This is a genomic window from Streptomyces sp. NPDC002886 (assembly GCF_042888445.1).
GTDB lineage: Bacteria > Actinomycetota > Actinomycetes > Streptomycetales > Streptomycetaceae > Streptomyces.
In genome coordinates this window covers 110,801-222,537 of record NZ_JBIAPV010000004.1, presented here as the reverse complement: position 1 = coordinate 222,537, position 111,737 = coordinate 110,801, and the positions used below count along the sequence as shown (strand labels likewise).

106 protein-coding genes and 3 pseudogenes (1 of these 109 cut by a window edge) are annotated in these 111,737 nt (G+C 73.0%); 61 read left to right on the top strand and 48 right to left on the bottom strand.

The features are described from left to right. From ACFYYB_RS19490 to ACFYYB_RS19475, 4 genes are all read right to left on the bottom strand, one after another. Positions 1-163 carry the beginning of an NADPH-dependent FMN reductase gene (locus tag ACFYYB_RS19490; protein WP_389437212.1) on the bottom strand. It extends 497 nt beyond the left edge of the window, so only the first 163 of its 660 coding nucleotides appear in the window; the start codon lies at positions 161-163; the stop codon falls past the left edge of the window. A gap of 158 nt (positions 164-321) precedes the next feature. After that, positions 322-1,089: a 3-hydroxybutyrate dehydrogenase gene (locus tag ACFYYB_RS19485; RefSeq protein WP_389436428.1), complete on the bottom strand. Its 768-nt coding sequence runs from the start codon at positions 1,087-1,089 to the stop codon at positions 322-324. Positions 1,090-1,228: 139 nt separating this feature from the next. Continuing rightward, the gene (locus tag ACFYYB_RS19480) at positions 1,229-2,647 is read right to left on the bottom strand and encodes a tannase/feruloyl esterase family alpha/beta hydrolase (RefSeq protein WP_389436427.1); all 1,419 of its coding nucleotides are present in this window, start codon (positions 2,645-2,647) and stop codon (positions 1,229-1,231) included. Between the two features lie 73 nt (positions 2,648-2,720). Further along, positions 2,721-3,986 (bottom strand): alpha/beta hydrolase family esterase, encoded by a 1,266-nt coding sequence (locus ACFYYB_RS19475; protein WP_389436426.1) that lies wholly within the window; start codon positions 3,984-3,986, stop codon positions 2,721-2,723. Between the two features lie 212 nt (positions 3,987-4,198). Here ACFYYB_RS19475 and ACFYYB_RS19470 point away from each other — a divergent pair, with 212 nt between their 5' ends. Further along, on the top strand, positions 4,199-4,807 hold the full coding sequence (locus ACFYYB_RS19470; RefSeq protein ID WP_389436425.1) for a hypothetical protein: 609 nt from the start codon (positions 4,199-4,201) through the stop codon (positions 4,805-4,807). A 115-nt stretch (positions 4,808-4,922) separates the two neighbouring features. Here the strand turns inward: ACFYYB_RS19470 and ACFYYB_RS19465 are convergent. Both ACFYYB_RS19465 and ACFYYB_RS19460 read right to left on the bottom strand, forming a co-directional pair. Next, positions 4,923-5,549, bottom strand: a pseudogene (locus ACFYYB_RS19465) (CoA transferase subunit B); the annotation flags it as partial. 1 nt (position 5,550) lies between these two features. Next, on the bottom strand, positions 5,551-6,348 hold the full coding sequence (locus ACFYYB_RS19460) for a CoA transferase subunit A (RefSeq protein ID WP_389436424.1): 798 nt from the start codon (positions 6,346-6,348) through the stop codon (positions 5,551-5,553). A gap of 249 nt (positions 6,349-6,597) precedes the next feature. Between ACFYYB_RS19460 and ACFYYB_RS19455 the strand changes: the two genes are divergently transcribed. The 3 genes from ACFYYB_RS19455 to ACFYYB_RS19445 all read left to right on the top strand — a co-directional run bounded on the left by ACFYYB_RS19455 (position 6,598) and on the right by ACFYYB_RS19445 (position 9,515). Next, on the top strand, positions 6,598-7,311 hold the full coding sequence (locus tag ACFYYB_RS19455; RefSeq protein ID WP_389436423.1) for a hypothetical protein: 714 nt from the start codon (positions 6,598-6,600) through the stop codon (positions 7,309-7,311). A 536-nt stretch (positions 7,312-7,847) separates the two neighbouring features. Then, positions 7,848-9,098 (top strand): MFS transporter, encoded by a 1,251-nt coding sequence (locus ACFYYB_RS19450; RefSeq protein WP_389436422.1) that lies wholly within the window; start codon positions 7,848-7,850, stop codon positions 9,096-9,098. 18 nt (positions 9,099-9,116) lie between these two features. Continuing rightward, positions 9,117-9,515, top strand: coding sequence for a hypothetical protein (locus tag ACFYYB_RS19445; protein WP_389436421.1), 399 nt, complete (start codon positions 9,117-9,119; stop codon positions 9,513-9,515). A gap of 232 nt (positions 9,516-9,747) precedes the next feature. Here ACFYYB_RS19445 and ACFYYB_RS19440 read toward each other — a convergent pair whose 3' ends face one another. Next, positions 9,748-10,461 carry a TetR/AcrR family transcriptional regulator gene (locus ACFYYB_RS19440; RefSeq protein ID WP_389436420.1) on the bottom strand — a complete coding sequence of 238 codons (714 nt, stop codon included), beginning with the start codon at positions 10,459-10,461 and terminating at the stop codon, positions 9,748-9,750. A 114-nt stretch (positions 10,462-10,575) separates the two neighbouring features. On the opposite strand from ACFYYB_RS19440, the gene ACFYYB_RS19435 reads away from it, so the two are divergent. Continuing rightward, entirely contained in the window at positions 10,576-11,277 is a 702-nt protein-coding gene (locus ACFYYB_RS19435) for an NAD(P)-dependent oxidoreductase (RefSeq protein WP_389436419.1), read from the top strand. 31 nt (positions 11,278-11,308) lie between these two features. Here ACFYYB_RS19435 and ACFYYB_RS19430 read toward each other — a convergent pair whose 3' ends face one another. Next, positions 11,309-11,767: a hypothetical protein gene (locus ACFYYB_RS19430; RefSeq protein ID WP_389436418.1), complete on the bottom strand. Its 459-nt coding sequence runs from the start codon at positions 11,765-11,767 to the stop codon at positions 11,309-11,311. A gap of 151 nt (positions 11,768-11,918) precedes the next feature. Continuing rightward, positions 11,919-12,917, bottom strand: a complete 999-nt coding sequence (locus ACFYYB_RS19425; RefSeq protein ID WP_389436417.1) for a LysR family transcriptional regulator — start codon at positions 12,915-12,917, stop codon at positions 11,919-11,921. 71 nt (positions 12,918-12,988) lie between these two features. Here ACFYYB_RS19425 and ACFYYB_RS19420 point away from each other — a divergent pair, with 71 nt between their 5' ends. Further along, positions 12,989-13,834, top strand: a complete 846-nt coding sequence (locus ACFYYB_RS19420; RefSeq protein ID WP_389436416.1) for a reductase — start codon at positions 12,989-12,991, stop codon at positions 13,832-13,834. Between the two features lie 118 nt (positions 13,835-13,952). Here ACFYYB_RS19420 and ACFYYB_RS19415 read toward each other — a convergent pair whose 3' ends face one another. Next, entirely contained in the window at positions 13,953-14,699 is a 747-nt protein-coding gene (locus ACFYYB_RS19415; RefSeq protein WP_389436415.1) for a GntR family transcriptional regulator, read from the bottom strand. A gap of 278 nt (positions 14,700-14,977) precedes the next feature. Between ACFYYB_RS19415 and ACFYYB_RS19410 the strand changes: the two genes are divergently transcribed. From ACFYYB_RS19410 to ACFYYB_RS19390, 5 genes are read left to right on the top strand one after another with little or no spacing between them, the layout of a single operon-like run. Further along, complete coding sequence (locus tag ACFYYB_RS19410) at positions 14,978-16,144, top strand: ABC transporter substrate-binding protein (protein ID WP_389436414.1); 1,167 nt, start codon at positions 14,978-14,980, stop codon at positions 16,142-16,144. Next, positions 16,144-17,052, top strand: coding sequence for an ABC transporter permease (locus ACFYYB_RS19405; protein ID WP_389436413.1), 909 nt, complete (start codon positions 16,144-16,146; stop codon positions 17,050-17,052). Before ACFYYB_RS19410 ends, ACFYYB_RS19405 begins: the two co-directional genes overlap by 1 nt. After that, positions 17,049-18,071 (top strand): ABC transporter permease, encoded by a 1,023-nt coding sequence (locus tag ACFYYB_RS19400; protein WP_389437211.1) that lies wholly within the window; start codon positions 17,049-17,051, stop codon positions 18,069-18,071. Before ACFYYB_RS19405 ends, ACFYYB_RS19400 begins: the two co-directional genes overlap by 4 nt. Positions 18,072-18,076: 5 nt before the next feature. Further along, entirely contained in the window at positions 18,077-19,249 is a 1,173-nt protein-coding gene (locus ACFYYB_RS19395) for an ABC transporter ATP-binding protein (RefSeq protein ID WP_389436412.1), read from the top strand. Next, on the top strand, positions 19,246-19,911 hold the full coding sequence (locus ACFYYB_RS19390; protein ID WP_389436411.1) for an HAD family hydrolase: 666 nt from the start codon (positions 19,246-19,248) through the stop codon (positions 19,909-19,911). The genes ACFYYB_RS19395 and ACFYYB_RS19390 overlap by 4 nt, the downstream gene beginning before the upstream one ends. A 108-nt stretch (positions 19,912-20,019) precedes the next feature. Here ACFYYB_RS19390 and ACFYYB_RS19385 read toward each other — a convergent pair whose 3' ends face one another. The 3 genes from ACFYYB_RS19385 to ACFYYB_RS19375 form a co-directional block, all read right to left on the bottom strand. Continuing rightward, entirely contained in the window at positions 20,020-20,724 is a 705-nt protein-coding gene (locus ACFYYB_RS19385) for a hypothetical protein (protein WP_389436410.1), read from the bottom strand. Positions 20,725-20,856: 132 nt separating this feature from the next. Next, positions 20,857-21,348 carry a hypothetical protein gene (locus ACFYYB_RS19380; protein ID WP_389436409.1) on the bottom strand — a complete coding sequence of 164 codons (492 nt, stop codon included), beginning with the start codon at positions 21,346-21,348 and terminating at the stop codon, positions 20,857-20,859. A 64-nt stretch (positions 21,349-21,412) separates the two neighbouring features. Next, a complete protein-coding gene (locus tag ACFYYB_RS19375; RefSeq protein ID WP_389436408.1) occupies positions 21,413-21,799 on the bottom strand; it encodes a cupin domain-containing protein in 387 nt (128 codons plus the stop codon). Positions 21,800-21,971: 172 nt separating this feature from the next. On the opposite strand from ACFYYB_RS19375, the gene ACFYYB_RS19370 reads away from it, so the two are divergent. Further along, positions 21,972-22,751 (top strand): GntR family transcriptional regulator, encoded by a 780-nt coding sequence (locus ACFYYB_RS19370; protein ID WP_389436407.1) that lies wholly within the window; start codon positions 21,972-21,974, stop codon positions 22,749-22,751. Between the two features lie 38 nt (positions 22,752-22,789). Here the strand turns inward: ACFYYB_RS19370 and ACFYYB_RS19365 are convergent, their stop codons facing one another. Next, complete coding sequence (locus tag ACFYYB_RS19365; protein WP_389436406.1) at positions 22,790-23,392, bottom strand: phosphonate degradation HD-domain oxygenase; 603 nt, start codon at positions 23,390-23,392, stop codon at positions 22,790-22,792. Continuing rightward, the gene (locus ACFYYB_RS19360) at positions 23,389-24,513 is read right to left on the bottom strand and encodes a TauD/TfdA family dioxygenase (protein ID WP_389436405.1); all 1,125 of its coding nucleotides are present in this window, start codon (positions 24,511-24,513) and stop codon (positions 23,389-23,391) included. Before ACFYYB_RS19360 ends, ACFYYB_RS19365 begins: the two co-directional genes overlap by 4 nt. Before the next feature lie 268 nt (positions 24,514-24,781). Between ACFYYB_RS19360 and ACFYYB_RS19355 the strand changes: the two genes are divergently transcribed. After that, complete coding sequence (locus tag ACFYYB_RS19355; protein WP_389436404.1) at positions 24,782-25,909, top strand: DUF2330 domain-containing protein; 1,128 nt, start codon at positions 24,782-24,784, stop codon at positions 25,907-25,909. Here ACFYYB_RS19355 and ACFYYB_RS19350 read toward each other — a convergent pair. Next, complete coding sequence (locus ACFYYB_RS19350; RefSeq protein ID WP_389436403.1) at positions 25,906-26,625, bottom strand: phosphatase PAP2 family protein; 720 nt, start codon at positions 26,623-26,625, stop codon at positions 25,906-25,908. The genes ACFYYB_RS19355 and ACFYYB_RS19350 overlap by 4 nt on opposite strands. A 258-nt stretch (positions 26,626-26,883) precedes the next feature. Continuing rightward, the gene (locus ACFYYB_RS19345) at positions 26,884-27,936 is read right to left on the bottom strand and encodes a zinc-dependent alcohol dehydrogenase family protein (RefSeq protein WP_389436402.1); all 1,053 of its coding nucleotides are present in this window, start codon (positions 27,934-27,936) and stop codon (positions 26,884-26,886) included. A 108-nt stretch (positions 27,937-28,044) separates the two neighbouring features. Here ACFYYB_RS19345 and ACFYYB_RS19340 point away from each other — a divergent pair, with 108 nt between their 5' ends. Both ACFYYB_RS19340 and ACFYYB_RS19335 read left to right on the top strand, forming a co-directional pair. After that, positions 28,045-28,194, top strand: coding sequence for a hypothetical protein (locus ACFYYB_RS19340; protein WP_389436401.1), 150 nt, complete (start codon positions 28,045-28,047; stop codon positions 28,192-28,194). A 28-nt stretch (positions 28,195-28,222) separates the two neighbouring features. Next, positions 28,223-28,609 (top strand): VOC family protein, encoded by a 387-nt coding sequence (locus tag ACFYYB_RS19335; RefSeq protein WP_389436400.1) that lies wholly within the window; start codon positions 28,223-28,225, stop codon positions 28,607-28,609. Between the two features lie 161 nt (positions 28,610-28,770). Here ACFYYB_RS19335 and ACFYYB_RS19330 read toward each other — a convergent pair whose 3' ends face one another. Further along, positions 28,771-29,496 (bottom strand): DUF4232 domain-containing protein, encoded by a 726-nt coding sequence (locus ACFYYB_RS19330; protein ID WP_389436399.1) that lies wholly within the window; start codon positions 29,494-29,496, stop codon positions 28,771-28,773. 498 nt (positions 29,497-29,994) lie between these two features. Here ACFYYB_RS19330 and ACFYYB_RS19325 point away from each other — a divergent pair, with 498 nt between their 5' ends. Next, positions 29,995-30,717 carry a hypothetical protein gene (locus ACFYYB_RS19325; RefSeq protein WP_389436398.1) on the top strand — a complete coding sequence of 241 codons (723 nt, stop codon included), beginning with the start codon at positions 29,995-29,997 and terminating at the stop codon, positions 30,715-30,717. 101 nt (positions 30,718-30,818) lie between these two features. Continuing rightward, a complete protein-coding gene (locus tag ACFYYB_RS19320; RefSeq protein WP_389436397.1) occupies positions 30,819-31,715 on the top strand; it encodes a hypothetical protein in 897 nt (298 codons plus the stop codon). A gap of 40 nt (positions 31,716-31,755) precedes the next feature. Here ACFYYB_RS19320 and ACFYYB_RS19315 read toward each other — a convergent pair whose 3' ends face one another. The 3 genes from ACFYYB_RS19315 to ACFYYB_RS19305 form a co-directional block, all read right to left on the bottom strand. Beyond that, the gene (locus tag ACFYYB_RS19315; RefSeq protein ID WP_389436396.1) at positions 31,756-32,988 is read right to left on the bottom strand and encodes a hypothetical protein; all 1,233 of its coding nucleotides are present in this window, start codon (positions 32,986-32,988) and stop codon (positions 31,756-31,758) included. Between the two features lie 69 nt (positions 32,989-33,057). Continuing rightward, the gene (locus tag ACFYYB_RS19310) at positions 33,058-33,846 is read right to left on the bottom strand and encodes a RimK family alpha-L-glutamate ligase (RefSeq protein ID WP_389436395.1); all 789 of its coding nucleotides are present in this window, start codon (positions 33,844-33,846) and stop codon (positions 33,058-33,060) included. Beyond that, positions 33,843-34,829: a RimK family alpha-L-glutamate ligase gene (locus ACFYYB_RS19305; protein ID WP_389436394.1), complete on the bottom strand. Its 987-nt coding sequence runs from the start codon at positions 34,827-34,829 to the stop codon at positions 33,843-33,845. Before ACFYYB_RS19305 ends, ACFYYB_RS19310 begins: the two co-directional genes overlap by 4 nt. Positions 34,830-35,249: 420 nt before the next feature. Between ACFYYB_RS19305 and ACFYYB_RS19300 the strand changes: the two genes are divergently transcribed. From ACFYYB_RS19300 to ACFYYB_RS19265, 8 genes and pseudogenes are all read left to right on the top strand, one after another. Then, entirely contained in the window at positions 35,250-36,941 is a 1,692-nt protein-coding gene (locus ACFYYB_RS19300) for a sensor histidine kinase (protein WP_389436393.1), read from the top strand. Continuing rightward, positions 36,938-37,339, top strand: a complete 402-nt coding sequence (locus ACFYYB_RS19295; RefSeq protein ID WP_389436392.1) for a roadblock/LC7 domain-containing protein — start codon at positions 36,938-36,940, stop codon at positions 37,337-37,339. The genes ACFYYB_RS19300 and ACFYYB_RS19295 overlap by 4 nt, the downstream gene beginning before the upstream one ends. Continuing rightward, entirely contained in the window at positions 37,336-37,698 is a 363-nt protein-coding gene (locus tag ACFYYB_RS19290; RefSeq protein WP_266875153.1) for a DUF742 domain-containing protein, read from the top strand. Before ACFYYB_RS19295 ends, ACFYYB_RS19290 begins: the two co-directional genes overlap by 4 nt. Further along, entirely contained in the window at positions 37,679-38,422 is a 744-nt protein-coding gene (locus ACFYYB_RS19285) for an ATP/GTP-binding protein (RefSeq protein WP_389436391.1), read from the top strand. The genes ACFYYB_RS19290 and ACFYYB_RS19285 overlap by 20 nt, the downstream gene beginning before the upstream one ends. Next, the gene (locus tag ACFYYB_RS19280) at positions 38,419-39,657 is read left to right on the top strand and encodes a cytochrome P450 (RefSeq protein WP_389436390.1); all 1,239 of its coding nucleotides are present in this window, start codon (positions 38,419-38,421) and stop codon (positions 39,655-39,657) included. The genes ACFYYB_RS19285 and ACFYYB_RS19280 overlap by 4 nt, the downstream gene beginning before the upstream one ends. Continuing rightward, positions 39,654-40,889 carry a cytochrome P450 gene (locus tag ACFYYB_RS19275; RefSeq protein WP_389436389.1) on the top strand — a complete coding sequence of 412 codons (1,236 nt, stop codon included), beginning with the start codon at positions 39,654-39,656 and terminating at the stop codon, positions 40,887-40,889. Before ACFYYB_RS19280 ends, ACFYYB_RS19275 begins: the two co-directional genes overlap by 4 nt. Before the next feature lie 92 nt (positions 40,890-40,981). After that, entirely contained in the window at positions 40,982-41,713 is a 732-nt protein-coding gene (locus tag ACFYYB_RS19270; protein ID WP_389436388.1) for a hypothetical protein, read from the top strand. Between the two features lie 23 nt (positions 41,714-41,736). After that, positions 41,737-41,823: pseudogene (locus ACFYYB_RS19265) on the top strand. 301 nt (positions 41,824-42,124) lie between these two features. Here the strand turns inward: ACFYYB_RS19265 and ACFYYB_RS19260 are convergent. The 3 genes from ACFYYB_RS19260 to ACFYYB_RS19250 all read right to left on the bottom strand — a co-directional run bounded on the left by ACFYYB_RS19260 (position 42,125) and on the right by ACFYYB_RS19250 (position 44,533). Then, positions 42,125-42,847 (bottom strand): zf-HC2 domain-containing protein, encoded by a 723-nt coding sequence (locus ACFYYB_RS19260; RefSeq protein ID WP_389436387.1) that lies wholly within the window; start codon positions 42,845-42,847, stop codon positions 42,125-42,127. Next, positions 42,844-43,425 (bottom strand): sigma-70 family RNA polymerase sigma factor, encoded by a 582-nt coding sequence (locus tag ACFYYB_RS19255; protein WP_389436386.1) that lies wholly within the window; start codon positions 43,423-43,425, stop codon positions 42,844-42,846. The genes ACFYYB_RS19260 and ACFYYB_RS19255 overlap by 4 nt, the downstream gene beginning before the upstream one ends. Positions 43,426-43,534: 109 nt before the next feature. Continuing rightward, positions 43,535-44,533: a DUF1996 domain-containing protein gene (locus tag ACFYYB_RS19250; RefSeq protein ID WP_389436385.1), complete on the bottom strand. Its 999-nt coding sequence runs from the start codon at positions 44,531-44,533 to the stop codon at positions 43,535-43,537. Between the two features lie 213 nt (positions 44,534-44,746). Between ACFYYB_RS19250 and ACFYYB_RS19245 the strand changes: the two genes are divergently transcribed. After that, positions 44,747-46,183 carry a tetratricopeptide repeat protein gene (locus tag ACFYYB_RS19245; protein ID WP_389436384.1) on the top strand — a complete coding sequence of 479 codons (1,437 nt, stop codon included), beginning with the start codon at positions 44,747-44,749 and terminating at the stop codon, positions 46,181-46,183. 92 nt (positions 46,184-46,275) lie between these two features. On the opposite strand, the gene ACFYYB_RS19240 is transcribed toward ACFYYB_RS19245, so the two are convergent. After that, positions 46,276-46,572 carry a putative quinol monooxygenase gene (locus ACFYYB_RS19240; protein WP_327308750.1) on the bottom strand — a complete coding sequence of 99 codons (297 nt, stop codon included), beginning with the start codon at positions 46,570-46,572 and terminating at the stop codon, positions 46,276-46,278. Positions 46,573-46,752: 180 nt separating this feature from the next. On the opposite strand from ACFYYB_RS19240, the gene ACFYYB_RS19235 reads away from it, so the two are divergent. Then, positions 46,753-47,505: a DUF1838 family protein gene (locus ACFYYB_RS19235; RefSeq protein WP_389436383.1), complete on the top strand. Its 753-nt coding sequence runs from the start codon at positions 46,753-46,755 to the stop codon at positions 47,503-47,505. 24 nt (positions 47,506-47,529) lie between these two features. Here the strand turns inward: ACFYYB_RS19235 and pip are convergent, their stop codons facing one another. Further along, positions 47,530-48,507: a prolyl aminopeptidase gene (gene pip / locus ACFYYB_RS19230; RefSeq protein WP_389436382.1), complete on the bottom strand. Its 978-nt coding sequence runs from the start codon at positions 48,505-48,507 to the stop codon at positions 47,530-47,532. Positions 48,508-48,947: 440 nt separating this feature from the next. Between pip and ACFYYB_RS19225 the strand changes: the two genes are divergently transcribed. After that, a complete protein-coding gene (locus ACFYYB_RS19225; protein WP_389437210.1) occupies positions 48,948-50,714 on the top strand; it encodes a S8 family serine peptidase in 1,767 nt (588 codons plus the stop codon). 225 nt (positions 50,715-50,939) lie between these two features. After that, a complete protein-coding gene (locus tag ACFYYB_RS19220) occupies positions 50,940-53,729 on the top strand; it encodes an AAA family ATPase (RefSeq protein ID WP_389436381.1) in 2,790 nt (929 codons plus the stop codon). A gap of 7 nt (positions 53,730-53,736) precedes the next feature. Here ACFYYB_RS19220 and ACFYYB_RS19215 read toward each other — a convergent pair whose 3' ends face one another. From ACFYYB_RS19215 to ACFYYB_RS19200, 4 genes are all read right to left on the bottom strand, one after another. Further along, complete coding sequence (locus ACFYYB_RS19215) at positions 53,737-54,648, bottom strand: glycoside hydrolase family 19 protein (RefSeq protein ID WP_389437209.1); 912 nt, start codon at positions 54,646-54,648, stop codon at positions 53,737-53,739. A 180-nt stretch (positions 54,649-54,828) separates the two neighbouring features. After that, entirely contained in the window at positions 54,829-55,239 is a 411-nt protein-coding gene (locus ACFYYB_RS19210) for a rodlin (RefSeq protein ID WP_327308754.1), read from the bottom strand. A gap of 352 nt (positions 55,240-55,591) precedes the next feature. After that, the gene (locus tag ACFYYB_RS19205) at positions 55,592-55,783 is read right to left on the bottom strand and encodes a DUF5302 domain-containing protein (RefSeq protein WP_243333056.1); all 192 of its coding nucleotides are present in this window, start codon (positions 55,781-55,783) and stop codon (positions 55,592-55,594) included. Between the two features lie 92 nt (positions 55,784-55,875). Then, a complete protein-coding gene (locus tag ACFYYB_RS19200; RefSeq protein WP_389436380.1) occupies positions 55,876-56,319 on the bottom strand; it encodes a MarR family winged helix-turn-helix transcriptional regulator in 444 nt (147 codons plus the stop codon). Positions 56,320-56,462: 143 nt separating this feature from the next. Here ACFYYB_RS19200 and ACFYYB_RS19195 point away from each other — a divergent pair, with 143 nt between their 5' ends. From ACFYYB_RS19195 to ACFYYB_RS19180, 4 genes are all read left to right on the top strand, one after another. After that, the gene (locus ACFYYB_RS19195; protein WP_389436379.1) at positions 56,463-58,016 is read left to right on the top strand and encodes an MFS transporter; all 1,554 of its coding nucleotides are present in this window, start codon (positions 56,463-56,465) and stop codon (positions 58,014-58,016) included. A 189-nt stretch (positions 58,017-58,205) separates the two neighbouring features. Then, positions 58,206-59,945: a glycosyl hydrolase family 18 protein gene (locus ACFYYB_RS19190; RefSeq protein ID WP_389436378.1), complete on the top strand. Its 1,740-nt coding sequence runs from the start codon at positions 58,206-58,208 to the stop codon at positions 59,943-59,945. A 52-nt stretch (positions 59,946-59,997) separates the two neighbouring features. Further along, entirely contained in the window at positions 59,998-60,150 is a 153-nt protein-coding gene (locus tag ACFYYB_RS19185) for a DUF6193 family natural product biosynthesis protein (RefSeq protein ID WP_389437208.1), read from the top strand. 65 nt (positions 60,151-60,215) lie between these two features. Continuing rightward, a complete protein-coding gene (locus ACFYYB_RS19180; protein ID WP_389436377.1) occupies positions 60,216-60,824 on the top strand; it encodes a HutD family protein in 609 nt (202 codons plus the stop codon). Here the strand turns inward: ACFYYB_RS19180 and ACFYYB_RS19175 are convergent. Both ACFYYB_RS19175 and ACFYYB_RS19170 read right to left on the bottom strand, forming a co-directional pair. After that, positions 60,812-61,941, bottom strand: a pseudogene (locus ACFYYB_RS19175) (FAD-dependent oxidoreductase). The gene ACFYYB_RS19180 and the pseudogene ACFYYB_RS19175 overlap by 13 nt on opposite strands. A 45-nt stretch (positions 61,942-61,986) precedes the next feature. Beyond that, positions 61,987-63,423 carry an MFS transporter gene (locus ACFYYB_RS19170; protein WP_389436376.1) on the bottom strand — a complete coding sequence of 479 codons (1,437 nt, stop codon included), beginning with the start codon at positions 63,421-63,423 and terminating at the stop codon, positions 61,987-61,989. 140 nt (positions 63,424-63,563) lie between these two features. Between ACFYYB_RS19170 and ACFYYB_RS19165 the strand changes: the two genes are divergently transcribed. Both ACFYYB_RS19165 and ACFYYB_RS19160 read left to right on the top strand, forming a co-directional pair. Beyond that, positions 63,564-64,169: a TetR/AcrR family transcriptional regulator gene (locus tag ACFYYB_RS19165; RefSeq protein ID WP_389436375.1), complete on the top strand. Its 606-nt coding sequence runs from the start codon at positions 63,564-63,566 to the stop codon at positions 64,167-64,169. 212 nt (positions 64,170-64,381) lie between these two features. Further along, the gene (locus ACFYYB_RS19160; RefSeq protein WP_389436374.1) at positions 64,382-67,774 is read left to right on the top strand and encodes a CARDB domain-containing protein; all 3,393 of its coding nucleotides are present in this window, start codon (positions 64,382-64,384) and stop codon (positions 67,772-67,774) included. 12 nt (positions 67,775-67,786) lie between these two features. On the opposite strand, the gene ACFYYB_RS19155 is transcribed toward ACFYYB_RS19160, so the two are convergent. Beyond that, a complete protein-coding gene (locus ACFYYB_RS19155; RefSeq protein ID WP_389436373.1) occupies positions 67,787-69,619 on the bottom strand; it encodes a galactose oxidase-like domain-containing protein in 1,833 nt (610 codons plus the stop codon). 215 nt (positions 69,620-69,834) lie between these two features. Here ACFYYB_RS19155 and ACFYYB_RS19150 point away from each other — a divergent pair, with 215 nt between their 5' ends. After that, positions 69,835-70,506 carry a DUF4360 domain-containing protein gene (locus tag ACFYYB_RS19150; RefSeq protein ID WP_389436372.1) on the top strand — a complete coding sequence of 224 codons (672 nt, stop codon included), beginning with the start codon at positions 69,835-69,837 and terminating at the stop codon, positions 70,504-70,506. A 45-nt stretch (positions 70,507-70,551) separates the two neighbouring features. Here the strand turns inward: ACFYYB_RS19150 and ACFYYB_RS19145 are convergent, their stop codons facing one another. After that, on the bottom strand, positions 70,552-70,911 hold the full coding sequence (locus tag ACFYYB_RS19145; protein ID WP_389436371.1) for a DUF6204 family protein: 360 nt from the start codon (positions 70,909-70,911) through the stop codon (positions 70,552-70,554). Between the two features lie 248 nt (positions 70,912-71,159). Here ACFYYB_RS19145 and ACFYYB_RS19140 point away from each other — a divergent pair, with 248 nt between their 5' ends. Next, entirely contained in the window at positions 71,160-71,387 is a 228-nt protein-coding gene (locus tag ACFYYB_RS19140; protein ID WP_389436370.1) for an acyl-CoA carboxylase subunit epsilon, read from the top strand. Between the two features lie 125 nt (positions 71,388-71,512). Here the strand turns inward: ACFYYB_RS19140 and ACFYYB_RS19135 are convergent, their stop codons facing one another. After that, a complete protein-coding gene (locus ACFYYB_RS19135; protein ID WP_389436369.1) occupies positions 71,513-73,153 on the bottom strand; it encodes an FAD-dependent oxidoreductase in 1,641 nt (546 codons plus the stop codon). Between the two features lie 285 nt (positions 73,154-73,438). Between ACFYYB_RS19135 and ACFYYB_RS19130 the strand changes: the two genes are divergently transcribed. From ACFYYB_RS19130 to ACFYYB_RS19090, 9 genes are all read left to right on the top strand, one after another. Continuing rightward, entirely contained in the window at positions 73,439-74,560 is a 1,122-nt protein-coding gene (locus ACFYYB_RS19130; RefSeq protein ID WP_389436368.1) for a SchA/CurD-like domain-containing protein, read from the top strand. Positions 74,561-74,641: 81 nt separating this feature from the next. Further along, complete coding sequence (locus ACFYYB_RS19125) at positions 74,642-75,088, top strand: cupin domain-containing protein (RefSeq protein ID WP_243333070.1); 447 nt, start codon at positions 74,642-74,644, stop codon at positions 75,086-75,088. Beyond that, a complete protein-coding gene (locus tag ACFYYB_RS19120) occupies positions 75,085-76,368 on the top strand; it encodes a beta-ketoacyl-[acyl-carrier-protein] synthase family protein (protein ID WP_327308769.1) in 1,284 nt (427 codons plus the stop codon). Before ACFYYB_RS19125 ends, ACFYYB_RS19120 begins: the two co-directional genes overlap by 4 nt. Further along, positions 76,365-77,600 carry a ketosynthase chain-length factor gene (locus tag ACFYYB_RS19115; RefSeq protein ID WP_389436367.1) on the top strand — a complete coding sequence of 412 codons (1,236 nt, stop codon included), beginning with the start codon at positions 76,365-76,367 and terminating at the stop codon, positions 77,598-77,600. Before ACFYYB_RS19120 ends, ACFYYB_RS19115 begins: the two co-directional genes overlap by 4 nt. Positions 77,601-77,618: 18 nt before the next feature. Next, entirely contained in the window at positions 77,619-77,876 is a 258-nt protein-coding gene (locus tag ACFYYB_RS19110; RefSeq protein ID WP_112448182.1) for a phosphopantetheine-binding protein, read from the top strand. A 1-nt stretch (position 77,877) separates the two neighbouring features. After that, the gene (locus tag ACFYYB_RS19105) at positions 77,878-78,357 is read left to right on the top strand and encodes an SRPBCC family protein (protein WP_389436366.1); all 480 of its coding nucleotides are present in this window, start codon (positions 77,878-77,880) and stop codon (positions 78,355-78,357) included. Positions 78,358-78,377: 20 nt separating this feature from the next. Further along, positions 78,378-78,719, top strand: a complete 342-nt coding sequence (locus ACFYYB_RS19100; protein ID WP_389436365.1) for a TcmI family type II polyketide cyclase — start codon at positions 78,378-78,380, stop codon at positions 78,717-78,719. A gap of 361 nt (positions 78,720-79,080) precedes the next feature. Further along, positions 79,081-80,574 (top strand): IMP dehydrogenase, encoded by a 1,494-nt coding sequence (locus ACFYYB_RS19095; RefSeq protein ID WP_327308773.1) that lies wholly within the window; start codon positions 79,081-79,083, stop codon positions 80,572-80,574. 223 nt (positions 80,575-80,797) lie between these two features. After that, complete coding sequence (locus tag ACFYYB_RS19090) at positions 80,798-81,634, top strand: serine protease (RefSeq protein WP_389436364.1); 837 nt, start codon at positions 80,798-80,800, stop codon at positions 81,632-81,634. Positions 81,635-81,690: 56 nt separating this feature from the next. Here ACFYYB_RS19090 and ACFYYB_RS19085 read toward each other — a convergent pair whose 3' ends face one another. From ACFYYB_RS19085 to ACFYYB_RS19070, 4 genes are all read right to left on the bottom strand, one after another. Further along, positions 81,691-82,308: an RDD family protein gene (locus ACFYYB_RS19085; protein ID WP_389436363.1), complete on the bottom strand. Its 618-nt coding sequence runs from the start codon at positions 82,306-82,308 to the stop codon at positions 81,691-81,693. 294 nt (positions 82,309-82,602) lie between these two features. Next, positions 82,603-83,256, bottom strand: coding sequence for a fasciclin domain-containing protein (locus ACFYYB_RS19080; RefSeq protein WP_389436362.1), 654 nt, complete (start codon positions 83,254-83,256; stop codon positions 82,603-82,605). Between the two features lie 80 nt (positions 83,257-83,336). After that, positions 83,337-83,459 (bottom strand): hypothetical protein, encoded by a 123-nt coding sequence (locus tag ACFYYB_RS19075; RefSeq protein ID WP_389436361.1) that lies wholly within the window; start codon positions 83,457-83,459, stop codon positions 83,337-83,339. A 336-nt stretch (positions 83,460-83,795) separates the two neighbouring features. Beyond that, a complete protein-coding gene (locus tag ACFYYB_RS19070) occupies positions 83,796-84,035 on the bottom strand; it encodes a chaplin (protein WP_389436360.1) in 240 nt (79 codons plus the stop codon). A gap of 378 nt (positions 84,036-84,413) precedes the next feature. On the opposite strand from ACFYYB_RS19070, the gene sigK reads away from it, so the two are divergent. The 3 genes from sigK (at position 84,414) to ACFYYB_RS19055 (ending at position 87,600) form a co-directional block, all read left to right on the top strand. Further along, positions 84,414-85,022, top strand: a complete 609-nt coding sequence (gene sigK / locus ACFYYB_RS19065; protein WP_389437207.1) for an ECF RNA polymerase sigma factor SigK — start codon at positions 84,414-84,416, stop codon at positions 85,020-85,022. After that, positions 85,019-85,765 (top strand): anti-sigma factor domain-containing protein, encoded by a 747-nt coding sequence (locus ACFYYB_RS19060; RefSeq protein WP_389436359.1) that lies wholly within the window; start codon positions 85,019-85,021, stop codon positions 85,763-85,765. Before sigK ends, ACFYYB_RS19060 begins: the two co-directional genes overlap by 4 nt. Before the next feature lie 203 nt (positions 85,766-85,968). Beyond that, entirely contained in the window at positions 85,969-87,600 is a 1,632-nt protein-coding gene (locus ACFYYB_RS19055) for an AMP-binding protein (protein WP_389436358.1), read from the top strand. A gap of 155 nt (positions 87,601-87,755) precedes the next feature. Here ACFYYB_RS19055 and ACFYYB_RS19050 read toward each other — a convergent pair whose 3' ends face one another. Next, the gene (locus ACFYYB_RS19050) at positions 87,756-88,463 is read right to left on the bottom strand and encodes a PepSY domain-containing protein (RefSeq protein ID WP_389436357.1); all 708 of its coding nucleotides are present in this window, start codon (positions 88,461-88,463) and stop codon (positions 87,756-87,758) included. A 132-nt stretch (positions 88,464-88,595) separates the two neighbouring features. Here ACFYYB_RS19050 and ACFYYB_RS19045 point away from each other — a divergent pair, with 132 nt between their 5' ends. Then, the gene (locus ACFYYB_RS19045) at positions 88,596-89,273 is read left to right on the top strand and encodes a response regulator transcription factor (protein ID WP_243333090.1); all 678 of its coding nucleotides are present in this window, start codon (positions 88,596-88,598) and stop codon (positions 89,271-89,273) included. Between the two features lie 124 nt (positions 89,274-89,397). Next, positions 89,398-90,765: a sensor histidine kinase gene (locus tag ACFYYB_RS19040; RefSeq protein ID WP_389437206.1), complete on the top strand. Its 1,368-nt coding sequence runs from the start codon at positions 89,398-89,400 to the stop codon at positions 90,763-90,765. 28 nt (positions 90,766-90,793) lie between these two features. On the opposite strand, the gene ACFYYB_RS19035 is transcribed toward ACFYYB_RS19040, so the two are convergent. Beyond that, a complete protein-coding gene (locus ACFYYB_RS19035; protein WP_389436356.1) occupies positions 90,794-92,749 on the bottom strand; it encodes a bifunctional metallophosphatase/5'-nucleotidase in 1,956 nt (651 codons plus the stop codon). A gap of 493 nt (positions 92,750-93,242) precedes the next feature. On the opposite strand from ACFYYB_RS19035, the gene ACFYYB_RS19030 reads away from it, so the two are divergent. Further along, entirely contained in the window at positions 93,243-95,144 is a 1,902-nt protein-coding gene (locus tag ACFYYB_RS19030) for an ATP-binding cassette domain-containing protein (protein WP_389436355.1), read from the top strand. 65 nt (positions 95,145-95,209) lie between these two features. On the opposite strand, the gene ACFYYB_RS19025 is transcribed toward ACFYYB_RS19030, so the two are convergent. Then, positions 95,210-95,881: a TetR/AcrR family transcriptional regulator gene (locus ACFYYB_RS19025; RefSeq protein WP_389436354.1), complete on the bottom strand. Its 672-nt coding sequence runs from the start codon at positions 95,879-95,881 to the stop codon at positions 95,210-95,212. A gap of 144 nt (positions 95,882-96,025) precedes the next feature. Continuing rightward, entirely contained in the window at positions 96,026-96,847 is an 822-nt protein-coding gene (locus ACFYYB_RS19020; RefSeq protein ID WP_389436353.1) for a hypothetical protein, read from the bottom strand. A gap of 180 nt (positions 96,848-97,027) precedes the next feature. Here ACFYYB_RS19020 and ACFYYB_RS19015 point away from each other — a divergent pair, with 180 nt between their 5' ends. The 4 genes from ACFYYB_RS19015 (at position 97,028) to ACFYYB_RS19000 (ending at position 101,397) form a co-directional block, all read left to right on the top strand. Beyond that, positions 97,028-97,519, top strand: a complete 492-nt coding sequence (locus ACFYYB_RS19015; RefSeq protein WP_389436352.1) for a GNAT family N-acetyltransferase — start codon at positions 97,028-97,030, stop codon at positions 97,517-97,519. A 371-nt stretch (positions 97,520-97,890) separates the two neighbouring features. Beyond that, positions 97,891-98,172: a hypothetical protein gene (locus ACFYYB_RS19010; protein WP_389436351.1), complete on the top strand. Its 282-nt coding sequence runs from the start codon at positions 97,891-97,893 to the stop codon at positions 98,170-98,172. Between the two features lie 246 nt (positions 98,173-98,418). After that, a complete protein-coding gene (locus ACFYYB_RS19005) occupies positions 98,419-100,428 on the top strand; it encodes a peroxidase (RefSeq protein WP_389436350.1) in 2,010 nt (669 codons plus the stop codon). A 9-nt stretch (positions 100,429-100,437) separates the two neighbouring features. Then, entirely contained in the window at positions 100,438-101,397 is a 960-nt protein-coding gene (locus ACFYYB_RS19000; RefSeq protein WP_389436349.1) for an aldo/keto reductase family oxidoreductase, read from the top strand. 24 nt (positions 101,398-101,421) lie between these two features. On the opposite strand, the gene ACFYYB_RS18995 is transcribed toward ACFYYB_RS19000, so the two are convergent. Then, positions 101,422-102,312, bottom strand: a complete 891-nt coding sequence (locus ACFYYB_RS18995) for an esterase/lipase family protein (RefSeq protein WP_389436348.1) — start codon at positions 102,310-102,312, stop codon at positions 101,422-101,424. A gap of 128 nt (positions 102,313-102,440) precedes the next feature. On the opposite strand from ACFYYB_RS18995, the gene ACFYYB_RS18990 reads away from it, so the two are divergent. Next, positions 102,441-103,682, top strand: coding sequence for a helix-turn-helix domain-containing protein (locus ACFYYB_RS18990; protein WP_389436347.1), 1,242 nt, complete (start codon positions 102,441-102,443; stop codon positions 103,680-103,682). 36 nt (positions 103,683-103,718) lie between these two features. On the opposite strand, the gene ACFYYB_RS18985 is transcribed toward ACFYYB_RS18990, so the two are convergent. The 3 genes from ACFYYB_RS18985 to ACFYYB_RS18975 all read right to left on the bottom strand — a co-directional run bounded on the left by ACFYYB_RS18985 (position 103,719) and on the right by ACFYYB_RS18975 (position 106,845). Continuing rightward, positions 103,719-104,624: a glycosyltransferase family 2 protein gene (locus tag ACFYYB_RS18985; RefSeq protein ID WP_389436346.1), complete on the bottom strand. Its 906-nt coding sequence runs from the start codon at positions 104,622-104,624 to the stop codon at positions 103,719-103,721. 54 nt (positions 104,625-104,678) lie between these two features. Then, positions 104,679-106,079, bottom strand: coding sequence for an Ig-like domain-containing protein (locus ACFYYB_RS18980; protein ID WP_389436345.1), 1,401 nt, complete (start codon positions 106,077-106,079; stop codon positions 104,679-104,681). Between the two features lie 250 nt (positions 106,080-106,329). Then, positions 106,330-106,845 carry an FBP domain-containing protein gene (locus ACFYYB_RS18975; RefSeq protein ID WP_389436344.1) on the bottom strand — a complete coding sequence of 172 codons (516 nt, stop codon included), beginning with the start codon at positions 106,843-106,845 and terminating at the stop codon, positions 106,330-106,332. Positions 106,846-106,916: 71 nt separating this feature from the next. Between ACFYYB_RS18975 and ACFYYB_RS18970 the strand changes: the two genes are divergently transcribed. The 3 genes from ACFYYB_RS18970 to argG all read left to right on the top strand — a co-directional run bounded on the left by ACFYYB_RS18970 (position 106,917) and on the right by argG (position 110,387). Continuing rightward, positions 106,917-107,486 (top strand): TetR/AcrR family transcriptional regulator, encoded by a 570-nt coding sequence (locus ACFYYB_RS18970; RefSeq protein ID WP_389437205.1) that lies wholly within the window; start codon positions 106,917-106,919, stop codon positions 107,484-107,486. Between the two features lie 116 nt (positions 107,487-107,602). Next, entirely contained in the window at positions 107,603-108,778 is a 1,176-nt protein-coding gene (locus ACFYYB_RS18965) for a GDSL-type esterase/lipase family protein (protein WP_389436343.1), read from the top strand. 160 nt (positions 108,779-108,938) lie between these two features. After that, positions 108,939-110,387, top strand: coding sequence for an argininosuccinate synthase (gene argG / locus ACFYYB_RS18960; protein ID WP_389436342.1), 1,449 nt, complete (start codon positions 108,939-108,941; stop codon positions 110,385-110,387). Positions 110,388-110,481: 94 nt separating this feature from the next. Here the strand turns inward: argG and ACFYYB_RS18955 are convergent, their stop codons facing one another. After that, positions 110,482-110,721: a DeoR family transcriptional regulator gene (locus ACFYYB_RS18955; protein WP_389436341.1), complete on the bottom strand. Its 240-nt coding sequence runs from the start codon at positions 110,719-110,721 to the stop codon at positions 110,482-110,484. 182 nt (positions 110,722-110,903) lie between these two features. Here ACFYYB_RS18955 and ACFYYB_RS18950 point away from each other — a divergent pair, with 182 nt between their 5' ends. Next, positions 110,904-111,686 carry a GntR family transcriptional regulator gene (locus ACFYYB_RS18950; protein ID WP_389436340.1) on the top strand — a complete coding sequence of 261 codons (783 nt, stop codon included), beginning with the start codon at positions 110,904-110,906 and terminating at the stop codon, positions 111,684-111,686. Positions 111,687-111,737 lie beyond the last annotated feature (51 nt).

Here is a 111,737-nt window from a genome sequence, read left to right as displayed (position 1 = left end):
TGGGCATCACGAAGTCCCCGATCCGGGCGAGGTCCGCGACCGCGCCCGACCGCTCGACCTGACCGGCGACGAGCGCGGCCAGCCGGGCGTTCACGGAGCCCTCGCGGGACGATCCCGCGAGGACGAGGACCCGTAGCGCCTCGGGTCCGGTGGTGACGCTCAGGGAATCCGGCGCGGCCGGGTCCGTCGGGAACTTCGGGCTCTGGGGCTGGTTCGCATCGCTCACGTGCGGGACCGTACGGGACCCGCCCGTGCTCCCCGCGGCGCGGCGCACGGGCTGTCACCCGGACGGGGTCAGGCGGACGGGGGCAGCTCGCCGGGTCAGCCCGCGGTCCAGCCGCCGTCCAGCGGGAGCGAGGTGCCCGTCACGTAACCGGTGTGCGGACCGCACAGCCACAGGGCGGCCGCCGCGACCTCCTCGGGCTCGATGAGCCGCTTGATCGGCGACCGGGTCAGCAGCACCTCGGAGAGCACGTCGCCGGCGGGTATGCCGTGCGCGGCGGCCTGGTCCAGGATCTGCCCCTCGACCAGGGGGGTGCGGACGTAGCCGGGGCTGATGCAGTTGCTGGTGACCCCGTACGGGGCCCCCTCGATCGCCGTGACCTTGCTCAGCCCCTCCAGCCCGTGCTTGGCCGCCACGTAGGCCGATTTGTACGCGCTGGCGCGCAGCCCGTGCACGCTGGAGATGTTGACCACCCGGCCCCAGCGGGCGGCGTACATGTGCGGCAGCACGTGGCGCAGCAGCAGGAAGGGCGCGGTGACCATCACCTGCTGGATCAGGGTGAAGCGTTCGGGCGGGAACTCGGTGATCGGGGCGACGTGCTGGAGTCCGGCGCTGTTGACCAGGATGTCGACGGCGGCGGGCAGCTCCCCGATGGCGGCGGGATCGGCCAGGTCGACGGCATGGGCGTACCCGTCGACGAGGCCGGCGACGGCCTTCGCCGCCTCGGCGTCGACATCGGCCACGTGCACGACGGCCCCGGCCTCGGCCAGGGCCACCGCGCACGCCCGGCCGATGCCGCTGCCGCCGCCCGTCACCAGGGCCACGCGTCCCGGCAACCGGGTGGGGGAAGGAAGTTCGCTCGTCATGGCTGGAAGCGTAGGGAGGGCCCCGGGCGCCGCCCACGGTGCCGGGACCCACACTCGGCGGCGCCCTTATGGAGACGATCACCATGCGGCCCGGTCGCCGGTCGGCGGCTTGCGGTCCGGACCGCAAGCCGGTCCGGCCTCAGGCGTCGAGCGGGCATCCGGTCAGCAGGGCCGCCGGGGTGGCCGCCGGATCGCGCCGGACGGTGTGGCCGAGCGGCGGCCGCACACCGCGGCCGATCCAGTCCTCCAGCGCGGTGAAGGCGGCCCGGTGGCAGGGGGTGAGGGGGCGCAGCCGGTCGGGGAAGGCGTCGACGAGCGAGTCCACGTGGGTGCCGCCCTCGATGCGGTAGTAACGCAGCAGCGCCCCGCGGCCGGCCCGGCGGACCATCTCGGCGTAGACGTCGGAGTCCCGGGAGATGGGCAGGAGGACGTCGAGGGTGCCGTGCAGGGTGATCAGCGGCTTGCCGATCCGGCCGGTGAGGGCCGTCCTCGCGACGGCGTCCCGGACCTGCGCGGGCCGGTCCGCGTAGGCGTAGTCGGCGTCACAGGACGGCGTGCCGGGCGCGCAGAAGGGGGTCCCGGCCTCGGTCGCACCGTCGAAGCCCGGATCGAACTCTTCGCGGTAGATCCGCTGGGTGAGGTCCCAGTAATAGCCGTGGTGGAAGGGCCACAGGAACTCAGACCCGGCCGGGAAACCGGCGGCGAGCATCGCCTCGTGCGCCTGCCCGGCCTGCGGGCCACCCGCCGCGTAGACGGGGTAGGCGGCCAGCGCGGGGGGCAGGAACGTGAGGAGGTTCGGTCCGTCGGCCCGCCACAGGGTGCCCTCCCAGTCCACCCCGCCGTCGTACAGCTCCGGATGGTTCTCCAGCTGCCAGCGCACCAGGTAGCCCCCGTTGGACATGCCGGTGGCGAGGGTGCGGCTCGGCGCCCGGCGGTAGCGCTGCGCGACGACCGTACGCGCGGCTCGGGTCAGCTCCGTGACCCGGGTGTTCCACTCGGCGACGGCGTCCCCGGGGCTCTGCCCGTCGCGGTGGAAGGCAGCCCCGGTATTGCCCTTGTCGGTGGCGGCGAAGGCGTAGCCGCGGGCCAGCACCCAGTCGCCGATGGCCCGGTCGTTGGCGTACTGCTCGCGCACCCCCGGCGAGCCCGCGACGACCAGTCCGCCGTTCCAGCGGTCGGGCAGCCGGATGACGAACTGGGCGTCGTGGTTCCAGCCGTGATTGGTGTTGGGGACGGCGGCCGGGGCGGCGGTGTCGGGGAAGTAGCCGTCGATCTGGATGCCGGGCACGCCGGTCGGGACGGCCAGGTCCTTGGGGGTGAGTCCGGCCCAGTCGGCCGGATCGGTGTGTCCGGAGGCCACCGTGCCGGCGGTCGTCAACTCCGTGAGGCAGGAGGTCTGCTGGCGTTCCGCTCCCGGGACGTGAAGACGAGCGTGGCGGGCGCAGTGGGCGTCGGTCTCACCGGCGGAGGCCGGGGGAGCGAGGAGGGCCGGCAGGGCCGAGGCCAGGAAGACGACGGCCGCGGCGGCGGTGATGGCGGAACGGGTGGGCGGTGGCACGGGGAGCCTCCAGGGGGTGGGGACTGGCGAGGGCTGGGGGACTGACGAGGGCTGGGGGCCGGTGGGCCGGCGGTCAGGGGCAGCCGGTGTCGGCGATCACGAAGTAGCCGGGAGGCGACTCCTTCAAGGTGTGCGTGACGTAGAGGTTGTAGAGGCCGAGGTTCTGTCCCGAACCCCTGGCGTACGCGTAGCTCCCGTCGGTCGTGGCCCGGCCCGCCTGCACCTGCTGGTAGTTGTTCGCCTTCCAGCACGCCGCGGGTTCGCCGGGGCCGGGATCGGGATCGGGGTCTGGGTCGGGGTCGGTGGTGGAGGCGTCCAGGCCGAAGAACTTCGCGATCCAGTGGGCGGAGCAGATCGAGGCGAGGAAGTACGCCGCCCCCGTGTGCCCGCACTGACCGGGACCGGAGCCGGGGTCGACCGGGGTGCCGTGCCCGATGCCCGGGACCCGGTCCACCTCCACGGACACCGTGCCGTCGGCGGCCGTGTACTCCTCCTGCCGGGTCGCGTCGGGCCCGATGACGGAGGTGCGGGCGGGGGCCTGCGGGAGTCCGTGCAACGCTGTCCACTGGTCGCGCAGTTCATCGGCGTTGCGGGGAACGACGGTGGTGTCCGCGCCGCCCTGCCAGATCGCGACCCGGGGCCACGGGCCGGTCCACGCCGGATACGCGTCACGCACCAACTGGGCCCAGGCGCCGGGGGACTTGTCGACACCGGGGTTCATGCACGTATAGGGACTGCTCCCCTTGGCGCAGTCGTAGGGCAGCCCGGCGATCACCGCACCGGCCGCGAACACGTCCGGGTAGGCGGCGAGCATCACCGAGGTCATCGCGCCGCCGGCCGACAGGCCGGTGACGAAGGTGCGGGCGGGGTCGGCGGCGTAGGCGGAGGTGGCGTGTGCGGCCATCTGCCGGATGGACGCGGCTTCGCCCTGGCCGCGCCGGTTGTCCGTGGGCTGGAACCAGTTGAAGCACGTGCTCGGGTTGTTCGCGGAGGTGGTCTCCGCGAGCACCAGCAGGAAGCCGTCGCGGTCGGCGAGTTCGGGCAGACCGGAGTTGTCCGCGTAGGTCTGGGCGTTCTGCGTGCAGCCGTGCAGGGCTATCACCACGGGCGGCACTGCCGGAAGGGAGGCCGGCCGGTACACGTACATGCCCAGCTGCCCGGGATTGGCGCCGAAGGCGGTGACCCGCTGGAGCGTGACGGCGGCTCGGGCGGGGGTCACGGGCCCGGCCACCACCCCGCCCACGGCCAGCAGCGCCAGCGCGAGCAGCCGCACGAGAGCGCGGCGCGTGCGCTGTCGGCCGGCGGGCCGGGCGTCGGACGGTCTGCTGCGCGAGGGCATGGCGGCTCCCTGAAGTGGGGGTGGCGGGTGGCGGGCGGGGGCGCGGCCTCCTCCGCCCGGGGGCGGCGGCGGCCTGCGGTGCCCGCCACCGTAGGACCGTCTCCTCCCACGACGGCATGGTGCGGAGCGCCATACCTGGCTCCCGGTTGCGGGGGCCACGAGGGTTGCGATCGGCTCCGGTCCGCTGCTAACCACCTGATCTACTGGGGCACATGAGCATCGGGGAACTCATCGCACGAGCACGGCGGCTGGCAGCGCACGAGGGGCGGTGGATGGCGAGCCTCGGCCTGTGGGCGACGCGGCGCGGGCACGGGGTCGGGGCGGGGGACACCGCCGTCGGGTACGCGCGGGCGCAGGCGTCGACGATGTACGGGATGGTCTTCTTCTTCTCGATCGAGACGGTCGGGGTGTCCTTCATGCTCGCCGCGTATCCGGTGGCCCACCTGGTGATGCTGATCCTCGACCTCTACACGGTGGTCCTGGTCCTGGGACTGCACGCCGCCGCCGTCACCCGCCCCCACGTGGTGGGGCAGGGTGAGTTGCGGGTGAGGCGCGGTGCACGGCTGGATCTGCGGATCCCCCTGGACCGGATCGAGTCCGTCCGCCACGACCTCCGCTTCCCGGACGCGAACAAGTCCGAGGACGGGGTGCTGGAGGTGGTCATCGCCTCGCAGACCTCGATCACCGTCACGCTGACCGAATCGGTCACCGTCGTGTCCCTGTGGGGCCGACGCACGCAGGTCCGTACGGTTCACTGCCACGCCGACGACCCGCGGACCGCCGTCGCGGCGATCAGACAGCTGTTGCCGGCGGCCGGATAGCGGCGCCCGCCGCCTCGACCGGTCCTGTCGTCGCTGCCTCTGACGCCGCCTCGACCGGTCCTGTCGTCGCTGCCTCCGACGCAGCCTCGAACGGTCCCGTCGCCGCGCCCGTCTCCACCGCCAGCTCCGCGTCCGTCGCCGCGCGGACCTGGTCCAGCGAGACCCCGGGCGCCAGTTCGCGCAGGAGGAAGCCCGCCGGGGTGATGTCGAGGACCGCGAGGTCGGTGATGACCCGGTGGACGACGCCGCGCCCCGTCAGCGGCAGCGTGCACCGTTCCACGAGCTTCGGCGTGCCGTCCTTGGCCGTGTGCTCCATGAGCACGATCACCCGGCGCGCACCGTGCACCAGGTCCATCGCGCCGCCCATCCCCTTGACCATCTTCCCTGGGATCATCCAGTTGGCCAGGTCGCCCGAGGCCGATACCTGCATGGCACCCAGCACCGCCGCGTCCACGTGCCCGCCGCGGATCATGCCGAAGGACAGCGCGGAGTCGAAGAACGCGGCCCCCGGCCGGACCGTCACCGTCTCCTTGCCCGCGTTGATCAGGTCCGGGTCCACCTGGTCGGCCGGCGGGTACGGGCCCACGCCCAGGATGCCGTTCTCCGACTGGAGCACCACCTCGACACCGGGCGGCAGGTGGTTGGGGACGAGGGTCGGCAGGCCGATCCCGAGGTTCACGTACGTACCGTCGGACAGTTCCCGGGCGGCGCGGGCCGCCATCTGTTCGCGCGTCAAAGCCATGTCACATTCCGCCTTGCTGTTCGGAAACGAGGGCCGCCCGGACCGTGCGCCGCTCCACGCGCCGCTCAGCCGCCGGATCACCGTGATCCACCAGGACCACGCGCTGCACGAAGACGCCGGGTAGATGGACGGCGTCCGGATCGAGCTCGCCCGGCTCGACCAGGGCCTCCACCTCGGCGATCGTGATCCGCCCCGCCATCGCCGCGAGGGGATTGAAATTGCGGGCCGAGGAGTGGAAGACGAGGTTGCCGTGCCGGTCCCCGACGGCCGCCCGCACGAGGGCGAAGTCCGTGGTGATGCCCTCCTCCAGGAGGTACTCCCGGCCGCCCCAGCTCCGCAGCTCCCTGGGCGGCGAGGCCACTGCGACGCCCCCGTCGGCGCGGTAGCGCCAGGGCAGCCCGCCCTCGGCGACCTGCGTACCGGCCCCGGCCGGGGTGTAGAACGCCGGGATGCCAGAACCACCGGCCCGCAGCCGCTCGGCGAGGGTGCCCTGCGCGACCAGCTCCACTTCCAGCTCGCCGCTCAGGTACTGCCGGGCGAACTCCTTGTTCTCGCCGACGTACGAGCTGGTCATCCGGGCGATCCTGCCCTCGCGCAGCAGCAGCCCCAGGCCCCAGTCGTCCACCCCGCAGTTGTTGGACACCACCTCCAGGCCGCCTACCTCCGCACGCTCCAGCAGCGCGCGGATCAGCACGCCCGGCACCCCGCACAACCCGAAGCCGCCCACCGCGAGCGAGGCTCCGGCGGGGATGTCCGCCACCGCCCCGGCCGCGCTCGCGACCACCTTGTCCAGTCCCATCGCACACCCTCCTCCGCCCGGTTCCGGGCCGCCGCCACCCGAACGGGCCGACGCGCGGCCGGGCCGGCCCGACCGACCCTAGGAACCACCGGCCCACCCCGGCCATGGCGCCCGCCCACACACCGGGGCACCCTGCTGTGTGGCCCGGGCGCGCCGGGGAACCAGTGGAGCCCCGCGCACGTCAGAGGCGTGCCGACAGGGCAACGGACCAACGCACGACCGACAACGGACAACGAGGGAGAGCTACTGATGCTGCGTCGAACCAACCGGAGACACCTGCGCGGGGTGAAGGCGCAGGGGAGGCCGACGGTGAAGGGAAGCGCGGCCGCCGCCGTGGCAGCCGTGCTGCTCACCGGTTGCGGAAAGGGTCCGGCCGCGTCGGCCGTGTCCGATCCGGTCGCTCCCGCGGCGGTGGTCACCGCCTCACCCAGCCCGGACGGGACCTGCCCCGTGACGGACCCCACCGCACCGGAGTCGCCGCCGGCCCTCGTCGAGGGCACGCCGAGCAACACCCCCGAGGCGCAGCGGCTCTCGCAGGCCATCGGGGACCAGGGCTACGGCGCCTTCGCCGACGTCTACTCCACGCAGATCGTCGACCACCCGTCGGGCCGGGTCGCCCTGTGCGTCACCGACCTGGCTCGCGGCCGACTCCTGGTGAAGGCGGCGCACGCGGCCGATCCCGGCGCGGACCCGGCCCGGGCCGACCTGTACCTGAGCACGTACTCGCACCGCGTCCTCCAGGCCGCCGGTGAGAAGCTCATCGGGCTGAAGGCGGAGTTCCCGATCTACACCGTCTCCGGCAGCCACGGTGCGGCGGTGGAGGTCACCACCACCGCGGAGGGCGCCGCTTCGGCCGAGTTCAAGGCGCGGCTGGAGAAGGCCACCGGCGGCATACCCGTCGCCGTCACGAAGGGCGACCAGCCCACGCCGCTCCTGGACGGCCCGATGCCGGCCGCCCGCTGACGACAGCCCCCGCCGGGCCGGGCGCTCCGGCCCGCGGGGGCCGTGCCGTGCCGGGCCGGACCCGAGAGGGACGGCCTGGCCCTGCCGGTGCGCTCCCGGCGCCTGCCACGTGTGCGCCGCCCAGGTGCGGGCGCCCGGCCGGCCCGGGTCGGTACCCAGGATCAGGATGACGACGTCGGACTCCTTGCCCTGAGTCGTGTGGACCGTACCCACCCGGTCGGCCGGCACCAGGTCCCGGCACACCCCCTTCGCACCCGCCACGACCTGCCGGAAGGGGCTGATCACGAACACGTCCCGGGCCAGGTTGACGCCGCCCTCGGCATGAACATCCCGATCGCATCGGATGGGGCACTTCCACCCCTGGGCGTGAGACCTCGGCGAGACGCGCGCTGGATCGTACGGCAGTCGGCAGGGGCCACGACCGGGGGCCAGGTACACACTTGACCGGCCTGGGGCAGGACCACAACCTTCCGGGGCCCGCACGCGATCTTGGTGGGGCCGCTGCCGGATGAGCGGCCGCTGTTAGCCTGCCGTCCATGATCAAGGGCGGCTTGGCGGGCCGAATAGGCCGGATGGCGGGGGACAGCAGGCCGGAGCGCGTGCTGATCGCCGCCAGTTTCACCAACCGGGTCGGCAACGGGCTGTTCAACGCGGCGTCGGCGCTCTATTTCACCTTGGTCGTGGGCCTGCCCGCGGCGCAGGTCGGCGCCGCGCTCACCATCGCCGGAGTGATCGGCCTGTGCGCGGGGATACCGGGCGGGCATCTGGCCGACCGGCGTGGGGCGCGCACGATCATGATGCTGGCCCTCGCGGTCCAGGCGGTGTCGATGGCGGCGCTCGTTCTCGTCGAGAGCTGGGCCGCGCTCACGGTCATCGCCACGGTCGACCAGATCGCCGCGGCGGCCGGTGGGGCGGCGTGGGGCGCGCTGGTGGTCAGGGTCGGGGGTGAGCGCCCGGCCTTGTTCCGGGCCAAGCTGCGTACGTTCGTCAATCTGGGCGTCGTCCTGGGGACGGTGGGTGCCGGGCTGGCGCTGGCCGCAGACACCCGCGGCGCCTATGTCACGCTGATCCTCGGCAACGCGGCGAGCTTCGCCCTGTGCGGGCTGCTTCTGCTCCTGCTGCCCCGCTATCCGGTACTGGCGGCGCCGTCGCGGCAGCGGCGCTGGCTCGTCTTCGCGGATCGTCCCTTCCTGGCGTTCACCGCCCTCTACGGGGCCATGGGACTGCAGTACCCGGTGGTCTCCCTGCTCCTGCCGATCTGGATCGCCGAGCACACCGAAGCGCCGCGCTGGACGGTGGCCGCGCTGTTCGCCGTCAACTCCCTCTTCTGCGTGCTGACGCAGACCAGGATCGGCTCGCGGATAGAGACTCCGTACGACGGCGGCCGGGCGTTTCGCACGGCGGGGCTGCTCTTCCTCCTCAGCTGCCCGATGATGGCGCTGGCGGCGTACACCCCGGTCTGGGCCGCGGCGGGACTGGTCCTGGCCGCGATCTTCGTGCACAGCCTGGGAGAGGTCTGGGAGTCCTCGGCGGGCTTCGCCCTGGGCTTCGGTCTTGCCCCCGACCACGCCCAGGGCCAGTACCAGGGTGTCCTCGGTCTCGGCTTCAGTGCGGGCCAGGCTCTCGCCCCCGCGATCCTCACCACGGTGGTGCTCGGCCTCGGCACGACGGGCTGGCTGCTGCTGGCGGTGTTCTTCGCGGCACTGGGCGCTGTCGGCCCGTCCCTTGCCCGCTGGGGCACGCGGACCCGGCCGCAGCAGGGCGTCGCCGCGGAAGTGACGGGATGACCGGTGAATGATCGGGCCATGCTGATTGCGACCAACCAACGCGGCCATGTGGTGAAGCGTCCCTCCAAGCCGGCCATCGGGAAGATGCTGGCCGACCTGCAACGTGGCAACGCTCACCTGGTCTTGGAGCGGATGGACGGGGAACGGCCCGGGAGCTGGTACATCCAGGTCCTCCTCCGCGAGAACAACACCTTCCAGCTCGAATACCGGGACGGCGTGGCCGAGCTGCACTTCCAGACGCAGACGATCTCCCAGGAGAAAGTCCTCGGGGCCCTGCTCGGCTGGGCCGGTGCAGCGCCGGACTGGCAGGACGGCTTCATGTGGAACAACATCTCCGAGCAGTTCGCCCCGAGCGGCCCTGCGAGCCCGGAGCAGCCGGGTGGTGAGGAGCGCTCGACTGATCCGCACACGGGTTGACCTGGGTTCTGACGCCGCGGGTTCGGGCGGTCCGGCCGCCGCCGAGGATGCCGCCCGTATCCGGCAGACCATGGAGCTTCTCGCCAGTGCGGTCCGCATGAGCAAGGGCGGGTTCACGGCGCAGGAGCTGGAGATCCTGGACGGTTTCCGGCGGGTCCGGTCCGAGGCGGACATCCAGGCGGAGGCCGACGACCTCTCGACGCCCGGCACGGTGCCCGCGCCGCAGGCGGATCTACGGTGTGATGCCCAAGGACCGGATGAGCTGGGTGAGTTCTTCGCGGAAGAGCTTGTCCGGGCTGAGAGCCTGGGTCTGGAGGTGGCCGTAGATCTCCAGTGACACCAGGCCGTGCAGGTGGCTCCAGATGCGTAGGGCAAGGGCCACGGCGGCCGGGGGCAGGTCGGGGAAGGCCGGACGGACCTTGTCCAGGAGGCCGAGGTCGAAGTCGGACCACTCGAAGTCGCTGTCCGAGTAACGGGGTTCGGCATGCGGCCAGGCCGCGGCGGCGAGTGCGGTGATGCCCGTGCAGACCCGGTGGGCGGCTTCCGGGGCGGCGCCGCCCTCGGGGGGCCGGTAGCCGGGAACGGGGTCGCCGTAGATGAGCCGGAAGCCCTCGGGGTTGGCCAGCGCCCAGTTCCTGAAGGCGCGGGCCCATGCCTGGATCCGGGCGGCCGGGTCTTGGGCGGGGGCGGCGTCCCAGGCGGCGTCCACGGTGTCTGCCAGCGAGGTGTAGACATCGCCGATCAGCGTGGTGACCAGGTCGTCACGGGTGGCGAAGTAGCCGTAGATGGCGTTGGCCGTCATGCCCATCTCGCGCGCGATGGCCCGCAGCGTGATGGCGTCCGGTCCCCCCGAGGCCATCAACTCCAGCGCGACCTTCTTGATCTCGGCGGTCGTCTCGGCCCTGAGCCGCTCGCGGCGCCCCTTGGTGTTCCCCACGCTTCCCATGGCTGCTCACTCTACAGCGTCACGGGACTGTGTCCCGTATCAATACTGCACGCCGTATAGTCTTTGTATGCCGTGAAGGCGGGCGACGGTACGAGCAACTACCCAGGGAGAGCCATGCACATCGGAGTCATCGGGGCCACGGGCGGCATCGGCAGTCGCGTCGTCACCGAAGCCCTCGACCGGGGGCATCACGTCACGGCCTTCAGTCGCGACGCCACGCGGATCGACGAGGACCGGAAGAACGTCGTATGGAAGAGCGTCGACGTCTTCGACGCCGACGGCGTCGCCGCTGCCATACCCGGGCTTGACGTACTGATCAGCGGATTCCAGCCCGGAAACGCGGCCAAGGACATCGCCGACTCCGTGGCCCGCTCGATCGCCGATCCCACGGGGTACGCCACTGCCGCGCGAGCACTGCTGAAGGCCCTGGAGAGCCGCCCCAGGACCCGACTCATCGTCATCGGCGGGGCCGGCAGCCTGGAGATCGAGCCCGGAGTCGTGCGGGCCGACTCCGACGAACTCCTGCACAAGACCCTCGATGAGATCGGCCTGCCGAGGGAGTACGCCGCCGCGGTGCGCGGCCACCGCGACGCTCTGAACGTCCTGCGCACCTCCAACCGGCTGTGGACCTACTTCAGCCCTGCGGAGGACATCGCGCCCGGCGAACGTACGGGCCGGTTCCGGATCGGCGGCGACCAGCCGGTCCTCGACGCGGACGGGCGCAGCCGCATCTCCATGGAGGACGCCGCCGTCGCCCTCGTCGACGAGGCGGAGCTGCCGCGCTTCGTCCAGCGCCGCTTCACGATCGGCTACTGACCGCCACCCGACGGCCGCGGCTCCGAGGGCCTTACGTCTCGGTTTCCATCGCCCGCAGTCGGGCCTCGACGTCGGTGACGACCCGCCCCGATTCCTCGGTCATCCGCCCCTCCGCGTCGGTGATCGGGCAGTTCATGGCCACGCCGGCGAGGCGGTAGAGCTCCGCCATCTCCGCGACCTCTGCGCGCCGACGGGAGTCGTACCGGGTGAAGTCGTCGCACGTTTCGACCAGCGCGGTGAACGACGGGAGCCGTTTCACCACCTCGGACCGGAGGGAGTGCAGGGTGCGTTGCATGTCCTTGCCGCGCTCGTAGAGGGCGGGCGCGGCGTCCTGCCTGGCGCTCAGCTCCCTCTCGCGCCGCTCGAGGTCCCGTGCCTTCTCCTGCCGGCTGTCACTGAGCTGCTGGCCCTGGTACTTCGCCATGACCTTCTGCGTCAGGCCGGCCGAAGTCTTCCCGAGCTCGGACAGCGCCTTCCGTCCGGCTGCCACCCCGTCACCGCCCGCAGCACGGCCGATGCACGCCTCGGTGGCGCCGCGGGCCGCTGCCCCGTGCAGCGTCTTACGGGGCCGAGCCTGATGCCGCACCGGCGTCAGCCGGGACGCCGCCCGGGAAGTGAGACCCCGGGGGCGGGGATCTGGATCACGGCCGGTCCGCCCCCGGCGCCCGTTCGTGGCCGGCTGCGGTCAGGGCCTCGGTCAGGGTCGCCGCGTAGGGATGGGGGCGGCGCCGGCGGAGGGTGAGGACGCCGATGTGCCGTGCGGGGGAGGGGGGTTCGACCGGTACGACGGTTGCGCCGCGGGCCGCCCGATCGCCCTCCGCGTTCCCGGCTCCGTGCCCATGCGCGTGCCGATCCCGGTCTCCGGCCCCGGCCCCGTCCGTGCCCTCCGGAGGCAGGGCGATCCGGGGGATCAGGGCCACGCCGACGCCTGCCGTGACGAGGGAGCGGGCGAAGAAGTAGTCCGTGGTGGAGGCCGCCACCCGGAGTTCGAAGCCGGCCCTTTCCGCGTACCGTCGGAGGTAGGCCTCCGTCTTCAGGCAGCCCAGTACCCAGCGGTCGGTGGCGAGTTCGGCCGGGGCGACCGACGCGCGCCCCGTGAACCGGTGCCCCGGCGGCAGGACCAGCGCCAGCGGGTCCTCCCGCAGCGGCTGCCAGTCGAGCGCGGCGCCGGGCCGGAGCGGCAGCGGTCCGTCGAAGTGGTACGTCAGCGCCAGGTCGGCGGCGCCCGAGGCCACCATGGGGATCGCGTCCTCCGGTTCCGCCTCCAGGACCGTCAGCTCCACCTCCGGATGGGCGGCCACGAAGCGGGCCAGCGCGTCCGGCAGCAGCTTCCGGCCGCCGCTCACGAAGGTGGCGACCGTCAGCCGGGGCCGCTCCGCGGTGACCCGGTCGATCTCGTGGCGCACCCGGTCGAGCTCGGCCGCGACCGCCTCCGCCGCCTCCACCAGCAGCCGCCCCGGCTCGGTGAGCGTGATCCCGCGGGTACTGCGCACGGCGACGGGGTGGCCGAGGCCGCGCTCCAGCGCCGCGATGTGCTGGGAGACGGCCGAGGGCGTCAGGAGCAGCGCCCCGGCGGCCTTGTTGAAGCTGCCGTGCTCGGCCACGGCGCGCAGGATGCGCAGCCGCTGCACATCGATCATCAGTTTTCCTTACGACGCGAACAGCATTCCGGTAGTTCCACTGGGGACCGTACAGCGGCAGAGTCCAGGGCATGAACAAGATTCTCGTCATCGGCGGAAGCCGGTACTTCGGAAAGCACCTGGTCACCCTGGAGCGGGACGCCGGCAACGAGGTGACGGTCCTCAACCGGGGCTCCGCGGCCCCGCCCCGGGGCGTCGGCCACCTGATCGCCGACCGGGAGGACAAAGCGGGACTCCGCGAGGCCCTGGGGGAGCGCACCTTCGACGTGGTCTTCGACCAGGTCTGCTACACGCCCCGGCAGGCGGAGATCGCCCGCCGGGTCTTCGCCGGCCGCACCGGGCGGTACGTGATGACCTCCACGATGGAGGTCCACGACCCCGCGCCGCCCACGCCCGAAGCGCGGGCCTACGCCGAGGGGAAGCGGCGGGCCGAGGAGGTCCTGGGGGCGGAGCCCGGCTTCGGGCACGTCGCCGTGCGCACCGCGCACGTACTCGGCGGCGGCCGGGCGGAGTTCACCGGCCGCCTCGCGCACTACGTGGAGCGGATCGGCGCCGGGATCCCGGTGGCGGTGCACGAGGCCCCGTACCCCACCTCCTTCATCCACCACCACGAGATCGCCCGGTTCCTCCACTGGGCGGGGCGGCAGGACTTCACCGGACCGGTGAACGCCGCCTCGCACGGGGAACTGGACGTGCTCGGGCTGTCCGAGGCCGTCGCCGAGCGGGTCGGCCGGGCGCCGGTCCTGCGGACCGTCCCGGCCGGGGCCGAGGCCTCGCCGTTCTCCTTCGACCGTGCCTACGCGATGGACAACGGCCGGGCCGCCGCGCTGGGTTTCCGCTTCGGGCGGCTCGCGGACTGGTTCCCGGAGGCCGTCGCCGAGAGTGCCGCCGAGAGCGTTGCCGCACTCGGGGCTTAGGTCCGGTCGCCCGCGGAGCGTGGCCGCGACGCCCTCACACCCCCTAGGCCGTCTCTTTCGGATCTTGTCGGGCGCGGTGCCGGGCGTCGCGGGCCCGGCAAGATCCGAAAGGGACGGCCTAGCGGTCCCCGGCCCGGCGCTCCAAGGGCGTTGCTACTGCCGAGTTGTTCACACTGAAGGTGACGCTGCCCGCCCGGTAACGGTCGTCGGACCACTCGATGGGGCGGCCCGTACGGGTCGCGGAGACGTGCCGCTGGCGCAAAAGCGGGCTCCCGCGGCGGATTTCCAGCAGCCGGGCGTCCTCGCTGCCGGCGGGAAGGGCGTCGATGAGGTGCTCGCCGTAGTGGGCGACGATCCCGGAGTCGTTCGCCAGCCCGTCCATCACCGAGCGGCAGTCCTCGGGCATCTGCTCGACCGCCGCCGCCACCCAGTCGGCGTAGGCGGTCCGCTCGACCATCGTCGGCTCCCCGTCGAGCAGCCGGAGCCGCAGGACGGCGAGGATCTCCGTGCCGTGCGGCAGGGCCAGCCGGTCCGCCTCCTCGGCGGTCGCCGGGCGGCGGGTGCGCGACAGGAAGCGGCTCGCGGCCTGGTGGCCGACCCCCTCGGCCCACTGGGCGAAGCTGTTGAGCTCGCCGAAGCTGTGCTTGCGTTCGTGGCGCAGGACGATCCTGCGGGCCCCCTGCCGCGAGCCGATGAGTCCCTCGGCGGCGAGCGTCGCCACGGCTTGGCGGACGGTGCCGCGGGAGGCCGACCAGCGCGCCGCCAGATCGCTCTCCGAGGGCAGTTGGGCGCCCACCGGGTACTGGCCGGACAGGATCGACCGGCGCAGCGCCTCGGCGATCTCCAGATACCGCACCGCAGCCATGCTGTCCCGTTCCCCCTCGTGTGGATGTGCCGTCGGCGTGCCGTGTGGCGGGCGCACCGTGTGCCGGCCGCCCGCTTCCCGGTCAGCCTAGGCACCGGGCGTGAAGATCATCATGAGGGCCGTACGTCACGTTCGGATCCGGCCATTCCCGGTCTTCGTCGAGACGTGCACCGCGCGACAGCCGCCGTTCATCGGCCGTACAGGGGCCCAGGGCGAACTGGAGCCAACTTGTTCAGACAAGTGAACCCCTGCCTTGGACCCAGTCTCCGGGAGAGACCGTGCTCAGTTCCACCGCCCGTCGCGGTACGGCCGCAGTCCTGCTCAGCGCCGCCGTCCTCACCGTGCTCAGCGCGTGCGGCGCCGCACCCGACAAGACCGCCGCCGGCGCAGACGGCAAGAACAAGACCCAGCCCGGCGCCGCCACCTCGGTCGCCGACTTCGGCGGCCTGGAAGGCCTCGTCGCGGCCGCCGAGAAGGAGGGCGAGCTGAACGTCATCGCCCTGCCCGCCGACTGGGCGAACTACGGCGCGATCCAGAAGGCGTTCGCGGCCAAGTACCCCAAGATCAAGATCAACGCCGAGAACCCGGACGCCTCCAGCGCCGACGAGATCGCCGCGGTCAAGTCCCGCAAGGGCCAGACCCGCGCCCCCGACGTCCTGGACCTCGGCATCGCCTTCGCCCGCAGCGGCGCCGCCGAGAACCTCTTCGCCCCGTACAAGGTCACCGCCTGGGACCAGATCCCCGCCGCCCAGAAGGACGCGGACGCCCGCTGGTACAACGACTACGGCGGCTACGTCTCCATCGGCTGCGACGCCGCCCGCATCCCGAACTGCCCGCAGTCCTTCGCCGACCTGGCCAAGCCCGAGTACAAGGGCAAGGTCGCCCTCAACGGCAACCCGACCAAGTCCGGCTCCGCCTTCGGCGGCGTCTACGCGGCGGCCCTCGCCAACAAGGGCTCCTTCGCGGACATCCAGCCCGGCATCGACTTCTTCGGCCGGCTGAAGAAGAGCGGCAACTTCATCCCCGTCGAGTCCACCCCGGCCACCGTCGAGAAGGGCGAGACCCCCATCTCGATCGACTGGGACTACCTGAACGCCGGCTACGCCGAGCAGTTCAAGGGCAAGGGCGTCGACTGGAAGGTGGCCATTCCCACCGACGGCGTCTACGCCCAGTTCTACTCGCAGGCCATCAACAAGGACGCCCCCCACCCGGCGGCCTCCCGCCTGTGGATGGAGTTCCTGTACAGCACCGAGGGCCAGAACCTCTGGCTGAAGGGCTTCGCCCGCCCCGTGCTGCTGCCCGCCATGACCCAGGCCGGCACCGTCGACAAGGAAGCCGTCACCAAGCTCCCGCAGGTCCAGGGCACCCCGGCCTTCCCGGCCTCCACGGAGCTGGACAAGGCCAAGGCCACCCTCGCCGAGAAGTGGGACAAGGCCCTCAGCTGATGTCCGCCTCCACCACCATCCCCCCAACGACGGGGACCGCCGGCGGCAGCACCACCCGCCGCCGGCGGCGCGGCCCGCGCACCTGGCTCGCCGCCCTCCCGCTCCTCGTCTTCACCGGACTGTGCTTCGGCGTCCCGCTGGGCGCCATAGCCTTCGGCGCGGTCACCCGTACGAACCCGGTGAGCGGCGCCACCGAAGCGACCGGCGAGCACCTGGCCCGCTCCCTCCAGGGGCCCTACCTCGACTCGCTCATCGGCAGCGTCCAGCTCTCCGGCCTCACCGCACTCGTGGCCGGCGTACTCGGCGTCCTCATCGCGCAAGCCGTCGTCACCTCCCCCTCCCGCGCCCTGCGCGGAGCGACCTTGACCGCCTCCGGCGTCCTCGCCAACTTCGGCGGCGTCCCGCTCGCCTTCGCGTTCATCGCCACGGTCGGGATCTCCGGTGTCGTCACCCAGCTCGCCGACCTGACCGGCCTCGGCTGGAACCTGTACTCCTTCACCGGCCTCACCGTGGTCTACCTCTACTTCCTGACCCCGCTCATGGTGCTGGTGACCGTCCCCGCGCTGGACGGACTGCGCCCGCAGTGGCGCGAGGCCGCCCAGAACAACGGGGCGAGCGGATGGCAGTTCTGGCGCCACGTCGGCCTGCCCGTTCTGGCACCCTCCCTGCTCGGCGGGTTCGTGCTGCTCTTCGGCACGGCCTTCGCCGCGCACGCCACGGCCGCCGCCCTCGTCGGCGGCTCCGTCCCGCTGGTCACGCTCAAGATCGCGGACGCCCTGTCCGGGAACGTGCTGACCGGCCAGGAGAACGTGGCCCTGGCCCTCGGCCTCGACATGATCGTGATCGCCGGCCTGGTGATGGCGGTCTACCTGCCCCTCCAGCGACGGAGCGCCCGATGGCTGCGATGACCCCGACGCCCGCCCCGAACGACGAGTCGTCCCCGACCGCCGCTCCGAGCCATGGTCTGGCCCCCGCTCCGGCCCCCGCGGACCGGGACGGGCAGCGGGACCGGCAGGAGACCCCGGGGCCGGCGTCGGCCCCGGCCCGTGCAGCGCGCCGGTTCCGCTCCGGCTCCCGGCCCCGGGTGTGGCGCGGAGCCGTGCTCGCGCTCGCGGGCGCGTACTTCCTGCTCCCGCTCCTCGCCTCCTTCGTGTTCACCGTGCACGTCCCCGGCCAGGGCATCAGCTTCGAGGCGTACACCCAACTGCTCGGCGCCGAAGGGTTCACCCGGAGCCTGCTGCTCTCCCTGGGCCTCGCCGCCGCGACCATCACCGCGTCGCTGCTCCTCGCCGTGCCGGCCCTGGTGGCCGTGCGCATCGGCTCGCCGCGGCTGCGCCCGGTCGTGGAGGTGATGTGCATGATGCCGCTGGTCGTACCGCCGATCGCGCTGGTCACCGGTATCACCACGGTGCTGCGCTGGGGTCCCGAACACCTCTCCAGGACCCCGCTCTACCAGACCTTCCTCGCCGTGCAGAACCCGGACTTCCCCGTCGTCCTGGTCCTCGCGTACACGGTGCTCGCACTGCCCTTCGTCTACCGCTCCCTCGACGCGGGCCTGCGCGCCGTCGACGTCCCGACCCTGGTCGAGGCGGCCCGCAGCTGTGGCGCGAGCTGGCCCTACGTGGTCCTGCGCGTGATCCTGCCGAACCTGCGCACCGCCCTCGCCGGAGCCGCCTTCCTCACGCTGGCCCTGGTCCTCGGCGAGTTCACGATCGCCTCGCTGCTGGGCTTCCAGCCCTTCGCCGTGTGGATCGTGTCCATCTCCGGAGCGCACGCCCGGATGTCGGTGGCCGTCTCCGTCCTCAGCCTCCTCATCACCTGGCTGCTGCTGCTCCTCCTCTCCCGGGCGGGGACCGCCCCGGCTACCGTGTCTCCCGGGACCACGCGTCACTCCCGTACCTCCCGCACCTCCGGCAAGGAGTCCTGACCCGCATGTCCCTCACCCTTCCCGAGGCCAGGAAGTCCGCGGAAAGCGCAGCGGCACCCGGCGGAGCGCGCGTCGAATTCCGCGGCCTGCGCCGGGCGTTCGGCTCCACCGTCGCCCTCGACGGACTCGACCTCACCATCGAGCCCGGCGAACTCGTCGCCCTGCTCGGCCCGTCGGGCTGCGGAAAGACCACGGCCCTGCGCGTCGTCGCCGGCTTCGAACAGCCCGACTCCGGCGAAGTCCTCCTCGACGGACAGGACATCACGCGGATCCCGGCCAACCGCCGTGACGCCGGCATGGTGTTCCAGTCGTACAGCCTCTTCCCGAACCTCAGCGCCCGTGACAACGTGGCCTTCGGCCTGCGCGTCCGCAAGGTCGGCGCGGCCGCCCGCCGCGAGCGTGCCGCGGAACTGCTCGACTTGGTCGGCCTGCCCGACCACGGCGACCGGTACCCGCACCAGATGTCCGGCGGGCAGCAGCAGCGCGTGGCGCTCGCCCGCGCCCTCGCCCTGCGCCCCCGCGTGCTGCTGCTGGACGAGCCGCTCTCCGCGCTCGACGCGAAGGTTCGGGCCGGTCTGCGCGAGGAGATCCGCCGGCTCCAGCTCTCCCTGGGCATCACCACCGTGTTCGTCACGCACGACCAGGAGGAGGCGCTGTCCATGGCCGACCGGGTCGCCGTGCTCAACGCGGGCCGCCTGGAGCAGTGCGCGGCCCCGGCCGAACTGTACGAGCGGCCGGCGACCCCGTTCGTCGCCGAATTCGTCGGCACCATGAACCGGCTGCCCGGTCGGCTGGCCGGCTCCGGGACCGTGGAGGTGGCCGGCTCCCGGCTGCCGGTGGACGGCCCGGTGCCCTCCACCTCGGACGTCGAGGTCCTCGTACGCCCCGAGAACGTCACGGTGACGGCGGACGCGCGGGGCACGGCAACCGTCGTGTCGGCCTCGTTCTTCGGATCGGTGACCCGGCTCCACCTGGACCTGCCCGACGGCATCCGGGTCAAGGCCGACCTGCCCTCGCGGGAGGCCGGAGCACTCGCACCGGGCGCACGGGCGACCGTGGGACTGGCCGAACGTCCCGTCCTCGTCGTCGCCACGACGGCCGCCGGCGCAGCTGTCGTGAACGCCTCGGCTTCGACCTCGACCTCAGCCTCGACCTCAGCCTCAAGGGATGCCTCATGACCGCACTCGCCGCCGTCCTCTTCGACATGGACGGAACCCTCGTCGACACCGAGGTCCTGTGGTGGCAGACCACCGTGGAGATCGCCGCGGACCTGGGTCACGTACTGACCGACGCCGACGCGCCCGAGGTGGTCGGCCGGGCGGTGGAGGACACCGCCGCGCACCTCGTACGGGTCGCCGGCGCCGGGGACGTGGAGGAGGTGGCGCGGGTCCTGACCGAGAACTTCTTCGGCCGGGTCGAGGAAGGTGCCCCGATGCGGCCGGGCGCGCAGCTGCTGCTCACCGCCCTGGAGGCGGAAGGAATACCGTTCGCGCTGGTCAGCGCCTCGCCGCGGGTGGTCGTGGACTCGGTGGTGGGCGGCTCGCTGGCCCACGTGCCCTTCGCCCTGACCCTGTCCGCGGACGACACGTCCCTGACGAAGCCGCACCCGGACCCCTACCGGGCCGCCGCCGCACGCCTCGGCGCGGAGCCCTGGCAGTGCGTGGCGGTCGAGGACTCCCCGGACGGCGCGGCCTCGGCGGAGGCGGCCGGCTGCGGAGTACTGGTGGTCCCGTCCCTGCTGGAGGTCCCGGCGTCCCCGGTACGGGTCTTCGCGCCCTCCCTCACGGAGGTCACCCCGGCTACCCTCCTGGGCTGCCTGGTGCCCGCGCCCAGGTCCTGAAGTACCCCGTCGCCGGGCCGGTCGGGCCCGGCGGCGGTTGGAATCGCGCCCGGAATCAGGCCTGAACTCCGGGCCCGGAGTCGGGCCCGGAGTTCAGGCTGCCCGGAGTCAGGGCCCGGGCGACAGCAGGGACCGCGTCAGGGCGAAGGCCGCCGAGGCCGTCGACAGCAGCGTGTTGATCCTGGCGAGGACCCGTTCCGTCCGGTCGGAGTCCCGCGCCCCGACCGCCGAAGCCAGGTCGTCGGCGTACTCCTGTGCCCGGACTGCCTCGGCGGGCTCCGCGCCGAGGGCATCCGTCCTGAGCGCGTCGATCAGCTGCCGGTGGGAGACGTCGTGCTGGTCCGCCCGGTTGCCGATGCCCCCGTGCGCCACCGCGTGCGCGCTGTTGACGTTCGCCACCACGAAACCACCCTGCGACGCGGAGATGTTCACCCCGTCACCTCCTCCTGACCACATGAAGTTCTGCCGGTACTCGGTGAAGCCCTTCTTCGTCACGCTGTACATGCCGAAGCGCCAGCCGCTGACCTTGACCAGCCCGAGCCTGACCGGCTCCGCGAGCACGGCCATGGCATCGGCCCTGTTCCAGCCGCGATCCGCGAAGTAGTCCGTCATGTCGACCGCGGGGCCTTGCGTGTTGCCCCGCCGGCACAGCTCCAGGAAGGCCTGCTTCTGGTACGTCCTCACCTGTTCGGAGGTCAGCGTGAGCGCGGGCAGCCTTGCCCCGTGAGCGGCCCCACGGGCCCACGTGTACAGCCCGCGCACCGCCAGGACGAGCAAGAAGATCAGGACGATCTGTTCCGCCGTCAGTGTCACCAGCTTCCCCCAAGCATGCGTCCACCGCGTAAGTCGGCGTATTCTAGGGGGAGTTGAAGCCAGGTGAACATGTCTTCTCCGGCCATTCCGGCGGCAGGCCGTGAGGCGGCCGGTCCATCGGCCGTCAGGTCGTCAGACCGTCAGGTCGAGCAGGCTCAGGATCCCCTCCGCGTACGCGGCCGATTCGGAGCCCGGGCGCCGGGTCGCCGTATCGCGCAGCCCGGGCGCGCCGGCGCGGATGTGCGCGGCGCACTGGCCGTACAGCCCGGCCTCGTACGAGGAACCGTCGTCCTCGGCGCCGAGCAGGCTCAGCAGTGCCCACAGCAGGGCCTCGCGCGTCGATTGGCGGGGCGGGCCGGCGGCCCAGACGGCCATCAGGACCCCACACACCGCCGGGGCGGGCGGTCGCAGCACGCCGGTGTGGAAGGCATGGCCCTCCAGGGCGCGGAACGCGGCCGGGTGTCCCTCGGCCGCGTCCCACAACGTGTCGGGGAGGTGACCGAGATGACCGGCCGGCCGGCCGCAGCCGCAGTCGATGGAGCTCCAGTCGTGCCGGGCGATCTCCCGGACCACCGCGTCGGGCACCAGCGGACTGGTGCGGGGCTGCTTATCCGTCGTTCTCACGCCAGAAGTATGGGATCAGGCCGGTGGCCAGTAAAGAGCGGCCCGCCCGAAGCGGACCGCCGCGTCAGCCGCCGTGCCCCTGGCAGCCGCAGCCCTTCGCCGCGGCGCGCGGCAGGCCCTGCGTGAACTCGCTCTGTGAGAACACCGCCAGGACCGTCGCCGGCTCCGTGCCGTGGTTGACCAGGGTGATCTCCTTGCCCGCCGGCAGCATCGCGAAGCTGCCCGGGGCCACCGTCTTGGCGCCGCACCCGCACGAGGCCTCCACCGTCCCGGCGACGCCCGTGAGCAGCAGTTCGGACGCCCCGTGCGCGTGGGCCGGGATCGTCCCGCCGGCCGGCACCTGGATCCGGACGGCCGCGAGCTCGCGGAACGGACCGCCCTGGGGGTCGAGGCGCAGCGCGGGGCCGACGGACGTCGTGTCGGGGGTGGTGTCGATGATCATGCCGAACATGGGTGGTTCCTCTACGCGTTGGTGCGCGGCTCCCGCCGCGCGGGCCGGGCCACGGCCACCGGTCCTTCCGGTCACGCCTCGAATTTAGATGATGGGCATCGTCTCAATGCCGGGTGGAACGTCCTGACCTCCCGGGCCTTTCGCCCCGTCCGGGCCGTGGCAGGCTGGCCCCGTGAACGAGGCACCGCGCGACCCAGCACCCAGGACACCGCTCTACCTGAAGGTCGCCGGGGACCTGCGGACCGCCATCACCGCGGGCGAGTACGGATCCGGCGCGCGGCTGCCCGCCGAGGACGAGCTCGCCCGCCGTTACGGGGTCTCCAGGGGTACGGTGCGCCAGGCCCTCGCCGCCCTGCGGACCGACGGGCTGATCACCTCGCGCCGGGGCACCCGCCGGGTCGTCCTCGGCGGCGGCGCGGGGGAGGCCGGGGGAGTCGCGGAGCTCCGTAGCTTCACCCGCTGGGCACGCTCGCTCGGCGAGGAACCCGGAGGGCGGACCGTGGCCGTGGACCGCGGCGAGGCCGACGCCGAGGAGGCGGAGCACCTGCGGATCGCGGCGGGCGCCCCCGTGTACCGCGTCCTGCGGCTGCGCACCCTGTCCGGCGCCCCGGTGATGGTGGAGCGCACGACGTACCCGGAACCGGTCGGCGCACTGGTCGCGGACATGCCGCCGGACACGGTCTCGTACTCCGAGCGGCTCGCCCGGCACGGAGTCCTCTTCGCCGACGCCCACCACACCATCGACATCGCGGTGGCCGACGCCGCCGACGCACTGCTGCTGGGCTGCCCGGCGGGCGAGGCCCTGCTGCGCGAACGGCGGCGGTCCACCGACCCGGCCGGCGTCCCGGTGGAGTGGTCGCAGGACCGCTACCTGCCGGGGACGGTGGCCTTCACCGTGCACACCTCCGCCGCCAGCGCGCTGGGCCGCCTGCTGGGTCCGCTCAGCCCCTGATCAGGCGGTCGGGCAGGTGTGTGATCAGGTCCTGCTGATCAAGCGTCCTTGATCAGCAGGCCCTCCAGCAGCGGCCGGAAGTGGTCGAAGTCCGGGGTGGCCAGCTCGGGGTCCTTGGCCCGCTCGTCCCAGCGCCGCACGGCCACCGCGTCGGCCGCCCCGGGGAGCGCTTCGAACGCGCGCGCCTGCTCGGCGCTCATCGGGCCGCCCTGGACGCGCAGGGTGTGTACGGAGGCCTCGGAGAGCAGGTCGAAGTAGCCCGGCTCGGCCGTGCACAGGTAGCGCTTGGCGGCCACGTGCAGCCGGACCGGCTCGGTGACCTCCGGCCCGAACCAGCGGGCCAGCCAGTCGGCCCCGGTGTGGCTGTGCCGGTTGTCCTGCCCGCCCTCCATCAGATCGCGGCCGGTCACGGTGCCGTGGAAGTGCCCGATGTCGTGCAGCAGCGCGGCCGCCACCAGGTGGGCGGGGGCCCCGGCGGCCTCGGCGAGGGCCCCGGCCTGGAGCATGTGCCCGGCCTGGGTGACGGCCTCGCCGAAGTACTCGGCGCTGCCCTCGCCCTCGAAGAGGCGGGCGAGGGCCTCGACGGCGCCGGAGGCGGAGGGGCCGGTGTCGACGCCGCCGGTGGTGTCGTGGGCGTTCACGCGGCGGCTCCTTCGCGGCGCAGGACGGCAAGGGTGGAGAGCAGCCCGTCGAGGTCGGCATAGGTGCCCTGGAGGTGGCGTCCACCCGATTCGGAGAAGGCGGTACGGGCGTGCAGCAGACGGGTGTTGTCGAAGACCACGCAATCGCCGGGCGCGAGCCGGAAGTCGAGCCGGAGCTCCGGCCGTTCCAGCAGCTCGCCGAAGAGCCGGTAGGCCGCGTAGAACTCCTCCAGCACGTCGGCGGGCTGGTGCAGCGTGGAGATGGAGCGGTTGTTGAAGCGGACCTCGCGGATCCGCCCGAGCGGGTCCACACCGATCAGCGGCCGGTGGGCCCGCAGTTCGCAGTGCGCGTCGGCGAAGGCGAACTCCACCGGCACGCGGGTCAGCACCTCGAAGGCCTCGGGATCCCGCTCGCGCAGCAGCGCGGCGGCGTGGAAGCCGTCGACCAGCCCGGAGTCCCCGCCCGCGGCCTCGTTGCGCAGGCAGTGCAGCAGTTGGAGGGTCGGCACGGGATCCCGGTAGGGGTTGTCGGTGTGCGGGGTGATCAACGCACCGGTGAAGGCGAGGTTGTTGGGGTCGGCCTCCACACGGACCTCGAAGAGCTCCCCATAGTTGGTCTCGCGGACGAAGCCGAAGGTGCGGGCCACGTCCAGGACCATCCGGTCCCGGCACGGAACCTCCCGCAGGAGGGCGAAGCCCAGCCGGACCACGCTGTCGAGGGCCTCTTCACGGACCGAGCGGGAGCTGATGTACGCGTCCCATCCGGCCTGCGGGATCCGCCCGTCCAGGTCCGCCGCCGCCCACAGCTCCTTGTCCGCCTCGGTCCGCCCGTCCCCCGCCCCGCGGTACGCCGCTCCGTCCGGGCCGTGGGCCTCGAGCCACCCGGCCGGGTACACGGAGCGGTGGCCGTCCGGCTGCCACACCACCTCCCAGCCCGGTCCGCCGTCCGGGGCCGGCGCTTCGCGCACCGCGCCGACGGCCAGGCCCGCGGGCAGTTCGGTGATCTGGAACAGCTTCTGGCCGGTGCGCGGGTCACGGCACTCGGCGCAGGGGCAGTTGTCGCGCAGCCAGGGCGCGGGCGGGCGGGTGATCGCCGGTACGGACATCGTGGCTCCTGCCATGCTCGGAAAAGTTGTATGTACAACTCTGAGGTGCTCGCAGCGTGGCAGGAGGAGGTGACCGGCAGATGGCGGGCGGGTGGCCGGAACCGGATCGCGGCGCCGGCCGTCTGAGACCGGGGCGGACGGGTCCGCATGCCTCGTGCGGGAGGGCGGGCCCGAAGGCGGCTGGGACTGCGGCTGTGGCCGCGACTGAGGCTGGGACTGTGACTGGGCGAGGAGCGTGGGGGAGACGGTGCGGACGGCAAGGGTGCGGGCGACAAGGGTGCGGGTGCTGACGGTTCGGGCGGCCGCGTGGATCAGGCGGAGGGCCGGGCTCCTGCTGTTCGCGCTGCTCGCGACCCAGTTGGGGTCCCTCGTCAGCCCGGCCTACGCCTGCGGCTGCGGGGCCATGGTCCCCGACGGCACCTCGCGGATCGGAGTCTCCCGGGAGGCCTCCGTGGTCCGCTGGGACGGCAGGACCGAGCAGGTGGCCATGCGGTTCACGGTCGGCGGCGATGCCAAGCGGGCCGCCTGGATCATGCCGGTGCCCGGACGGGCCACGGTGCGCCTCGGCGACGCCACGCTGTTCTCGCAGCTGGTGGACCTGACGGGGCCCGAGTACCGCACCCGCGGCTACTTCTGGCCCCGGCGCGGGGACTGGCCCCTCGGCGGCGGCCGGGGGGACATGGCCGGGGCGGCGCCGCCCCGAAGCGGTGAGCCGCGGGTCGGCGTCATCGGCCGCGAGCGGCTCGGTGACTTCGACGTGGCCCGCCTGACCGCGACCGACCCCGGGGCGCTGAGTGACTGGCTGGAGACCAACGGCTTCGAACTCCCCGACCGGCTCTCCGCCGAGCTGAAGCCGTACGTGGACCAGCGCTGGGAGTACGTCGCCGTACGCCTCGCCCCCCGGGACCCCGCCGCCATCCTGAGCGGCACCCTGGACCCGCTGCTGATCCGCTTCGAGAGCGACCGGCTGGTCTATCCGATGCGGCTGTCCCGGCTGGCCTCCACCGCCCAGTCCCTGGGCCTGTACGTCCTGGCGGAGCACCGGATGGAACCCGTCTCCGCGATCGGCGGCAACGCGCCCGAGGTGACCTTCGCCGGACGGATCACCCCGACGGGACCCGTCGCCGCATTCGCGGGCGCGGAGCCGGTGTTCCTGACGGCGATCGACCAGAGCTTCCCCGTCCCGTCCCGGATCGACGGCGACCACGAACTGCGCGCCGCCGCCGGGGACGCCCCGTACCGCAGGGTCGAGTACACCGACGAACTGCTCACGACCGGAGGCGTCCCGGTCTGGATCCTCACGCTCGGGGGCGTGCTGGTGATCGCCACTGCGGCGGCCGCCCTGACCGTGCCGCGGCTGCGCCGCGGCCGGACGGCAGCCGTCCGGGCCCCGGGCGCGGAGGCTGCCTAACGGACTCCGCGCTCCGCGTGCCGTCCGGCCTCCCGGGCCAGCGCGGGGGCGCAGAGCCACCAGGCGACCAGTCCGGCGCCGACGCCGGCCACCGCACCGGCGGCGGTGTCGCTGAGCCAGTGCGCGTGCAGCCAGGTGCGGCTCCACATCATGGCCGCGATGAACACCGCGCCGCCGATCCACCACGCCCGGCGCCGGGCGGCGGGAACGAGGATCGCGCCGACGATGACGACCAAGAGCGCCGCACCGGCCGCGTGGCCGGAGGGGAAGGAGCCGTGGTCGACCCGGACCAGCGGGTTCTCCGGTCGCGGCCGGTCCACCAGGTGCTTGAGGCCCTGTACGACGAGCATGTTTCCGGCCATGTAGACGACGAAGAGGAATCCCGCCGACACCCAGCGCCGCCGGACGAGCAGGAAGAGCAGCAGGGCCAGCGGGACGACGGCGCCCGCCGGGCCCCCGAACCAGTTCAGCAGCGCGGCGACCACGGAGGGGATCCCGTCGTGCGGTCCGCCCATCCAGGACAGCCAGCGGTCGTCGAGCCCCTGGAAGGGCGGCCGCTTCACGTTCCCGCGGACGACGAGCGCGAGCGCGGCGGCGGATCCGAGCAGCGCGACTCCGAAGACGAGGGTGCCGGTGCGCCTGCTGCCCGGGTCGGTCGCGGTCGCGGGTGCCGGTGCGGCGGCTTCGAGGGGTGGGTCGACGGGGATCGTGGACATGGCTGTGCTGCCTCTCGCGGCGGGTGGAGAAGGAGGGGGAGGTGAGGGGAACGAGGGGAGGATGTGGCCGGTTTGGGCTGGCCACAACTCGTGCTTACACGTGTAATCAAGGAATGTAGCCATGCCCTCTCCACACCACAAGCCCCTCGCGACCAGCAGCTCCGCAGCCCTGCGGGCGGGCGCGCAGCCCGGTCCGGCAGTCCGGCGGCCCGGTCCGCCGGCGGGCAGTCCCGCGGGCGGACAGCCCCGCGGTCCGGGTCAGCTCCGCGCGTCGGCCCCCGGCCGGATGATCGTGATGCCGCGTCCCGGCGCCGTCCCCATCGCCGCCAGCGCGGCCGGCGCCCCGTCCAGCGGGATCGTGGAGGTGACCAGCAGGTCCGGCCGCAGCGCCCCGGAGCGGACCAGTTCCATCATCGGCGGGTACGCGTGCGCGGCCATCCCGTGGCTGCCGAGGATCTCCAGTTCCCAGCCGATGACCCGTTCCATCGGGAGCGCCGCGGCCCCCTGCGCCGCCGGAAGCAGCCCGACCTGTACGTGCCGTCCGCGCCGGCGCAGCCCGGCCACCGAAGCCGCCGCCGTGGCCGGGGAACCCAGCGCGTCGAGCGACAGGTGCGCACCGCCGCGCGTCACCTCCCGTACGGCCTCGGCCGCGTCGACCCGCCCCGGATCCACGCAGTGCGCGGCCCCGAAGGACCGCGCCAGTTCCAGCGCCGCCGGAGCGGTGTCCACGGCCACCACCCGGGCTCCCGCCGCCACCGCGATCATCACGGCCGACAGCCCCACCCCGCCGCAGCCGTGTACGGAGACCCACTCGCCCGGCGCCACCCGCCCCTGCGCGACGACGGCCCGGAAGGCCGTCGCGAACCGGCAGCCCAGCCCGGCCGCGGTGTCGTACGAGAGCTCCTCGGGCACCGCCACCAGGTTGACGTCGGCATGCTCCAGGGCCACGTACTCGGCGAAGGACCCCCAGTGCGTGAAACCCGGCTGCGTCTGCCGGGCGCACACCTGTTGCTGCCCGGCGGCGCATTCCGCGCAACTGCCGCAGGCGCAGACGAACGGCACCGTCACCCGGTCCCCGGTGCGCCAGTTGGCGACTCCCGGGCCCACCGCCTCGACCACCCCGGCCAGTTCGTGGCCGGGCACGTGCGGGAGCGTGATGTCGGGGTCGTGCCCCATCCACCCGTGCCAGTCGCTGCGGCACAGCCCCGTCGCCTCGACCCGTACGACCACGCCACCGGCGACCGGCACCGGATCGGCCACGTCCCGCACCTCGCCGGGCTCCCCGTACCGCTCGAACACCACCGCGCGCACGCCGACCGCCTCCACTCGCCTGATCCGTCCCACCCGGGCTCACTTGTCGGCTCCGGGCACGGATGCGAAGCTGCCGGGACGACCACCACAGACCATCAGGGGGACATCATGAACCGCAAGACGACCGGCAGGACGACCCGCAAGCGCGCCGCGGCCACCGCCGTATCCGTGCTGCTCGCCCTCACCGTCACGGCCATCGGCGCGAGCGGGTCGGCGTACGCGGCCGCGGGCGACAAGAAGGTCGAGGTCATCAAGTAGCCCGTGGCCGGTCCGTACACTGGCGGGCATGGTAAGCCGCATCAGTGAGCTGGTCATCGACTGCGTCGACCCCGAGCGCCTGGCCGGGTTCTGGAGCGAGGCGCTGGGCTACGTGGAGCTCTCCCGGGAGGACGACGGGAGCATCGAGATCGGGCCGCCCGGCGCCGGCTTCGGAGGTCCGCAGCCCACCCTCGTGCTCAGCCCGAGCAGCGATCCGCGCAGGGGCAAGCTCCGCCTGCACATCGACGTGAGCCCGGTCGACCGGGACCAGGACGCCGAGCTGGAGCGCCTGCTCGCGCTCGGCGCCCGTCCGGCGGACGTCGGCCAGACCGGCGCCGAGAGCTGGCACACCCTGGCCGACCCGGAGGGCAACGAGTTCTGCCTGCTGCGCACCCGTCTGAAGCCCCTGGCCTAGGCCGTCTCTTTCGGATCTTGCCGGGCCCGCGACGCCTGGCACCGCGCCTGGCCGCACTGCCGAGGCGCCCCCGTACGCCCCGTACGCGAGCGCCCCGGCAGCACGCCCGGGCACGGCACCAGACGTCGCGGGCTCGGCCGACAAGATCCGAAAGAGACGACCTAGGAGGGCTTGGCGGAGGACCAGGCGGTGACGCTCACCTTGTCGTCGCAGAAGGCGAACACGCCGTCGTCCATGGCGATCTGGTGCTTCCCGGCGCCGAGCACGCCGATGACCACCGTCGGGTAGGAGCCCGGGGTCGCGCCGGACGCGCAGTAGCCGTCGGCCTCGCCCTGGACCTGGACGAAGGTGAGCTTCGTCCACGCGCGGGCGCCCGGGGCCAGCATCACGTTGGTGGCGGCGGGGCCGGTGTGGGTGGTGGCCAGCGGCTTGTTCTTCTCCGGCGAGCCGTTGCCGGCCGCCGCGACCGTCGGGTGCCCGTACACCTTGCAGGGGGCGCTGGAAGTGTTGGTGACGGAGACGATCGCGGCCCCCGTTCCGGTGCCGGACGGGCGGACGTCTGCCTGGTGCCCCTCGGAGACCTTGACGTCGTCCACCGAACAGGGCTTCTGCGGCCCGCCGGTCCCGCCACTCCCACCACTCCCGCCGGAGGCGGAGCCGCCCGAGGACGCCGCACCTCCCGTGGAACCCCCGCTCGCGCCCCCGCTCGTGGTCCCGCCCTTGTCGCCGCCGCTGGGCGTGGCGCCGGCCGGCTGCGAGGCCGCGCCCGGCGCCGACGGGGCGCCGCCGCCGTCGCCGGTCGGCGTACAGCCCGTCATCAGAGCTGCGGCCGCCAGGACCGTCGCCAGGGCCGCCGCGGTCCGGCTGATGCCTGCTGTGTGCTGCATTGGGTGCTCCCCGAGGTTCACGACCGGTACCACACCGGCACTCACGTGCACGTACACGGGCCATCGCCCCGAGCAGGTTCCCGCCGCACACCGCTGTGGCGCTTCCGTGACGCGCCCATGACGAAGCCGGATCACCCCACCGCCGTACAGGCCGCGCAAGAGGCGGAGTCCGTCCTCAAGCTCCGGAGCCCTACGAGGTCAGGGAGCGCTCTCTCGCACCGGATCCGCCGCCGATGGGCAGGGTGTGGGGTGACGAGCGCCGGTTCGCGTTCCTGTGCGCGGTGCATCGATCCAGGCCTCGGGCTGAGGCCTCGGGACGAGGCCGCGAGTGCAGTGGGGCGGGCGGCCGGCCGAGCGCACGGCAGGGTAGTCCAAAAGATGTGCGCTCGTGCCCCGTTAGGGGTTTTTCCCGATCCCGCATCAGGCCTCCCGGCTACCGTCGTACGGGCCGTTCTGGGGCCTGGCAAGGTCCGAAAGAGACGACCTGGGGAGGGGCTGATGCCGGTGATCGCGGTGGGGTTCCGCCTGGGCCGTGCCGTCATCGGGCGGCAGGTGACGGTTCTTCTCACGGAGTCCGGTGTGCTGCACCGCTCCCACGGCGTGTACGGGCAGCCGCCCGAGCTCGATCCGCCGAAGCCGCCGCCGCGTCCTCCGCGCCCCGACCTGGCGTGGAGGACGGGCGAGCACGCCCTGGCGGGACCGATCGGCGCTCTGCGGGAGCTCCACGCGACAGCCGTCGAGAGGGGCTACACCGAGGTGCTCATCGCGCCCGCGTGCGTGCGCATCGACCTGGAGGAGCATCCGCTGCCTCCGACCGGCAAGCGGCGCGGGCGGCCGCACCCGGAGCTGACCAACGCCTTCATCGGGACCGCGCCCGGAACTCCACGGACCCTCGACGCCGCCCTCGACGAGTTCCGTACGCTGCTCGGCCTGCCCGTCCGTCCGGGGAACGGCGCCGGGCAGCTCCGCCGGACCCCGGTCCCGCCCCGGAGCGACGCCATGCTGCGCGCCCTCGCCCACGGCACGGCGATCACATCGCCCGAGCGCCTCCCCGTGGGCTGGAGCGTCACGCCTCAGGGCGTCACCCTGCGCGCCGGCCGGACGGCCGAATCCCTCGACCGTCCGGCCGTACTCGAACTACAGGCCGCGCTCACGGCCTGGCTGCGCCTCACCCAGCCGCCCACAGGGCCGTCAGTACGGGGCTCCGGGCTTCGGCCGTGACCGAAGGGTGAGGGTACGAGCGCGGGGCCGGCAGCAGGGCGACGCGCGGTGTCCTGCCCGGTGGCAGTCTGTCCGGGGCCCTGAGCGGGAGACTGCCGCCCATGGACCTGGACTCGGTGATGGTGGAGCTGAACGCGGTACGCCCGGCGGATTTCACCGCGGCACGGAACGCATACGCGGCCCAGGCCCGGGAGGCCGGTGACCGGGAGCTCGCCGCCGCGATCTCCGGACTGCGCAAGCCGACCGTCGCGGTGTGGACCGCCGGGCTGCCTGCCCGCCTCCGGCCCGAGGAGACCCGCCGGCTCCTCCGGCTCGGCGAGGCACTGCGCGGCGCGCACCGGACGCTGGACGGCGAACAGCTGCGGAAGCTGTCGCACGATCAGCATGCGGTGATCGGCGGCCTCGCGGCCATGGCGCGCTCACTGGCCGCAGAGGCCGGCCAGGCCGTGAGCGAGCCCGTGCTCCACGAGGTCGAGCAGATCCTCCACGCGGTCCTCGCCGACGGTGAGGTCGCCGCGCGATGGGCGGCGGGGCGCCTGACGAAGGCTCCGGACGCCGTCGTCGGCTTCGCCGGCCTGGAACCGCTCCCCGGTGCTGCTCCGCCCCGGCAGGAGGAGGCGGCGGCCCGACCGGCCGGCGCGGAGCCACGACGGCCCCGGACAGCGGGTGCGGGAGGGCGGGAGGGGCAGGCCCGGCGTGAGCGTGCGGAGGCCGCCCGTGCCTCCGCACGGGCGGAGTTCGCCGAAGCCCGGACCGAGGCGGACCGGCTGCGGGCCGCACGGGACGCGGCACGGGAGCTGGCGGACGGCGCGGCAGCCGAGGTGTCCGCGGTCGAGGAGGAGATGAGTGCCGTCCGCGAGCGGCTGGAGGCGGCGACCACGGCGCGTGCGGATGCCGCCGCCGGCTTGCGCGAGGCCGGGCGGGCGGCCGCGAAGGCGCAGCGGCGGGCGGAGAGCGCCGCACGGAAGGTCGAGAAGCTCGGCGGCGCCGCGGAGTGAGTCGCCGGGCCGGCGGTCGGCCTCGGCCGCACGGATGGAATCAGGCAGAACGAGAGGGGGTGGCGATGGCCAGTCGCGTGCGCGCGGCGGCCCTGACCTCCGCGGTCTCCATCGGGTCGTCGCGCAGTGTCGCGATCCGCCCCCGGGTTTCGGGGTGGGCCGGCGCGTGGGCGATGCCCAGCAGCCGGGTCCGTTCCTCGCAGTCCCAGAGGGACTCGGTATGGGGGGTGTCCGGGCCGGAGGGGTCGATGGCGGCGAGCGCCCGCAGGTAGTCGGCCCGCTCGTAGGAGTGTGGGGTGTGCTGCCACAGCCGGCGCAGCACAGGGGCGGCTTCGGACGCGGCGGCGCCGAAGTGGGCGAGCCGGTTCGCCGTCACGTCGGGGCCGCACCACTCCCCGTTCCGCCACTGCTCGGAGAGTTCGGCCAGGAGTCCCGGCAGTGCCTCGGGGCCGGGGTGATCGGCCAGTACATCCGCTCCCATCGAGGCCAACCACTCGCGTTCGTCCGATGCCCACTCCCGGGCGGCCGGCACCGCGCGGGGTCCGAGGCGGTCGACGGCCCGCCGGAGCCGGGGCAGCGCCCTGCGGCCGTCCGCGGTGCCGAGCGAGGGAACCAGAGGGATCAGGGCCTCGATGGGCTCCCGGACGTTGAGCGCCCGCAGCGCGTCGATCTTCGTGTACCCGTCGGTGCCGTCAGCGGCCAGCAGGGCGAGGAGTTGTGCGTCGCTCAGAGCCTCCAGTGACGGCCGCGGCGCGAACGGGGAAGCCTGCACCTCGATCCCGAACCGGGTCCACACCTCGGCAGCCGACGGAGGGTACTCCTCCCCGGCGATCCGGCCCCGCGCGACGTCGCCCAGATCGTCCCACCACTCGGCCGGCCAGTCCGTCGAAACCGACTCCAGTACGCGGACCCAGTGCTCGCCCTCCCGGACGTACGCCCGAAGCCCCTCACGGGCTTCCTCCGAGCCGGCCAGGGCCAGCAGCTCGAGCACCGAGGAGGCACGCGAGCACTCTTCCTCGTTCCCCGCGAGCTGATCGACGACCGGCGTCGGCGACAGGTCCAAGTCCCTGATCAGCCGGGCCTGGTAAAGGGCGCGGGAGTCCGACTGATCCCACTTCCAGTCCCGCCGGATCCCGTCGTACACGAACGGTGCGGCGGCCGCCGGGTGCTGCGCGGCGCGCACCGCGCCCAGGCCGCGGCCGCGCTGCAGCAGCCCTTCGAGGCAGTCAGGGGCGGCATGGAGCGGTGTGCGGGTCTCGTCGTCATGGCTCATCACCCGGCACCCTGCCCGACCGGGGACGCGGCCGTCCACGCGATATCGCGGTCCCGCTTCACGGCTCACCTAGCCCTTGGCGCGGCTCAGGGTCAGGGTCGCCAGGGCTTCGGGGGCGCCCGGCTGGTCGCGGATGCCGGGGAAGGCGTTGACGTCCACGATGAGGGGGGAGCCGTCGGCCGTGGCGATGATGTCGACGCCGTAGACGTCCAGGGAGTAGAGCTCGCCGACCCGCCGGGTCAGATCCGCCCATCCCTCCGGGAGGCGGGGCAGGGGCAGGGTCGGGCCGCGGCCTTCCGGGGAGAGTTCCGAGCGGCGCAGGGCCGCGAAGACGCGGTCTCCGATCGCCCAGAGCTTGTGGTCCCAGCCGTTGTTCGGGGCGAAGGCCTGTATCACCACGGGCTCGTCGGGCCAGGACTCGGCCAACTCCCCGAGGCGGACGGTGTCGTCGACCCGGGCCACGAGGTCCCCGCGGCGGCTGTGGCGGCTCTTGAGGACGACGGGGGAGCCCAGTGAGGCCCCGGCCGCCCACCGGGCGAGGGGGCCGACGGTACGGGTCCGCGCGAACGGCAGCCCGGACCGGACGGCCAGCTCCGCCATCAGGGTGCGGTCCTGGCAGAGCGTGGTCGCGGCGGCGGAGTTCACCACCGGCGCCCCGAGCCGCTCCAGGCGCCGGGCCAGTTCCAGGCCGGACGGGGTGTGTGCCTTGAGGAGGTACGCGTCCGCCGGGACTCCGAGGGCCGCGTCCGGTGCGCCGGGATCCAGCAGCTCCACTGCGTGCCCGGCGGCCCGGAGGAGACCGGCCGTCGCCGCGAGCAGCGGATGCCCGGGGTTGTCCGTGATCAGACCGACCCTCATACGGGCTCTCCCGTGGGGGCCGCGGGGGCAACGGCGGCCGGGGTGACGGCCGGCGGCGAGATGGCCGTCGGAGCGGCGGCCGTCGTGGCCGCCGTGGCCTGGACGGGGATCGACACGGTCCGACCGGGCCACTGCGCGAGGGTGGGCCCGGCTTCGGGGCAGGGCCGTGAACCGGCGCCCCGCGCGAGGCCCAGTACCGCGCGGGCCACCCGGGCCGCCGCGTCCGGGACCTGACGGAAGCTCGGGAAGTCGTTCACGTCCACGACCACCGGCCCGTCGGGCCCCAGCAGCACGTCCACCCCGTACAGGTCGAGGCCGTAGACCTCCCCGACCCGCGCGCCGATCTCCGCGATCTCCGCGGACAGCGGGACGAGGCGCTCCGGGACGGAGGTGTCCGGATGCAGGGGCGAGCGGCGCTCCGTGGCGAAGAGCTCGCCGCCGACCGCGTACACCTTGAGGTCGGTGCCCGAGTTCGGGACGTACGGCTGGGCGACGAGCATGCCCTCGCCGGCCAGTTCGGGGAGCAGCGCGGCCAGCCGTTCCGGCGAGGAGACCAGGTGGACGGCGCGCCCGGAGCTGCCGTCGGAGGGTTTGACCACCAGCGGGTACTCCGACGCCGGGATCTGCGCCAGCAGCTCCGGCCGGGCCACCGCGTAGGTCGGCGGCAGCGGCAGTCCCCGGCCGCGCCCGATGGCGGCGGCCAGCGCCTTGTCCCGCACGCCCCGGATGGCGCGGGCGTCGTTGACGGTGGTCGCGCCGGCCGCGGCGGCGGCTTCGAGCAGGGTCAGTCCGGGCCCGCCGGACACCGTCTTGAGGACCCAGGCGTCATGGGCTCCGGCGTCCACCGCCTCGCTCATCCGCAGCAGCGAACCCCCGGGCCGCAGTACGTCCACCCGGTGGCCCCAGGCCTTCAGTTGCCGGACCACCTCGTTCGGCATGCCGTCGTGCCGATAGTGCTCCTCCACCAGGAAGCAGAGCCTCATGGACCTTCCCCATATTTCCCGGACGTCCGCCGATTCCGTCCGGCGAGTTGTGACGTCACAGGATGTCATGGGCCGCAATGTGATGATCGGTCCGTGTCCGCGGCAACCCGCCCGGGCGGCGCGGGGGCGGGTCTCGCGTCCGCCCGACGTCCGCCGGTCGTCCGCCGGTCGTCCGCCCGACATCCGGATGCCGCCCGGATTCCGCCCGGCCGCCGTCCGGCCACCGAGACGCGGAGGGGCCGGGTGGCGTGAGCTCGCGATTTCCCTTCCGGCCAAAGGGCGACAGAAGGACCCTTACCGGTCGCGGTTGAGTGGAAAACTTGTCAGGGGCTGCCCAAAGCGATCAACAACTCTCCTATAGTGATGCCTCGTTGCCAGGAACCTTCTCCTCCATTTACGCCCGGTATGAGGCTTTGATTGATGACGGCGTCGCCCTCCCCCCTTCGCCCCTCCGCGCTGGCCCTGCTGATCACCGCAGTCGCCGGCGGCGCGCTCACCACGGCGGCGGTGGCCGCGGCCCCGTCGTCCATCGCCACCGCCCTCGGCTGGTTCGCCGGCGCGGGCGTCCTGTTGCTCGCGGTATCGGCCTTCGCCGTGACCTGGTGCATACGCACCTCCCGGGTCCAGCGCGGCCGGATCACCGCACTGGGTGCCGAACTGGCCGCCCGTGACGGGCACATCGCCCGGCTGATCGCCGACGCGACCCGTGACGCGGCCGCGCACACCGCCGAACGCTCCCGCCTCACCGGCGAACACGCCGCCGTACTGGACCGGCTGACGGCCGACCACGCCGCCGTGCTGGAGCACCTGACGGGCACGCACTCCGTCGAACTCGACGGACTGGCCGCCGCCCAGAACGCCTCCCGCGAACGGCTCGGCGCGGAGCTGCGCCGCGCCGAGTCGGGCCGGGCCGCCGCCATGGCCGCGGCCGCCAACGCCGCCGGACGGATGCAGGCCCTGGCCACCGGGATGCTCGCCGACCTGCGCGACATGGAGCACCGGCACGCCGACGAGGACGTCCTCGGCGACCTTCTCCACCTCGACCACCGCACCGCCCAGGCCGGCCGCCTCGCCGACTCCATCGCCGTGCTCACCGGGGCCCGGTCGGGCCGCCGCTGGGCCAAGCCCATCGTCATGGAGTCGATCCTGCGCGGCGCGATGGGCCGCATCGGCGGCTACCAGCGGGTCAGGCTCCACTCCACCAGCGACGCCGCCGTCGCCGGGCACGCGGCCGAGGGCGTCATGCACGCACTCGCCGAACTCCTCGACAACGCGGCCAACTTCTCCCCGCCGACCGCCGAAGTCCACGTCTACGTGGAGGAGGTGCCGTCCGGGATCGTCATCACCGTCGAGGACAGCGGCCTCGTCATGAGCGAGGTCCAGCTGCGCCGCGCCGAACAGGCCGTGACCGCCGCATCCCTGGACCTGGCCGGACTGTCCGGGACCCGGCTCGGCCTCGCCGTCGTCGGCCGGCTCGCCCGCAAGCACGGACTGACCGTCTCCTTCCGGCCCTCCGCCCGCGGCGGTACGGGCGCCCTGATGATGCTCCCGCAGGAGCTGATCAGCCGCGCGCCCGCCGACAACCCCGCCGCGCCGCTCGCCGTCCCGGCGCAGCGGTCCGCCCCGGTCGCGCCGCAGGCACCCGCCGGGTCCGCAGCTCCCGGCGGGGCCGGGCCCGAGCCCGAGGCCGTGCACGACACCGCCGACGGTCAGGAAGACACCGTCCGCGCGCAGGACCGTACGGCGGTGGACGGAGGGACCGCGGTGCCCGGCGCAGCCGGCACCGGCACTGGGGAAGGCGCCGACTCCGAATCCACCGGCGAGCACCCGCACTTCGGCGACAGCGGCCTGCCCCAGCGCCGTCGCGGCCGTACCCTGGCCGCCGCCCACCCCGAGGGCGCCGACGGCGCGGCCACCGATCCCCGTACGGCCCCGGCCACCGGCTCCGCCGCCGGCGGCGCGTCCCGGTCGGCCGCCCGGTTCGGCAGCTTCCGCCAGGCCGTACGAGGCACCGCGACACCGGGTGCGGCAGACGCCGGAGCCCCGGGCGGCCCCGGCGAAGAGCAGCAGCCCGCGCACACCACAGACCCGGAAGGCAACACGCGATCATGACCGGCTTCACCACCGACGAGACGCTCAACTGGCTCCTGGAAGGCCTCCTGGAGCGCACACCGGGCGCCCGGCACGCCCTCGTGCTCTCCCGCGACGGCCTCAAGCTGTGCCGCACGCCCGAGCTCTCCGTCGACCAGGCCGACCAGCTCGCCGCGATCGCCGCCGGCATCCAGAGCCTGTCCCACGGAGCGTCCATCGAGTTCGGCGACGGCACCGGCGGAGTCCGCTCGGCGATGGCCGAGTTCTACGGCGGGATCCTGTTCATCGTCGAGGCCGGCGAGGGGGCGCACCTGGCGCTCCTCGCGGGCGAGGACGCCGACGCCGGGCTGGTCGGTCACAACATGTCCGAGCTGGTCGAGCAGCTCGGCGAACACCTCATCGCCAGGCCCCGGGGATGAGCCGGACCCGGCCGGGCCGGGACGACTCGCCGGACCGGCTGTACACCCTCACCGGTGGCCGCAGCCGCTCCGGATCCGATGTCTTCGACCTGGTCACCCTGGTCGTCGCCGAAAGCGATCCGGTGCCCGGCATGCAGTCCGAGCACGCCGCGATCCTGCGCATGTGCCAGTTCCCGACGGCCGTCGTGGAGATCGCGGCCGAGCTGGGACTGCCGGTGTCGATCGTACGGATCCTGCTGGCCGACCTGCTCGCCACCGGACGGATCCGCGCCCGGCACCCGCGTACGGCGAACTCGGCGTACAGCTTTACCGACCCCGACATCCTGGAGCAGGTGCTCGTTGGACTCCGCAATCTCTGACGCGACGATCCCCGAAGCCGCGTCGCCGACCCCGGCCGGCGAGTACCGGTCCACCGAGTACCCGGCCGCCGAGTACCGGGCCACCGAACCGGCTCGGCCGCCCCGCCAGGCTCTGCGCAGTACGGCCGACAACGGGCTGAAGATCGTCATCGTGGGCGGTTTCGGCGTCGGCAAGACCACGATGGTCCGCTCGGTCAGCGAGATCCGTCCGCTGAACACCGAAGAGACCATGACCAAGGCCGGCGAGGCCGTGGACGACACCCAGGGGATCGCCGGGAAGAACGCCACCACCGTGGCCTTCGACTTCGGGCGCATCACCCTCGACGCCCGCAACGTGCTCTACCTGTTCGGCGCCCCCGGCCAGGAGCGGTTCTGGTTCCTGTGGGACCGGCTGTTCTCCGGCACCCTCGGCGCGGTCGTCCTCGTCGACACCCGGCGCCTGGCGGACTCCTGGTACGCCATCGACCGGCTCGAACACCACGGCACGCCCTTCGTCGTGGCCTGCAACGACTTCGGCGGCCCCGAGCACACCCCGGAGCAGATCCGCGCCGCCCTGGACCTGCCCGACGCCATCCCGCTGGTGTTCTGCGACGCCCGCTCCCGGGAGTCCAGCAAGCAGGTCCTGATCTCCCTCGTCCAGCACCTCCAGACGGCCGCGCTGTCGAGCAACCGGCCGAGTCTCCAGCAGAGCCCCCTGTCCCAGACCCCGGAGCCCACCCCGTGACCTGCCCCGCCGCCCCCGAGCACCAGCCCGTCTACCTCGGCGGCCCCCGGTTCCAGACCGACCCCGCCGAGTTGTACCGCGAGATGCGGCGCGACCACGGCGCCGTCGCCCCGGTCGTCCTCGACGGGGACGTACCGGCCTGGCTGGTCCTCGGCTACCGCGAACTGCACCAGGTCACCAGTGACCCCGTGCTCTTCTCCCGGGACTCCGAGCTGTGGAACCAGTGGGAGCGCATCCCCGCCGACTGGCCGCTGCTCCCGATGATCGGCCGGCGCCAGCCGTCGATCCTCTACACCGTCGGGGAACGCCACCGCGAGCGGGCCGCCGTCATCTCCGAGGCCCTCGAAGCCGTCGACCCCTTCGAACTCAAGGGACACGCCGAGCGGTTCGCCGACGAGCTGATCGACGAACTGTGCGGCAAGGGTTCCTGCGACATCGTGGGGGAGTACGCGATGCTGCTGCCGCTGCGCGTCCTCGCCCGCCTCTACGGCTTCTCCGACGAGCAGGGCCCCGGACTCGTCCGCGCCATGAACGACATGATCAACGGGCGGGAGGGCGCCCTGGAGGGCCAGCAGCACCTCGCCGAGTCGATGTTCGCGCTGCTCTCCGCCAAACTCGCCGAGCCCGGACCCGACGTGGTCTCGCGGATGCTCGCCAACCGCTCCGGCTTCACCGTGGAGGAGGTCGCCCAGGACCTCATGGTCATGATGGCCGCGGGCCACCAGCCCACCGCCGACTGGATCGGCAACTCCCTGCGCCTCATGCTCACCGACGACCGTTTCGCCGCCTCCCTCGCGGGCGGCCGGCACAGCGTCGGCGAGGCCATGAACGAGGTGCTGTGGGAGGACACCCCCACCCAGAACGTGGCCGGCCGCTGGACCTCGCGCGACACCCACCTGGGCGGACAGCGCATCGCCGGCGGGGACCTCGTCCTGCTCGGCATCGGCGCCGCCAACACGGACCCGCACGTGCGCACCGACGCCGGAGAGCTGACCGGCGGCAACAACGCCTTCTTCTCCTTCGGACACGGCGAACACCGCTGCCCCTTCCCCGCCCAGGAGGTCGCCGAGGTCATCGCGCGCACCGGCATCGAGGTGCTCCTCGACCGGCTGCCCGACGTGGACCTCGCCGTACCCGCCGGGGACCTGGCCCGCCGCCCCTCGCCCTGGCTGCGGGGCCTCACCGCCCTTCCCGTGACCTACACCCCGACCCCCGCCCTTGGAGCGACCCGATGACGTGCCCGATCGACCACTCCGGCCCCGCGGCCATCGTCCTGGACCCCTTCGTCGCCGACCTCGAAGCGGAGAGCGCCGCGCTGCGCGCCGCCGGTCCCCTGGTCCAGGTGGTCCTCCCCGGAGACGTGTCGGTGTACGCCGTCACGCACCACGCCGAGGCCCGCAAGCTGCTCACCGATCCCCGGATCGTCAAGGACATCGACGTGTGGGGCGCCTGGCAGCGCGGCGAGATCCCGATGGACTGGCCGCTGATCGGCCTCGCCAACCCCGGCCGCTCGATGCTCACCGTGGACGGCGAGGACCACCGTCGGCTGCGCACCCTGGTCGCGCAGGCCCTGACCGTGCGCCGGGTCGAGAAGCTGCGCGCCGGCATCGAGGCGCTCACCACCGGGATGCTGGACAAGCTGGCCGCGCTGCCGGCCGGCGAGACCGTCGACCTCAAGGCGCAGTTCGCGTACCCGCTGCCGATGAACGTCATCAGCGACCTGATGGGCGTCGACGCCGAGGAACACCCGCGTCTGAAGGCGCTGTTCGAGAAGTTCTTCTCGACGCAGACGCTGCCCGAGGAGGTGCCGCAGATGATGGCGGACCTCGGCGCGCTGTTCTCCCGCATCGTCGAGGCCAAGCGTGAGAACCCGGGCGACGACCTCACCAGCGCCCTCATCGAGGCCTCGGAGGACGGTGACCACCTCACCACCGAGGAGATCACCAACACCCTCCAGCTGATCGTCGCCGCCGGTCACGAGACGACCATCAGCCTGATCGTCAACGCGGTCGTCGCCCTGGAGACCCACCCGGAACAGCGCGATCTGGTCCTCAAGGGCGAGGTCTCCTGGGAGAACGTCATCGAGGAGACCCTGCGCTGGTCCAGCCCCACCTCGCACGTCCTGATCCGCTTCGCCACCGAGGACGTGGAGGTCGGTGACCGGATCCTGCCCAAGGGCGAGGGCCTGATCGTCTCCTTCGGCGCGCTCGGCCGCGACGAGGCCCAGTTCGGTGAGACGGCGGGGGAGTTCGACGCCGCCCGCACCCCGAACCGGCACATCTCCTTCGGCCACGGCCCCCACGTCTGCCCCGGTGCGGCCCTCTCCCGGCTGGAGGCCCTGGTGGCCCTCCCGGCCCTCTACGCCCGCTTCCCGGACCTCACCCTGGCCGTCCCGGCGACGGAGCTCCGCAACAAGCCGATCCTCACCCAGAACGACCTCTTCGACCTCCCGGTCCGCCTGGCTTGACCGGGGTGCCCCGCCCCCTCGGTGCAGGAGGGGGCGGGGGGCGGCCGTTTTAATCGGATGTGCTTGCGGGGCACGGTTGTTAGGTTCGGCGTGTGCCGAAGCTGAATCAGATCATCGCAGTCGAAAAGGGCGTCAAGTCCAAGGCCCTCCAGGAGCTCACCCAGGCTCACCAGGACGTGCAGAAGCCCGCCCTGCTGGCCGGCATTTCCAGGACCTATCAGCCCAAGGACGAAGAGGGCGAGCAGCTCCCGCCCGAGTCCACCCGGGTCCAGATCAAGGCCGAGGACGCCCTGCGGGCGACCGCCTCGACGCTCACCCGGCTCTTCGACGTGACCGCGACGAAGGACTGGGCGAACCGGTCCGCGGCCGCGGACGTGGTGGTCGACGGCAGGGTCCTGCTGCCGCAGGTGCCCGTCCCGTACCTGCTGTTCCTGGAGAAGCAGCTCACCGACCTGCACACCTTCGTGCGCAAGCTGCCGGTGCTCGACGCCTCCGAGTCGTGGAACCTGGACCCCTCGACGGACGCCTGGAAGACGGACGCGGTCCGGACCATCCGCACGAAGAAGGTCCCGCGCAACCACGTCAAGGCGGAGGCCACGGAGAAGCACCCGGCGCAGGTCGAGGTGTACTACGAGGACGTGGCGGTCGGTTACTGGACCACCGTGAAGTTCTCCGGCGCGCTGCCCGCCCGGCGGGTCAACGAGCTCCTCGACCGGGTCGAGAAGCTCCAGCAGTCCGTCAAGTTCGCCCGCGAGGAGGCGAACAACACCGAGGTCACCGACCAGCGGATCGGCGACGCGGTATTCGGCTACCTCTTCGGGTAGCCTCACATTCGCCCCCGTCGCGAGCGGGGGTGCGCGATGAGCGCAAGCTGAAACTGATGTTGAAGCTGATCCAGGGGTGTCAGTTGGGGGTTCGAATCCCTCCCCCCGCACACGTGCGGGGGTGGCCCAAGTCCGGTAGAGGCGGCCCCGTCAAACTCAGATTCTCGCTCCAGTCTCAGTATTCGCCGCCGAACACCGGATCGACCGAGCGCGGGCGAACATTGACGGATAGGGGTTCAAGTCCCCTCGGCGCCTCTGCGTGGCGCTGTAGTTCAACGGCAGAACACGTCGATCTCAAGATGACCCGCGGCTCTTAAACGCCGTCGGTGTGCGCAAATGGGTGGCAAGCTGGAGCCCGGGAGCTGGACATGCTCCCGGGCTCCGTCACGTGCGGAGACCCGCCCGGGCCCGTTACGCGGGCATCGGAACCGAGACGAACGGCGTGCCCGACTCGTTCTCCACCAGGACCGCCCGGACGTCCGCCGGGTCCACCGCCGCCGAGCCGTCCAGCGCCGCGCCCTTGCCCTCGCCGTGCTCCGCCGTGCCCACCACCCAGCCGCCCGCGGTGGTGCGCGTACCGTCCCGGGAGACCACGACGATGCGGCAGCGTTCGCCCGCCCGGATCCCCGTCACCGCGGCGTGGACCCTCACCCACTTGGCCGCGGGCGTCACCTGTACGGTCATCCGCGCTCCCGTGCCCGCATCCGTCGCGGAGGCCACCTTGGTCCCCGCCGCGGGCGGCGGGGGCGTGGCCGAGACCGTCGGCAGCGGCCGGGCCTCGACCGTGACGCTCTCCCCGCCCAGCTGCGTGCCGGCCCAGAACACGGCGGTCAGCGAGGCCGCCACGGCCAGCCCCGTGAGGGCGGTCCGGCGCCGGCGCGCTCCGTCGACCTCCTGGCGCATCTGGCGCAGGGTGCGCTGGAGCAGCAGGTCCCCGCCCTGCGGCGGACCGTCGAGGAACGCCTCGGGGGGTACCTCGCCCAGCGCCGTCTCCATCTCGCGCAAAGCCGTCACCTCCTGACGGCACTGAACGCAGCCGTCCACGTGTTCCTCGACCCGGCGGACCTCCGCGTCGTCCAGGACGCCGAGTACGTACGGGCCGAGCAGTTCCTCCTCGTGCCGCTGCCCGTTCATGCCACCACCTCCTGCAGTCCGCCGGGCCGCGGAGACGGGCCGCCCGTGCGTGTGCTGTCCCTGAAGACTTCTCTGAGCGCCTTGAGCGCGTAGTGCGAGCGCGATTTCACCGTGCCGGCCGGGATGCCGAGGGTGTCCGCGGCCTCGGCGACGCTCTGCTGGCGGTAGTACAACTCCGTCAGCACGTCCCGGTGTTCCGGCGACAACCGGTCCAGGGCGCCCAGGACGGTCATCGTGTCCACGACCGCGTCGGCGTGGTCCGCCTCCACCGGCGGATGGGCCGGCGACCCCGACACCTCCGGCGGCCGGGCCGCCTTGGCCCGGTACCGGTCGGTGATGATGTTGCGGGCCACCGTGAGCAGCCAGCCGCGTACGGAACCCTTCCCGTTCACCAGGACCTCGGAGTGGCGCCAGGCCCTGATCAGGGTCTCCTGTACGACGTCCTCGGCCGTGGCCCGGTCTCCGGTCAGCCGGGTCGCGTACGCGAGCAGGGCGTGACCGTGCTCCTCGTACACGGACTTGATCAATGCCTCGTCGGTCGAGCCCCGCCGAGTGCGGGGCCACAGTGGTCCGGCCATCTCACCCTCTCCGTCTTCCTCGCTTACGTGGTGCGGTCACAACACGCCACGCACGGGCGCCGGGTTCACGTGACCTGCGTCACCCGGGAGCCGATGGGGCGCGGACCGCTCAGGTACGGCAGGTGCGGCCCTCGTTGAGGCAGTCCACGACCTGGTCCATCCGTGGGCCCGTCATCACGTTCACGAACATCCCGTGGTCGGTCTTGGGGCTGTGCCGCTGCTCGGGGAAGGAGTCCAGGGCGAGGGGCGCCCCCGCGGGCACCTCGTAGGCGAGGGAGATCCGCAGGCGCGGCACGGGGAACGTGTCCCGGGGACAGACACCGTTCGCCGCCGGGAAGCGCAGGTGCGAACGGTGCCCGGGGGCGGTGGTGTCCAGCCCGTTCCAGCAGCTCGGGAAGGTGAGCGTACGGGTGAGGCGTTCGCCCCGAGGGCAGCGCGGATAGCGGGTGGTGGAGCGGTCGGGGGCGCCCGAACAGCCCCAGCTCGCCCGTACGTCCTCGTCGGAGTCCGCGGTGAGGGCCACCGCGTCACCGGTCATCGCCTGCAGGAACCGGGGCATCGCCACCACCTTGCTCACCGGGCTGCCGAGGAACTCCACGGACACCGCGGCCTCCGGCAGGATCAGGCCCTCGTTGCCGTGCCCCGCGGTTCCCTCGTGCGGCCGGTCGCCCGGCCGGTCCGTGCGCCGCAGCACCGGCCAGTAGTACGTGGAACGGTCCCCGCCCGCGCAGCTGGTGGCGGCCGCGTCCAGGGAAGCCTCGGTGGAGAAGGCGTCCGTGGACAGGTTCCCGACGTAGCCGTGCGTGTGGTGGGCGCCGGCGCGCAGTCCCGGGGAGACGACGAGGTTGTCCTCGTTGTAGTGGGCTTCCGCGTTGCGGCCGCAATCCACCGAAACCCGGCCCGTGGAGGCCTGCGGACCGCCCGCCGGGGGCTCGGTGGGCCCGGGCGGGACCTCCCGGAAGTCCACGAAGTCGGCGGGCACGGGACCGGCCCCGGCCGCCGGCGGGCGCGGACCGCCCGCGCGCGCGGCGCCCAGCACGGCGGCGGTCAGCCCGCCGCCCAGGACGAGGCAGATCAGCAGCGTGAGCAGTCGGCGTTCGTTCCCCATGCGGGTCACGGTTGCCGCCGACCCCCGCCCGCGTCAACCGGGCGTCCGCAGGGCGGTCGGCCGCCGCCCCCCGGCCGGAGCGCCGGGATCCGTTGAAGGTGTTGCGCGCGCCGGCCCCGCTGCTCGGAGCCCGCAACCTTTGCCCCCGTTTGGCCGTTCCTACGGCAAAGCAGCCTTCTCGCGCGACCCGCATCGCAAGGAAGGAACACCGCCGTGCCCGCTGCCAACCACCTCCTGCACCGCCTGATCAGGGAAACCGGCTGGACCTACGAAGCCCTGGCCCGGCGGCTCAACGCGCGCGCGCGGGCGACCGGCCTCACCACCGGGTACGACCGGACCTCGGTCGCCCACTGGCTGCGCGGCAGCACCCCGCGCGATCCCGTGCCCGGCCTCCTCTGCGAGATCCTCGCCGCCCGGCTGGACCGGCCCGTGGGACCGGCAGACATCGGCATGCACCGGGCGGGTCTGCGCCACACCGTCACGAGCAGCACCGGCACGCACCCGACCGGCACGCACCGCACCGGCGCGGACCATCCGGGCTCCGACCCGTCCGGTGGCGATCCGGCTCCCGGACCGCACGCCTTGGCGGCGGAACTCCTCGCCACCGTGCCCGGTCTGCACCCGCACCGCAGGCCCCGCGGGGGCGTCGGCGAGGCGCCCCGGGTCCCCGGACAGCGCGAGCGCGCCGGAGCCGCTGCCGGAGCCCCGTCCGGGGCCGCCCGCGTGGGCGGGGCGGCCGAGGGCGGCGAGACCGGAGGCGGCGCCGAAGACCCAGGCCCAGGCCCCGGCTCCGGGCCCGACGCCGGCCAGGTGCCCGCCCTGTCCCACACCGAACTGCGCCGGGCCGCCGAGAACTTCTTCACCGGCCAGATCGACGCCCTCTGCGGGGACGCCACCGCGCCCGTGCTCCTCGCGTACCTCCAGAGCACCTTCCGTACGGCCCTGACCGCCCCCGGGGACGAAGGCTCCCTGTCCGCCCTGGAGATCGGCCACGCGGCGCGCACGGTCCTCCTCCTGGCCCGCAGCTACGCCGACCAGTGCTCCTTCACCGAGGCGCGGCGGACCCTGAGCCGGGCCGCCTCCCTCGCCGAGCTGGCGGGGGAGCCCTCCACCCAGGCCATCGCCCTGCGCATGCTCAGCCAGGACGCCCTCGACCAGAACCAGCCGGCCGTCGCGCTCTCCTACGTACGCCAGGCACTGGAGATCGCCCCGCGCGCCCCCGACGCCGTTCGGGCCTTCGTCGCCGCCCAGGCTGCCCAAGTGCACGCGGTCCTGGGGGACCGGGCGCAGGCCCTCGCCTGGCTCGACGCCGCCGACCGGGCGCAGGGAGCGGCCGTGGGCGAGCCGGACCCCTTCCACACCTACCGGCCGGCCGCCCTGGAGTTCAAGCGCGCGGTGGTCCTCGGCCTGCTCGGGGACCACCCCGCGGCCCATGCCGCCCTGGACGCCTCGCTGGCCTCCCGTCCCGCCCAGCAGGAACGCGCGATCATGCTCACCCATGTGGAACGGGCCCGGCTGTACCGGCTCGGCGGCCGGGAGCGCGAGGCCGCGGCCGAACTACGGTACGCCGAAGCCCTCAACCGGGGCGTCCACTCCCCGCGCGCCGCCCGCGAGATCCAGCTGCTCGGCCTGGGCACACACCCTTGCTGAGACCGGGGCGCGCACGGGACGAAACCTTCCGGCGGGGCACTGGCCCGGGCCGGCGGGGCCGCAGTCCAGGCCGGCAGGGCGCCCGTTCACCCCTACAGCGCCGCGTCGAGCTCGATCACCTCCGCGGGCCCCGCGCGGAAGGCGGGGCTCGCCGCGTCCGCCGCGATCATGTGCGGGGTGGCGTCGTGCGCGGCGAGGGCCGCCCGCGAGGACCACTCCTCGATGAGCGTGAACCGGTCCGGATCGCCGCTCACCGGATGCATGTCGTAGCGGAGACAGCCCTCCTCGGCGCGGACGACCGGCGCGAGGCGCTCGTAGGCCTCCCGCTGCTCCCGGCCGCGGCCCGGGAGGGTGGTGATGAGGATCAGGAGTCGAAGTGTGGAAGGCATGGGCCGAAGACTAGATCGACCGGACCGGGCGGCGGAAAGGCATTTTCGCGGGCTGCCGTAGGCGGAAGCCCGCCGGACGCCCGCCAGGCCGCCGCGAGGCCGTCCGAGGCCACCGCCAGGTCCCCGCATGGCCGGTCCGGTTCTTGCCCGGTCCGGGCGGACCGCGCAGAGTTGCCCGGTATGACACCCGAACAGCTCCTGCAGGCCCTCGCCCGTACCCGCGCCTCCCTCGACGGATCCGAGGTCACCTTCTGGTGGACCGGCGACGTCCACGCCTGGGCTCCCGGCGAGCCCTACCGGCGCCTCTTCGGATTCGAAGGCCTCAACGTCGCCCGGCTGGTGGAGGACGAGACGCCGGGGACCTATCAGCTCCTCACCCGGGAGGCCGCGTTCTACCTGGATCCGCTGACCCGCGAGATCCTGGAGACCTGGGAGGACAAGCCGGTGGTCCACGTCTGGAACGACCCCGCGAACCAGAAGTGGCGTCCCTTCCCGGTCCCCATGACCGACCTCGGCGACCAGGTCTGCTTCAGCCTGGAGATCCCGCTCGCGTACCCCTCCCCGCTGCCCGTGGCCCAGTACCCGGCGAACTCGGCCGACGACACCTACCGGGCCCTGGAGCTCTTCCAGTTCTTCGCCCCCGCCTCGGTCCTCGCCACCGACGAGCCCAGCGTCCCGTCCACCATGTCCTGGACCCGGATGTCGCCCTGGCTGCCCTGGATGGAACAGGGCCCGCGTCCCGGCGGGCTCACCTTCCACTGTCGCGGCCGCAAACTCGCCTCCTACGCGGAGGTCCCGGAGCGGACCCGCGCGTACATCGCGGCCCGCCACCCGGAGTTCGCCCACGCCCCCGAGAAGTGGACGGAGCCGAACGAGACCAGCTGGACGTACTTCCGGCGGCTCAACCCGCCGACGGACCGTCCGGAGGGCTGAACCACCCGGCCCCGGGGGCGCGTCTCAGCCGCCGGCCGCGAACCGGTCGACGGCCGCGAACCGGTCGAGGGCGCCGAGCACGTGGTCGAGGGTGGTCGCTCCACCCATGTGTCCCGCCTCCTCCACCACGGTCAACTCCGCGCCGGGCCACTCACGGGCCAGTTCCCAGGCCGTGCCGAGGGGGCCGGCCATGTCGAGCCGGCCGTGGATCAAGGCGCCCGGGATCCCGGCCAGCCGGTGGGCCCCGCGCAGCAGTTCGCCCTCCTCCAGCCACGCACCGTGCGAGAAGTAGTGCGAGCAGATGCGGACGAGGGCGATCCGGGCCGCGGGCGGCCGGCCGGTGTACGGCTGGGAGGCGCCCTTCGTCTCGCCGGACAGCACCGCGTCCTCCCAGGCGCACCAGTCCGCCGTGGCCTTCGCCCGCACCTCCTCGTCGGGATCGGCCGCGAGGCGGGCGTAGGCCCCGACGAGGTCGCCGTCGCGCGGGACGCCGGATCCGGCGACGAAGCGCTCCCACTGCTCGGGGAAGAACCGGCCGGCGCCGCGGTAGAGCCAGTCGATCTCCGAGCGCCGGGTGGTGGTGACGGCCGCGATGACGATCTCGGAGACCCGCTCCGGGTGCCGTTCGGCGTACGCCAGGATCAGGGTGGAGCCCCACGAGCCGCCGTACAGCAGCCAGCGGCCGATGCCGAGGTGCTCGCGCAGCCGCTCCATGTCGGCGACCAGGTGGTCGGTGGTGTTGTGCCGCATGTCGGTCGCGGGATCGCTCGCGTGCGGGGTGCTGCGGCCGCAGCCCCGCTGGTCGAAGAGGACCACCCGGTAGCGTGCCGGATCGAAGAGCCGCCGGGCGCTCTCGGTGCACCCCGACCCCGGACCGCCGTGGACCACGAGTGCGGGCTTCCCGTCCGGATTGCCGCAGACCTCCCAGTAGACGGCGTTCCCGTCACCGACGTCGAGCATCCCCCGGTCGTAGGGCTCGAGCGGCGGGTAGAGCTCTGTCACGTTCCCGACCTCCTGGTCTCCCCGTCCCGGACGGCAGTTCGCCGGCGGCCCGCCGGGGGTTCCGGCCACCCTACGACGGCCCCCGCAGGGTGCGGACAAGGGTTTTCCCCGTATCGCGTTCATCGCCGGTTTGCCTACTGTCTGCCCACCGGCGATCCTCCCCGTTCCGAACAGTCCCCGCGCCCACCCCACATGGCGTGAAGCTGGAGGGTCGGTCCTTCGCCGGTGCCACGGTCGCCCGGCCCCGACGCCGCGGCCGGCGACGACGTGGTGTGCAGCAGCGGTGGCCGGGCGGGCCCGACCAGCCCGATCCGGCCCCGCCGCCGCCGGTCAACCTCCCACACTGCACCAACCGGCCGCCCCGGCCCGTTCTGTGGCGGCCCGCGAAAGGGAACACCGTGCACGCATCCAGACGACGCAGGCTCATATCCGTGGTGGCGATGTCCGTCACCCTGCTCGCCGGCACCGCCACCACCTCCCTGGCGCTGACCGCCGCGGACCCCGCCCCCGGCTCGCAGACCCTGCAGGCCGCCGGCGCCCCCACCGCCGCGGCCCCCGCCGAGAACCTCATCGTCGGGTACAAGACCACGGCCGCCGAGGCCGGTTCCAACACCGCCGCCGCCGCGGACGTGGCGGCCAAGGGCAAGAAGGCCTCGAAGAAGGCGAAGTTCGAGCGCCGCCTCGGCACCGGAGCCGCCCTCGTCACCCTCGGCACCCCGGCCGACGCGGCCGCGGTCATGGCCCAGTTCCGCGCCGACCCCGACGTCGCCTACGTCGAGCCCGACTCCCGCGCCTACGCACTCGCCGTCACCCCCAACGACACCGAGTACGCCAAGCAGTGGGACCTCTTCGAGCCCACCGCGGGCATGAACGTTCCGGCGGCCTGGGACACGACCACCGGTTCCGGCGTCACGGTCGCCGTGATCGACACCGGTTACGTCGCCCACTCCGACGTGGCCCCGAACGTCGTGGCCGGCTACGACTTCATCTCCAGCTCCACCGCCGCCCGCGACGGGAACGGCCGTGACAACAACCCGGCCGACCAGGGCGACTGGAGCGCCGCCGGCGAATGCGGCACCGGCTCCACGGCCAGCAACTCCTCCTGGCACGGCACCCACGTGGCCGGCACCATCGCGGCCGCCACCGGCAACTCCAAGGGCGTCGCGGGCATCGCGTACGGCGCGAAGATCCAGCCCGTCCGCGTGCTCGGCAAGTGCGGCGGTGCCACCTCGGACATCGTCGACGCCATCACCTGGGCCTCCGGCGGCTCCGTCTCGGGCATCCCGGCGAACGCCACCCCCGCCAAGGTCATCAACATGTCGCTCGGCGGCTCGGGCGCCTGCACCGCCACCTACCAGAACGCGATCAACGCCGCCGTCGGCCGTGGCACCACCGTCGTGGTGGCCGCGGGCAACAGCAACGCGAACGCGTCCGGCTTCTCGCCCGCCAGCTGCAACAACGTGATCAACGTGGCCTCCACCAACCGCACCGGAGACCGCTCCTTCTACTCCAACTACGGCACGATCATCGACGTGTCCGCCCCGGGCGGTGAGACCCGCCGCGCCACCGACACGCCCGGCACCGTCACCACCCCGGAGAACGGCATCCTCTCCACCCTGAACGACGGCGCCACCACCCCCGGCGCCGAGATCTACAAGCCGTACCAGGGCACCAGCATGGCCGCCCCGCACATCGCGGGTCTCGCCGCGCTCGTCGTCGCCGCCAAGCCCTCGCTCACCCCGGCGCAGGTCGAGTCGGCCATCAAGACGAACGCCCGTCCGCTGGCCGGCACCTGCACCGGCGGCTGCGGCACCGGTCTCGCCGACGCCGCCGCGACCGTGGCGGCCGTGACCTCCACGCCCACCACCCCGTCCTTCGAGAACACCGGGGACTTCGCCATCGCGGACAACGCCACGGTGGAGAGCCCCATCACCGTCAGCGGGGTCACCGGCAACGCCCCGGCCACCCTGAAGGTCGGCGTGAACATCGTCCACACCTACATCGGTGACCTCAAGGTCGACCTGGTCGCCCCCGACGGCACCGTGTACACGCTCCACAACCGCGCCGGCGGCAGCGCCGACAACATCAACCAGACCTACACCGTCAACGCCTCCGCCGAGGTCGCGAACGGCACCTGGAAGCTGCGCGTGAACGACAACGCCGGTGGCGACACCGGCAAGATCGACTCCTGGAGCCTCGGCTTCTGAGCCCGGTCCCGGCCGCACCCGAAACACCCCTGACGGTGCGATAGTACGGACCAAACGAGCCCGCCGGACCAGCCGATACCCCACGTATCGGCAGGTCCGGCGGGTTTTCCTGTCACGTGACTGGAATCTGCGTCACAATCCGGGCCCGCCGGGCATCCGACCTCGTATTGTCGCGTCTCACAGGAAGGCCACAGGAGCGGGCGAGCGAGAGGCTGGTGGCTGTGCGTGGGGGTGGCGACGGGGCACGCTGACCGGGCGGGCGGACACCCGCCCGTCGGACACGGCGAACTGATCAAGGCGGTCGACCGCGCGCTGACCACGCACGGACGCGTCCTGCTCACCGGACCCGCGGGCTCCGGCAAGACCGAGGTGCTGCGCGCCCTCACCGAAGCCGCCGCCCTGCGTCACGAGACCGTGCTGGGCCTCGCTCCCGGAGCGACCGACCGGTGGATCCCCGAAGCCTCCGCCGCCGCACTCCTCGCCTCCGTGCCCGCCGCCGCGCTGGACAGCCTCTCCGGACCGCAGCGCACCGCCATCGCCCTCCTGCGCCGCGAAGCCGACGCGCCACGGGCCGGGCGGGACCACGTCGCCCTGCGCCTCGCCGTCGTGGAGGTCCTGCGGACCCTCGCCGCCCGCGGACCCGTCCTGCTCGCGCTCGACAACGCCCAGTGGCTCGACGCGGAGAGCACCGACCTGCTCCGCTTCGCCCTGCGCCTGACCCCGCCCCGGGTCCGGGTCCTCGCCGCCGAGTGCGTCCAGGGCGGAGCCCCGCTCTGCGAGCCCCTCTTCGGACCGGACACCCCGCAGATACGGGTCCCCCCGCTCGGCACCGACGAGGTCGCCGAACTGCTGGTGCGCCGCGGGCTCCCGGCCCGCCTCGCCGGCCGGATCCACCAGGCCAGCGGAGGCAACCCGCGCCTCGCCCTGGCGCTGGGCCACTCCCTCGCCGAAGCCGCCGGCTCCCGCGAAGGCGGCGCCCACCACGCCGATCCGCTGCCCGTCTCCGGCCAGGCCCGCGAGGTGGCCCGCCGTCTGCTCGGCGTCGTCCCCGCCCAGGCCCGGCGCACCCTGCTGTTCGCCGCCCTCGCCGCCCGTCCCACCACCGCGCTGCTGCGGCGGGCGGGCCGGCCCGACGCGGAGGCCGAGCTCGCCGTGGCCGAACGGGCCGCGCTGCTCACCGTGGAGGAGGACGGCACCATCCGGTTCATCGCCGGGGCCCTGCCGACGGCGCTGGCCGCCGACGCGGGCTGGCCCGAACGCGCCGCCGGACACGCCGCGCTGGCCGCCGCCGTGGACGATCCGGTCCAGGCCGTACGCCACCGCGCGCTGGCCGTGGACGCCCCCGACGAGGTGCTCGCCGCCGAGATCACCGAGGCCGCCGCTTCCTGCAGACGCAGGGGCCAGCGGGCCCAGGCCGCCGAGCTCGGGCTGCTCGCCGCCGACCGGACCCCGGGCCACCTGCCCGCCGAGGAACTCGCCCGGCTCGTCGGCGCCGCCGAGGACGCGGGCTGGGCCGGCCGCGCCGACCTGGCCCGCCGCGCCACCCGAGCCGTGCTCGCCCGCGACGCCTCGCCCGCGGACCGGGTGCGGGCGCGCCTGGCCGTCATCGACGCGGAGGGGCAGGCCCTGGGCTCCCTCGACGAGACCTTCGCGCACGCCGTGGCCGACGCCGAGGGCGACCCCGCCCTGCAGGCCGCCATCCGGCTGAGGCTCGCCTGGAAGCACAACCTCAGCGACGGGGACCCCGTTCTGTCCCGGGACGCCGCGGCGCAGGCCGGCGTACTGGCCCGCAGCGGGGGCGACCAGGTGGCGGAGGCCATGGCGCTGACCGTGCGGGCCCGGATGGGCCGCATCCTCGGCGATCCGGACGCCGAGGAGATCCTCGCCGAGGCCCTCGCCCTGCCCGCCCCCGACGTGCCGCTCGGCATGCGCAACGCCCCGCAGTACCTCGCCGTCCGCCACGCCCTCTTCGACGACCGGCTCGCCGACGCCGGACGCCAGCTCCTCGTCCTGCTGCCCGCCGTGCGGCGCACCGGCTCCGCCGAGGACGTCTTCGAAGTCCTGCGCAGCCTCACCGAAGTGGAGCTGCGCCGGGGCCGGTGCGCGGCCGCCACGGCGCACGCCCGCGACGCCCTGCGGCTGACCGTGGAGGCGGGGCTTTCGCCCGGCCCCGCCTGGTACGTCGCCGCGATGGCCGAGGCCATGGGCGGCGGCTTCCCGCGCGCCGCCGGCTACGCCCGGCGCGGGATCCAGGCCTCCGAGGAGGAGCACGACCAGATCTTCCTGTCCCGCGGCCTGTACGTGCTCGGCCTGGTCGAGCTGGCCACGGGCGAGGCCGCGAAGGCCGTCGCCACCCTGCGCCGGGTGGCCGAACTGGAGGCGGCCCAGCAGGTGGTCGACCCCTCGATCCTGCGCTGGCACGGAGAACTGGCCGAAGCCCTGGTCGCCGCCGATGCCCCCGACGAAGCCGCCGAGCTGCAGGCCCGGGTCCGTACGACGGCCCTCGGGCTCGGCCGCACCAGCGTGATCGCCGCCCTCGACCGGGCCCGGGGGCTGTGCCTGTCCGCGCACGGCGAGGCCGAGGCCGCCGTCGCCCTGCTGGAGGACACCGCCGAGCGCTTCGCAGTCCTCGAACTGCCCCTGGAGCGGGCCCGTACGCTGCTCGCCCTCGCCCGGGTGGAGCGCCGCCGCCGCCGGCGCGCGCCGGCCCGCGCCGCCCTGACGGCCGCCGCCGAGGCCTTCGCCCGGGCCGGCGCGACCCCGTGGGCGGAGCTCGCGCGGGAACCTTCCCCGTCCGGGGGCGAGAGCGGTGGCGGCGGGACCCGGCCGCTCGCCGCCCTCACGGAGGCGGAGACCCGCCTCGCGGTGCTGGTGGCCCAGGGCGCCAGCAACCAGGAGGCGGCCGCGAAGCTCTTCGTCAGCGTGAAGACCGTGGAGGCCAGACTGACCCGGATCTACCAGAAGCTCGACGTCCGCTCCCGGGCGCAGCTGGCCACCACGCTGCGAGTGCGCTGATCTGGGCCTAGCAGCTCAGGTTGTTCCCCGGGGTCACGCCGAGGATCTGGGCGAAGCCCTGGTAGGAGTTGATCCGGCTCTGCACCTGCGCCGGGTTGCCGCCGTTGCACTCCAGGGCGCCGTTGATGGAGCGGATGGTCTCGCCGAAGCCCGCGCCGTTGACCATGGCGGCGTGGGCGGTCATGGTGCCCGGGCCGTTCTGCGTGTTCCAGTACCAGAGGGCCGTCTTCATCGCGACGGCTGGGTCCTGCTCCACGAGGTACGGGTTGGCCAGGAGGTTGATGCCCAGGGCGTCGCCCGCCGCCTTGTAGTTGTAGTTCCAGCTCAGCTGGATGGGCCCGCGGCCGTAGTACGCGGCCTGCCCGGCGGGACAGCCGTAGGGCTGGTTCGCGTCGCAGTAGTGCGGGTAGTTGGCGGTGTTCTGCTCGACGATGTGGACCAGCCCGCCGGTCTCGTGCGAGACGTTGGCCAGGAAGGCGGCCGCTTCGCGCCGCTTGACGGTGTCGTCGCCGGTGGTGGCGAAGGCGGGGTAGGCCGACAGGGCCGCGACCAGTCCGTTGTAGGTGTAGAAGGGGTTCCGGTTCGGGAACATCTGGTTGAACTGGGCCTCGCTGACCACGAATCCGGACGGGTTGGGGGTGGTCGGATCCGGGTTCGGGGTCCCGCCCCCGCCGCAGACGCCCTGGTCCGACCAGACGCCCCACTGGCCGGTGGTGCCGGGGGTCTCGCCCTGGGTCCACCACTTGGCCAGCCAGTTGTGGCCGCCGTACGAGGCGGTCGCGCCGCCGGTGTAGACGGCGGAGGTCGCCCACGCGCCGGCGCAGGCGGGTGCCGCGGCGGCGGGGGAGGAGGGGAGGGCGATCGCGATGCCGAGGGTGACGGCGGCGGTGGCGGCCAGCGACAGTGCGCGGCGGCGCAGGGTGCGGATCACGGAAGTTCTCCTTCGGTGGGGGGAGTTGCCGTGTCGCCGTGGGGGGCGACGGGCAACGGACAACTGCGCCCACTGAAGCGAGGATGGTCTGGACCTGTCAAGGTCTAGACCAAAACGAAGCGCCGGTGCGCCGCCCCGAAGGGCAGTGCACCGGCGCTCCGTTGAGAGTCAGCTACCGGCGGAGAGGTTGCCGGAGAGGACCGGGATGTTGTCCAGGATGTGCGAGGCGGTCTCGTCACCCTTGGCCTGGGTGGAGTTCTCGGCGCACTGCTGGTTCTGCGGGTTGGACGCGATCGGGATGTCCTGGACGCCGACGTTGATGAGCGCCAGGATCGACTGGGCGTTGACCTTCGCGGGCAGGCCGACGCAGAGCTTGTTCACGGAGCCCTGGATGGCGGACAGCTGCGGGCTCATGGCGCCGTCGGTCTCCTGGTTTCCGAAGACCTGCGAGGAGCCGTTGCCGTTGACCGTGTTGACGCCGTTGTCGTTGCCGATCGCCATCGCCGGGGAGGCTACGGCGGCACCGGCACCCAGAACGGCGGCGGTGGCGGCTGCGGTGGCCATGAACTTCTTGAGCATGTGGGAGATCCTTCTTCTGTCGCACTGTCGCATGAGATAGCTGCCCTCGGCGGGACGAGCTGCTCAACTGCCGTGGACACCGGGGGTTATCACCCATCACCCGAGTGGCTCAACCTTGCACCCCACAGGTGCGGTCCGGCGTCGGCTGATTGACCCAACGCCGACGGGCGCGACCGGCGGGCGGATCCCCTGCCCCCGGGTGCGGCCGTGCGCGTGCGCTCCGGGTTCGCTCCCCGCGCGCCGGTGGGGGTGCCGGTGAAGGTGCCGCCCCGACCGGATCCGGACCGTGTGCGGGTCCCGGACCCCGTCGGGGGCGGCGGGGCGGAGGCGCGGCAAGGCGACGCCGCGGCGGTCAGCCGGTCTTGCGGCGGACCTTCTTGTTCTTGCCCCCGGGGTTTCCGCCGGCGCCCTGGATCTTCGCCCGGCTCTGGTGTGCCTGCTGCGACTGGGCATTGGCGGCGTTCCGCTCCAGGGCCTCCTTGAACTTGCGCTTGGCCTCCTCGGCCGGCGATTCGTTCTGCGGGGTGTCTGATTCTTCTGACATGCGTCCTCCTGGAATGTTCTGAAGCCGTAGCAGTCTGTCAGGTGGCGTTTCCCCTGGCCAACGCGTTCGCGCGAGGCGGCTCCGGACCGGCCTCAGGCGTCCTTCTCCAGGGTCGGGCGCAGCCGCTCCAGCAGGGCGTGGAGGGTCGCGCGCTCGGTGTCGTCCAGGACGTCGAGGGCGCCGTGCGTGGCCTGCATCTCCTCGCGCACCCGGCGGATCACCTCGCGGCCCGCGTCCGTGGCCACGACGTTCTTGACGCGCCGGTCCGCGGGGTCGGGCTCGCGGCGCACCAGCTCGCGGGCCTCCAGCCGGTCCACGATGCCGGTCACGTTCGAGGCGTCGCAGACCAGCAGGGTGGCGAGGCCGCGCATCGGCAGCGGGCCGTTCAGCTGGGCGAGGACCTTCGCCTGGGTGGAGGTGAGGCCGTGGTGGGCGGCGGCCGCCGCGAAATCGCGCCACTGGGCGGTGCCGATCGCGGCGAGCAGCTCCAGCAGCTCCAGCTTGGTCGGGACGGGGTGGGGGGTGGTGGCGCTCATGACCGGAGCGTACTCAAGGTGCTTTACATGGGCAACCTTTTACTTGACCACCTTAACTATTGAGGTCTACCGTCTGCTGGAGTCGAAGTACTTGATGACGTCAAACATCTGCCATCTGAAGCACTGAGAAGGTCCTCCCCGCCATGAGCCCCACCCCCTCCGCCACCACCCAGGCCGGCGGCCGCCGGAACGAGACGGTCATCGTCTTCGCGCTGAGCCTGGCCGCCATGGTCGTGTCGATGATGCAGACGCTGCCGGTCCCGATCCTCGGGCTGATCCGCAGCGATCTGGGCACCACCACCGCCAACGTCAGCTGGGTGACCACCGCCACCCTGCTGTCGGCCGCCGTCTTCACCCCGCTGCTCGGCCGCTTCGGCGACCAGCACGGCAAGAAGCCGACGCTGGTGGCCGTACTCGGCGTCATGGTCGCGGGTTCCGTCATCGCGGCGCTGGCGTCCTCGCTCCCGCTTCTCCTCCTCGGTCGCGTCCTCCAGGGCGCCGCCACCGCGATCTTCCCGCTCGCCCTCTCCGTACTGCGCGAAGAGGTCCGCCCGCAGAAGCTCCCCGGTGCGATGGCCCTGGTCAGCGGCACGCTCGCGTTCGGCAGCGGCCTCGCGCTCGTCGCCACCGGCCTGCTGACCTCCGGCGCCGACGCCGACTACCGCAACGCCTTCTGGATGGCCACCGGCTTCGCCGTGATCGCCCTGCTCGCCGTCGTGTTCCTGGTCCCGGCGACCAAGCACAAGACCGGCGGACGTACGGACTTCCTCGGCGCGCTCACCCTGGGCATCGCCCTGCTGCTCCTCCTGCTGCCGATCTCGCAGGGTCACGAGTGGGGCTGGGCCTCCGGCCGTACGCTGGGCAGCTTCGCCGGCGCCGTCGTCATGACCGCCGTCTGGGTGTTCACCGAGCTCAAGGTCCGCGAGCCCCTCGTCGACATGAAGATGTTCGTCCACCGTCCGGTCCTGATGGCCAACCTCGCCGGCATCCTCGTCGGCTTCGGCATGTTCGCGAACTTCCTGGGCGTCTCCTACCTCGTCCAGATGCCCCAGGCCCTGACCGGCTACGGCTTCGACGCCTCCATCCTGCGCGCCTCCGTGGAGTTCCTGCTGCCCGGCGCGATCGTCTCGCTGCTCGCCTCGCCGATCGGCGGACAGCTGGTCCGCCACCGCGGGCCGCGCGCCGCACTGGCCGTGGCCTCGGCCCTCGGCGCCGCCGGCTTCGGCTGGCTCGCCCTGGACCACGGACACACGGCCTCGGTCATCGGCGCCGGCCTCGTCGTCGGCGCGGCGGTCAGCTTCGGCTACGCGGCCATGCCGGCCGTGATCATGTCGAGCGTGCCGCACCACCAGAGCGGCATCGCCAACGGGATCAACTCGATCTCCCGCTCCACGGGCAGCGCGATCGGCAGCGCCATCGTGACCACCATCCTGGCCTCGAAGACGATCGAACACCTCCCGGCGGGAGTTCCCCCGCTGCCGGCCGAATCCGGCTTCACCCTCACCTTCGCCATCGGCGCCGTGGCCTTCGGCCTGGTCGCGGTGATCAGTGGAATCGGCCTGCGCGGGGCACACGGCCCGCGCGCGGCCGCCACGGACGCCGCCGTGCCGGTGGCCGCGGGAGGCGGGGCGGCGCAGGCCGCCCCCGAGTCCGCCGCGAAGGCGACGCTGCCGTCGGTCGAGAAGGCCGACGCCTGATCCGTCCGCGGCGCGCCGCACCGCACCGCCGGTGAGGTTCCACCACCGAGCCGCCCCCGGGTCCCGCCGCACACGCGGCAGGACCCGGGGGCGGCTTTACCCGTTCAAGGGACCGCACCCTTGACCGGTAGTTGGTCCAGACCAATCATGAGGCGTCCGTCCTTCGCTTTCGCCCCACCGGGAGCCCAGTTGAGACGTCCCAGGCACCTCCATGCCCTTTTCGTGGCCTTCACCACGGCCGTGGCCTCCGCCGGCCTCGTCGTCGGGTCCGGCGCCGCCGCGCACGCCGCCACTCCGTTACCCGCGCACGTCTTCGCGCCCTACTTCGAGGCCTACTCCTCCGACAGCCCGGCCGAGCTGGCCCAGGCCTCCGGAGCCAAGTACCTGACCATGGCCTTCGTGCAGACCGAGGCCAAGGGGTCCTGCACCCCGTACTGGAACGGCGCCACGGCCCAGCCGGTCGACGCCTCCGTCTTCGGCGCCGACTTCACCACCATCCGCTCGCGCGGCGGGGATGTCATCCCCTCCTTCGGCGGCTACGCGGCCGACCACGGCGGCACCGAGATCGCCGACAGCTGCACCAGCGTGGACGCGATCGCCGCCGCCTACCAGAAGGTGGTCACGACCTACGAGGTCAGCCGCCTCGACATGGACATCGAGGACAAGTCGCTGACCAACAAGGCGGCCGTCGACCGCCGCAACCAGGCCATCAAGAAGCTCCAGGACTGGGCCGCCGCCACCGGCCGCCCGCTGCAGATCTCCTACACCCTGCCCACCACCACGAGCGGGCTCGCGAGCAGCGGACTGAACGTCCTCAAGAGCGCGAAGACGGCGGGGGCCCGCGTCGACGTCGTCAACCTGATGACCTTCGACTACTACGACAACGCGGCCCACGACATGGCCGCCGACACCCAAACCGCCGCGACCGGCCTCTACAACCAGCTCGCCACGCTCTACCCCGCCAAGACCCCCGCCCAGCTCTGGGGCATGATCGGCGTCACCGAGATGCCGGGCATCGACGACTTCGGCCCCGCCGAGACCTTCACCACGGCCGACGCCACCACCGTCTACAACTGGGCCACGGCCAAGGGCATCAACACCCTCTCCTTCTGGGCCCTGCAGCGCGACAACGGCGGCTGCCCCGGCACCGGCGGCTCCGACACCTGCTCGGGCATCGCGCAGGACCCCTGGCACTTCACCCACACCTTCGCCCCCTTCACCGGCGGCGGACCCGTCGCCGACGACTTCTCCCTCTCCGTCGCCCCCGGATCGGCCGTGCTGGTCCCCGGCACCTCCACCACCGCCACCGTCAGTACGGCGGTCACCTCGGGCAGCGCCCAGGCCGTCGCCCTCACCGTGACCGGCGCCCCCGCCGGAGTGAGCGCCGCCGTCAGCCCCGGCTCGGTCACCGCGGGCGGCTCCGCGCAGCTCACGGTCACCGCCGCCGCCTCGGCCGGCCCCGGAACCTACCCCCTCACCGTCACCGGAGCCGCCGGCGCGCTGAGCCGCTCCGCGACCTTCACCGTCACCGTGCCCGGCCCCGGCGGGTCCGGCCTGGGCAACGGCGGCCTGGAGAGCGGCACGCTCGGGCCGTGGACCTGCGAGAGCGGTGCCTCGGTGGTCTCCACCCCGGTGCACGGGGGCTCGTACGCCCTGAAGACCTCGCCCACCTCCGGGCAGACCGGCGAATGCACCCAGACCGTCACCCTCGCCCCGAACGCCAAGTACACGCTGAGCGGCTGGGTCCAGGGCAGCTACGCCTACCTCGGCGTCCGCGGCGGCGCGAGCGGCAGCGCCTGGACCAGCTCCACCGGCTGGACCAAGCTCACGGTCCCGTTCACCACCGGCCCCTCCGGCACGGCCACCGTCTACCTCCACGGCTGGTACGGCCAGGGCCCGGTCTACGGCGACGACCTCGCGGTGAGCTGACCGCCCGCCGGCCCGGCCTCCCGTCTCCTTCGGATGCCGAGCCACCTCGCCGATCGGCTTCGACCTGCCGATGGTCCGGGCGCTGCGGAACGGTCGCTACGAGGTGCGGACGCCCGACGGGCGGCTGTGGGAGGCCACGGGCACGGCCGAGGCCGTGGCCATGGTGGTCGCCGCGCTGCCGACGGACGTCCCCGCACCGCCGTAGCACCGAGGCGCCCGGATACGCTCGACCGGGCCCGGGAAGGATCTCCCCGGGCCCGGAAGGGTGCGATGACCAGCGAACCAGTGATCCGGATCCTGCGGGCGGCCGGGCGGCCGGCCGCCCGGTGGAAGAACGGCGGGGGAGTGACCCGCGAGATCGCCGCCGGACCCGAGGGGTCCGGGATGGACGATTTCGGCTGGCGGGTCAGCCTCGCCGAGGTCACCGCCGACGGCGCCTTCTCCGTGTTCCCCGGCGTGGACCGCACGCTCACCCTCGCGGAGGGCGCCGGCATGGACCTCGCGATCGGCGGCGTACGACGCCTCGTGGACCGGAGGTACGCGCCCCAGCGGTTCCCCGGGGACGAGCCGACCGACTGCCGTCTGCTGGCCGGCCCGGTGGTGAACTTCAACGTGATGTACCGCCGGGACGCGGTGAGCGCCGACACGGCCGTCGTACGGGGCGACCTCGCGCTCGTCGTCCGGCCCGGCGAGAGCCTGCTGGTCGTCGCCCTGGAGGGGACGGCCGAGGTCGAGGGCTCCGCCGAACTCGGCCCGTACGACGCCGTCTTGGTGACCGGCGCGCGGGAGGCCGTGCTACGGAGCTCCGGGCGCGCGGCGGTGGTCCGCCTCGCGCCGGCCCCGGACCGGGCGGAGCCCGGCCGCGCTCAGGCGGTGTAGGAGAGCATCCGCTCCACCAGGGTCTTCGGCGCCCCGGCTCCGAAGCACAGGTCGAGGTTGTCCGCGGACTCGGCCGCGGCCGCTTCGGAGCGCGGGAACAGTGCCCCTCGTACGCCGCGAGGGCGCCCTCCAGGTCCCCGGGACGGGCCACCAAGGCCGCGGCGAGCTCGGAGCCGTCGAGCATGGCCAGGTTGGCACCCTCCCCGGCGAAGGGGGACATCAGGTGCGCGGCGTCACCGAGCAGGGTCACCCCGGGGGTGCGGTCCCAGCGGTGGCCGACGGGCAGCGCGTGGATCGGCCGGCTCACGAGCGGGACGTCGCCCGAGGCGACGAGCGCGCGCAGCCGCGGGTCCCATCCGGCGAACCGCTCCAGGACGGTTTCCCTCGCCGGGGCGGATCCGGCGGCCCAGTCCTCGCCGGTCCGCAGGGCCGCGTAGACGTGCACGGTGCCTCCCGGCTCCCGGTGGGCGAGCAGCCCCAGGCCCTCGTCGAGCGCGAACATCATCCCGCCGCCGACCAGGGCCGCGCTCGCGGGATGGCGGACATCCGCGTCGTACAGGTGGGCCTCGGCGAAGGACAGGCCGCAGTACCGGGGGAGCGCGTCCGAGACCAGCGGGCGGACCTTCGACCAGGCGCCGTCCGCGCCGATGAGCAGGCCGGTGGTGAAGACGGACCCGTCGGCCAGGGTCACCTCGTGGACGCCGTCACCGAGGGCCCGTACGCCGGTGGCCTTGGCGCCCCAGCGGACCGTTCCCACGGGGAGTGAGTCGAGGAGGAGGTCGCGCAGCGCGGCCCGGTGCACCTCGGGACGGCCGCGGTCCTCGCCGTCCTGCTCGTCGGCGTGTTCGAGGTGGACGGCCGCACCGCTGTCGAGGATCCGCATGGCCTGGCCGCCGGGGAGCACGAGGGCGCGGAAGGCCTCGTGGAGTCCGGCCGCGCGCAGGGCGGCCTGGCCGGACTCCTCGTGCAGATCGAGCATGCCGCCCTGGTCGCGGGCGGTGCGTGAGGCGTCGAGGTCGAAGACGGCCGCCTCGATCCCGCGCAGGTGCAGGACGCGGGCCAGGGTGAGGCCGCCGAGTCCGGCGCCGATGATCGCGAGGGGGTGGTGGGTGGTCATGGTGGTGCTCCTCGGGTGCTGGGCGGTGGGCTGGTGCGGTGGGGGTCAGGCGCCGTGGCCGGCGGCTTCCGCCTGCGCGGCGCGCGGCAGCAGCCGCAGGGCCGGGAGGCAGATGGCGGTGACGGCCAAGACGGTGACGAGGCTGACGGCCATGGCGTGGGCCGGGGCCCCGGAGTGGAAGTAGACGGTGGTGACGACCGCGGAGCCGATGCCGCCCGCGATCTGCTGGACGGCGGTGAGGGAGCCGCCCGCGCTGCCGGCCTCCTCGGCGGACACGTCGCCGAGGGTGATGTCGAAGATCGTGCCGAAGCAGGCGCCCATGCCGAGACCGGTGACGAAGACGGCCGGGGCCATCGCCCACAGGGTGAGGTCCGTACCGCGGGAGAGGACCAGCGCGAGGAGCCACCCGGCGCCCGCGAGGGTGAGCAGCATGCCGGCCAGGATGAGCGTGCGCCCCAGCTTGCGGGTGAGACCGGCCATGCCGGCGACGGCGGAGGCGATGATGCCGAGGGTCAGGGGCAGCAGGCCGAGGGCGGTGTCGCCCGGTGTGGAGCGCAGGGCTTGCTGCATGAAGAGGGAGGTCACGTAGAGCAGGCCGCTGGTGACCGCGAAGTACAGCATTCCGACGAACAGGCCCGAGGTGAAGCCCTTGTTGCGGAAGAGGGAGGGCTTGATGAGGGGTTCGGCGGTGGTGCGCTGACGGCGCGCGTACAGGACGAGGAAGACGACCCCGGCGGCCAGTGAACCCAGGGCCGTCGCGCCCCAGCCGTGGCTGGAACCCTCGATCAAGCCGTACATCAGGGCGAACATCGTGAGGCCGAGCAGCGCCGCGCCCACGCCGTCCACGCTCAGGGAGCGCTCCCCGGGGTCGCGGGGGAGCAGGCGGGCGGCGGCGAAGACGCCGAAGACGCCGAGGATCAGGTTGATCAGGAACACCGGGCGCCAGGACAGGCCGGCCAGGTCGGCGTCGATGAGGAAGCCCGCGAGGATCGGGCCGCCGACGGTGGCCGCGCCGAGCAGCGGGCCGAAGAGGTTGAAGGCCTTGCCCAGCTGCTCGCGGGAGAACGACCGCGTCATGATCGCCATGCCCTGCGGGATGAGCAGGGCGCCGAAGGCGCCCTGGAGCACGCGGGCGGCGATGAGCACGGCGGGGTCGGGGGAGAGCCCGCAGACGGCGGAGGCCGCGGTGAAGCCGGCCATGCCGATCAGGAACAGCCTGCGCTGCCCGAATTTGTCGCCCAGCCGGCCGCCCACGACCAGGAGCGCGCCCATGGCCAGGGTGTAGGAGGAGCCGAGCCATTTGACGAGGCTCTCGCCGCCGCCTATCTCCCGGACGATCGTCGGCGCGGCGATGTTGGTGACCGTGGAGTCGATCATGTCGAGGGCGTCGGCGAGCAGGACCAGCCCGAGGATCAGCCAGAAGGCCGTGGTGGAGAGGGAGGCCGCCCTGGTGGGGGGCCGGATTTGGGCTACGGAAGACATGGCTGCTCCTGCGTCGGGAGGAGAGGGGGCGGGGGGAGGAGGTGAGGCGCGGCGGCTTCCTTTTCAGAAGAACACAATGACTCCGAAAGTGCAATTGATACACTTTCGCAGTGGCTAGGGTTCGGCTCTATGCTGGTTCCATGACACGCATCGACAAGGCAGAGGCAGAACCGGACGGCCCCGGGCGACGCGAACGCAAAAAGGCCGCAACCCGGCAGGCCCTCGCCGACGCCGCCCTGCGGCTCTTCCTGGAGAAGGGCTTCGACCAGGTCAAGGTCGCCGAGGTCGCCGAGGCCGCCGACACGGCACTGACGACCTTGTTCGCACACTTCCCCGGCGGGAAGGAGGCGCTGATCCTGGAGGACGGCGCCGAGCGGGAGGAATCTCTGGCCCTCGCGGTACGAGGCCGGGCCGACGGGGTGACGGTCCTGGCGGCCCTGCGCGCGTTCTTCGCCGGCCGCGGCCCCTTCGACCCGGACCCGGCGCCGGAGTTCCTGCAGAAGACGCGGCTCGTCGTCGCCACGCCCGCGCTGCGCAACTACGCCCGCCGGATGTGGACGGGCTGCGAGGAGGCCCTGGCCGAGGTGATCGCCGGGGAGTGCGGACGCCCGGCCGGGGACGATTCGCTGCGGATCCTGGCCCGCTACGTCCTGGAGATTCCCGACCTGGCCGGCGTGCGGCCGGATCCGCGCCGGGCCCTGGATCTCGCCTTCGACCACCTGGAACGGGGCTGGCCCGGGGTGTGACCCGACCCCGCCTCGGACTCCGCCTCCGACCAGGCCTCCGAACTCTCCTCTGTGCGCAAAGCGTTGACAAAGTCGTCATCTGCTAGAAACCTGTGGCGCCATGGCCGCATAACTGCGATCAGATCACTCAAAAAATTAATAACGCTACGCAAGTTTGCGGCAGGCGCGGCTGCGTCGGGCCGGGGTCCCCTCATGGAACAGAGGACAACAGCATGAGATGGAAGCAAAGCGGCCGGCTGATGGTGGCCGGCTCGGTGGTCGCGGGACTGGTGTCGGTCGGACTCCTGCCCGTGACCTTCGCGGCCGCCGCCGGCGGACCCAACCTCGCGCTGGGCAAGTCGTCCAGCGCGAGCGGATCCCTCGGCGGCTACGGGGCCGCCGGAGTCACCGACGGCAACCAGGGCTCGTACTGGGAGGGGCCCGGCAGCACCTTCCCGACCTGGGTGCAGGTGGACCTCGGCAGCAGCGTCGCCGTCGACCAGGTGGTGCTGAAGCTGCCCGCCGGCTGGGAGACGCGCACCGAGACGCTGACCGTGCAGGGCAGCACGGACGGGAACGCCTTCACCACCCTGTCCGCCTCGGCGGGGCGGGTGTTCAACCCCGCCCAGTCCAACACGGTGACCATCGGGTTCACCAAGGCGACGGTCCGCTACGTGCGGGTCAGCGTCACCGCCAACACGGGATGGCAGGCCGCGCAGATATCCGAGCTGGAGGTGTACTCCGCCGACGGCAGCGGTGACCCCGGCGATCCCGGGGACCCGGGTACGCCCCCCGTTGGCGTGAACCTCGCCAAGGGCAAGCCCATCGAGGCCTCCTCGACCACGCAGTCGTTCGTCGCGGCCAACGCCAACGACGACAGCGTCGCCAGCTACTGGGAGGCCGGCGGACAGCAGTCCACGCTGACCGTGAAGCTCGGCTCCAACGCCGACGTCACCGGAGTGGTCCTCAAGCTCAACCCCGACGCCGCCTGGGGCAACCGCACGCAGAGCTTCGAGGTGCTCGGCCGGGAGCAGTCGGCGAGCGGGTTCACCACCCTCAAGGCCCGCGCCGACTACGCGTTCAGCCCGGCCGGCAACCAGAACACCGTGACCGTGCCCGTCACCGGCCGGCTCGCCGACGTCCAGCTGAAGTTCTCCGGCAACACCGGGGCCGGTGGCGGTCAGGCCGCCGAGTTCCAGGTCATCGGGGCCGCCGCCCCGAATCCGGACCTGACCGTCACGGATCTCGCCTGGTCCCCGGCCGCCCCCTCCGAGAGCGACGCCGTCACGGTCAACGCGACCGTCCGCAACGCCGGTACGGTCGCCTCCCCGGCCACCACCGTCAGCGTCAGCCTCGAAGGGGCGGTCGCCGGCAGCGCCCCGGTCGGCGCCCTCGCGGCCGGAGCCTCGGCCACGGTCCCCGTCGCCGTCGGCAAGCGCCCGATGGGCAGCTACACCGTCTCCGCCGTCGTCGACCCGGCCGGGACCGTCCCCGAGCAGAACGACACCAACAACAGCCGCACGGCCACCGCGAAGCTCGTGGTCGGCCAGGCTCCGGGCCCCGATCTGGAAGCGCTCTCCATCACCACCAACCCGGCCAACCCGGCCGTGGGCGCCCCGGTCTCCTTCACCGTGGCGGTCCGCAACCGCGGCACGGCCGCCGTGAGCGCGGGCAGCATCACCCGGCTGGTCGCCGGCTCCACCACCCTGAACGGCCCGACCCCGGCGATCGCCGCCGGTGAAACCGTCAACGTGCCGATCAACGGCACCTGGACGGCGGTCAGCGGCGGAGCCACCCTCACCGCCACCGCCGACGCGACCGGCCTGGTCGCCGAGACCAACGAGACCAACAACGGCACCTCCCGCGCCGTGGTCGTCGGCCGCGGGGCAGCGCTCCCGTACACCGAGTACGAGGCGGAGTCCGGCAGTTACACCGGCACCCTGCTGCAGAGCGACGCCAAGCGGACCTTCGGGCACACCAACTTCGCCACCGAGTCCTCGGGCCGCGAGTCCGTGCGCCTCTCCTCGGCCGGCCAGTACGTGCAGTTCACCTCCACCAACCAGGCCAACTCCATCGTCGTGCGCAACTCGATCCCGGACGCCGCGAACGGCGGCGGCGCCGACGCCACGATCAGCCTGTACGTCAACGGCAGCTTCGCCCAGAAGCTGAACCTCTCCTCGAAGCACAGCTGGCTCTACGGCAGCACCGACAGCCCCGAGGGCCTGACCAACACCCCCGGCGGCGACGCCCGCAGGCTCTTCGACGAGTCCCACGCCCTGCTCGCGCAGAGCTACCCGCCCGGCACCACCTTCCGCCTCCAGCGCGACGCGGGCGACACGGCCTCGTACTACGTCATCGACCTGATCGACCTGGAGCAGGTGGCCCCGGCGGCGACCAAGCCCGCCGAGTGCACCTCGATCACCGACTACGGCGCGATCCCGAACGACGGCATCGACGACACGCTCGCCATCCAGAAGGCCGTGACGGCGGACCAGAACGGGCAGATCGCCTGCGTCTGGATCCCGCAGGGCCAGTGGCGCCAGGAGCAGAAGATCCTCACCGACGACCCGCTGAACCGGGGTCAGTTCAACCAGGTGGGCATCAGCAACGTCTCCATCCGCGGCGCGGGCATGTGGCACTCCCAGCTCTACACCCTGACCGAGCCGCAGAACGCGGGCGGCATCAACCACCCGCACGAGGGCAACTTCGGCTTCGAGATCGACGACAACACCCAGATCTCCGACATCGCCATCTTCGGATCGGGCCGGATCCGCGGCGGGGACGGCAACGCCGAGGGCGGCGTCGGCCTGAACGGGCGCTTCGGCAAGAACACGAAGATCACCAACGTGTGGATCGAGCACGCCAACGTCGGTGTCTGGGTCGGCCGCGACTACGACAACATCCCGGCCCTGTGGGGTCCCGGCGACGGCATCGAGTTCAACGGCGTGCGGATCCGCGACACCTACGCCGACGGCATCAACTTCGCCAACGGCACCCGCAACTCCACCGTCTTCAACTCCTCCTTCCGCACGACCGGTGACGACGCCCTCGCGGTGTGGTCCAGCAAGTACGTGAAGGACCAGTCCGTCGACATCGGTCACGACAACCACTTCCGCAACAACACGATCCAGCTGCCCTGGCGCGCCAACGGCATCGCCATCTACGGCGGTTACGGCAACACCATCGAGAACAACCTGATCTACGACACCATGAACTACCCCGGCATCATGCTGGCCACCGACCACGACCCGCTGCCCTTCTCCGGGCAGACGCTGATCGCGGGCAACGGCCTCTTCCGCACCGGCGGCGCGTTCTGGAACGAGGACCAGGAGTTCGGCGCGATCACCTTGTTCCCGTCGAACCTGCCCATCCCGGGTGTCGTCATCCGCGACACCGACATCCACGACTCCACCTACGACGGGATCCAGTTCAAGACCGGCGGCGGGGTCATGGCCGACGTCAAGATCACGAACGTGACCATCAGCAAGTCCAACAACGGGTCCGGAATCCTGGCCATGGGCGGGGCGCGCGGCAACGCCGTCCTGTCCAACGTCACCATCACCGGATCCGCCCAGGGCAACGTCCTGATCGAACCCGGATCGCAGTTCCTGATCAGCGGCAACTAGCCGTGGGCTGGTTCACGGCTTCCCGAGCTTGACCCACCTCGCCGTACCGGGGACACCCTTCGCGTCGAGGAGGAACAGCAGGTAGTACCCGGGCGGGGCGTCGGCCGAAGTGGCCGGCGCCCGCAGCCCGATGGAGCGTCCGCGGACGCCCGTCATCCGCAGCTCCAGATGGCGCTGGCTGGTGTTCACCGCATGGGTGACGGTGGTCGGCGCCAGCAGCACGGCCCGCCGCACGCCGGCGGCCGTCGAGCTCTCCACCGAGAACTCCGCGCCGTGGGCGATCTCGCCCGCCGGGACCCGCTCCAGTGCGGGCCGGGCGCCCCGGTGCAGGTAGGCGGGCTCGTAGATCTCGATCGAGCCGTCCATGCCGTCCTTGATGTCCGGGTCGTTGGCGATCTGCTGGAGCTCGTCCCCGGTGACCATGACCCGGCCGTCCGGCAGCACCAGGGCGTTGGAGTGGTAGCCCCGCGGCAGCCGCTGGGCCGGCCCCAGCCTCCACCGGCCGTCGGCGCCCCGCAGTTCGGTCCGGCGGAACTTCAGGTCGGCCTTCGGGTTGAACGGCCCGAACCCGTAATCCCGGGTGTCCTTCGCTCCGTTGACCGTCAGCAGCGTTCCGTCCGGCAGGATCAGCGTGTCGTCCTGGGTCCGGCCGAAGGCGCGCGGTTCCTCCGTGGTCCAGGCGCCGCCCGACAGCCGGTAGGTGTTCGGGTCCAGCGGATCCCCGCCCAGGACGAGGACCGAGTCGGGCCCGCGGAACCCCGCCGGCAGCGGCACGGCGGAGCCGTAACCCCGGAAGTCGGCGGGCCGCCTGGGCAGGTCCGTACGGGTCTGCGCGCGCGGGTCGAAGAGCCACTGCTGGTCGGCGTCGCGCCCCAGGCCGTAGATCATCCCGTCGCGCAGTGAGAACAGGTGCGGGTAGTCGTTGCGGAACGGCGCGTCGAAGCGCATCCGCTCCACGGGGACGTCCAGCGGGATGTCGTACGGGCGCCAGGGCACCGGGTGCCCCGGCGCGGGGAAGCGCTCCACCACCGGGGTGGGCGTTCCCGTGCCGCGCTCCGACTGGCCCGACATGACGATCTGGCGGCCGTCCGCGCCGGTCACCACCGACGGGTACCAGCGGCCCACCGCCATGTCGCGGTTGCGGTACCAGCCCTCGGTCCACGGGTCGAAGACGAACGACAGCTTCGCTCCGCTGCCGCCCTTGCCGCCCGTGTTGCCGCCGAACACGCCCAGCATCCCGTTGGGCAGGAAGGAGTGCCCGGCGCAGAAGAACGGCGCCGGGCGCGGGGCGTGCGTACCGTCGGGCATCAGCACGACGGGCGGGGTGACCTTCTTGAACGAGCGCGCCCCGGTCCCCTTCGCCGGATCCCACAGGTAGGCGCGGCCCGCGTTCGCCGGTCCGATCCGGTCCGTGGGGCCGGTCTCCTTGGTGGGGTCGGTCTCCACCCGCGAGAAGGAGAAGAGCAGCACCTTGCCGGTGGGCAGCAGGGCGAGGTGCACGCCGAAGTCGGGTGAGGGGAAGTACTCGGCGAACCGGCCCGAAACCGCCGCCTCGAAACCGGAGTTGGCCTCGCGCTGCGAGGCGGCGAGCGAGGCCAGGCTCGCGCTGCGCCGGGACTGGGGGTACTCCACGGCCCCCTTGGCCGCCCGGCGGAGCTCGGAGTGGGCGCGCGCGTGCCCGGCGCCGATCACGGCTGCCTCGGCCGCGTCGGTCCCGCCGCCCGTGCCGTCCGTCCCGTCCGTGCCGTGGCCCGGCGCCCCCGCGGCGGGCGGTGCGGTGGCGAGGACCAGGGCGGAGACGACCGCGGTCGCGGAGAGCAGGGCGGACCGGTACAGGCGGCGCATGGGGCTCCTCGGCGCGGGCGGTTCCGTAGGGCGCTCATCATAGGAAATACCGGGAGGAACCGGGCGGCCTGACGGGCCCGCCACCCCGCCGATGCGCCGTTCGGCCCTCCCCGGAGCACTGCCCGAACGTTTCTCCGGTGAAAGGCCCCGGCCATCGGAGTGAGGCCGCGCATCCGTTCACCGATCGGCCCGGTACGGAGCGCTTCCATGGCCGGGTGATCACAACACTGCGCACCGCGCTCGGCACCGTCCTCGCGACCGGCGGCCTCCTCGCCCTCCTGCCCGCCTCCGCCGCCGGGGCGGCGGGCGGCCCCGGCGCACCCGCCGCGCCGGAGGACCGGGTGACCGTCGACGTCGCCACGGTCAACGGCTCGGGATGCCGGCCGGGCAGCGCCACCGTCGCCGTGGCCGAGGACAACTCGGCCTTCACCGTCACCTACAGCGAGTACCTGGCCATGGCCGGCGGCAACAGCGCCCCGACCGACGGCCGCAAGAACTGTCTGCTCTCCCTGGTCGTCCACGTCCCGCAGGGGTACACCTACGCCGTCGCGCAGGTCGACTACCGGGGATTCGGCAGCCTCCAGCAGGGTGCGATCGGCACCCAGAAGGCCAGCTACTACTTCCAGGGCATGAAGCAGACCGACTACCGCACCCACAAGTTCCAGGGCAAGCTCGACGACAACTGGCAGGCCTCCGACAGCACGGGCATCGAGGCCCTGGTCTTCGCCCCCTGCGGAGAACAGCGCAACTTCAACATCAACACCGAGCTGCGCGCCGAGGTCGGCACCTCGGACCCGTCGACGACCAGCTACATGGCGCTCGACTCCACCGACGGCAGCATCAACAGCGTCTACCACTTCGCGTGGAAGAAGTGCCAGGCCCGCTGAGCCGGCCCTGAGCGCTCCCCAGGGGCGGCCGCGCGGGGCCTGCGCTCAGGAATCCCCCCGCGCGGCCGCCTGCCGCTGCCGCTTGCTCAAGGGGGCCAGCGTGAGGTCCTGGGCCTGCGAGCTCATCCGCTTGAAGCCGTACCCGTGCTCCGTCAGCCAGGTCTCGGCGGTGAGCTCGGCCTGGGCGGTCGCGTCCAGGATGTCCTCCTCGGCCTCGCCCTCGGCCAGGAACCGGAAGGTGAAGAAGGGCCGGGCCGCCACGTCGTACGTGAGGTGCCCCTCGGGAGTGAACTCTGCCGTCAGCATGTCGTGCCGGGCGGCGTCCGCGAGGAGCGCGGCGCGCTGTTCCTCGGTGAGGCCGTCGAAGGACCCCCGGACGGTGATGCGGAAGGTGCGGATGCTCATCCCCTCACCCTAGGCCGCCCCCCGAGCGGTCCGCACCGGGATTTCCGGGGGCCCGCCACTCCGACGGCCCAATCGCCGCGCGCCCGCGCGCTCCCCGGTGTCACCCGGTCGGCGCCCCCGCGACCTGGGGTTTCGCGCAACTGCCCGGCGTGCCGGGCGTGTCGCGCCCCGCTAGCGTCGGCAGCGTCCGGAGTCCTTGGATTCCGCGAGGGGGGTCCCGCTATCCGCCTGTGCGAGAGGCCGAGCCGATGCTGAAGGACGCTCCGATAGCCCCGATATCCAGCCTGATCCGTGTGGAGAAGGGCGTGGCGGCCCCCGAGGAACTCGCGGCGATCGCCGTGGTCGTCGCCTGCTTCGCCCGCCGCAACTCCGCCGGAGCCGATGCGGGAACGGCCCCCGCCCGGGCCGCGGCCCGACGCCCGCGCCCCGCGCACCACGGCTCCGGCTGCTGGTCCGGCTGCTGGGCCTGCGGCTGACGCGGACCGGCACGGACCGGCGCGGACCGGCACCGACCGGCGCCGGCCCGCGCCACCCATGAACGCCCCTGCCCCCGGCCCGCTTACGGGCCGGCGGCAGGGGGACCACTCGGCGTACGGGCCGCTCAGGCCCGGCGCAGCACCGCGGACAGCGCCTCGGACAGCGCGGCCTGCGCATCGGCCGCCGGACCCTGCGAGCGCCACGCGACGAACCCGTCGGGCCGCACCAGCACGGCGCCCTCCGCGGACATGGCGTGCACCTCGCTCCAGTCCGCGCCCTCCTCCTGCACCAGATCCGTGCCGGGAGCACCCGCGGACCCGATGGCATAGGCGTCCAGCTGGACCGACAGCCGCTCGGCCACCCGTTCGGCCGCCGCCCGCCACGGCGAGCCCGCGCCGCAGAGCAGCACGAACGCGCGCTCGTACAGATCCACCGTGGAGACCCGCTCACCGTCGGCCCGCGTCAGCCACATGTGCGGGGCCCGCGTGCCGGGGTCACCCTTCATGCGCATCCCCTCCGGGATGACGGGCCGGTCCGGAGCCGCGCCGACGAAGGCGCCGCTCGGGTACGCGTAGGCCATCGCCGTCGTCAGGACCCCGCTGCCCGGTCCGCCGCCCATCGTGGGCGGGGGAGCGTACCCGGGGTGGCTGTGCTCCGCCGAACGGGCCGAGGCGCGCTGGGCGGTCGCCACGGCCACCGGGTGCCGCTCCTCACCGTAGGTCTCCAGCAGTCCCGCGTCCGCCGATCCGTTCAGGACCGCCGCGATCTTCCAGGCCAGGTTGTGCGCGTCCTGGATTCCGGTGTTGGAGCCGAAGGCGCCGGTGGGGGACATCTCGTGGGCCGCGTCGCCGGCCAGGAACACCCGCCCGGAGGAGTACTGCTCGGCGATCCGTTCCGCCGCGTGCCAGGGGGCCTTGCCGCCGATCTCCACGTCCAGGTCCGGCACGCCGATGGCGGCCCGGATCTGCTCCCGGCACCGCTCCTCGGTGAAGTCCTCCAGCGTTTCCCCCTGGTCCGGGTGCCACGGCAGGTGGAAGACCCACTGGGTGTCGTTGTCCACCGGCAGCAGCGCCCCGTCCGCACCCGGCTTCATCAGGTAGCAGACGATGAACCGCAGGTCGCCCAGCACCTCGACGAGCCGGCGCGAGCGGAAGGTGACGCTGACGTTGTGGAACAGCTCTCCGCTGCCCGTCTGGGTGATGCGCAACTGCTCGCGCACGGGGCTGCGCGGGCCGTCCGCCGCGATCAGGAAATCGGCGCGCACGGTGATGTGCTCCCCGGTCTCCCGGTCCTTGACCAGCGCGTTCACCCCGGTCTCGTCCTGATCGAAGCTCATCAGCTCCGTCGAGAACCGCACGTCGGCGCCCTGCGCGCGGCTCTGCGCGGCGAGGATCGGCTCGATGTTGTTCTGGCTGCACACGCACCAGCCGGTCGGGCTGAACTTGCTGAGCGCCCCGGCCGGGTCGATGGCCTTGACCAGCCATTTGTGCTCGCCGCCGAGCAGGGACTCCGTCTGCAGGATGCCCATGTTGTTCTCCAGGGCGGACGCCGCCTGCCGGATGGCGCCCTCCGCCCCGGCCACCCGGAACAGCTCCATGGTCCGGGCGTTGATACCGCGCCCGCGCGGGTGGTCGGAGGTACCGGCGTGCTTCTCCACTACCAGGTGCCTGATGCCGTGACGGCTCAGGAACAGCGAGGTGGACAGACCCACGAGGGAGCCGCCCACGACGAGAACCGGTACGCGAACATCTGCCGTGTCTTCCATCAGCTGCGAGCTCCTGAGTCTGTGTGGGGGGAGTGCACTCTTTTATGCCCCCGATCGCCGGCCAAGCCCAGGAGATACGCCGGTTGTCACCCGCTTGATCCGGAGATGTAGCGCTACGTCCGCACCCGGATGACGATGAGCGACAGCGGTTCCCCCGAAGACACGCCGGCCTGCCGTCCCCGTGACGGCCGCCGGTCCGGGGCGGCCACCGCCGACGACGGACGAGGGTCCGTACGCGATGACCATCCCCGCCCTCCCCCAGGGCCCTCACGAAGGAGTGAGCAGATGACGACCACCCTGTCCGAACGGGTGTCACAGTCCGCCTTCGACGGATCCATGCTCCGGGTCGTCCTGCTGATGGACCTCCACGAAGGAGCCCAGCAGCGGTTCTTCGAGGCGTACGAGCAACTGCGCCACGACATCGCGTCCGAACCGGGTCACATCAGCGACCAGCTCTGCCAGTCCTTCGAGAACCCCTCGCAGTGGCTCATCACCAGCGAGTGGGAGAGCGCACCCCAGTACCTCGCCTGGGTCAACAGCGAGCACCACGCCGAGCAGGTCCGCCCGCTCGGCGCCTGCGCCCGCGCCATGCGCCCGCTCAAGTACACCGTCCTGCGCGAGACCGGCCGCGGCTACCAGGACGCTCAGCGGCCCAGGGGCGCCCGGCTGCAGGAAGCGCCCCGGCTCGGCGCCGACATCGTCCGCCACGCCCTGACCTTCACGGTCAAGCCCGGCAGCGAGAAGGAGGTCGCGGCCCTCCTCTCCAGCTACGCCTCCCCGGCGGCCGACGTCGACGGCCACACCCGGCTCTGCCGCACCACGCTGTTCATGCACGGCAACCGGGTCGTGCGTACGGTGGAGGTCCGCGGCGACCTGATGTCCGCGCTGCGGCACGTCTCCGAGCAGCCCGAGGTACGGGCCGTCGAGGAGGCCATCAACCCCCACCTCGAACAGGACCGAGACCTCGGCAACCCCGAGTCCGCCCGGATGTTCTTCATGAAGGCCGCGCTCCCGGCCGTCCACCACGTCGCCGCCCGCGAGGCCGGCGCCGCGGACCGTCCCGACGTACGGCGCCACGCGCTGTTCTACCCGGCCAAGCCCGGCTGCGGACCGGCACTGGCCCGGTTCCTCGCCCGGCAGGACGAGGAGGCGGCCCACCGGCCCGACGCCCCGACCGTGAGCAGCAGCATCTTCCAGCGCGACGACATCGTCGTCCGCCTCATCGACGTGCGCAGCCCGCACGGCGCCGGCCTGGAAACCGCCTTCGGCGTCAAGGGGCCGCGCAAGGCCGCCGTCCTCGCCCGCCTGATGGCCGGACCCGTCAGCGGGTCCGACGGGGCCGCCGCGTCGGCGGTCCGCCACACCATGAGCCTCATCACCGATCGCCGGGCCCCCGCCGAGAAGTAGCCCGCGGCGGCCCCCGGAACCACAGGACCCCCCACCCACCAGCCCCGTCCAGGCTCCCCACTGCCAGGAGGAACCACCGCCATGACCAGACAACGCCCACCGCACATCGTGGACCTCAGCGAGACGCAGCCCAACACGCGGCGCGGCGGCGACCTCAGGGCCGTCCTCACCCCCACCTCGGTGGGCTGCACCAGCGGCTTCATGGGCCTGGCCGTCATGGCGCCGGGCGAGCACATCGCCGAGCACTACCACCCGTACTCCGAGGAGTTCGTGTACGTGGTCGCCGGCGAGCTCGAGGTCGACCTCGACGGCGAGGCCCACCCGCTCCTCACCGACCAGGGACTCCTCGTCCCGATGAACGTGCGCCACCGGTTCCGCAACGTGGGCGGCACCGAGGCCCGCATGGTCTTCCACCTCGGACCGCTCGCCCCCGACCCGAAGCTCGGGCACGTGGACACCGAGGAGGCCGTCCACCCGGAGGGCTCCGCCTGGGAGCGGCCCCCGGACCGCGCGGGAGCGGTCTCGTGACCCGCCGACGCGTGGCCGTCACCGGGGTCGGCGTCGTCGCCCCCGGTGGGATCGGCGCCTCCGCGTTCTGGGAGCTGCTCTCCAACGGCCGTACGGCGACCCGCGGCATCACCCTCTTCGACCCGACCGGCTTCCGCTCCCGGATAGCCGCGGAGGTCGACTTCGATCCCGCCGCACACGGCCTGGGCGCCGAAGAGGCGGCCCGCGCGGACCGGTACATCCAGTTCGCGCTGGTCGCCGCCGCCGAAGCCGTGCGCGACGCCGGACTCGACCTCACCACGGACCAGGCCTGGCGCACCGGAGTCTCCCTCGGCACCGCCGTGGGCGGCACCACCCGCCTGGAGAACGACTACGTGGCCGTCAGCCAGTCGGGCGACTGGTGGGACGTGGACCACCGGCTCGCCGGGGCCCACCTGCACCGCGCCTTCACCCCGGCCACCCTGGCCTCCGCCGTCGCGGAGAAGACGGGGGCGCGCGGACCGGTCCAGACGGTCTCCACCGGCTGCACCTCCGGACTCGACGCCATCGGCTACGCCTTCCACTCCATCGCCGAGGGCAAGATGGACGTCTGCATCGCCGGCGCCTCCGACTCGCCCGTCTCGCCGATCACCGTGGCCTGCTTCGACGCCATCAAGGCCACCTCTCCCAACAACGACGACCCCGCCCACGCCTCCCGGCCCTTCGACGCCGACCGCGACGGCTTCGTCCTGGGCGAAGGCGGCGCCGTCCTCGTCCTGGAAGAGCTGGAACACGCCCGGGCGCGCGGCGCGACCGTCTACTGCGAGATCGGCGGCTACGCCACCTTCGGCAACGCCCACCACATGACGGGGCTGACCACCGAGGGTCTGGAGATGGCCCGCGCCATCGAAACCGCCCTCGCCCAGGCCCGTACCGACGCCCGCGAGATCGACTACGTCAACGCGCACGGCTCCGGGACCAAGCAGAACGACCGCCACGAGACCGCGGCCGTCAAGAAGGTCCTGGGCGACCACGCCTACAAGACGCCGATGACCTCCATCAAGTCTATGGTGGGGCACTCCCTCGGCGCCATCGGGGCGATCGAACTGGCCGCCTGCGTCCTGGCGATGACCCACCAGGTCGTCCCTCCCACGGCCAACTACGAGACCCCCGACCCCGAATGCGACCTGGACTACGTCCCGCGCGTCGCCCGGGAGCGCACCCTGCGCAACGTGCTCTCCGTCGGCAGCGGCTTCGGCGGCTTCCAGTCCGCGGTCGTCATGACCCGCCCCGACGAGCGCAAGGAGGAGGTGGTCTCGTGAGCGTCCGTACGGTCATCACCGGCATCGGAGTCGTCGCACCCAACGGCATCGGCGCCGAGGCCTTCTGGAAGGCCACCCAGTCGGGCGCCTCGGTCCTGGGCCGGGTCACCCGGGAGGGCTGCGAACATCTCCCGCTGCGCGTGGCGGGCGAGGTGCGGGGCTTCGACCCGGCCTCGATGGTCGAGGAGCGCTATCTCGTCCAGACCGACCGCTACACCCACCACGCCCTCGCCGCGGCCGACCTCGCCCTGGAGGACGGCCGGCTCGGCCGGGCCGACTACGAGGACGACCCCTTCTCCGTCGGCGTGGTCACCGCCGCCGGATCGGGCGGCGGCGAGTTCGGGCAGCGCGAGCTGCAGCACCTGTGGGGCCAGGGCCCGCGCTACGTCGGCCCGTACCAGTCGATCGCCTGGTTCTACGCGGCCAGCACCGGCCAGATCTCCATCCGCAGGGGCCTCAAGGGGCCCTGCGGGGTCGTCGCCGCAGACGAGGCGGGCGGGCTCGACGCCTTCGCGCACGCCGCCCGGGCCATCCACCAGGGCAGCAAGGCCATGCTGGTCGGAGCCACCGAGGCGCCCCTGGCCCCGTACTCCATCGTCTGCCAGCTCGGCTACGAGTCCCTGAGCACCCACGAGGACCCCGACCGGGCCTACCGGCCCTTCACCGACAAGGCCTGCGGCTTCGTACCCGCCGAGGGCGGCGCGATGTTCCTCGTCGAGGAGGAACAGGCGGCCCTGCGCCGCGGCGCGTCCGTCCGGGCCCTGCTGGCCGGGCACGCGGCGACCTTCACCGGCCCGCACCACCCGGAACGGGCCGATGCGTCCGCCGAGGGCCTGGCCCACGCGATCAAGGGCGCCCTGCGGGAAGCCGGTTGCGCTCCCGAGGAGGTCGACGTGGTCTTCGCCGACGCGCTCGGCACCCCGGAAGCCGACCGGGCCGAGGCCGCCGCGATCCTCTCCGCCCTCGGCGCCCACGGGCGCAAGGTGCCGGTCACGGCGCCCAAGACCGGGACGGGCCGCGCCTATTGCGCGGCACCCGCCCTCGACACCGCAGCCGCGGTGCTCGCCCTGGAGCACGGCATCGTCCCGCCCACGCCGAACGTGTTCGACGTGTGCCACGACCTCGACGTGGTGACCGGCAGCGCCCGCCCGGCACAGCTGCGCACCGCGCTCGTGCTGAGCAGGGGCCTGATGGGCTCCAACGCCGCGCTCGTCCTCAAGATCCCCTCCTAGAGACAGAAGGAGCCGCTCATGTCCGAACGACTGACCGTCGAGGAGCTGGCCGCCCTGATGAAGTCCGGGGCCGGCATCACCGTGGACCCGGCCGACATGAAGAACCGCCCGGACTCCCTGTTCGACGACTACGGCCTCGACTCGCTGGGCCTGCTCGGCATCGTCGGGCTGCTGGAGAACCAGCGCGGCCGGGCCCTGCCCACCGACGCGGACCGGTGCAAGACCCCCAAGGAGTTCCTCGAACTCGTCAACACCAGCCTGATGACCGGAGCTTGAGATGGCAGGACACACCGAGAACGAAATCGTCGTCAAGGCGCCCATCGACACCGTCTGGGAGATGACCAACCATCTCCCCAGCTGGCCGCAGCTGTTCAGCGAGTACGCCTCGCTGGAGGTCCTGGAGGAGGACGGGCCCACCACCCGCTTCCGCCTGACGATGCACCCCGACGAGAACGGCACCGTGTGGAGCTGGGTCTCCGAACGCACCCCCGACCCCGTCAGCCGCACCGTGCGTGCCCGCCGGGTCGAGACCGGGCCGTTCGACCACATGGACATCCACTGGCAGTACTTCGAGGTCCCCGGCGGCACCCGGATGGTGTGGACCCAGGACTTCGCGATGAAGCCCGCGGCACCCGTCGACGACGCTTGGATGACCGAGAACATCAACCGGAACTCCAAGATCCAGATGGAACTGATCAGGGAGAAGATCGAACAGCGCGAACGCGAGAGCCGCACGCCCGCGGCCAGCCGCGTCTGAGACGAAAGGCAGCACACCGGATGCACCGCGCTCTCATCGTGGCCCGCATGGCGCCGCAGTCAGCCCCCGACATCGCCGAGCTGTTCGCGGCCTCGGACGCGGGCGAACTGCCGCACCTCGTCGGGGTCACCCGCCGCAGCCTCTTCCAGTTCGGCGACGTGTACATGCACTTCATCGAGTCGGACCGGCCCCCCGGTCCGGCCATCGCCGACGTCACCGGCCACCCGGAGTTCCGGGACCTCAGCGACCGGCTCACCGCCTACGTCAGCCCGCACAACCCGGAGACCTGGCGCAGCCCGAAGGACGCCATGGCCCAGGAGTTCTACCGCTGGGAGCGCCCCGGCGCCACCCGCACGGCTTGACCGTACGGACCACCCCGCGCGCGAACGGCAGGCCTCGGGCCCCGCACCCACCAGGGTGCGGGGCCCGCCGGCGTGTCCGGGCGGGGTGAGCGCGGATGGCCTTCGCGAGGAGGGCAACCGGGCCGCTCGCGGGCGGCGTTGGCCGTCGGGGCGGGCGGGATTTCGCGTGGTGGCGGGGCTGTGGATAAGGTGCCAGGTCACGACCGCCTCCGGTGCGAGCCGCGGGCAGGTCAGGGCTCCGCCGCAGCGCGTGAAGACCTCCGCGGCTGCCGCGCCGACACCTGCCTGCCCGGGTCCTGGAACACGGGGCGGTCTTCACGGCCGGGCAGCCGGGTTCCGGCCGACGGGGTAGGAGGAACGAGTGGCACAGGTCATCGCCGAGGTATCAAGGACGTTCAACGAGTTTCTGCTCCTTCCCAACCGGACCCGGAGCGACTGCTCGCCCGCGACGGTCACCCTGCGCACGCCCCTGGTGCGGCACGTCGTCGGAGAACCGTCGGCGATCGAACTGGGCTCGCCGTTCACCTCCGCGATCATGCAGGCCGTCAGCACACCGGAACTCGCCATCGCACTCGCGCGCAACGGCGGTCTGAGCTTCCTGCACCACAACCAGTCCATCGAGGACCAGGCCGCGGCCGTCCGCCAGGTGAAGAACTTCAAGGCCGGATTCGTCACCAGCGACACCAACGTCCGCCCCGACGACAGCCTGAGCCACCTCGTCGCCGTGATGCGGCGCACCGGGCACAGCACCGCCGCGGTCACCCACGACGGCAGCGGCACCGGCCGCCTGCTCGGTCTGGTGACCTCCCGCGACTTCCACCCGCAGCGCCACGACCTCGACGGACCGGTGAGCGGCCGGATGACCGCCGTCGCCGACCTTCCGCACGCGGCGGCCGACACCACGCTCTCCGAAGCCAACGCCCGGCTGTGGGACCAGCGGCTCGACTGCCTTCCCGTGCTCGACGCCGAGGGCCACCTGCAGTACCTGGTCTTCCGGTCCGACTACGCGGACAACAAGCGCTTCCCGAACCAGGCCGTGGACGCCGCGAAGCGCCTGCGCGTGGGCGCGGGCATCAACACCCACGACTACCGGGAGCGCGTTCCCGCCCTGCTGGAGGCGGGCGCCGACGCCCTGTGCTTCGACTCCTCCGACGGCTACAGCGACTGGCAGGCGCAGGCCCTGACCTGGGTCAAGAAGCACTACCCGGAGATCCCCACCGGCGGCGGCAACGTGGTCGACGGCGAGGCGTTCACCTTCCTCGCCGAGGCCGGTGCGGACTTCGTCAAGGTGGGCGTGGGCGGCGGCTCCATCTGCATCACCCGCGATCAGAAGGGCATCGGCCGCGGCCAGGCCAGCGCGGTCCTGGACGTCGCCGCCGCCAGGGACGCCTTCGGCGAGCGCACCGGCGAGTACGTGCCGATCTGCTCCGACGGCGGGCTGGTGCACGACTACCACACGGCCCTGGCCCTGGCGATGGGCGCCGACTTCGTCATGATGGGGCGCTACTTCGCCCGCTTCGACCAGGCGGCCGGCGCGAAGCTCCCCACCCGGGACGGCTTCGTGAAGGAGTACTGGGGCGAGGGCTCGAACCGTGCCCGCAACTGGCAGCGCTACGGGCAGGGGGGCCAGGGCCTGATCTTCGAGGAGGGCGTCGACGGCTACGTCCCGTACGCCGGCGACCTCGACGAGGGGCTCGCCGTGACCATCGCCAAGCTCAAGACCACGATGGTGTCCTGCGGCTCCACCACCCTCGAGGAGTTCCGCTCCACGGCCCGGCTGACCCTGGTCTCCGACCAGAGCTTCCAGGAGAGCCACGCCAACGTGACCCTGCGCGACACCCCGATGTCGGTGTAGGCGCCTAGGTTCCCGGGCGGCGGGTGCGGGGGAGGCTCCCGGCCCGCCGTCCTCCTATCGGTCGAGGCGCCCGCGCCGCAAGTCCGATTACGGCCGTTCCCCTGAAAGGCCTGAGAGGCCTGAACTGCCAAGGCCCTCTTGTGGGTTGAGGTCCACCTCTTAACAATGCGCATGACAACCGAAGGATCTTCGGTCGCATTGTCACCCAGAGGGGAACCCCCACATGAACAAGCCTCTCGCCGGCGCCGCGTTCGCCCTGCTCCTCACCGGAGCGGCGGCCTCGCCGGCCGTGGCCCAGGCACCCCGGGACACGGCAGCCCAGGCCGTGGCGGTCAACTTCGCCGGTACGGTCGCGCTCAGCAACTGCTCCGGCTCCGTCGTCCGCGTGCCGAACTCGCTGCCGTCCGACCCGGCGCTCGTCCTGTCCAACGGCCACTGTCTGGAGTCCGGCATGCCGGCGGCCGGACAGGTCGTCAAGGACAAGGCCTCCAGCCGCTCCTTCTCGCTGCTCAACGCCTCCGGCTCCAAGGTCGCGACGCTGCGCGCGAGCAAGATCTCGTACGCCACGATGACCGACACCGACATATCGATCTACCAGCTGACCAAGACCTACGCGCAGATCAGCAGCCAGTACGGCATCAACGCGCTCACCCTGAACGACGCCCACCCGGTCCAGGGCACCTCGATCAAGGTGGTCTCCGGGTACTGGAAGCGCACGTACAGCTGCACCGTCGACGGGTTCGCCTACCGCCTCAAGGAGGGGGAGTGGACCTGGAAGGACTCCCTGCGCTACACCTCGTCCTGCAACACCATCGGCGGCACCTCGGGCTCCCCGGTGATCGACACGACGACGGGCAAAGTGGTCGCCGTGAACAACACGGGGAACGAGGACGGCGCGTCGTGCACGGTGAACAACCCGTGCGAGGTGTCCGAGAGCGGGGCCGTGACCGTCCGGAAGGGCATCAACTACGCGCAGCAGACCTACATCATCGTCCCCTGCGTGGGCCCCGGTAACGCGATCGACCTGAGCCGCCCCGGCTGCACGCTCCCCAAGCCGTAGCGAACGCGTCGGGGCCCGCCCGGAATCCGGACGGGCCCCGACGACGTCGGGCCGGGTCAGCCCTTGGGAACCACGATGACGACGGTGCTGCACACCTTGTCGGCGAAGGTCTGCTTCTTCTCGTCCCACAGCGGCCACAGGTAGCCGATGTAGCAGGAGATGCCGTCGAGGAAGTGCGCGATCTTGCGGACGAAGGCCATGCCGAAGCCGAGGACGTTGCCGTCGGCCTCGCGGCGCACGCTGATCCCGACGACCTTCTTGCCGATCGTCTGGCCCGTCGAGCCTTCCTTGTAGAGCTGGAAGATGAACATGCCGAGGGCGTAGAGGTTGCCGAGCATGAGGAGGATGCCGGCAGCGGAGTTGCTCGAGTCGTCGCTCAGCGCGATGCCGATGAACATGAGGGCGTACATCGGGCCCGCGATGATCAGACCGTCGAGGAGGGTCGCGCCGACGCGCAGGCCCCAGTGCGCCAGCGGCGGCATTCCGGCGCCCGGCATGGGCGGCATGCCGGCCGGCGGGTACGCGCCGTACGGCTGCTGCTGGGGGACGCCCATGGGCTGCTGCGGGTAGCCGTACTGCGGGGGGACACCCTGCGGGGCCTGCTGCGGGTAGCCGGGCTGACCCTGCGGGGGCTGCTGCTGGCCGTAGGGGTTGTTCGGGTCGCCGAAGCTCATGGCGAAGTCTCTCCAGGGGTGTGGCGGGGACGAGCGGCACGTGCGGAGGGACGTGGGACGAGCGGGTTGCCCCCTGCGCAGCCGCGAACTTGCGGGGGCCATGGTGTTAGTAACATCGGCCACTTGTCCAATCCGCCACCCCATGTGCCGGTCCGTGTGCGGACCAAGTGACGTTTCGGTGGGCACAGCATGGAGTCCCGGACCCTGAGGACGGGTCCGGGACTCCGGGGGCCACTTCGCTGACCGCTTCTACAACGACCGGCGCCCTCGCGGGTCACCGGTTCGGCGCCACCGCTACTTCGGCATCAGGACGGTGTCGACGATGTACACGGTGGCGTTCGCGGTCGGGACGTTGCCGCAGACCACGTTGGACGTGCCGTTCACCTTGTAGGTCTCGCCGGAGCCGGCGGTGGTCACCTTTCCGGTCTCCAGCGTGGTGAAGGAGCCGTTCTCCAGCTGCTTCGGGGTCAGCTTCTCGCCGACCACGTGGTAGGTGAGGATCTTGGTGAGGGTGGCCTTGTCGGCGAGGACCTTGTCGAGGTCGGCCTTCGGGATCTTGGCGAAGGCGTCGTTGGTCGGCGCGAACACCGTGATGTCCTTGGCGTTGTTGAGGGTGTCGACGAGCCCGGCCTGCTTGACGGCCGCCACCAGGGTGGACAGCGCCGGGTTGTTGGACGCGGCGGTCGCGACCGGGTCCTTGGCCATGCCGTCGAAGCTGCCCGCGCCCTCCTTGGGGACACCGGCGCACGCGGCGCCGAAGGGACCGTCCGCCGTCATCGGCGTCGAGGCGTCCGCGGCGGGTGTGGAGGCGTCGGCGCTCGCCGAGGCGGCCGCACCGGCGGCGGAGTCCTTGCCCGAGTCGGCGTCGGAGCAGGCGGCCAGCGCGAAGGGCAGTACGGCCGCGGTGGCGACGGCGAGGGCGGTGCGGCGGAAACGAAGGGTGCTCATGGCGTTCTCCAGAGAAGGGGTCGGGGGGCGGTGCGTGCGGAAGGAAAGGGGAAAGTGTGTGAAATGGTGATGAAACGGGCTCAGTTCGGTCGGTCGACCGTGACGATGACGCCGTGCCCGCCGCTCGCGCCGTCCGGCGTGGCGGGGGCCCGCGGCGCGGTCCGGACCCCGACCCGCTCGCGTGTCCTTCGGTCGATGCTCACGACTCTCATTCGGCGCGGGATCGCTTCCGGATGGGTCGGTCATCCGATCAAGTGAAAATCCGTTGGCGTGTTGACCTTTGTGCGGCGCCCGTACGGCATGGACCCGTACGGCATGGACCCGTACGGAAGCGATCCCGTGCACCGGCGCTCCCCGCGGATTCACCCCGCGAGGCCCCGCACGCGGGCGGCGGCGCCGACGGCCGCCGCCCGCGCGGGTCCCGCGGGTTCCGGCGGCGCTCAGGAGTGGCGACCCACTCCCCGCCGGTCCGCAGGACCACCGGCCCGCCGCCGCCCCTTTGTCGGCGGCGGGCCGGAGACTGTGGCCCGGGTCCTGCGTCAGGCGTTGACGCAGGTGTTGCCGAACGCGGGGTTGAGCAGCCCGATCACGCTGATCGAGTTGCCGCACGCGTTGATCGGGATGTGGATCGGGATCTGGATCAGGTTGCCCGAGCCGACCCCCGGGGAGTAGGCGGCGATGCCCTGGGCACCGGCGTCGGCCGAGGCCGCGGAGGCCCCGCCCACGAGAAGGGCGCCCGAGGCGAGGGCGAGTACGGCACTCTTGAGGACACGCGACACGACAGATCTCCTTGCTGGCTGTGCGGCGGCGGACTCCGGGGCTCTTCGCCCCGTGACCCGCCGCGCGGCGGCCCCGAACCGGGCCCGCAGCCCTCCTTCGGCCCGGACCCCCGGCACGGTTTGGTCCCGGGGGGACGGTTCCCCCGAACGGATGCCTTTCGCGTGTATGTCGGCCAATCCGTTCGCGGGCCGGCTCCGAAGACAAGGTGAGACAGCAAGGACCCGGCGCGCACCGCGACCCCGGCGGACGGGGAACAGGTGCGCCTGCCACGAAGGATCGTTCATGCGATGGATGGACCGGCGAGAACCACTCGCGGCACCGCCGTGCCCGCCCGGGCCCGGCCGTACACGGGGGGAGCTCAGGTGAACCCCGAGAGGATGCGCTTCCCCGGACCCGGCCCGGGCAGCGGTCCGGGCCCCGCCGCCGGGCCCGGATCGGCCGCGGCCGAGCTCGCGGAGTTGATGGCGCGCGTGGCGCAGGGCGACCAGGACGCCTTCTCCGCCCTGTACGACGCCGTGGCCGGAACCGTCTTCGGCATCGCGGTCAAGGTGGTGCGCGACCGCGCGCAGTCGGAGGAGGTCGCCCAAGAGGTGATGATCGACGTGTGGCGCCAGGCCGCCCGCTACCGCCCCGACCAGGGAAGCGTCATGGCCTGGGTGGCCACGATCGCCCACCGCCGGGCGGTCGACCGGGTCCGCTCGGCCCAGGCCTCGGCCAACCGCGAGCACGACATGGGCGTACGCGGGCAGGAACGGCCCTTCGACGAGGTGAGCGAACAGGTGGAGACCCGGCTGGAACGCGATCAGGTCAAGCGCTGCCTGCGCCGGCTGACCGAGCTCCAGCGGCAGGCCGTCACCCTCGCCTATTACCAGGGGCTCACCTACCGTGAGGTCGCCGAGACCCTCCAGACTCCTCTTCCCACGATCAAGACCCGGATGCGCGACGGACTGATCCGCCTGCGCGACTGCATGGGGGTGACCACGTGAAGCACGACGAAGAACTGCACACCCTCACCGCGGCCTACGTACTGGACGCGCTCGGCCCGGGTGAACAGGAGGCCTTCTCCCGGCACCTGGCCCGCTGTGCGTCGTGCTCCGGGGACGTCGCGGAGTTCTCCGCCACGGCCGGGCGGCTGGCCTCCGCCGTGGCCCTCGTACCCCCGCCGCAGCTGAAGGCGGAGGTGCTCGCCCGCATCGAGACCGTCCGCCAGCTGCCCCCGCGGGTCGGCGTCCGCAGGGCGGCCGGATTCCTGGACCGGCTGCCGCGCAGGGCCGGCGCCTTCGTGGTCGCCGCTTCCCTCGTCGGAGCGGCGCTGTTCGGCGGCGCCGCGCTCTACGAGAACGGGCGGGCGGACCGTGCCCGGCAGGAGGCCCGGCAGGCCGAGGCGCGCGGCCAGGAGCTGCGGGCCGTGGTCACCGCCCCGGACGCCCGTACCGTCCACGGCCGCACCAGCGGCGGAGCCGCCGCCACGGTGATCACTTCCGCCGCACGGGACCGGGCGGTGTTCCTCGCCGACCGGCTGCCGGCCGCCGGGGAGGGGCGTACGTACCAGCTCTGGCTGGCGGACGGCGACGCGATGCGCCCGGCCGGCTTCCTCACCGGCGACGGGGCCGCCGTGCTCGACGGCGACCTCGGTACGGCCACGGCGGTCGGCCTGACGCTGGAGCCCGCCGGCGGATCCCCGCAGCCGACGACCAGCCCCCTGCTCCTGCTCGCTCTGCCGGCGTAGGCGGTACGGAACACCCGGGCGGGTGGCCGCGAGCGAGGGCTCGGGCCACCCGCCCGCCGGGTCCCGGGCGGGCCGAGCAGCGCCGCCGCACCGCGTCCCGCCGGGGGCTGGCCCCGGCCGCGGGTCGCGTGGATCATGAGGGGGCGCCGGGGCGATGGGGCTCCGGCGCCCGCCACCGAGCCCTGGGGGTCCATGTGTCGTCCGTGCCGTCCTTCGAGCCGAGTTACGCGTCCGGGGCCTGCGAGGTGCCGCTGCTGGGCGACACCATCGGCGAGAACCTGGACCGCACCGTGCGCAGGTTCCCCGGCCGCGACGCCCTCGTCGACATGGCCTCCGGGCGCCGGTGGACGTACGCGCAGTTCGCCGCGGACGTGGACGCCCTCGCGCTCGGCCTCCTGGACCTCGGGATCGCCAAGGGGGACCGGGTCGGCATCTGGGCTCCCAACCGTCCCGAGTGGACGATGGTGCAGTACGCCACCGCCAGGATCGGCGCGGTCCTCGTCACCGTGAACCCGGCCTACCGGTCCCACGAGCTGGAGTACGTCCTGCGCCAGTCCGGGATCCGGCTGCTGGTCGCGGCGGACCGGTTCAAGACCTCCGACTACGCGGCCATGATCGAGGAGGTCCGGCCGCGCTGTCCGGACCTGGAGTTCACCGCCCTGCTCGACGGCCCGCTCTGGAACTCCCTCCAGGAACGCGGCCGCCGCGCGGACCGCGCCGAACTCCTGCGCGCCCAAGCCGCGCTGAGCCCCGACGACGCCGTCAACATCCAGTACACGTCCGGGACCACCGGCTTCCCCAAGGGCGCGACCCTCTCGCACCACAACATCCTCAACAACGCCTACTTCGTCGGCGAGTTGTGTCACTACACCGAGCAGGACCGGGTCTGCATCCCGGTCCCGTTCTACCACTGTTTCGGCATGGTCATGGGGAACCTCGCCTGTACCAGTCACGGCGCTGCCATGGTCATCCCGGCGCCCGCCTTCGACCCGGGAGCGACCCTGGCCGCCGTTCAGGCGGAGGCCTGCACCTCGCTCTACGGGGTCCCCACCATGTTCATCGCCGAGCTGGCCCACCCGGACTTCGGGACCTACGACCTCTCCAGCCTGCGCACCGGCATCATGGCGGGCTCGCCCTGCCCGGTCGAGGTGATGAAGGAGGTCATCGACCGGATGGGGATGCGCGAGGTGTCCATCTGCTACGGCATGACGGAGACCTCGCCGGTGTCCACCCAGACCCGCGTGGACGACTCCGTGGAGCGCCGCGTCTCGACCGTGGGCCGCGTCGGACCGCACCTGGAGGTCAAGGTGGTCGACCCGGCCACCGGCCGGACCCTCCCGCGCGGCGAACCGGGCGAACTGTGCACCCGGGGCTACTCGGTCATGCTCGGCTACTGGGACCAGCCCGAGCGCACCGCCGAAGCCGTCGACGCGGCCCGCTGGATGCACACGGGAGACCTCGCCGTCATGGACGGGGACGGGTACCTGAGCATCACCGGCCGCATCAAGGACATGGTGATCCGCGGCGGCGAGAACCTGTACCCGCGCGAGATCGAGGAGTTCCTGCACGCCCACCCCGACATCATGGACGTCCAAGTGATCGGCGTACCCGACCCGAAGTACGGGGAGGAGCTCATGGCATGGGTGCGGATGCGCGAGGGCGCCGAGCCGCTGACCGCCGAGGCCGTGCGCGCGTACTGCGCGGGCCGGCTGGCCCACTTCAAGATCCCGCGCTACGTCCACGTGGTGGAGGAGTTCCCCATGACGGTGACGGGCAAGATCCGCAAGATCGAGATGCGGGAGACGGCCGCCAGGCTGCTGGGCCTGCCCTCCTGACAGGGGGTCACCGGCCGGCAGGAGGGCAGGCAGGGGTCACCGGCTGACAGGGGTCTCCGACTGGCAGGGGGCATCGGCGGCCTGTCGCCGTCCGCCCGGTGCCGAGTACCGCCGTCGCGGCCCTACGGGACACCGGGCGGGTGTTCGACTCCGGGTCAGCGGGCCGCTCCGGCGCCCTTGCCCGCGACCGTGTTGCTCGTGACCGCGCCGTCGGCGCCGGCCAGGGTCACGGCGTGCCGGACCCCGTCGGAGCCGAGGACCACCACGCGCCAGGCGCTGCCGCCGCCCTCCTGGGCGACCACGCGCAGTGCCTCGGCCTTGCCGCCGGGCACGGCGGCCTCCGCCTTCTCCAGGGCCTGGGCCGCCGGAAGCGCCGGCAGCGGTACGGGGGCCCGGTCCGGCCCGTCCATGACGAACTTCTCCTTGCCGTCGGGCATCCCGCCGGGCACCCCGTCGGGTCCGTCCGGCGGGAAGGCGAACCGCTCGCCCTTCTGACCCCGCAGGCCGGGCTTGCCCGGTTCGCCGGGCTTTCCGGGGTGCGCGGGCATCGGCAGCGCCATCTTGCCCCCGCCCTCCCGCTCGACGTCGAACCGGTCCCACACCCGCTCCGCCCGCGTGCGGCGGACGTCGTGCTCGTGGTCCGCCACGGCAACGACCGCGGCGCCCGCTCCGGCGGACGCCACCACCACGAGCCCGAGCGCCACCCAGCGTCCCCGGCCCTGACGGGCGAACCGGGTGAAGCGGGCGATCCGAGCGCCGCGCCCCGCCGGCTTGCCGGCCGGGTCGCCGGCGCCCTCGCCGCCACCCTCGGCGGGAACGGTGGCCGGGGGGAACTCGGGCGGCTGCGGACTGGACTGAGTCATCTGGATGCTCCTCGGGTTCTCCGGGCGTCGTGCCCGGCTCGGCCGATCCTGCGAGCAGGATGCTGAAGCCCCGCTGAAGCGAGCTGAAGAACCCTTCAGCAAGCCCGCGGCGCGACCTGAGAACCTTGCACCATGCGCGTACTGGTGGTCGAGGACGAGCGGCGGCTGGCCGCCGCCCTGCAACGGGGTCTGCGGGCCGAGGGCTTCACTGTGGACACGGCACACGACGGTCCGCAAGGCCTGTGGATGGCCGGCGAACACGACTACGACGCGATCGTGCTCGACATCATGCTGCCCGGCCTCAACGGCTACCGGGTCTGCGCCCGGCTGCGCGCGGCCGGCTGCGAGTCCGGCATCCTCATGCTCACCGCCAAGGACGGCGAGTACGACGAGGCCGAGGCGCTGGACACCGGAGCCGACGACTTCCTCTCGAAGCCCTTCTCCTACGTGGTCCTCGTGGCCCGCCTGCGGGCGCTGATCCGGCGCACCGGCCGCCGCAGTCCGCAGGTCATGGAGTTCGGCGACCTCCTCGTCGACCCGGCCCGGCAGCGCTGCACGCGCGGAGGCGTCGAAGCCCGGCTGACCGCGCGCGAGTTCGCCGTGCTCGTGCACCTGGCGCGCCGGGCCGGCGAAGTCGTACCCAAGCGGGACATCCTCGAGCACGTCTGGGACGCCGCCTACGAAGGGGACCTCAACGTTGTGGAGGTCCACGTCAGCGCCCTGCGCCGGAAGATAGACGCGCCCTTCGGCCGGGCCGCGGTCGAAACCGTGCGCGGCGCCGGATACCGGCTGGCGGCCGACGGTGGCTGAGACCGACCACGCCCACGAGACCGACCACGACAACGAGACCGACCAAAACCACGAGACCGGCCGGGCCTACGAGACCGGTCAGGCCGGCGAGGACCGGGCACGCCCCCGCGCGCTCGCGCACCGCCTGCGCCGGGCCGCGTCCCGGCTCCGTCCGCGGTCCGTCCGCGCCCAGGCCACCCTCGGCGCGTCCGCCGTGGTGGCCCTGGCCCTCGGGGTCGCCTCCGTCGCTCTGCTCGGGGCCCTGGAGACCAACATGACCATGAGCGCCCAAGACGACGCCGAACGGCGGGCCGTCAAGGTGGCCGCGCTGGCGGCCACCGGGGAGCTGGGGCCCGTACCGGTCCCGGGCCATGAATCGGACTTCATCCAGGTCGTGGACGGTCAGGGCCGGGTGCTCGCGTCCAGCCCCAACCTCACCGGCCGCCCCGCCCTGGTGCCCGAACCGCCCGCCGCACCCGGTACGGTCCGCGACACCTGGAAGGGCGGCCGGGTCCGCCAGGAACACCGCCAGCGCGTCGTGCAGGTCACCACCGTCACCTCCAAGGGCCTCGTCACGGTCTACGCCGGCACCTCGCTCCGGGACGCCGACACCGCCGACGCGACGATCATGGCGGTGCTGGCCGTCGTGGTCCCGCTGCTCGTCCTCGTCGTGGCCCTGATCACCTGGCGGGTCACCGGGTGGGCCCTGCGGCCCGTCGAGGCGATCCGCGCCGAGGTCGCCGAGATCGGCGACCGCGAACTCCACCGCCGGGTGCCCGTACCCGCCACCCGCGACGAGGTGGCCCGGCTCGCCGTCACGATGAACGCCACCCTGGACCGGCTGGAGGCCGCCGGAATCCGCCAGCGCCGCTTCATCGCGGACGCCTCGCACGAACTGCGCAGCCCGATCACGGTGCTGCGCACCCAGTTGGAGGTCGCGCAGGCCCACCCGGATCCCGAGCTGTGGGGCGAACTGGTCAGCGGCGCCCTGGAGGACACCGTACGGCTCCAGGACCTGGCGGCCGACCTGCTCCTGCTCGCCCGCCTCGACACCTCGGAGCCGCCGCCGGCCACCGCCGTCGACCTCACCGAGGTGGTCGGCGAAGCGGCCCGTGCGCGCAGGGGAGGGCGCGTTCCCGTCCGGGCGGACATCGCCCCCGGAATCACGGTCCGCGGCAGCACGATCTGGCTGTCGCGGCTCGTCACCAACCTGCTGGACAACGCCGGCCGGCACGCCGAGCAGCACGTCACCCTCGTCCTGCGCGTTGACGGGTTCCGGGACGAGGCCGTACTCGAAGTGACCGACGACGGAGCCGGCATCGCGCCCGCCGACCGCGAACGGGTCTTCGAACGCTTCACCCGGCTCGACGACGCCCGCGCCCGCGACGAGGGCGGCACCGGCCTGGGCCTGGCCATCGCCCGCGACATCGCCCTGCGCCTCGGCGGCACCCTGGCCGTCCGGGACTCCCCGAAGGGGGCCCGCCTGGTCGCCAGGCTCCCGCTCGGCCCGTGACGGCGCCCGGCTGGCCGGGGGAGTGGGCTCAGCACACCGGGCGGCGTCCCGCGTCCCGCGCGGCCTCCTCCTCCGCCGCGACCGGCGCGGGTACTCCCGGTACCGGGTCTGCAGGGGGGAACAGCCGGCCTTCGCGACCCGGGGGATCGAGGAACGCGGCGGGCTTCACGGAGACCCGGCCCGTGGAGACGGCCTCCAGGGTGCCCAGGGCCGCGACGTACGCCGGGAAGCTGTCCGTGTCCCGCCGGTGGCGGGCCGGCTCCCGGTGGTCGCCGAGGGCCGGGTAGCCGTCCTGCCCGGTGAGCGTGTACGAGGTGGTCACGACCCGGTACGAGGCCTCCGGCCGCAGCGGGAGGCCGTCGAGGAGCACGTCGCCCGGCGCCACCCGGTTTCCGACGGGCCCGGCCGCGTCGAAGGAGTACCGGACGTTGTCCGACACCGCGAGCGGGGCGTACGTCAGCACGCCGGAGGCGTCCAGCGCCCACTGCTGCTCCAGGGCCTCGAGGAGCCGGTGCCCGCTCACCTCGACGCTGACCAGCGGGCACCCGTAGCCCACGGCCCGCCAGGCCCGCTCGAAGGTCACCGGGTCGTCCAGGGCGGGGCCGGCGAGCAGGTCGGTGTTGATCACGCTGCGGCCCGCGCGCGGGGCGATCGCGATGAGCGCCAGGTCCGCGCCGGACCGGGCCGGCCGGGGGCTGGTGTCGAAGGAGTCGGGCGCCTGGCGGGCGGCCCACAGCGCCCAGTCGGCGACCAGGTTGCCCATGGTGGACTCCCCGGCCGCGGAGAGCCGGCGCTGGAAGGAGGCGCGCTGGCGCCCGATGACACCCGCCCCGTGCCGCTGCGCGAAGCCGGTCCAGTGGTCGACGACCTCCTTGAGCACCGGATCGGGGGCCACGTCACGGGTGTTGGGGTGGTTGACGGAGCTGGTGAGCGCGCGGACGACCGTACCGGTGGCGGGGTCGAGCCGCAGGGTGATCTCGCCGATGATCTGCCCGTGGCAGCCGGCCTCGACGAAGGGCCGCGGCCGGCCGTCGGGATCCGGGAGCATCATGTTGAAGGCGTAGTGCCAGTGGCCGGTCACGATCGCGTCGATGTCCGGGGACACGCGCAGCGCCAGTTCGTAGGCCGGACCGCTGGGTTCGCTGCCGGAATCGAAGTCGCTGCCCGCGACCGCCCCGTCGTGCATGCTGAGCACGATGGCGCCCACCCCCAGCGACTTGAGTCGGGCGGCGCAGAGATTGGCGGAGGCGAGCTGGTCCAGGGTGGTGAGGCCGGGCTGGAAGGAGTTCCCGAAGGTCTCGGTGCCGGTGGCCGTCAGGTGGATGAACCCGATGGGCAGCCGTTGCCCTCCCGGGGCGTCCACCCACTCGATGTTGTACGGGGGGAGAACCGTCTCCCCGCTCGCCGTGGACACGGCGTTGGCGCTGTAGTAGCGGAAGTCGGCGCCGTGGAAGGGGGCGCCGCCCGAGTCGGGGAAGGTGTTGGTCGCTCCCGCCCCGTCGTAGGGGAGGCCTTCCTCCATGTGCCGGCGCAGGAAGCCGGGCGTGCGGTCAAACTCGTGGTTGCCGGCGGTCGCGAAGTCCAGGCCGAGCCGGTTCAGGGCCTCGATGGTCGGCTCGTCGGCGAGGGTGAAGGCGGGGAACTCCCAGCCGGAGAACAGGTCGCCCGGCGCGAAGAAGAAGGAGTTGGCCCGTCCGGCCCGCAAGCGGGCCAGATGGGTGGCCATGTAGGCGACCCCGCCGACCGTGTACGTACGGCCGCCCGCGCCGGTGAGGACCGCGTCCCGGGCCGGGGGAGCGGACAGGTAGCCGTGCAGGTCGGTGATGTGCAGCAGCTGTACGTCCACGTACCCGGCCGCGCTCGCGGCGTCGTCCGCGGCGGGGGTGGCGGCTGCCGGGGTTCCGGTGAGGGCCTTGACGCCGACGGCGGCCCCGGCGGCTCCCGCGGCCCGGGCCAGGAACCGGCGCCGGCCGAACTCCTCCATCAACGCTCCCGATCCGCCGGCGGGCCAACTCCCGCACATCCGGATGCAGTCTGTACGCGTCCGGTGACCTTCCGCGGTGCGCGGTCCGGTGCCGGGGCGAAATGCCGGGGAACTTCACCCTGTCGGCGAACGAGCACCGCCGACGGCCTCGCGGACGAGCTGTGAGCACCCGCCTCGGGACCGCCTTGGGACCGCCTCCGGACCCGTCTCCGGACCGCCTCGGGACCCGCCTCCGGACCCGGCTCCCGGCGTGAGCCGGGGGCGTGCAAGGCCTTTCCCCCGCGCTCCGTCGGGATCAGGCCGTTCTGGTCCCCGGGCCCGCTCCGGACCCCCGTCCCCGCGTGCCTCGCGTGCCCGTTCCCGCCGGTCCGCGACGAAGGCCGGTTCTCGTTACTCCGCGCTCCGGGCTCGGATGTACTCCCTCACTCGACCACCCGACGGGGGTCCCCGGGACGGACCGCCGCCGTTCGACGACGACGTGAAGGAGCCGCACGTGGCTGAGAAGACGGCACGCAGCACCCAGGGCGGACCGGCGGCGCCGAGCGCCCCGGCGCCCGCCGACCCACCCGAGTTCACGTTCGCCTTCGGTGCCCACCAGAAGGTCATGGAGCAGCTCTCGCTCCGCGCGATGGCCGCGCGACTGCCCGCCGCCCTGGCGCAGACCGCGCGGATGGCCTGGCGGCTCGACCGCGCCTCCGCGACCCGGCTGCTGGCGGGCCAGATCCTCGCCGGGGTCTGTACGGCCGTCTCCCTCGGAGCCGTCGCCGAGGCGATGGGACCGCTCCTGACCGGAGGCGGCGCCCATGAGCGCATCGCCGACGCCGCCTGGCCGCTTGCCGTGGCCGCCGTCGCGGCCGGAGCCGGTACGACCGCCCAGATCGTGTCCGGGAGCGCCGCACGCAGGCTCACCCCGCGCCTGGCGACCACGGCCGACCTCGACATGGTCGACGCCCACATGGACGTGGAGGTGTCCGCCTACGACGAGCCCGCGTTCTCCGACCGCTCGGAGGCCGCCGAGATCGGCGCGGCCCGCTCCTCCATGCTCGTCAAGGACGCGATGGCCTTCGTCAACGGCCTGGTCAACCTCGTGGCGGTGGCCGGGGTCCTCGCCGTCGTCCACCCCGTCCTGATGCCGCTGCTCCTGCTCTCCGTCGTCCCGCGCGGTGTGGGCGCCGTCATCGCCGCCCGGCTGGACTACGCCCTCCACAACGAGACGATCGCCTCCCGCAACATCCGCGGCATGATGCGCTGGTACCTCACCACCCACAAGCTCGGCGACGAGCTGCGCTGCAACTCCATGCGCCCCCACGCCCACGCCTGGTACGCCGCCGTCTGCGCCCGCATCGACTCCAAACTCGTCGGCTCCGCCCCGCGCTACCTCAGGGTCTCGCTCCTCGCCGCGGCCCTCGGCGGCCTCTTCCAGCTCGGTACCTGGGCCGCGCTGGGCGCGCTGGTCCTGGCCGGGTCCATGGCCCTGGCGGCGGCGGGCACCGCCATCGTCGCCATGCGGACCTCCGCCTCCGCCCTCTCCAGCCTGGTGGTCTACGGCGCCGCCATGTTCCAGCACGCCCTCTACCTGGAGGACTACCGCCTCTTCCTGGAGCAGGCCCGCGAACTGGCCGTCACCCGGGGCGCGGTGGAGGCGGGGCCGCCGGAGAAGGTCAGCCTGGAGAACGCCTCGTACACCTACCCGGGCAAGGACACCCCGGCGCTCGGCCCGGTCAGCCTGTCCCTGTCCCGGGGCGAGATCATCGCCGTGGTCGGCGAGAACGGCGCCGGGAAGTCCACCCTGATCCGCCTGCTGACCGGCCTTACGGTCCCCAGCGACGGGGAAGCGTACTGGGACGGCATCCCGACCCGGGCGCACGACCAGCGGACCCTGTGGACGCACGTCGGGCTGGTCGCCCAGTCCTACGCCCAGTGGCCGTTCACGGTGCGCGACAACGTCACCCTCGGCCAGCCCGACGCCCGCGGGGACGACGCGGTGTGGGAGGCGCTCGACGCGGTCGGCATGCGCCGGCAGGTGCAGGGCTACCCGCACGCCCTGGACACGCTCCTGGCCCGCTCCCTGTGGGGCGGCCACGAACTGTCCGGGGGCCAGTGGCAGCGCCTGGCCTGCGCCCGCGCCTTCCACCGCAGGCCCCGGTTGCTGATCATGGACGAGCCGACCTCGGCGATGGACGCCCGCGGTGAGCACCGGATCTTCACCGGCCTGCAGGAGATGAAGGAGGACCGGATCACCATGATCGTCACCCACCGGATGGAGAACTGCCGGCTGGCCGACCGGATCATCGTCCTGGACAAGGGCCGGGTCACCGAGACCGGCACCTTCGCCGAACTGACCGCCCTCGGCGGCACCTTCGCCGAGCTGTACGGGCTCTCGCAGGACCGCTGACCCGCGGGACCGCCGGCCCGCGCGCCCCGCTCCGTACGCACGGAGCGGGGTACGCGGCCGCGCGGCTACGAAGAGGCGTAGCGGGCCAGGAAGAGGTCGACTCCCGAGGTGACGAGGCGGGTCAGCTCCGCCGGGTCGGTCTCGGTGCCGGGGGCGAAGGTGTGCTCCAGCTGCGGGACGCCGACGGTGGCGGCGACGAGCTGCCGGACGGCGAGCACGGGATCGGGGACCTGGAGCCTTCCGCGCCGGCCGAGTTCGGCGATGGCCTCGACGAGGGGCCCGTTGAACATGTCGTACGTGACCCGGTACCAGAGCCGGCCCAGCTGGGGGAAGCGGTGGATCTCCCCGATCACCAGGCGGCGGAGCGCCATGATGTCGGGGCGGAGCAGGAGGGCGGTCCAGTCGCCGGTGAGGGCGATGAGGGCGGCGCGCAGATCCGGGGCTTCCACGAGGGCGGAGCCGCCCGGTTCGAGGTCCGCGTAGGTCTCGCGCAGGATGCCGCCGACGGCGGCGAGGAACAGCCGCTCCTTGGTGCCGAAATGCTTGTACACCGTCGCCTTGGAGGCCCCGGAGCGGCTGGTGATCGCGTCCATGGAGGCGCCCGCGTACCCCTCGGCGAGGAACTCCGCGGCCGCCGCGTCTTCGATCGCCCGGCGCTTGCGCCGGACGGCGTCGGAGGAAGCGGGGGCGGCCGGGATGCCGTACGCGTCGGTGGCGTTCGCCGGCTCGGCTTCCATGGGGGAGTCCTTCGTACGTGCGGGTGGCGTGCGGGGGAGGTGCGTACCGGGGCCAGTGTAGGAACCGGAGCCTTCGACACGCGCGCGCGCACGCACGCCTCGGCCCGCCCGCCTCGTCCCGCGCGCGTCAGCTCTGCGCGCGGGTCAGCCCTGCGTCGAGCGGCCGTTCTTGACGGCCTCGGTGATGTCGCCCGTCTCGGCGGCCGGCGGGACCGCGATGTCCTTCGCCAGGCCGAAGGAGAAGAAGTCGATGTGGACGGCCACGTTCCCGAAGGTCTGGTTCAGCCGCGAGGGCATGCCCTTGTCGTCGACCCAGACGTCCGTGACGAGCTCGGTCGCGGCGGCGCCGCCCACCGCGTCGAACACCGCTCCGGCACCGTCCACCTTGTCCGCCGGTACCGTGGCCCGGTAGTGGACGGAGCTCTTCCCGTTGACGTCCTCCCGGCCGACCTCGGTGACGTCGCTGGCCCACTTGAGCGCCTTCAGTCCGGCCGTCGGGTCGTTGTTGCCGGTGTTCATCCCGGCGGCGCCCTTCTCGCCGAGCACGGCCGAGGGCTCGATCTTCAGCCAGGTCTTGCCCGCGAAGGGGCCGCTCGGCGCCGGGTCGATGCCGAAGTAGTACGCCCCCTGGACGACCCGGTAGGTGATCGTGCCGTCGGCGACCAGGTTCTCCATGTGGAGGTCCTTGGCCGGCATCTCCGCCTCCATCGCGAGGCCGTTGCCCCAGGAGTAGACGCCGTTCAGCTGGACCGGCTTGCCGCCCGTGTCGGGCATCGTCACGCTCATCTCGACCTCGGCCGAGCCCGCCTTGGAGGCCTCGTCGGAGGCCTTGGCGAGCGTCGAGACCAGCGTCTGCGCCGAGTCGGCCGCCTTCTTGCCCACGGCGGCGCCGGACGTACAGCCGCTCAGGCCCGCCGACACGATCACGGCGGCCGCGATGCCCGTGGTAACCGTTCCTGCCTTCATTTCCCCACCCCTTGGTCGGTTGCCGTCCCAGCCCCCCCGGGTCGGGACGCGAACGCGACACGCTCGCACACTTCATCGACGGGAGGGAAAAAAGGGACCCCACCGCCGACCGGGGCGCTCCCCGAAGGCCCCCGGAAATGCGCGGGCGCGCGTCCGCGCGGCCTGTATATCCTGCCCGGCATGCTGCGACTCGAACGCCTGCGGGCCGATCACGAGGCTGCCCTGCTGGCCTTCGAGCGGGACAACCGGGCGTACTTCGCCCGCTCCGTACCGGACCGCGGGGACGCGTACTTCGCGGAGTTCGCCGCCCGCCACCAAGCCCTGCTCGCCGAACAGGACACCGGCGCGTGCCTGTTCCACCTGGTGCTGGACACCTCCGGAGAGCTGATCGGGCGCGTCAACCTGGTGGACCTCGCGGACGGCGCCGCCGACCTCGGCTACCGGATCGGCGAACGGGCGGCGGGCCGCGGCGCGGCCACCGCGGCCGTCCGCGAGGTCTGCCGGCTCGCCGCCTCGGAGTACGGGCTCGGTTCCCTCACGGCGTCCGCCGCCCTGGACAACCCGGCATCGGCGGCGGTGCTCCGGCGGACCGGATTCACGGTGGTGGGGGAGACCGTCCTGAACGGCTGCCCCGGGCTGACCTACCGGCGGGCACTCACGGCCGAGGGCTGACCGGCCGCCGCGCCCCTCCGGTCGGCGCCGCCCACGACCGGCCCTGCGCTCTCCTTCGCCTCGTCCGCCCCGTCCGGTGTGGTGCCTGCCCCGTCCGGCGGCGAGCCTGCCCCGTCCGGTGTGGCGCCGGGCCAGTCCGGCGCTGCCCTTCGCCTCGTCCGGCGCGGCGCCTGGCCGACCCGGCGACCGGACCCCGCCATGCCCGGACGGGCCGACAGACCCCGTCCTGGTGCGTACGGGTGACGGACCGACAGCGGAGCATCACCCCATCGGGGCCCCCGGCGCGCGCGCTCGGCGTTGATCACCGAGTGTGTGGATCACCGGCAGCGCGTGCTGCCCGTCGGCCCCCGCACTGAGGAGTCCCCGGCCCCATGGCTGTCGCCGCCGTTCCCTCCGTCCCGTCCGCCACCCCGATCGCGGGGGATGCCGCGAAGCCCGGCCACCGTGCGGCCGCGCCGAAGCCCGTCGAAGACGCGCGGAACGCGGCCGGCCGGCCGCCGGCGCCGCGCCGGGGCCTCACCGCCGCCGGGCTCGGGGGCGCCTGCGGGCGCGGAGGCCGGACGCCCCTCCGGCTCACCCGCGCCAAAGCCCCGGGCGTGCACGGGGACCCGTCCCCCCGCACGGGGTACTGCCGCGCCGCACGGCGTTCGTGACCGTGCGCGGCATCTGAGCCGACGCCGCTCCCCGTGCGGTGCGGCCTGTCGGGTGCGGTGCCGTGTCGTGCCGTGCGTACGCGCCACCGCGACCCGTGCCCCGCCCACCGCGACCCGTGCCCCGCCCACCGCGACCCGTGCCCCGCGACCCCTGCCCCGGCCCGGGACCCGCGGTGGCTCGTCCTTCCCCGTCCTTCCCCGACGCGATTCCCTTTCCCGCCTCCCCACGCCACTTGGAGCAAGCCGATGGTCCTCGCCCCGTCGCCGCCCCCGGGCTGCCCCCACACCGGACCCGCCCGCAGGACCGTGGTCCAGGCGGCGGCCCTCGCCGCCGCCGGTCTCACCACGGGCCTCGCGCCCACGGCGTGGGCGGCCGGGTCCCCGGCCCGCCCGGCAGCGGCCGGCCCGGGCGCGGAGCCCGCGCGGGGGGACACCGCCCCCGCTCCCCTCCCGCTGCGCACCGACCGGGACTCCCAGGGCGACATCCTCGCCGGGTTCCGCAAGGACCACGCCTGCTTCCTGTTCCTCCACTTCGGCGACGCCGCGAAGGCCCGGCGCTGGCTGACCCGCCTGCTGCCCTCGGTCTCCACCACCGAGGAGGTGGCCCGCTTCAACCGGGCCTTCAGCAGGGCCCGCCGACTCAGGGGCGGCATCGACCCCGAATCCATGGCCACCCTGTGGACCGGGATCGGCCTGACCCATCCCGGGCTGCGCCTGCTCTCGGGCAAGGAGCCCTTCCCCGCCGCCCCGGCCGGCTCCAGCGCCGAGGCCTTCACCCAGGGCTCCGCCGCCCGCGCGCAGCAGCTCGGCGACACCGGAACCAGCGCCCCGCAGTCCTGGCTGTTCGGCGCCGAGGAGCCCGCCCGCGCGGTGCACGTGGTCCTCACACTCGCCGCCGACCAGCCCGAACGCCTCGCCGCCGCGGTCGCCGAACACAGCGCGGGTGCGGCCGCGGACGGCGCGACGGTCCTGTTCCGCCAGGACGGGGCCACCCTCCCCGGGGAGCTGCGCGGGCACGAGCACTTCGGCTTCCTCGACTGCATCAGCCAGCCCGGCGTACGGGGCTTCGACGAGCCCGACCCGGCTGACGCCTCCGGCGTGTTCGGCAAGCCCGGCACCCGGCTGATCCCCGCGGGCGAGTTCGTCGTCGGCCCCGAGAGGGTGAACAAGCGCCCCACGGGCCTGCCCGCCTGGGCCACCGGCGGCGCCTTCCAGGTGGTACGCCGCCTCGCGCAGGACGTGCCCGGCTGGTGGACCCAGGTGGCCCTGCGCCTCGCCGAACTCCAGCGCGCCGGCGCCGCGCCCGCCGACGCCGGCCGCGAATGGCTCGGCGCCCGCCTGATGGGCCGCTGGCCGGGCGGCATGCCCGTCTCCCTGTGCCCCGCGGCGGAGCAACTGCCCGCGCCGGGCAAGCACCCCGACGCCGGACTCGCCTACGGCCAGGACCCGCAGGGCTGGGGGATGCCGCTCTTCGCGCACATCCGCAAGGGGAACCCCCGCGACGGCCTGGTCCTCACCCCGGGCCGTCCTCCCGTCGCCCAGGCGGAGCTCGACGCGCGGCGCCTGATGCGGCGCGGAATCCCGTACGGCCCCGTATACCAGCCCGAACTGGGCGAGGAGCACGGTCCGCAGACCGCGCGCGGGCTGGTCTTCGTCTGCCACCAGTCGGACCTGGTGGGGCAGTTCGAGCTGGTGATGCGCAAGTGGGTCAACGAACCCGACTTCCCGGCCGGCCGCAACCCGCGCGCCGGCTGTGACCCCGTGCTCGGCCCCGATTCGGCCATCGCCTTCGAAACCCCCTCGGCGGACGGCACCGGCAGCCGGGCCAACACCCTCCACTTCGGCCGGTTCGTCCGCACCGAGGGATCGGTATACGCCTTCAGCCCCTCCCTCCCCGTCCTGCGCGCCCTGGCCAAGGGCGAACTCGACGTCTCCATCGAGTTCCACACCGGTTCGGTCCTGCGCCCCGGCGACGTCCTCGACGCGGGCAAGGCCAGGCTGACCCTCGAGGCCTCCGGCGACCTCGCCCTGCTCGATGCCCGGGGCACCCGCACCTGGCACACGTACACGGGCGGCGTCGGCCACGACGCCGTGCTCACGCAGGACGGCGAACTGCTCGTGCGCGACGCCGAAGGCGCCACGGTATGGTCCAGCGGGACCGGCGGCCGCCCGGGCGCGCGCCTCCTGCTGCGCCCCTCCGGAGAGCTGGTGATCCTGGACGGGACCCGGGTTCTGTGGAAGGCGTCCGCCTCGTAGGGTGACCGCATGGCGATCACGGAACCAGTGACAGGCGACACCCGGTTGATCTACGGCTGCATGGCTCTCGGCGGGAGCTGGGAGCGCGGCCCGTACCAGGCCGAGGACATCGACGAGGCCGAGGCGGTGATCGAGGCCGCCCTCGACAGCGGCATCACGATGTTCGACCACGCCGACATCTACCGGCACGGAAAGGCGGAAGCCGTCTTCGGCGAGGTGCTGGCCCGCACCCCCGGTCTGCGCGAGCGCATCACGCTGCAGACCAAGTGCGGCATCCGCCTCGCCGAAGGCGACCGTCCCGGCATCTACGACCTGCGGGGCGCGAGCATCCTCAGCCGCGTCGAGGAGAGCCTCACGCGGCTGCGCACCGACGTGATCGACGTCCTGCTCCTGCACCGGCCCGACCCCCTGGCGGATCCGGCGGAGATCGCCGAGGCACTCACCTCGCTGCACCGCCAGGGCCTGGTGAAGCAGTTCGGCGTCTCCAACATGAACGCCGCGCAGATCGCGAACCTGCAACGGCACCTCGACATCCCGCTCGTCGCGAACCAGCTGGAAATGAGCCTGGACCGGCGGGACTGGCTGGAGGACGGGGTCCTCGTGAACACCCCGGCCGCGGCCGCCGTCGGCTTCCCGGCCGGCACCGTCGAGTACTGCACGGCGAACGGGGTCCGCCTCCAGGCCTACGGTCCCCTGGCCCAAGGACGTTTCACCGGACGGGAGTCGAGCGTCGGGGAGCACGCGACCGCCGAGCACCTGCGGGCCCTGGCCAAGGCGAAGGACACGACACCGGAGACGATCCTGCTGTGGTGGCTGCAGCGCCACCCGGCCCGGATCGCCCCCGTCATCGGCACCGGCCGCCCGGAGCGGATCCGGGCCTGCCGTGACGCCGCGCTGCGGACCCCGGACCTCGGCCACGAGGAGTGGTACTCCCTGTGGCTCACGGCCCGGGGCGGACCGCTTCCCTAACCAGGGGCGGCAACCGGAGACGACCTAGCCGGGCGAGCCGACCGCGCACACCAGGATCGGGGTGGCGCGGCGCGGGTCGAGCGCGTTGCGGACCATGTGCCAGACGTTCAGGTCGTAGGCCTCGCCGATGTGGCCCACCGGGTCGAAGGGGCAGAAGTCCTGCACGTACTGGTTCTTGACCCCCGGCTCGCGGACGAACGCCGTCTCCGTCGGGGTCACCAGTTCGTCGTAGCGCGAGGTGATCACGGTGTACGCGATCCCGGGCTGGGCCACCGGGCCGTCGTTCAGCGCGAGGATCGCGGGACCGCCGGGCACCTCGTCGGCGAGCACCGGGATGCCGATGGTGGTCACGATCTTCTCCATGGTCGCCCGGCCGATGAGCTTGTCGCCCAGCTCCAGCAGCCCGGCGGCGTTCGTGCCGTGGGTCGGGGGAGCGATGGCCACGACCGCCTTGATGTGGGGCTGGATCCCCTGCATCTTGGCGAGGTAGAGGGCCTGCAGTCCGCCCTCGGAGTGGCCGACGACCGAGACCTTGGCCGCGCCGGTCGCGCCGCGCACCTTCTCGACGTACTCCTTGATCTCCAGGTTGGAGACGGCCACCGGCTTGAGGCCTCCGACCAGCGGGAAGCCGTCGTAGGCGCCGTAGGTCAGGGCGAAGGTGCAGTAGCCGCGGGCGGCGAGGTCCAGCTGGAGGAAGTTGAGGTCCTCGTACCAGGTGGCGAAGGTGCCGTGGAGCAGCACCACGGGCTCGGGGTGCGCGGCGCTCGGCCGGCAGGAGAAGTCGTTGACCCCGCCTCCCGTGACGCCCTCGCCGGCGGCGTGTGCCGGGAAGGCGGCTCCGAGCAGGAGGGCCAGCGGGAGGGCGGCCCTGGCGAGCAGGGTGCGGGTGCGCGACGCACGGGTACGGCGAGCCATACGACATCTCCTGACGGGGGGTCATGCACTGGTCGGACTGCACAGAATGCTCCGGTGCGCGGCCCGTGTCCCCTGGCGGTACGCGCAGAATGCTTCCTCCCGCGTTTGTGCACGGTGACAATGCGGGGATGGACGACGCGAGCGGTACGGCGGGCGGTACGGCGGGTCCGGCATCGGGCGGTGCGCCGGGACTCGCCGCCGTGCTGCTGCCCCGGATAGCGGAGATGGCGGCCGAGACCGTCGCCCGGCTGACCGCCGACATCCCCGCCTACCGGCTGCTGCCCGACAGCGTCCTCGGCGGCGACCTGGTCGCGAACACCGAAGCCGTGCTGAAGCTGTTCTTCACCACCGTCGCCGAAGGGCGGGCGCCCACCGAAGCCGAGCTGGCAGCCCCCGTGGCCTGGGGCGCCGAACGGGCCCGGGACGGGGTTCCCCTGGAGGCGGTGCTACGGGTCTACCCGCTCGGCGCCCGCCGCGCCTGGGAGCTCGCCGCAACCGGCCCGGATCCCGTCGACGACCCGTACGCCCTGGTCACGGGCCTGCTGACGTTCCTCGGCGAGGTCATGCCCAAGGTCGCCGAGGCCTATCTGCGCGAACAGGCCGACCTCGACTGGGAACAGCGCGAACACGGCCGCAACCTCGCCGGAGTCCTGCTCGCGGGCCGCCCGGCCCGGCGCGCGGCCGAACGGTACGGGCGCACCCTCGCCGAGCGGTACGAGGTGGTCGTCCTGCGGCTGCCCGAGGCACCCGGCGGCGCGACGAACCGCATCCTGCGCGCCCTGCGCTCCGAACTGGACGGAAACCCGGAAGTGCTCGCCACCTTCAAGGGCGAGGGAGGCGTCCTTCTGGTTCCGCTCGGCCCGGTTCCGCCCGGCCTCCGTGGCCCGACCGGCCCCGACGGCGCGACCAGGCGCCTGCTCGCCCGCCTCGATACGGCGGCCGAACTGCGATGCACGGCGGCGGCCGCCGTCGCCGAGGACCACGAATCGATCCCCCGGGCCCAGGCCGAGGCCTCCGAAGTGTTGTCCCTGGCCGAGGACTTGGGACGCCCGCCGGGTCTCTACCGGCTGGCCGACCTGGCCGTCGAGTACCAGCTCGTACAGCCCGGCCCCGCCCGAGACGCCCTGGCCCGGGTCCTGGCGCCCCTCGAAGACCAGCCCCATCTGATCGCCACGCTGCGGGAGTTCATCGCGGCCGGCTACCGGCGAGCCGATGCCGCCGACGCCCTCACCGTCCACCGCAACACGCTGACCTACCGCCTGGGCCGCATCCGCCTGCTCACCGGCCACGACGCCACCGACCCCACGGGAGCCCGCCACCTCGCGGCCGCCCTGACGGCATACGGCGCGGCCCGCCGCACCGGCGCCTGAGACGCACCGGCGGGCCGGTTCCCGTGACCGGGCGGCTCAGAGCACCGGCGGACGGCCCGCGGCCGTGAGGCGCAGTACGGTGCGCCAGCGCATGGGCCGCCGCGTCTGGGCGTGCCGGGCCGCCCATCCTTCGCGCAGCCCCTGGAGCGAGTCCCGCAGACCGCCGCCGCGCAGTCCGCGCAGCGCCGTCACGGCCGTCCAGATGCCGAGGTACGCCGGGATGAGGGGCGCGGGGAGGTTGCGATAGGCGAGCCAGACGCGGTTGCGGGCGGCCAGCCGGTGGAAGAGCGCGTGCCGGGTGGGGCTGGTGACCGGGTGGTGCATCCGGACCCCCGCCGCGTACCAGCCGGTGCCGCCCTGCTCCCAGAGCCGGTACGCGAGGTCGATGCCCTCGTGGTACAGGAAGAAGTCGGGCCAGCCCCCGGCCGCGTCGAAGGCGTCCCGGCGGACCATGACCACGCCCTCGGTCATGGTGGCGATGGTGCCGGGCCGCCCCGGATCGCCGGTGCGCAGCCGGGGAACCCAACGGCGCGGCGTCGTGGTGTCGTCGGGTCCGGTCAGCCGCGGCTGGACGTACGCGGCCTCCGGGCGCCGGCGGGCCTCGGCCACCAGCCGGGACAGGACGTCGGGCCGCGGGAAGGAGGCGTCGTTGTCGAGGAAGAAGAGGAACTCGCTGCCCGTGTCCCGCAGGGCGAGCGCGCCGCGGTTGCGGCCCTCGGGGATGCCGAGGTTCTCCGGGAGGGTGAGGACGGTGGCGCCGTCCACCGACAGCGAGGGGCGGCAGCCGTTGCCGACGATGACGATGCGGAGCTCGACGTCCTCCTGTGCGAGGAGCGTACGGACGGCCGCCGCCTCCTCGTCGGGACGGTCGTTCATCGTCAGTAGGACGACGTCGATCCGCGTGGCGGCGGCGGGGGAGGGGAGTGAGGAGGAGGCGGGCACGGACCGGATGCTAGCGGAAGGGCCGTGCCCGCCCCTCCGGGCAGCGGGGCCCGCTCAGGTGAGGGGGAGCAGCCGGGACGGTCCGTGCGCCGACGCGAGCGCGGCGGCGGAGGCCAGCGGGGCATCGGTGGCGGCGCCCAGCGCGCTGCCGGCCAGCCAGGCGTTCCAGTCGAGGTTCCAGTCCCCGAACCCGTTGGCGAACGGGGCCATCGGCTCACCGCCGCTGTTGACCACAGACACCACGTCCCCCTCCCGCACCGTGTCGAAGAACCAGGCGGCGTCGGCGGTGCTCATGCCCGTGCAGCCGTGGCTGACGTTCTCCTCGCCCTGCGCGTCGACCGACCAGGGCGCGGCGTGCACGTACTCCCCGCTCCAGGTGACCCGGGTCGCGTAGAGGACGGGCAGGTCGTAGAACTCGCTGGTGCCGCGCTTGATGCCCACGGTGTCCCCGCGCATCCGCACCTTGCGCTCCTTGCCGAGCACGACCTTGATGCCGCTGCGCGTCAGGAACCCGGCCTTGCCGGTGGTCACCGGAATGGTCCGGACGGTCCGGCCGTTGCGCCGTACGGTCATCTCGTGCGCGGCGGCGTCGGTGACGGCCTCGATCCGGTCGCCGACGGTGAGCCGCAGGGGCTCCGAGGGGCCGCCGTACTCCCGGTCCCCGACCTCGACCCCGTCGAGACCGCTGACCACGTGCACCACGGCGTGGGCGGGCCAGTAGGTGCGGGGGCGGTAGTGCAGGGTCGAGTCGTCGACCCAGTGCCAGGCCCCCTCGACGGCCGGTTCCGAGGTGACCTGCAGGGCCCGCTCCACCCGGACCCGCGCGGCGGGATCGGCGGCGGGGACCGGCCGGCTCAGGGAGGCCGTCACGATCATCCCCGCCCCGTAGGTGCCCGGCCGCGGCCCGAACTCCGCGGTGAGCCGGTCGTCCTGCGCCGCCTCCGCGGTCCGGAACGCCATGGTCACGCCGACGGGGGTACCCGCCGCGTCCTGGGCGCCGACCCGGACGGTGTAGGTCTCCCCGGCGCGCAGCGGCTCGGTGTTGCCCCAGTGGTGTCCCCGTGCGCCCAGGGCGCCGCCCACGTAGCGGCCGTGACCGTCGTGGACGGTGACGTAGGTGAGCAGCCCCGGGCCGGCCAGGGTGATTTCCAGGGGGCTGGCCGCGTCCGTGGGCAGGACGACCGTGTGCGCCGCCGCCCGGGCCGCGCCGCGGGAGGAGGGATCGCGCACCACGGAACCGGCCCCGCTCGCGGTGGCCCGGACCAGCTGCTGTTCCAGCCCGCCGCACAGCCCGGCCCGGAAGGCGTCCATCGCGCACCGCCGGCCCCCGTCCTCCAGGGCCCGGCCCACCAGCAGCTCGACGGAGCCGGAGTGCTCGCCCGGGTTCCGCGCCCCGGCCCCGGACGGTGACGCGGACTGGGGCGCGGCGGCGACGACGAAGACCAGGCCGGCCACCGCCCCCGCCGCGGTCCACGTCCTGCCCCGTCGCCCGAGTCCTCCACGGTGTGTCGATGACAGCATGCGCGCCACGCAGCCCTCCCAGATCGCCTTCGGCCGGATGGCAGCATCAAAACGATTTCCGGGCAGCCTGATGATCATGAACTCGGCCCGTGGGGCCGAATGGGCACCGAAGAGGGCTCGTACGGAGTAGGGGAGGGGCGCCTCGGGCGGTCGCGGTCAGGTCATGCCGGTCAGGCCGTCGAGGTCAGGCCGTGGCGGTGGCTGCGCCGACGGCCGTGACGTTGGAGACGAAGCCGGCGAGGTTCGCGACCGTCCGCTGGATCTTCTCCTCCAGAGTGAGCGACTCGTGGAGCCGTCCGTCCGGGCCCGCGTTCTTCTTGCCCCGTACGTAGAGCGAGCAGGCGAGGTCGGAGCAGATGTAGGCGCCCACGGAGTTGCCCTGCTGCCCGGCCTTGCCCGCCTTCGGCGCGACCATCAGGGAGACGCCCCCGGTGTGGGTGGTCAGGCACAGCGAGCACATGCTGCGCCGCGCCTGGGAGGGGCCGGCGCCGGAGGAACGCAGCGCGAGGGCGACCGCGCGACCGTCCAGCTCGGTGACGAGGTAGGCGCGCTCGGGGGCCTTGGGGTCCCACCAGCCGAGGAAGTCCAGGTCGTCCCAGGGGCGCTCGGCCAGATCGCGGGGGACGGACAGGCGCTTGGCCTCGCCCTTGGTGCAGTTCACGAAGGCGGTACGGATCTCTTGCTCGGTCAACGGCTTCATGAGTGGCAGGCTAATTTGCCTAAAGGTTTTAGGCAAACGCATAATGGCTATCGCCAGCTAGGAGGCACATGATGGTTCGAGCAGGACTGACCACCGAGCGGCTGACCCGGGCCGGCGCGGAACTCGCCGACGAGGTCGGCTTCGACCAGGTGACCGTCTCGGCGCTCGCCCGGCGGTTCGACGTCAAGGTCGCGAGCCTCTACTCGCACCTGAAGAACTCCCAGGACCTCAGGACCCGGATCGCCCTGTTCGCGCTGGAGGAACTGGCCGACCGGGTCGCGGCCGCCCTCGCGGGGCGGGCCGGGAGGGACGCCCTCGCGGCCTTCGCCGACGCCTACCGGGACTACGCCCGGGAGCACCCCGGCCGCTACGACGCCGCCCGGCTCCGGCTCGACCCCGAGACGGCGGCCGCCAGTGCGGGCGTCCGGCACGCCCAGATGACCCGGGCGATCCTGCGCGGCTACGACCTCACGGAACCCGACCAGACCCACGCGGTCCGGATGCTCGGCAGCGCCTTCCACGGCTACGTCAGCCTGGAGCTGGCCGGCGGCTTCAGCCACACCGCCGTCGATTCCCGGGAGTCCTGGGACTGGATGGTGGACTCGCTCGACGCGATGCTGCGTAACCGCGTAACCGCGTAACCGCGTAACCGCGTAACCGCGTAACCGCGTAACCCGACCCCGATCACGACCCCGACCCCGATCACGACCCCGACCCCGATCACGACCCCGACCCCGATCACGACGAGGCCGATGCGATGACCACCGACCGAGACCGGATCATCACCCCGGTCACCGAGGACCTCCTGCGCGGCGCGGCCGACGCGGAACGCACCGAGCGCGGCCTGCTGCCGCACCGGCTGCCCGCCCGGGTCCGCCCGCAGATCCCCGACGACCAACTGGCCACGGCCGAGTCCCGCCCGTCGGGCGTGCGCCTGGTCTTCCGTACCCGGGCGACCGTCATCGAGCTGGACGCCCTGCCCACGAAGCGGGCCTACCGGGGCTTCCCGGTCTCGCCCGACGGCGCGTACGACCTCGTGATCGACGGCGTGCTCACGGCCACCGCCACCGTGCCCGGAGGCAGGCTCCGCACCCTCGATCTGGTCACCCAGGCGGTCGAACTCGAAGAGGGGCCGCCCGGCACCGCCCGCTTCGCGGACCTGCCCGCGCGGGACAAGCACGTCGAGATCTGGCTCCCCCACACCGAGACGACCGAGCTGATCGCGCTGCGCACCGACGCCCCCGTCACGCCGGCGCCCGAGAGCGGGCGCAGGGTGTGGCTGCACCACGGCAGCTCCATCAGCCACGGCTCGAACGCGGAGCGCCCCACCGGCACCTGGCCCGCCCTGGCCGCGGCGCAGGGGGCGGTGGACCTGGTCAACATGGGATTCTCCGGCAGCGCCCTGCTGGACCCCTTCACCGCCCGCGCGATGCGCGACACCCCCGCCGACCTGATCAGCGTCAAGATCGGCATCAACATCGTCAACCTGGACCTGATGCGGCTGCGCGCCTTCGTGCCCGCGGTCCACGGCTTCCTCGACACCCTCCGCGAGGGCCATCCGACGACTCCGCTCCTGGTCGTCTCGCCCCTCCTGTGCCCCATCCAGGAGGACACCCCCGGCCCCCTCACCACCGATTTCAGTACCGGGACCCTGCGGTTCAGGGCGCTGGGTGACCCGGCCGAACGGGCCGCCGGGCGGCTGACGCTCAATGTCGTCCGCGAGGCGCTCGCCGGGATCGTCGCGCAGCGGGCGGCCGGGGATCCGCACCTGCACCACCTCGACGGCCGTGAGCTCTACGGGGCCGCGGACCACGCCGAACTGCCCCTGCCCGACGACCTGCACCCCGACCCCGCTGGCCATGTGCGCATCGCCGGGAACTTCGTCCGGCACGCCTTCGCCGCCGGCGGCCCCTTCGCCCCGCAGACGGCCTGAACCACCGCGCGGCGCCGGCCGGCGGGGTGCCCCCTCCGGGTGCTCCGCCGGACTCGCCGCGGACCCGGCCCGGGGTCAGAATGACGGCACGCCGCTCGGTGCCCGAAAGTTCTCCGGCCCGGATTTTGCATGAACATGCGTCATCGCGCATACTCATCCCATGTCAAAGGTTCTCACCTCCCTGCCCACCGGCGAGCGCGTCGGAATCGCCTTCTCCGGCGGCCTCGACACCTCCGTCGCCGTCGCCTGGATGCGCGACAAGGGTGCCGTCCCCTGCACCTACACCGCCGACATCGGCCAGTACGACGAGCCCGACATCGCGTCGGTGCCCGCACGGGCCACGGCGTACGGCGCCGAGCTCGCGCGTCTGGTCGACTGCCGTGCGGCGCTCGTGGAGGAGGGCCTGGCGGCTCTCGCCTGCGGCGCGTTCCACATCCGCTCGGGCGGTCGCGCGTACTTCAACACGACGCCGCTCGGCCGCGCCGTCACCGGCACGCTGCTGGTCCGCGCGATGCTGGAGGACGACGTCCAGATCTGGGGCGACGGGTCGACCTTCAAGGGCAATGACATCGAGCGGTTCTACCGCTACGGCCTGCTCGCCAACCCGCACCTGCGCATCTACAAGCCGTGGCTCGACGCCGACTTCGTCACCGAGCTCGGTGGCCGCAAGGAGATGTCGGAGTGGCTGCTCGCCCACGAGCTGCCCTACCGCGACAGCACCGAGAAGGCGTACTCCACCGACGCCAACATCTGGGGCGCCACCCACGAGGCGAAGACCCTGGAGCACCTCGACACCGGTGTGGAGACCGTCGACCCGATCATGGGCGTCCGGTTCTGGGACCCCTCGGTCGAGATCGCCACCGAGGACGTCACCATCGGCTTCGAGCAGGGCCGCCCGGTCACGATCAACGGCAAGGAGTTCGCCTCCGCCGTCGACCTGGTCATGGAGGCGAACGCCATCGGCGGCCGCCACGGCCTGGGCATGTCGGACCAGATCGAGAACCGGATCATCGAGGCCAAGAGCCGCGGCATCTACGAGGCTCCGGGCCTGGCCCTGCTGCACGCCGCCTACGAGCGCCTCGTCAACGCGATCCACAACGAGGACACCGTCGCCCAGTACCACAACGAGGGCCGGCGCCTCGGCCGCCTCATGTACGAGGGCCGCTGGCTCGACCCGCAGGCGCTGATGATCCGCGAGTCCCTGCAGCGCTGGGTCGGTACGGCGATCACCGGAGAGGTGACGCTGCGCCTGCGGCGCGGCGAGGACTACTCGATCATGAACACCACGGGCCCGGCGTTCAGCTACCACCCGGACAAGCTCTCCATGGAGCGCACCGAGGACTCGGCGTTCGGCCCGGTGGACCGCATCGGCCAGCTCACCATGCGCAACCTCGACATCGCCGACTCCCGCGCGAAGCTGGAGCAGTACGCCGGCCTCGGCATCGTCGGCACCACGCACCCCGCGCTCATCGGCGCCGTCGAGGCGCCCGGCTCCGGTCTGATCGGCGCCATGCCCGAGGGCGGCGCCGAGGCCATCGCCTCGCGCGGCGAGGTCTCCGGCGACGACGAGCTGCTGGACCGTGCCGCCATGGAGTTCGGCACCGACTAGTCACTGCCGGCGGCAGGACGTGACGTGACGCGCCGCCCGTGGTCCCCGTGGGGACCGCGGGCGGCGTTCGTCGTCTTCGTCGTCTTCGTCTTCCTCACGGGGCCGTGGTCGGCCAGGGGGCGACCGCGCCGCCGCGGACCCGGCGCAGCTGGCCCCGGGAGTCCAGGAGCCGTAGGTCGCGGTGGATGGTCATCGCGCTGACGTCCAGTTCGCGGATGAGCCGTTCGAGGGACACGTACCCCTCGCGGCATGCCGTCTCGACGATGTGGTGCCGGCGGGACGTGGCGGTCAGCTTGCCCGTGGCCAGACTGATGGAACCCCGTCGGCTGCTCATCCGTGCGCTTCCTCCGTGTGTGTGGACCAGATATAGACCAAAATTAGACCACGGGGGATGGGCGGAACTCGGTCCAAGGTCCCGTAGTTCCAGGTCCGTGGACTGAGGAGACCCTGATCGCGGCTCATCCTTCTGGTCCATTCCTGGTACAGAGATGGTCTGGCCAGGTGAATACTGGAGGGGTGAATCAGCCCCTCGACCTGCGCCCCGTCCTCCGGGACGGGTCGAGGCCCGTCCACCTGCAGGCGCGCGACGCCCTCGCCGACGCCCTCGCCGCAGGCGCCCTCGCCCCCGGCACGCGCCTCCCCTCCGAGCGCCACCTCTGCGAGCGCCTCGGCGTCAGCCGGGTCACCCTCCGCAAGGCGCTGCACGCCCTCCAGGAGGAGGGGCGGGTCGGGTCGGCGGAACGCGCGGGCTGGCACGTCGCCGCCGGCGCCGGGGCAGGACCCGTCCCGGCCTTCGAGCACACCTCGGAGCTGATCGGCGGGCTCAAGGAGTACGGCCGTAGGCTCGGTTTCACTCCGACCGCCCGCGTCATCGGGGCGAGGCTGCGCCCGGCGGACTTCGAGGAGGCGGAGACCCTCCAGGTCCTGCCGGGTGCGGGAATCTTCGAGCTGGACCGGGTGCGGCTCTTCGACGACGCGGTCATGTGCCACTCCGTCACCCTCGTCCCGGCTGAGCGTGCACCGGGCATCGGCGAGCCCGACTACACCACCGGTTCGCTCTACACCGAGCTCACCGCGCGCGGCGTCGCCCCCACCCGCGCGAGCTACACCGTCCACTCCGCCCTCGTCCCACCGGACGAGGCCCCCCTGCTCGAGCTGCCCGAGGGTGCGCCCGTCCTGCACATCGAGCAGCTCACCTACGACCAGCACGGCCGCCCGTGCGAGTTCAACCGCGTCGTCTACCGCGCCGACCGCTACCGCTTCCACGCCACGCTGACGGCGGAGTCCGGGCGGGACTGAGCCGGGGCGGCAGCTCCAGGGGCCAACGACACCCTGGGTGGGGACCTTTGG

Coding starts and splice junctions, on each gene's coding strand:
- ACFYYB_RS19275 (WP_389436389.1), top strand. CDS start 39,654: ATGACGTGCCCGATCGACCACTCCGGCCCCGCGGCCATCGTCCTGGAC.
- ACFYYB_RS19350 (WP_389436403.1), bottom strand. CDS start 26,625: ATGTCCACGATCCCCGTCGACCCACCCCTCGAAGCCGCCGCACCGGCA.
- ACFYYB_RS19110 (WP_112448182.1), top strand. CDS start 77,619: ATGTCCGAACGACTGACCGTCGAGGAGCTGGCCGCCCTGATGAAGTCC.
- ACFYYB_RS19295 (WP_389436392.1), top strand. CDS start 36,938: ATGACCGGCTTCACCACCGACGAGACGCTCAACTGGCTCCTGGAAGGC.
- ACFYYB_RS19400 (WP_389437211.1), top strand. CDS start 17,049: ATGACCCCGACGCCCGCCCCGAACGACGAGTCGTCCCCGACCGCCGCT.
- ACFYYB_RS19035 (WP_389436356.1), bottom strand. CDS start 92,749: ATGGAGGAGTTCGGCCGGCGCCGGTTCCTGGCCCGGGCCGCGGGAGCC.
- ACFYYB_RS19225 (WP_389437210.1), top strand. CDS start 48,948: ATGTCCGTCACCCTGCTCGCCGGCACCGCCACCACCTCCCTGGCGCTG.
- ACFYYB_RS19435 (WP_389436419.1), top strand. CDS start 10,576: ATGCACATCGGAGTCATCGGGGCCACGGGCGGCATCGGCAGTCGCGTC.
- ACFYYB_RS19170 (WP_389436376.1), bottom strand. CDS start 63,423: ATGTCTTCCGTAGCCCAAATCCGGCCCCCCACCAGGGCGGCCTCCCTC.
- ACFYYB_RS19315 (WP_389436396.1), bottom strand. CDS start 32,988: ATGAGCCATGACGACGAGACCCGCACACCGCTCCATGCCGCCCCTGAC.
- ACFYYB_RS19235 (WP_389436383.1), top strand. CDS start 46,753: ATGACACCCGAACAGCTCCTGCAGGCCCTCGCCCGTACCCGCGCCTCC.
- ACFYYB_RS19375 (WP_389436408.1), bottom strand. CDS start 21,799: ATGTTCGGCATGATCATCGACACCACCCCCGACACGACGTCCGTCGGC.
- ACFYYB_RS19455 (WP_389436423.1), top strand. CDS start 6,598: ATGCTGCGTCGAACCAACCGGAGACACCTGCGCGGGGTGAAGGCGCAG.
- ACFYYB_RS18965 (WP_389436343.1), top strand. CDS start 107,603: ATGACCACCGACCGAGACCGGATCATCACCCCGGTCACCGAGGACCTC.
- ACFYYB_RS19340 (WP_389436401.1), top strand. CDS start 28,045: ATGAACCGCAAGACGACCGGCAGGACGACCCGCAAGCGCGCCGCGGCC.
- ACFYYB_RS19050 (WP_389436357.1), bottom strand. CDS start 88,463: ATGACTCAGTCCAGTCCGCAGCCGCCCGAGTTCCCCCCGGCCACCGTT.
- ACFYYB_RS19165 (WP_389436375.1), top strand. CDS start 63,564: ATGACACGCATCGACAAGGCAGAGGCAGAACCGGACGGCCCCGGGCGA.
- ACFYYB_RS19390 (WP_389436411.1), top strand. CDS start 19,246: ATGACCGCACTCGCCGCCGTCCTCTTCGACATGGACGGAACCCTCGTC.
- ACFYYB_RS19155 (WP_389436373.1), bottom strand. CDS start 69,619: ATGCGCCGCCTGTACCGGTCCGCCCTGCTCTCCGCGACCGCGGTCGTC.
- ACFYYB_RS19440 (WP_389436420.1), bottom strand. CDS start 10,461: ATGGGAAGCGTGGGGAACACCAAGGGGCGCCGCGAGCGGCTCAGGGCC.
- ACFYYB_RS19260 (WP_389436387.1), bottom strand. CDS start 42,847: ATGAACGGGCAGCGGCACGAGGAGGAACTGCTCGGCCCGTACGTACTC.
- ACFYYB_RS19125 (WP_243333070.1), top strand. CDS start 74,642: ATGACCAGACAACGCCCACCGCACATCGTGGACCTCAGCGAGACGCAG.
- ACFYYB_RS19300 (WP_389436393.1), top strand. CDS start 35,250: ATGACGGCGTCGCCCTCCCCCCTTCGCCCCTCCGCGCTGGCCCTGCTG.
- ACFYYB_RS19255 (WP_389436386.1), bottom strand. CDS start 43,425: ATGGCCGGACCACTGTGGCCCCGCACTCGGCGGGGCTCGACCGACGAG.
- ACFYYB_RS19485 (WP_389436428.1), bottom strand. CDS start 1,089: ATGACGAGCGAACTTCCTTCCCCCACCCGGTTGCCGGGACGCGTGGCC.
- ACFYYB_RS19000 (WP_389436349.1), top strand. CDS start 100,438: ATGGCGATCACGGAACCAGTGACAGGCGACACCCGGTTGATCTACGGC.
- ACFYYB_RS19025 (WP_389436354.1), bottom strand. CDS start 95,881: ATGGAAGCCGAGCCGGCGAACGCCACCGACGCGTACGGCATCCCGGCC.
- ACFYYB_RS19425 (WP_389436417.1), bottom strand. CDS start 12,917: ATGATCGATGTGCAGCGGCTGCGCATCCTGCGCGCCGTGGCCGAGCAC.
- ACFYYB_RS19405 (WP_389436413.1), top strand. CDS start 16,144: ATGTCCGCCTCCACCACCATCCCCCCAACGACGGGGACCGCCGGCGGC.
- ACFYYB_RS19020 (WP_389436353.1), bottom strand. CDS start 96,847: ATGAAGGCAGGAACGGTTACCACGGGCATCGCGGCCGCCGTGATCGTG.
- ACFYYB_RS19210 (WP_327308754.1), bottom strand. CDS start 55,239: ATGCTCAAGAAGTTCATGGCCACCGCAGCCGCCACCGCCGCCGTTCTG.
- ACFYYB_RS19325 (WP_389436398.1), top strand. CDS start 29,995: ATGCCGGTGATCGCGGTGGGGTTCCGCCTGGGCCGTGCCGTCATCGGG.
- ACFYYB_RS19360 (WP_389436405.1), bottom strand. CDS start 24,513: ATGGCAGGAGCCACGATGTCCGTACCGGCGATCACCCGCCCGCCCGCG.
- ACFYYB_RS19305 (WP_389436394.1), bottom strand. CDS start 34,829: ATGAGGCTCTGCTTCCTGGTGGAGGAGCACTATCGGCACGACGGCATG.
- ACFYYB_RS19470 (WP_389436425.1), top strand. CDS start 4,199: ATGAGCATCGGGGAACTCATCGCACGAGCACGGCGGCTGGCAGCGCAC.
- ACFYYB_RS19460 (WP_389436424.1), bottom strand. CDS start 6,348: ATGGGACTGGACAAGGTGGTCGCGAGCGCGGCCGGGGCGGTGGCGGAC.
- ACFYYB_RS19130 (WP_389436368.1), top strand. CDS start 73,439: ATGACGACCACCCTGTCCGAACGGGTGTCACAGTCCGCCTTCGACGGA.
- ACFYYB_RS19160 (WP_389436374.1), top strand. CDS start 64,382: ATGAGATGGAAGCAAAGCGGCCGGCTGATGGTGGCCGGCTCGGTGGTC.
- ACFYYB_RS19445 (WP_389436421.1), top strand. CDS start 9,117: ATGCTGATTGCGACCAACCAACGCGGCCATGTGGTGAAGCGTCCCTCC.
- ACFYYB_RS19085 (WP_389436363.1), bottom strand. CDS start 82,308: ATGAGCTTCGGCGACCCGAACAACCCCTACGGCCAGCAGCAGCCCCCG.
- ACFYYB_RS19240 (WP_327308750.1), bottom strand. CDS start 46,572: ATGCCTTCCACACTTCGACTCCTGATCCTCATCACCACCCTCCCGGGC.
- ACFYYB_RS19180 (WP_389436377.1), top strand. CDS start 60,216: ATGACCAGCGAACCAGTGATCCGGATCCTGCGGGCGGCCGGGCGGCCG.
- argG (WP_389436342.1), top strand. CDS start 108,939: ATGTCAAAGGTTCTCACCTCCCTGCCCACCGGCGAGCGCGTCGGAATC.
- ACFYYB_RS19335 (WP_389436400.1), top strand. CDS start 28,223: ATGGTAAGCCGCATCAGTGAGCTGGTCATCGACTGCGTCGACCCCGAG.
- ACFYYB_RS19145 (WP_389436371.1), bottom strand. CDS start 70,911: ATGAGCATCCGCACCTTCCGCATCACCGTCCGGGGGTCCTTCGACGGC.
- ACFYYB_RS19140 (WP_389436370.1), top strand. CDS start 71,160: ATGCTGAAGGACGCTCCGATAGCCCCGATATCCAGCCTGATCCGTGTG.
- ACFYYB_RS19195 (WP_389436379.1), top strand. CDS start 56,463: ATGAGCCCCACCCCCTCCGCCACCACCCAGGCCGGCGGCCGCCGGAAC.
- ACFYYB_RS19420 (WP_389436416.1), top strand. CDS start 12,989: ATGAACAAGATTCTCGTCATCGGCGGAAGCCGGTACTTCGGAAAGCAC.
- ACFYYB_RS19475 (WP_389436426.1), bottom strand. CDS start 3,986: ATGCCCTCGCGCAGCAGACCGTCCGACGCCCGGCCCGCCGGCCGACAG.
- ACFYYB_RS19290 (WP_266875153.1), top strand. CDS start 37,336: ATGAGCCGGACCCGGCCGGGCCGGGACGACTCGCCGGACCGGCTGTAC.
- ACFYYB_RS19045 (WP_243333090.1), top strand. CDS start 88,596: ATGCGCGTACTGGTGGTCGAGGACGAGCGGCGGCTGGCCGCCGCCCTG.
- ACFYYB_RS18970 (WP_389437205.1), top strand. CDS start 106,917: ATGGTTCGAGCAGGACTGACCACCGAGCGGCTGACCCGGGCCGGCGCG.
- ACFYYB_RS19015 (WP_389436352.1), top strand. CDS start 97,028: ATGCTGCGACTCGAACGCCTGCGGGCCGATCACGAGGCTGCCCTGCTG.
- ACFYYB_RS19450 (WP_389436422.1), top strand. CDS start 7,848: ATGATCAAGGGCGGCTTGGCGGGCCGAATAGGCCGGATGGCGGGGGAC.
- ACFYYB_RS19090 (WP_389436364.1), top strand. CDS start 80,798: ATGAACAAGCCTCTCGCCGGCGCCGCGTTCGCCCTGCTCCTCACCGGA.
- ACFYYB_RS18975 (WP_389436344.1), bottom strand. CDS start 106,845: ATGAAGCCGTTGACCGAGCAAGAGATCCGTACCGCCTTCGTGAACTGC.
- ACFYYB_RS19135 (WP_389436369.1), bottom strand. CDS start 73,153: ATGGAAGACACGGCAGATGTTCGCGTACCGGTTCTCGTCGTGGGCGGC.
- ACFYYB_RS19250 (WP_389436385.1), bottom strand. CDS start 44,533: ATGGGGAACGAACGCCGACTGCTCACGCTGCTGATCTGCCTCGTCCTG.
- ACFYYB_RS18955 (WP_389436341.1), bottom strand. CDS start 110,721: ATGAGCAGCCGACGGGGTTCCATCAGTCTGGCCACGGGCAAGCTGACC.
- ACFYYB_RS19105 (WP_389436366.1), top strand. CDS start 77,878: ATGGCAGGACACACCGAGAACGAAATCGTCGTCAAGGCGCCCATCGAC.
- ACFYYB_RS19330 (WP_389436399.1), bottom strand. CDS start 29,496: ATGCAGCACACAGCAGGCATCAGCCGGACCGCGGCGGCCCTGGCGACG.
- ACFYYB_RS19080 (WP_389436362.1), bottom strand. CDS start 83,256: ATGAGCACCCTTCGTTTCCGCCGCACCGCCCTCGCCGTCGCCACCGCG.
- ACFYYB_RS19005 (WP_389436350.1), top strand. CDS start 98,419: ATGGTCCTCGCCCCGTCGCCGCCCCCGGGCTGCCCCCACACCGGACCC.
- ACFYYB_RS18990 (WP_389436347.1), top strand. CDS start 102,441: ATGGACGACGCGAGCGGTACGGCGGGCGGTACGGCGGGTCCGGCATCG.
- ACFYYB_RS19205 (WP_243333056.1), bottom strand. CDS start 55,783: ATGTCAGAAGAATCAGACACCCCGCAGAACGAATCGCCGGCCGAGGAG.
- ACFYYB_RS19310 (WP_389436395.1), bottom strand. CDS start 33,846: ATGAGGGTCGGTCTGATCACGGACAACCCCGGGCATCCGCTGCTCGCG.
- ACFYYB_RS19200 (WP_389436380.1), bottom strand. CDS start 56,319: ATGAGCGCCACCACCCCCCACCCCGTCCCGACCAAGCTGGAGCTGCTG.
- ACFYYB_RS19100 (WP_389436365.1), top strand. CDS start 78,378: ATGCACCGCGCTCTCATCGTGGCCCGCATGGCGCCGCAGTCAGCCCCC.
- ACFYYB_RS19395 (WP_389436412.1), top strand. CDS start 18,077: ATGTCCCTCACCCTTCCCGAGGCCAGGAAGTCCGCGGAAAGCGCAGCG.
- ACFYYB_RS19320 (WP_389436397.1), top strand. CDS start 30,819: ATGGACCTGGACTCGGTGATGGTGGAGCTGAACGCGGTACGCCCGGCG.
- ACFYYB_RS19010 (WP_389436351.1), top strand. CDS start 97,891: ATGGCTGTCGCCGCCGTTCCCTCCGTCCCGTCCGCCACCCCGATCGCG.
- ACFYYB_RS19415 (WP_389436415.1), bottom strand. CDS start 14,699: ATGGCTGCGGTGCGGTATCTGGAGATCGCCGAGGCGCTGCGCCGGTCG.
- sigK (WP_389437207.1), top strand. CDS start 84,414: ATGCGCTTCCCCGGACCCGGCCCGGGCAGCGGTCCGGGCCCCGCCGCC.
- ACFYYB_RS18995 (WP_389436348.1), bottom strand. CDS start 102,312: ATGGCTCGCCGTACCCGTGCGTCGCGCACCCGCACCCTGCTCGCCAGG.